112 protein-coding genes, 3 tRNA genes and 1 pseudogene (2 of these 116 cut by a window edge) are annotated in these 115,343 nt (G+C 45.8%); 102 read left to right on the top strand and 14 right to left on the bottom strand.

The features are described 5' to 3' along the window. The 14 genes from polA to hslO form a co-directional block, all read left to right on the top strand. On the top strand, positions 1-120 hold the 3' end of the coding sequence (polA, locus tag QZX60_RS02105) for a DNA polymerase I (RefSeq protein WP_295360798.1). Its footprint begins 2,556 nt before the window's first position; only the last 120 of its 2,676 coding nucleotides appear in the window; its start codon lies off the left edge, out of view; it ends in the stop codon at positions 118-120. Beyond that, positions 107-715 (top strand): dephospho-CoA kinase, encoded by a 609-nt coding sequence (coaE, locus tag QZX60_RS02100; RefSeq protein ID WP_295360796.1) that lies wholly within the window; start codon positions 107-109, stop codon positions 713-715. Before polA ends, coaE begins: the two co-directional genes overlap by 14 nt. 80 nt (positions 716-795) lie before the next feature. Beyond that, positions 796-886 (top strand) — tRNA-Leu (locus QZX60_RS02095). A 5-nt stretch (positions 887-891) separates the two neighbouring features. Further along, positions 892-966: transfer RNA gene (locus tag QZX60_RS02090), tRNA-Gly, on the top strand. A 134-nt stretch (positions 967-1,100) separates the two neighbouring features. After that, positions 1,101-1,721 (top strand): VanZ family protein, encoded by a 621-nt coding sequence (locus tag QZX60_RS02085; protein ID WP_295360794.1) that lies wholly within the window; start codon positions 1,101-1,103, stop codon positions 1,719-1,721. Positions 1,722-1,761: 40 nt separating this feature from the next. After that, complete coding sequence (locus QZX60_RS02080) at positions 1,762-2,256, top strand: hypothetical protein (protein WP_295360793.1); 495 nt, start codon at positions 1,762-1,764, stop codon at positions 2,254-2,256. 2 nt (positions 2,257-2,258) lie between these two features. Beyond that, positions 2,259-3,704 carry a hypothetical protein gene (locus QZX60_RS02075; RefSeq protein WP_295360791.1) on the top strand — a complete coding sequence of 482 codons (1,446 nt, stop codon included), beginning with the start codon at positions 2,259-2,261 and terminating at the stop codon, positions 3,702-3,704. Positions 3,705-3,712: 8 nt separating this feature from the next. Beyond that, complete coding sequence (locus tag QZX60_RS02070) at positions 3,713-4,372, top strand: UDP-N-acetylglucosamine pyrophosphorylase (RefSeq protein ID WP_295360789.1); 660 nt, start codon at positions 3,713-3,715, stop codon at positions 4,370-4,372. 222 nt (positions 4,373-4,594) lie between these two features. Continuing rightward, entirely contained in the window at positions 4,595-5,716 is a 1,122-nt protein-coding gene (glf, locus tag QZX60_RS02065) for a UDP-galactopyranose mutase (RefSeq protein ID WP_295360787.1), read from the top strand. Positions 5,717-5,743: 27 nt separating this feature from the next. Then, positions 5,744-6,037 carry a type II toxin-antitoxin system HicB family antitoxin gene (locus QZX60_RS02060; RefSeq protein ID WP_295360785.1) on the top strand — a complete coding sequence of 98 codons (294 nt, stop codon included), beginning with the start codon at positions 5,744-5,746 and terminating at the stop codon, positions 6,035-6,037. 51 nt (positions 6,038-6,088) lie between these two features. Next, a complete protein-coding gene (locus QZX60_RS02055) occupies positions 6,089-7,510 on the top strand; it encodes a hypothetical protein (RefSeq protein ID WP_295360783.1) in 1,422 nt (473 codons plus the stop codon). Positions 7,511-7,581: 71 nt separating this feature from the next. Further along, on the top strand, positions 7,582-8,349 hold the full coding sequence (locus QZX60_RS02050) for an acyl-[acyl-carrier-protein] thioesterase (protein WP_295360781.1): 768 nt from the start codon (positions 7,582-7,584) through the stop codon (positions 8,347-8,349). Positions 8,350-8,356: 7 nt separating this feature from the next. Further along, positions 8,357-8,509, top strand: a complete 153-nt coding sequence (locus tag QZX60_RS02045; RefSeq protein WP_295360779.1) for a hypothetical protein — start codon at positions 8,357-8,359, stop codon at positions 8,507-8,509. Positions 8,510-8,686: 177 nt separating this feature from the next. Continuing rightward, positions 8,687-9,610, top strand: coding sequence for an Hsp33 family molecular chaperone HslO (hslO, locus tag QZX60_RS02040; protein WP_295360778.1), 924 nt, complete (start codon positions 8,687-8,689; stop codon positions 9,608-9,610). Between the two features lie 36 nt (positions 9,611-9,646). On the opposite strand, the gene QZX60_RS02035 is transcribed toward hslO, so the two are convergent. Further along, positions 9,647-9,886, bottom strand: coding sequence for a DUF1858 domain-containing protein (locus QZX60_RS02035; RefSeq protein ID WP_295360776.1), 240 nt, complete (start codon positions 9,884-9,886; stop codon positions 9,647-9,649). A 72-nt stretch (positions 9,887-9,958) separates the two neighbouring features. Here QZX60_RS02035 and QZX60_RS02030 point away from each other — a divergent pair, with 72 nt between their 5' ends. The 7 genes from QZX60_RS02030 (at position 9,959) to pepF (ending at position 17,507) form a co-directional block, all read left to right on the top strand. Beyond that, complete coding sequence (locus tag QZX60_RS02030; RefSeq protein ID WP_295360774.1) at positions 9,959-10,738, top strand: HAD family phosphatase; 780 nt, start codon at positions 9,959-9,961, stop codon at positions 10,736-10,738. 100 nt (positions 10,739-10,838) lie between these two features. Further along, positions 10,839-11,111: an HPr family phosphocarrier protein gene (locus QZX60_RS02025; RefSeq protein ID WP_295360772.1), complete on the top strand. Its 273-nt coding sequence runs from the start codon at positions 10,839-10,841 to the stop codon at positions 11,109-11,111. 92 nt (positions 11,112-11,203) lie between these two features. Then, the gene (gene cobS, locus QZX60_RS02020; RefSeq protein WP_295360770.1) at positions 11,204-11,974 is read left to right on the top strand and encodes an adenosylcobinamide-GDP ribazoletransferase; all 771 of its coding nucleotides are present in this window, start codon (positions 11,204-11,206) and stop codon (positions 11,972-11,974) included. Positions 11,975-11,981: 7 nt separating this feature from the next. Then, positions 11,982-13,847, top strand: coding sequence for a YgiQ family radical SAM protein (locus QZX60_RS02015; protein ID WP_295360768.1), 1,866 nt, complete (start codon positions 11,982-11,984; stop codon positions 13,845-13,847). Position 13,848: 1 nt separating this feature from the next. Next, positions 13,849-14,298 (top strand): metal-dependent transcriptional regulator, encoded by a 450-nt coding sequence (locus QZX60_RS02010; protein WP_295360766.1) that lies wholly within the window; start codon positions 13,849-13,851, stop codon positions 14,296-14,298. After that, positions 14,291-15,661, top strand: a complete 1,371-nt coding sequence (gene rlmD / locus QZX60_RS02005; protein WP_295360764.1) for a 23S rRNA (uracil(1939)-C(5))-methyltransferase RlmD — start codon at positions 14,291-14,293, stop codon at positions 15,659-15,661. Before QZX60_RS02010 ends, rlmD begins: the two co-directional genes overlap by 8 nt. Before the next feature lie 28 nt (positions 15,662-15,689). Continuing rightward, on the top strand, positions 15,690-17,507 hold the full coding sequence (gene pepF, locus QZX60_RS02000; protein ID WP_295360763.1) for an oligoendopeptidase F: 1,818 nt from the start codon (positions 15,690-15,692) through the stop codon (positions 17,505-17,507). Between the two features lie 37 nt (positions 17,508-17,544). On the opposite strand, the gene QZX60_RS01995 is transcribed toward pepF, so the two are convergent. After that, the gene (locus QZX60_RS01995) at positions 17,545-18,447 is read right to left on the bottom strand and encodes a multidrug resistance efflux transporter family protein (protein WP_295360761.1); all 903 of its coding nucleotides are present in this window, start codon (positions 18,445-18,447) and stop codon (positions 17,545-17,547) included. 324 nt (positions 18,448-18,771) lie between these two features. On the opposite strand from QZX60_RS01995, the gene QZX60_RS01990 reads away from it, so the two are divergent. The 17 genes and pseudogenes from QZX60_RS01990 to QZX60_RS01905 all read left to right on the top strand — a co-directional run bounded on the left by QZX60_RS01990 (position 18,772) and on the right by QZX60_RS01905 (position 31,141). After that, positions 18,772-19,107, top strand: coding sequence for an LPS biosynthesis protein (locus tag QZX60_RS01990; RefSeq protein WP_295360759.1), 336 nt, complete (start codon positions 18,772-18,774; stop codon positions 19,105-19,107). A gap of 50 nt (positions 19,108-19,157) precedes the next feature. Next, complete coding sequence (locus QZX60_RS01985; protein ID WP_295360757.1) at positions 19,158-20,147, top strand: restriction endonuclease; 990 nt, start codon at positions 19,158-19,160, stop codon at positions 20,145-20,147. Between the two features lie 34 nt (positions 20,148-20,181). Further along, the gene (locus tag QZX60_RS01980) at positions 20,182-21,138 is read left to right on the top strand and encodes an alpha-hydroxy-acid oxidizing protein (RefSeq protein ID WP_295360755.1); all 957 of its coding nucleotides are present in this window, start codon (positions 20,182-20,184) and stop codon (positions 21,136-21,138) included. A gap of 27 nt (positions 21,139-21,165) precedes the next feature. After that, on the top strand, positions 21,166-21,702 hold the full coding sequence (locus QZX60_RS01975; protein WP_295360753.1) for a pyridoxamine 5'-phosphate oxidase family protein: 537 nt from the start codon (positions 21,166-21,168) through the stop codon (positions 21,700-21,702). Between the two features lie 100 nt (positions 21,703-21,802). Further along, positions 21,803-21,934 (top strand): hypothetical protein, encoded by a 132-nt coding sequence (locus QZX60_RS01970; protein WP_295360751.1) that lies wholly within the window; start codon positions 21,803-21,805, stop codon positions 21,932-21,934. 117 nt (positions 21,935-22,051) lie between these two features. Then, positions 22,052-22,996, top strand: coding sequence for an L-lactate dehydrogenase (locus QZX60_RS01965; RefSeq protein ID WP_295360749.1), 945 nt, complete (start codon positions 22,052-22,054; stop codon positions 22,994-22,996). Positions 22,997-23,220: 224 nt separating this feature from the next. Next, positions 23,221-23,616, top strand: a complete 396-nt coding sequence (locus QZX60_RS01960) for a hypothetical protein (RefSeq protein ID WP_295360747.1) — start codon at positions 23,221-23,223, stop codon at positions 23,614-23,616. A gap of 49 nt (positions 23,617-23,665) precedes the next feature. Next, entirely contained in the window at positions 23,666-24,265 is a 600-nt protein-coding gene (locus QZX60_RS01955; RefSeq protein WP_295360746.1) for a GNAT family N-acetyltransferase, read from the top strand. Continuing rightward, on the top strand, positions 24,240-24,674 hold the full coding sequence (locus QZX60_RS01950) for a GNAT family N-acetyltransferase (protein WP_295360744.1): 435 nt from the start codon (positions 24,240-24,242) through the stop codon (positions 24,672-24,674). The genes QZX60_RS01955 and QZX60_RS01950 overlap by 26 nt, the downstream gene beginning before the upstream one ends. 235 nt (positions 24,675-24,909) lie before the next feature. Continuing rightward, positions 24,910-26,298: a rubredoxin gene (locus QZX60_RS01945; protein WP_363174743.1), complete on the top strand. Its 1,389-nt coding sequence runs from the start codon at positions 24,910-24,912 to the stop codon at positions 26,296-26,298. A 154-nt stretch (positions 26,299-26,452) separates the two neighbouring features. Beyond that, a complete protein-coding gene (locus QZX60_RS01935; RefSeq protein ID WP_295360742.1) occupies positions 26,453-27,253 on the top strand; it encodes an SDR family oxidoreductase in 801 nt (266 codons plus the stop codon). Beyond that, the gene (locus tag QZX60_RS01930) at positions 27,207-27,473 is read left to right on the top strand and encodes a helix-turn-helix domain-containing protein (RefSeq protein WP_295360741.1); all 267 of its coding nucleotides are present in this window, start codon (positions 27,207-27,209) and stop codon (positions 27,471-27,473) included. The genes QZX60_RS01935 and QZX60_RS01930 overlap by 47 nt, the downstream gene beginning before the upstream one ends. Positions 27,474-27,504: 31 nt before the next feature. Beyond that, positions 27,505-27,819: a TIGR04076 family protein gene (locus QZX60_RS01925; protein WP_295360740.1), complete on the top strand. Its 315-nt coding sequence runs from the start codon at positions 27,505-27,507 to the stop codon at positions 27,817-27,819. Positions 27,820-27,865: 46 nt separating this feature from the next. After that, positions 27,866-28,216: pseudogene (locus QZX60_RS01920) on the top strand (DUF2812 domain-containing protein); the annotation flags it as partial. Between the two features lie 352 nt (positions 28,217-28,568). Further along, positions 28,569-29,105: a YgjV family protein gene (locus QZX60_RS01915; RefSeq protein ID WP_295360738.1), complete on the top strand. Its 537-nt coding sequence runs from the start codon at positions 28,569-28,571 to the stop codon at positions 29,103-29,105. 244 nt (positions 29,106-29,349) lie between these two features. Beyond that, entirely contained in the window at positions 29,350-29,793 is a 444-nt protein-coding gene (locus tag QZX60_RS01910) for a GNAT family N-acetyltransferase (protein ID WP_295360737.1), read from the top strand. Positions 29,794-29,956: 163 nt separating this feature from the next. Continuing rightward, positions 29,957-31,141 (top strand): hypothetical protein, encoded by a 1,185-nt coding sequence (locus tag QZX60_RS01905; RefSeq protein ID WP_295360735.1) that lies wholly within the window; start codon positions 29,957-29,959, stop codon positions 31,139-31,141. Between the two features lie 67 nt (positions 31,142-31,208). Here QZX60_RS01905 and QZX60_RS01900 read toward each other — a convergent pair whose 3' ends face one another. From QZX60_RS01900 to QZX60_RS01880, 5 genes are all read right to left on the bottom strand, one after another. Further along, positions 31,209-32,756 carry a ribulokinase gene (locus tag QZX60_RS01900; protein WP_295360733.1) on the bottom strand — a complete coding sequence of 516 codons (1,548 nt, stop codon included), beginning with the start codon at positions 32,754-32,756 and terminating at the stop codon, positions 31,209-31,211. A gap of 41 nt (positions 32,757-32,797) precedes the next feature. Continuing rightward, on the bottom strand, positions 32,798-33,241 hold the full coding sequence (locus tag QZX60_RS01895) for an RpiB/LacA/LacB family sugar-phosphate isomerase (protein WP_295360731.1): 444 nt from the start codon (positions 33,239-33,241) through the stop codon (positions 32,798-32,800). Between the two features lie 308 nt (positions 33,242-33,549). Next, positions 33,550-34,116, bottom strand: coding sequence for a transcription repressor NadR (locus QZX60_RS01890; RefSeq protein ID WP_295360729.1), 567 nt, complete (start codon positions 34,114-34,116; stop codon positions 33,550-33,552). Then, positions 34,106-34,981, bottom strand: a complete 876-nt coding sequence (gene nadC / locus QZX60_RS01885) for a carboxylating nicotinate-nucleotide diphosphorylase (protein WP_295360728.1) — start codon at positions 34,979-34,981, stop codon at positions 34,106-34,108. The genes QZX60_RS01890 and nadC overlap by 11 nt, the downstream gene beginning before the upstream one ends. Before the next feature lie 13 nt (positions 34,982-34,994). Then, a complete protein-coding gene (locus QZX60_RS01880) occupies positions 34,995-36,341 on the bottom strand; it encodes an L-aspartate oxidase (protein WP_295360726.1) in 1,347 nt (448 codons plus the stop codon). A gap of 183 nt (positions 36,342-36,524) precedes the next feature. Here QZX60_RS01880 and nadA point away from each other — a divergent pair, with 183 nt between their 5' ends. The 34 genes from nadA (at position 36,525) to QZX60_RS01710 (ending at position 78,163) form a co-directional block, all read left to right on the top strand. Beyond that, entirely contained in the window at positions 36,525-37,442 is a 918-nt protein-coding gene (gene nadA / locus QZX60_RS01875; RefSeq protein ID WP_295360724.1) for a quinolinate synthase NadA, read from the top strand. A 51-nt stretch (positions 37,443-37,493) separates the two neighbouring features. Continuing rightward, the gene (locus QZX60_RS01870; protein ID WP_295360722.1) at positions 37,494-38,378 is read left to right on the top strand and encodes a DUF445 domain-containing protein; all 885 of its coding nucleotides are present in this window, start codon (positions 37,494-37,496) and stop codon (positions 38,376-38,378) included. A gap of 159 nt (positions 38,379-38,537) precedes the next feature. Next, on the top strand, positions 38,538-42,095 hold the full coding sequence (locus QZX60_RS01865; RefSeq protein WP_295360720.1) for a DNA polymerase III subunit alpha: 3,558 nt from the start codon (positions 38,538-38,540) through the stop codon (positions 42,093-42,095). Next, positions 42,092-43,051 (top strand): 6-phosphofructokinase, encoded by a 960-nt coding sequence (gene pfkA / locus QZX60_RS01860; RefSeq protein ID WP_295360718.1) that lies wholly within the window; start codon positions 42,092-42,094, stop codon positions 43,049-43,051. The genes QZX60_RS01865 and pfkA overlap by 4 nt, the downstream gene beginning before the upstream one ends. A gap of 46 nt (positions 43,052-43,097) precedes the next feature. Next, positions 43,098-44,864, top strand: coding sequence for a pyruvate kinase (pyk, locus tag QZX60_RS01855; RefSeq protein WP_295360716.1), 1,767 nt, complete (start codon positions 43,098-43,100; stop codon positions 44,862-44,864). A 150-nt stretch (positions 44,865-45,014) separates the two neighbouring features. Further along, a complete protein-coding gene (locus QZX60_RS01850) occupies positions 45,015-47,249 on the top strand; it encodes a sulfatase-like hydrolase/transferase (protein WP_295360714.1) in 2,235 nt (744 codons plus the stop codon). Between the two features lie 144 nt (positions 47,250-47,393). Further along, a complete protein-coding gene (locus QZX60_RS01845; RefSeq protein ID WP_295360713.1) occupies positions 47,394-48,458 on the top strand; it encodes a type IV pilus twitching motility protein PilT in 1,065 nt (354 codons plus the stop codon). A 96-nt stretch (positions 48,459-48,554) separates the two neighbouring features. Beyond that, complete coding sequence (locus QZX60_RS01840) at positions 48,555-48,800, top strand: glutaredoxin domain-containing protein (RefSeq protein WP_295360712.1); 246 nt, start codon at positions 48,555-48,557, stop codon at positions 48,798-48,800. A 31-nt stretch (positions 48,801-48,831) separates the two neighbouring features. After that, positions 48,832-49,050, top strand: a complete 219-nt coding sequence (locus tag QZX60_RS01835) for a YdbC family protein (RefSeq protein ID WP_295360711.1) — start codon at positions 48,832-48,834, stop codon at positions 49,048-49,050. Positions 49,051-49,177: 127 nt separating this feature from the next. Next, complete coding sequence (locus tag QZX60_RS01830) at positions 49,178-49,903, top strand: YebC/PmpR family DNA-binding transcriptional regulator (RefSeq protein WP_295360709.1); 726 nt, start codon at positions 49,178-49,180, stop codon at positions 49,901-49,903. 44 nt (positions 49,904-49,947) lie between these two features. Then, entirely contained in the window at positions 49,948-50,148 is a 201-nt protein-coding gene (locus QZX60_RS01825; RefSeq protein WP_295360706.1) for a hypothetical protein, read from the top strand. Between the two features lie 78 nt (positions 50,149-50,226). Further along, positions 50,227-51,756, top strand: coding sequence for an NAD(P)H-hydrate dehydratase (locus tag QZX60_RS01820; protein ID WP_295360704.1), 1,530 nt, complete (start codon positions 50,227-50,229; stop codon positions 51,754-51,756). Continuing rightward, a complete protein-coding gene (gene miaB, locus QZX60_RS01815) occupies positions 51,749-53,080 on the top strand; it encodes a tRNA (N6-isopentenyl adenosine(37)-C2)-methylthiotransferase MiaB (protein ID WP_295360703.1) in 1,332 nt (443 codons plus the stop codon). The genes QZX60_RS01820 and miaB overlap by 8 nt, the downstream gene beginning before the upstream one ends. Before the next feature lie 15 nt (positions 53,081-53,095). Continuing rightward, entirely contained in the window at positions 53,096-55,777 is a 2,682-nt protein-coding gene (gene mutS / locus QZX60_RS01810) for a DNA mismatch repair protein MutS (RefSeq protein WP_295360950.1), read from the top strand. Positions 55,778-55,795: 18 nt separating this feature from the next. Beyond that, positions 55,796-57,691, top strand: a complete 1,896-nt coding sequence (gene mutL / locus QZX60_RS01805) for a DNA mismatch repair endonuclease MutL (RefSeq protein ID WP_295360701.1) — start codon at positions 55,796-55,798, stop codon at positions 57,689-57,691. After that, the gene (miaA, locus tag QZX60_RS01800) at positions 57,688-58,665 is read left to right on the top strand and encodes a tRNA (adenosine(37)-N6)-dimethylallyltransferase MiaA (protein ID WP_295360699.1); all 978 of its coding nucleotides are present in this window, start codon (positions 57,688-57,690) and stop codon (positions 58,663-58,665) included. Before mutL ends, miaA begins: the two co-directional genes overlap by 4 nt. Beyond that, positions 58,655-59,977, top strand: coding sequence for a methionine gamma-lyase family protein (locus tag QZX60_RS01795; RefSeq protein WP_295360698.1), 1,323 nt, complete (start codon positions 58,655-58,657; stop codon positions 59,975-59,977). The genes miaA and QZX60_RS01795 overlap by 11 nt, the downstream gene beginning before the upstream one ends. A gap of 49 nt (positions 59,978-60,026) precedes the next feature. Then, positions 60,027-60,845 carry a class I SAM-dependent methyltransferase gene (locus tag QZX60_RS01790; RefSeq protein WP_295360696.1) on the top strand — a complete coding sequence of 273 codons (819 nt, stop codon included), beginning with the start codon at positions 60,027-60,029 and terminating at the stop codon, positions 60,843-60,845. A 21-nt stretch (positions 60,846-60,866) separates the two neighbouring features. Continuing rightward, positions 60,867-62,288: an aminopeptidase gene (locus tag QZX60_RS01785; RefSeq protein ID WP_295360694.1), complete on the top strand. Its 1,422-nt coding sequence runs from the start codon at positions 60,867-60,869 to the stop codon at positions 62,286-62,288. A gap of 241 nt (positions 62,289-62,529) precedes the next feature. Further along, entirely contained in the window at positions 62,530-63,879 is a 1,350-nt protein-coding gene (gene rsxC / locus QZX60_RS01780; protein ID WP_295360692.1) for an electron transport complex subunit RsxC, read from the top strand. Continuing rightward, the gene (locus QZX60_RS01775) at positions 63,872-64,828 is read left to right on the top strand and encodes an RnfABCDGE type electron transport complex subunit D (protein ID WP_295360690.1); all 957 of its coding nucleotides are present in this window, start codon (positions 63,872-63,874) and stop codon (positions 64,826-64,828) included. Before rsxC ends, QZX60_RS01775 begins: the two co-directional genes overlap by 8 nt. 13 nt (positions 64,829-64,841) lie before the next feature. Then, positions 64,842-65,459, top strand: coding sequence for an RnfABCDGE type electron transport complex subunit G (locus QZX60_RS01770; protein WP_295360688.1), 618 nt, complete (start codon positions 64,842-64,844; stop codon positions 65,457-65,459). Further along, positions 65,459-66,112, top strand: coding sequence for an electron transport complex subunit RsxE (locus QZX60_RS01765; RefSeq protein ID WP_295360686.1), 654 nt, complete (start codon positions 65,459-65,461; stop codon positions 66,110-66,112). The genes QZX60_RS01770 and QZX60_RS01765 overlap by 1 nt, the downstream gene beginning before the upstream one ends. 27 nt (positions 66,113-66,139) lie before the next feature. Further along, positions 66,140-66,712, top strand: a complete 573-nt coding sequence (locus QZX60_RS01760; RefSeq protein WP_295360684.1) for an electron transport complex protein RnfA — start codon at positions 66,140-66,142, stop codon at positions 66,710-66,712. Between the two features lie 22 nt (positions 66,713-66,734). Next, entirely contained in the window at positions 66,735-67,604 is an 870-nt protein-coding gene (locus QZX60_RS01755) for an RnfABCDGE type electron transport complex subunit B (protein ID WP_295360683.1), read from the top strand. A 90-nt stretch (positions 67,605-67,694) separates the two neighbouring features. Beyond that, entirely contained in the window at positions 67,695-68,879 is a 1,185-nt protein-coding gene (locus QZX60_RS01750; protein WP_295360681.1) for a cysteine desulfurase family protein, read from the top strand. Positions 68,880-68,886: 7 nt separating this feature from the next. Next, positions 68,887-70,062: a tRNA uracil 4-sulfurtransferase ThiI gene (gene thiI / locus QZX60_RS01745; protein WP_295360679.1), complete on the top strand. Its 1,176-nt coding sequence runs from the start codon at positions 68,887-68,889 to the stop codon at positions 70,060-70,062. 79 nt (positions 70,063-70,141) lie between these two features. Continuing rightward, positions 70,142-70,717 (top strand): TetR/AcrR family transcriptional regulator, encoded by a 576-nt coding sequence (locus QZX60_RS01740; protein WP_295360677.1) that lies wholly within the window; start codon positions 70,142-70,144, stop codon positions 70,715-70,717. 15 nt (positions 70,718-70,732) lie between these two features. After that, a complete protein-coding gene (locus QZX60_RS01735) occupies positions 70,733-71,323 on the top strand; it encodes a helix-hairpin-helix domain-containing protein (protein WP_295360675.1) in 591 nt (196 codons plus the stop codon). Positions 71,324-71,462: 139 nt separating this feature from the next. Then, positions 71,463-72,095, top strand: a complete 633-nt coding sequence (locus tag QZX60_RS01730; RefSeq protein ID WP_295360673.1) for a CopG family transcriptional regulator — start codon at positions 71,463-71,465, stop codon at positions 72,093-72,095. A 67-nt stretch (positions 72,096-72,162) separates the two neighbouring features. After that, positions 72,163-74,766, top strand: coding sequence for an ATP-dependent chaperone ClpB (gene clpB, locus QZX60_RS01725; RefSeq protein ID WP_295360672.1), 2,604 nt, complete (start codon positions 72,163-72,165; stop codon positions 74,764-74,766). Between the two features lie 109 nt (positions 74,767-74,875). Next, positions 74,876-76,366 carry a sodium/proline symporter PutP gene (putP, locus tag QZX60_RS01720; protein ID WP_295360670.1) on the top strand — a complete coding sequence of 497 codons (1,491 nt, stop codon included), beginning with the start codon at positions 74,876-74,878 and terminating at the stop codon, positions 76,364-76,366. Positions 76,367-76,445: 79 nt separating this feature from the next. Continuing rightward, a complete protein-coding gene (locus QZX60_RS01715) occupies positions 76,446-76,652 on the top strand; it encodes a hypothetical protein (protein ID WP_295360669.1) in 207 nt (68 codons plus the stop codon). A gap of 95 nt (positions 76,653-76,747) precedes the next feature. After that, a complete protein-coding gene (locus tag QZX60_RS01710; RefSeq protein ID WP_295360667.1) occupies positions 76,748-78,163 on the top strand; it encodes an ATP-binding protein in 1,416 nt (471 codons plus the stop codon). A 35-nt stretch (positions 78,164-78,198) separates the two neighbouring features. On the opposite strand, the gene QZX60_RS01705 is transcribed toward QZX60_RS01710, so the two are convergent. Continuing rightward, positions 78,199-78,474, bottom strand: coding sequence for a metal-sensing transcriptional repressor (locus tag QZX60_RS01705; protein WP_295360947.1), 276 nt, complete (start codon positions 78,472-78,474; stop codon positions 78,199-78,201). A 158-nt stretch (positions 78,475-78,632) separates the two neighbouring features. Here QZX60_RS01705 and radC point away from each other — a divergent pair, with 158 nt between their 5' ends. The 8 genes from radC to holA all read left to right on the top strand — a co-directional run bounded on the left by radC (position 78,633) and on the right by holA (position 92,561). Continuing rightward, positions 78,633-79,334, top strand: a complete 702-nt coding sequence (radC, locus tag QZX60_RS01700) for a DNA repair protein RadC (protein ID WP_295360665.1) — start codon at positions 78,633-78,635, stop codon at positions 79,332-79,334. A gap of 52 nt (positions 79,335-79,386) precedes the next feature. Next, positions 79,387-80,301: an RluA family pseudouridine synthase gene (locus QZX60_RS01695; RefSeq protein ID WP_295360663.1), complete on the top strand. Its 915-nt coding sequence runs from the start codon at positions 79,387-79,389 to the stop codon at positions 80,299-80,301. 14 nt (positions 80,302-80,315) lie between these two features. After that, entirely contained in the window at positions 80,316-82,868 is a 2,553-nt protein-coding gene (locus QZX60_RS01690; protein ID WP_295360661.1) for a transglycosylase domain-containing protein, read from the top strand. 63 nt (positions 82,869-82,931) lie between these two features. Next, positions 82,932-83,582, top strand: coding sequence for an endonuclease III (gene nth, locus QZX60_RS01685; protein ID WP_295360659.1), 651 nt, complete (start codon positions 82,932-82,934; stop codon positions 83,580-83,582). Between the two features lie 71 nt (positions 83,583-83,653). Further along, positions 83,654-86,296, top strand: a complete 2,643-nt coding sequence (locus tag QZX60_RS01680) for a valine--tRNA ligase (protein ID WP_295360657.1) — start codon at positions 83,654-83,656, stop codon at positions 86,294-86,296. 198 nt (positions 86,297-86,494) lie between these two features. Further along, on the top strand, positions 86,495-89,140 hold the full coding sequence (locus QZX60_RS01675) for a calcium-translocating P-type ATPase, PMCA-type (RefSeq protein WP_295360655.1): 2,646 nt from the start codon (positions 86,495-86,497) through the stop codon (positions 89,138-89,140). Positions 89,141-89,290: 150 nt separating this feature from the next. After that, entirely contained in the window at positions 89,291-91,504 is a 2,214-nt protein-coding gene (locus QZX60_RS01670; RefSeq protein ID WP_295360654.1) for a DNA internalization-related competence protein ComEC/Rec2, read from the top strand. Between the two features lie 28 nt (positions 91,505-91,532). Beyond that, a complete protein-coding gene (gene holA / locus QZX60_RS01665; RefSeq protein WP_295360652.1) occupies positions 91,533-92,561 on the top strand; it encodes a DNA polymerase III subunit delta in 1,029 nt (342 codons plus the stop codon). A gap of 50 nt (positions 92,562-92,611) precedes the next feature. Here the strand turns inward: holA and rpsT are convergent, their stop codons facing one another. After that, positions 92,612-92,878 carry a 30S ribosomal protein S20 gene (gene rpsT, locus QZX60_RS01660; protein WP_295360650.1) on the bottom strand — a complete coding sequence of 89 codons (267 nt, stop codon included), beginning with the start codon at positions 92,876-92,878 and terminating at the stop codon, positions 92,612-92,614. Positions 92,879-93,045: 167 nt separating this feature from the next. Here rpsT and lepA point away from each other — a divergent pair, with 167 nt between their 5' ends. After that, positions 93,046-94,854 carry a translation elongation factor 4 gene (lepA, locus tag QZX60_RS01655; RefSeq protein ID WP_295360648.1) on the top strand — a complete coding sequence of 603 codons (1,809 nt, stop codon included), beginning with the start codon at positions 93,046-93,048 and terminating at the stop codon, positions 94,852-94,854. Between the two features lie 76 nt (positions 94,855-94,930). On the opposite strand, the gene malQ is transcribed toward lepA, so the two are convergent. From malQ to QZX60_RS01640, 3 genes are read right to left on the bottom strand one after another with little or no spacing between them, the layout of a single operon-like run. Next, positions 94,931-96,526, bottom strand: coding sequence for a 4-alpha-glucanotransferase (gene malQ / locus QZX60_RS01650; protein ID WP_295360646.1), 1,596 nt, complete (start codon positions 96,524-96,526; stop codon positions 94,931-94,933). Between the two features lie 27 nt (positions 96,527-96,553). Further along, positions 96,554-97,237 (bottom strand): HAD family hydrolase, encoded by a 684-nt coding sequence (locus QZX60_RS01645; protein ID WP_295360644.1) that lies wholly within the window; start codon positions 97,235-97,237, stop codon positions 96,554-96,556. After that, entirely contained in the window at positions 97,200-97,451 is a 252-nt protein-coding gene (locus tag QZX60_RS01640; protein WP_295360642.1) for a hypothetical protein, read from the bottom strand. The genes QZX60_RS01645 and QZX60_RS01640 overlap by 38 nt, the downstream gene beginning before the upstream one ends. An 80-nt stretch (positions 97,452-97,531) precedes the next feature. Between QZX60_RS01640 and uvrC the strand changes: the two genes are divergently transcribed. The 10 genes from uvrC (at position 97,532) to QZX60_RS01590 (ending at position 106,561) form a co-directional block, all read left to right on the top strand. Beyond that, positions 97,532-99,442 carry an excinuclease ABC subunit UvrC gene (gene uvrC, locus QZX60_RS01635; protein ID WP_295360640.1) on the top strand — a complete coding sequence of 637 codons (1,911 nt, stop codon included), beginning with the start codon at positions 97,532-97,534 and terminating at the stop codon, positions 99,440-99,442. Beyond that, entirely contained in the window at positions 99,435-100,514 is a 1,080-nt protein-coding gene (gene hprK / locus QZX60_RS01630) for an HPr(Ser) kinase/phosphatase (protein ID WP_295360639.1), read from the top strand. The genes uvrC and hprK overlap by 8 nt, the downstream gene beginning before the upstream one ends. 73 nt (positions 100,515-100,587) lie before the next feature. Next, the gene (locus QZX60_RS01625; RefSeq protein ID WP_295360638.1) at positions 100,588-101,451 is read left to right on the top strand and encodes a DegV family protein; all 864 of its coding nucleotides are present in this window, start codon (positions 100,588-100,590) and stop codon (positions 101,449-101,451) included. Positions 101,452-101,508: 57 nt separating this feature from the next. After that, on the top strand, positions 101,509-102,579 hold the full coding sequence (gene prfA / locus QZX60_RS01620; RefSeq protein WP_295360637.1) for a peptide chain release factor 1: 1,071 nt from the start codon (positions 101,509-101,511) through the stop codon (positions 102,577-102,579). 75 nt (positions 102,580-102,654) lie between these two features. Continuing rightward, positions 102,655-103,347: a regulatory protein RecX gene (locus QZX60_RS01615; protein ID WP_295360636.1), complete on the top strand. Its 693-nt coding sequence runs from the start codon at positions 102,655-102,657 to the stop codon at positions 103,345-103,347. Next, a complete protein-coding gene (locus QZX60_RS01610; RefSeq protein ID WP_363174725.1) occupies positions 103,340-104,317 on the top strand; it encodes an NAD(P)-dependent oxidoreductase in 978 nt (325 codons plus the stop codon). The genes QZX60_RS01615 and QZX60_RS01610 overlap by 8 nt, the downstream gene beginning before the upstream one ends. 140 nt (positions 104,318-104,457) lie before the next feature. Beyond that, the gene (locus QZX60_RS01605) at positions 104,458-104,766 is read left to right on the top strand and encodes a metal-sensing transcriptional repressor (protein WP_295360635.1); all 309 of its coding nucleotides are present in this window, start codon (positions 104,458-104,460) and stop codon (positions 104,764-104,766) included. A gap of 14 nt (positions 104,767-104,780) precedes the next feature. Next, positions 104,781-105,164, top strand: coding sequence for a heavy-metal-associated domain-containing protein (locus QZX60_RS01600; RefSeq protein WP_295360634.1), 384 nt, complete (start codon positions 104,781-104,783; stop codon positions 105,162-105,164). 23 nt (positions 105,165-105,187) lie between these two features. Continuing rightward, on the top strand, positions 105,188-105,403 hold the full coding sequence (locus QZX60_RS01595; RefSeq protein WP_295360633.1) for a heavy-metal-associated domain-containing protein: 216 nt from the start codon (positions 105,188-105,190) through the stop codon (positions 105,401-105,403). A gap of 213 nt (positions 105,404-105,616) precedes the next feature. After that, a complete protein-coding gene (locus QZX60_RS01590; RefSeq protein ID WP_295360632.1) occupies positions 105,617-106,561 on the top strand; it encodes a site-specific integrase in 945 nt (314 codons plus the stop codon). A 106-nt stretch (positions 106,562-106,667) separates the two neighbouring features. Here the strand turns inward: QZX60_RS01590 and QZX60_RS01585 are convergent, their stop codons facing one another. Both QZX60_RS01585 and QZX60_RS01580 read right to left on the bottom strand, forming a co-directional pair. Continuing rightward, positions 106,668-107,033 carry a Bro-N domain-containing protein gene (locus tag QZX60_RS01585; RefSeq protein ID WP_363174722.1) on the bottom strand — a complete coding sequence of 122 codons (366 nt, stop codon included), beginning with the start codon at positions 107,031-107,033 and terminating at the stop codon, positions 106,668-106,670. A 66-nt stretch (positions 107,034-107,099) separates the two neighbouring features. Next, positions 107,100-107,489, bottom strand: a complete 390-nt coding sequence (locus QZX60_RS01580; protein WP_295360631.1) for a hypothetical protein — start codon at positions 107,487-107,489, stop codon at positions 107,100-107,102. A 173-nt stretch (positions 107,490-107,662) separates the two neighbouring features. Here QZX60_RS01580 and QZX60_RS01575 point away from each other — a divergent pair, with 173 nt between their 5' ends. From QZX60_RS01575 to QZX60_RS01525, 11 genes are all read left to right on the top strand, one after another. After that, positions 107,663-109,276, top strand: coding sequence for a DEAD/DEAH box helicase family protein (locus tag QZX60_RS01575; RefSeq protein ID WP_295360630.1), 1,614 nt, complete (start codon positions 107,663-107,665; stop codon positions 109,274-109,276). Positions 109,277-109,384: 108 nt separating this feature from the next. After that, a complete protein-coding gene (locus tag QZX60_RS01570; RefSeq protein WP_295360628.1) occupies positions 109,385-109,594 on the top strand; it encodes a helix-turn-helix transcriptional regulator in 210 nt (69 codons plus the stop codon). Between the two features lie 8 nt (positions 109,595-109,602). Next, the gene (locus QZX60_RS01565; protein ID WP_295360626.1) at positions 109,603-109,818 is read left to right on the top strand and encodes a helix-turn-helix transcriptional regulator; all 216 of its coding nucleotides are present in this window, start codon (positions 109,603-109,605) and stop codon (positions 109,816-109,818) included. A 447-nt stretch (positions 109,819-110,265) separates the two neighbouring features. Beyond that, positions 110,266-110,826, top strand: a complete 561-nt coding sequence (locus QZX60_RS01560; RefSeq protein ID WP_295360624.1) for a recombinase family protein — start codon at positions 110,266-110,268, stop codon at positions 110,824-110,826. 247 nt (positions 110,827-111,073) lie between these two features. Next, positions 111,074-111,349: a hypothetical protein gene (locus tag QZX60_RS01555; RefSeq protein ID WP_295360622.1), complete on the top strand. Its 276-nt coding sequence runs from the start codon at positions 111,074-111,076 to the stop codon at positions 111,347-111,349. Positions 111,350-111,491: 142 nt separating this feature from the next. Further along, a tRNA-Leu gene (locus tag QZX60_RS01550) sits at positions 111,492-111,575 on the top strand. A gap of 105 nt (positions 111,576-111,680) precedes the next feature. Beyond that, positions 111,681-112,349, top strand: a complete 669-nt coding sequence (locus tag QZX60_RS01545; protein WP_295360620.1) for a redox-sensing transcriptional repressor Rex — start codon at positions 111,681-111,683, stop codon at positions 112,347-112,349. Positions 112,350-112,431: 82 nt separating this feature from the next. Continuing rightward, a complete protein-coding gene (locus QZX60_RS01540) occupies positions 112,432-112,842 on the top strand; it encodes a hypothetical protein (RefSeq protein ID WP_295360618.1) in 411 nt (136 codons plus the stop codon). Between the two features lie 101 nt (positions 112,843-112,943). After that, positions 112,944-113,912 (top strand): TIGR01212 family radical SAM protein, encoded by a 969-nt coding sequence (locus QZX60_RS01535; RefSeq protein ID WP_295360616.1) that lies wholly within the window; start codon positions 112,944-112,946, stop codon positions 113,910-113,912. Positions 113,913-113,939: 27 nt separating this feature from the next. Continuing rightward, positions 113,940-114,779, top strand: coding sequence for a GTP pyrophosphokinase family protein (locus QZX60_RS01530; RefSeq protein WP_295360614.1), 840 nt, complete (start codon positions 113,940-113,942; stop codon positions 114,777-114,779). Between the two features lie 17 nt (positions 114,780-114,796). Next, a protein-coding gene (locus QZX60_RS01525) for a Uma2 family endonuclease (RefSeq protein ID WP_295360612.1) crosses the window boundary here: on the top strand, positions 114,797-115,343 show its 5' portion. 2 nt of this gene lie beyond the right edge of the window; only the first 547 of its 549 coding nucleotides appear in the window; its start codon is at positions 114,797-114,799; only part of the stop codon is in view: it crosses the right edge, with 1 base visible at position 115,343.

Genomic DNA, 115,343 nt, shown 5'->3' with positions numbered 1-115,343 from the left:
AAGGACGAAGCGGACGATGTGCTGGCGCTGCTCATCGAAGAAATGGAAAACACCGTTCAGCTGGCGGTGCCTTTGGTTGTCGACGCCCATCAAGGAGATTCATGGTATGCCATCAAATAATTCAGAGACCATTGTCATCGGGCTGACCGGCGGCATCGGTTCTGGCAAGAGCACAGTATCCGAAATTTTTCATCAGCAGTTCAATCTGCCGGTCGTCGACGCGGATCAAATGGCGCATCAGATTACAGCGCCCGGCGGCAAAGCGCTGCCGCTGATCGTCGAGGCCTTTGGAAAAGAGGTCTTAACGGCATCGGGTGAATTGAATCGCGAGCTGCTTCGGAAGAGAATGGTCGGAGATCCGGGTGTCAAAAAACAGCTTGAGGCGATCCAGTACCCGATTTTGCAGCGGGAAATCCTCGACGCGATCGAAGCCTATTGTCGACAGGGGGTGCCCGCAGTCATTTACGACTGCCCGATGTTTTTTCAGACCCATCAGGAACAATACGTGGACCAGATTGCGGTCGTGGTCTGCCGAAAATCGACGCGGATTGACCGCATTGTGAGACGGGATCATATCGATAGGGATTTGGCGGAACGAATGCTCGATCTGCAGATGTCGGATCAGGAAATGATCAGCCGGGCGGATATTGTGATCGACAACAGCCGGGACACGTTGACCTTAGAGCAAAACATCCGCTTAATCAAAATAATATAAAAAAATCGATAATATTTAAAAAAAAGCTTGCAATTTTAAAAAGATCAGCTATAATAAATATTGTTCTGTTGTGAACAGATGCGAGGATGGTGGAACAGGCAGACACGCAGGTTTGAGGGACCTGTCGCTCCTTATACAGCGGTGAGGGTTCGAATCCCTTTCCTCGCACCATCGATGCGGAAGTGGCTCAGTGGTAGAGCATCGCCTTGCCATGGCGAGGGTCGCGAGTTCAAATCTCGTCTTCCGCTCCATTTTAAAATTACGCTCTTCTTCGGAAGAGCTTTTTTTTTGAAAAGAATCGGCTTTGATTCAGAAAGCATTAAATTTGATTTTCTATAATGCATAAACAAAATAAACAAAGTTGAGATAGGCAGGAAAATTGAGAATGACAAATTTTTTTGATCTGTTGACTCGCGGCCTCAACGCGCTGGCTGCAAAGCTGCAGCGGACAGATTTGAAGGCATGGGCTGGAAACATTTGGGAAGGCTACCATCCGGTATGGACACCGAATATGGTGCGGATGGGCGTGCTCATTCTCACAGCAGCGCTGATCTGGGGAATTGTGCGGTGCGCGCGGCACAGGATTCGGCTCAGTCAGTTGATTTTCGGTTGGTTCTTGGTATTGTATTTGTATTTGATGTTCGGTTCGACGGTTTTCTCCAGAGTGCCGACAGCGGCATCCCAGGCGAATCTCAATTTATTTTGGGAATACCGCAGCATGCTCGCGATGCACAGCTGGTATTTTGCGAAACAGATCTTTTTAAATATCGCGATGCTCATACCGGTTGGCTTTTTATTTCCGCTGGCAAGGGGGAAGCGCTGTTTCTGGCAGACATTGTTTTTCGGGATCATTTGTTCCCTTTCCATCGAAGTGATGCAGTATATTTTCCATTGCGGTTTGTTTGAACTGGATGATATTTTTAATAACACCCTTGGCACTTTATTGGGGTATGTCGTATACCGGCTCGTTATACCGAAAAGAGCACTCGGTCGAAAGCGAAAATGACGAAACATAAAGTGAATAAACAGAACGAGGAGAGATAAGAATGAAAAAAAGTATGAAAATTTGGCTATTGGGTCTGGCAGCGGCTCTGATCCTCGTTGCGGCGGGGTGCGGGCAGCAGTCCACCGCGTCGACGACGAAAAAATCGAAATCGTCGACGGACAGTGCCAGCCACCACTATGAACAGACCGCGCTGTTTCAGGATGTGTTCATGAAAAATCAAGGGGTTGTGGCGGAAAGCCGCTCTTACGATGAAACGCTGGAATCCTTGAATGCGTTGGATACCTCGACCTTTACGACAACTGGCGATCAGGCGAATCATAAAATCACAGTAACGGCGAAAGATGCGACGACTCCGACGGTGGTCTTTGGATTTGATCAGGACAATTACTGCACGTCGATTGCCTTCAATATCGATGGCAAGAGCGCGTTGGTTAAAAACAGCGACGGCACGCCGAAATATTACAAAGTAACTGGTTCAGGCCGCAGTGAAGTGAAATCCATCAAGAAACTTCAAACCTTTGTGAAAACGTGGTAGGAATGAAAGAGAAACTCATTCGCTTTGTTAATACGGATCTGAACAGCTGGCTGTTTTATATTTCTTACAGTGTTTACCTGTTTGTTTCCATTATCAACACGTCTTATTTTGTTGTGAATTATAAGTTTGCCATCGGCACGCAACTGCTGATACTCAGTATTTTACTTTTGATGTGCAAGGAAATCATCAATACGCCGCGTTCCACAAACGAAAAACTGGGCGTATTGCTGGGATTTGCGTTTTTGCTGGTGATTAACTTTACGATCGGGGATGTCGTGACCGACCAGGTAACCTGGATTGTCGCGTTTATTATCTGTGCCAGAGATATCGACTACGAAAAGGTCGTTCGGTTGACGATTGTGATCAGCTCGATTATGCTGGCGGTTGTGGTGTTCAGCTCGCTTTTTGGTATCATCGAAAATCATTATGATTCTTACGTGGCGCGTCCAAGACATTGGGTCGGCTTCCGCTACGCATCATTTGGTCCGACGTTGTTATTTAATATCAGTGCCTTGGTCGTCTACATCCGGAAGGAAAAGCTGGGAAAATTAGAATTGCTTATTTTGCTCCCGGCTAATATTGCGCTTTTCATCATGACGGATTCCAGATTGCCTTTTTATTTGACACTTCTGGTTATGGCTTTTGCGTACATTTCCGAATACCGGACGATCCCGGCGGAGAAAATGAAACCGCTGTGGCTCGCGATGGTTGTTTCACCGCTGATCTTCGGTGGCATCTGCTTGTGGATGGGGTACCATTACGACGCCAATGTTGCTAGATGGACGAGTTTAAATAACTCACTGTCAGGGCGACTTCGTTTGGAACACACGTCCCTTTTGACCAGAGGTATCAAGTGGTGGCCGCGGGCGTTTCCGATGTCAACGGCAGGAGGCGTTTTCAATCCTGGTTACAATTTTATTGACTCATTGTACATTTTAGTTCTGCAGGAATACGGGATTATTTTCAGTATTTTATTTATGGCCATTGTCATTTACGGCCTGTGGAAAATGTACAAACGAGGTGAATATTACCTGCTTTTTGTTTCGACGGGCTACACGCTTTACGCTATCATTGACCAGCTGATATTGGGCATCAATTACAATACCTTCTGGCTGGCTTTGGGCGTGGCGTTATTTGCGACGGAACACGACAAGGATTTCCTGACCGCCAATACGCGGCATATTCCGATCTCAGAGATCGAGTCCATTATCGGCAGGGCACCTTCGGTGCCGGGCAGACGGACGTCAGGGCAGACGGCCTGCCAGCGCGCAGCCGTGCAGCGGACGCCGCTGACGGCGAATCGAACAAGCCGGCCGGCCAGCACTTCGCGGTCATCTGACGCGCAGGCTGCGGAAATTGCCAGACTTTTACAGCAGAAGCGGCAGAACAGCGGCAGTCCCAGCGCGAAAACGACCAACCGCAATTCACGGCGCTACAGACGCCATTAGGAGAAACGATGATTAAAATTAAAGAACTTTACGATTTAACCCACACACAGGCTGCAGCATATCTCGAAGGCTTCACCTATCCGTGGGAGGCGCTGTCAGGGATCAAGGATTTGATTTACAAAATCGGAGAAACCCTTTCTGAAGATGAATACGATCATCCGAAGGATGGGGTTTGGATTCACAAGACCGCTGACGTATTTCCGTCGGCCTATATCGGCGCGCCATGCATTATCGGGCCACAGACACAGGTCCGCCACTGCGCGTTCATTCGGGAATCGGCATTGGTCGGCGCGAACTGCGTCGTCGGCAATTCTGTGGAGCTGAAAAATGTTATTTTATTCGACAACGTCGAAACACCCCATTACAATTATGTCGGCGACAGTATTCTCGGTTTTCACGCCCACATGGGTGCCGGTTCAATCACATCTAATGTCAAGGCGGACCGTCAGAACGTGCTGGTGCATGCAGATGGGAATGAAATTGAAACAGGCCGGAAAAAATTTGGCGCGATGCTTGGCGATTACGTCGAAGTGGGCTGCAATGCGGTACTCAACCCTGGCACGGTGATCGGCCCTCATACTAATGTTTACCCGACGACTTCCGTCCGAGGTGTCATTCCACCGAACAGCATTGTGAAAAATTCAAAAGAAATTGTCAATAAGCGTTAATGTCAATTTGTGAAATCAATAGAAAGTGTTATAATATGAGCAACGTTATTTCTTATATTGTGGCAGTCATTATTGCATTGATTGTGATCAGAATTGAATTGAAGCTGACAGGCTGCCTGATTAGATTATTCGTCGGACTTTTGGGAATTGCGCTCGTCGTGGGAGCAGTTTCAGGTTTGATGAGCTTGATATAGCGTAAAATCACAAGTTTTGGAGAACAGTATGAAATACGATTATTTGATTGTCGGAACGGGTTTGTACGGCGCTGTCTTTGCCCACGAAGCAAAAGCGGCGGGCAAATCAGTGATGATGATCGACAAAAGACCCAACATCGCGGGCAATGTCTACACCAAAAAGGTCGAAGGCATCAACGTGCACGAATACGGTGCGCACATTTTCCACACCAACAACGAAGAAGTTTGGGATTACGTCAACCGTTTTGCGACCTTCAACCGCTTTACCAACTCACCCGTCGCCAATTACAAGGGCGAGCTTTATTCGCTGCCCTTCAATATGTATACCTTCAATAAAATGTGGGGCGTGGTGACACCTCAGGAAGCGGCTGCGAAAATTGAAGCCCAGCGTAAGGAAGCGGGAATCACCGAGCCTAAAAACTTAGAGGAACAGGCGATCAGTTTGGTCGGTACGGATATTTACGAAAAGCTGATCAAGGGCTACACCGAAAAACAATGGGGCCGTCCGTGCACGGAACTGCCGGCGTTTATCATCAAGCGCCTTCCGGTCCGTCTGACTTTTGATAACAATTACTTCAACGCCTTGTATCAGGGCATCCCAATCGGCGGGTACACGAAAATGGTCGAAAACATGATCGCTGACGTGGACCGCGTTGAACTCAATACCGACTATCTCGAAAATCGGGAAAAGTTTAACGAAATGGCAGATCAAATCATCTATACGGGTCCGATTGATGCCTATTTCGATTACAAATTGGGGCATTTGGAATACCGTTCAGTCCGATTTGAAACGGAACTTATGGATATTGATAATTTCCAGGGGAACGCCGCGGTCAATTACACCGATTCGGAAACGCCGTGGACGCGGATCATAGAACACAAATGGTTCGAATTCGGTAAGGATGAAAATGGACAGGATCTGCCGAAAACCGTCATCTCCAGAGAATATTCCTCTGAATGGCAGCCGGGAGATGAACCCTATTACCCGGTGAACGACGACAAAAACAGTGCGCTTTATCAACAGTACAAGGCACTGGGTGACGCAGAAGACCAAGTGGTGTTCGGTGGCCGTCTCGGCGAGTACAAATATTACGATATGGACGCGGTTATTGCATCGGCTCTTGATAAGACCAAACAAATGTTTGAATAAAAAATAAAAAATTAGAGAGGAAGCACTATGTTAAAGATTTACCCAGCTATTTACAAACAAGAAGGTGATCAGATCACCTGTCGTTTTCCGGATCTGCCAGAAATTGAAACCTTTTCCGGAACAGACAAAGAAGAATTAGCGGAACGCGCCAAGGAAGTGCTCGGCCGATACTACGTCAAAAAGTCACAGATCAAAGAAACCATTCCCGATCCGTCCAATGCACGTCTGATGAAAGCGGGCGAAAACGAAACCATCGAATACGTCTACACGGATATCGATAAATACTGGACAGGCGTTAAAGCAAAGGACACGTGGATTTAAGCGATCTGCAGTTGATTGGTTTTTAGACACAATTCAAATTGGCAGAGGGCTATGAAAGACGATTTTTTTACGATTGACAGGTTGAAAGAGACCCTGACGCCGGAAGAGATTTTGTCCGGCTCCTTTGGCGTTGAACGGGAAGGCTTGAGAGCTTATGCGAATGGACAGCTTTCTCTGACGCCCCATCCGGCGGCCTTTGGCAATAAGCTCACCAATCCCTATATCACGACGGATTTTTCAGAAAGCCAGGTTGAAATTGTCACGCCGCCGTGCACGTCGACCCATGAAGCGTACCACGTGCTCGCCACATTGACCGACATGGTCAACACGGTCCTCCCGTCAGACGAATACCTTTGGCCCAATTCGGTGCCCTGTGTCCTGCCGGACGATCAGAAAGTGCCGATTGCCCATTACGCCGGTGCGCCCGGCGCGGAAAAGGCAATGCGCTACCGCCAAAATCTGGCGAAGAAATACGGTGCCAAGAAACAGATGTTTTCCGGGATTCATTTCAATTATTCGCTCGGCTTGACTGCGGTCGATAAATTGTATCGGCAGGCGAAGCGGGAAGACGGAGCGCAGACCCTTCAGAGCTTCAAAAATCAATTGTATTTGAAAATCGCAAAAAACTATCTGACTTACCGATGGTTTTTAATTTACATGACAGGCGCGTCCGTTGCGGCTCACAGCTCTTTCATTGACGAATGCCTGAAGCTGATGCCGTGGTCCGACGATCGGGGCAGTCAATATTCCAAAAAGGGCATTTCATTTAGAAGCGGCTCGCCGGGTTACAAAAACACAGAGACGCTGTATCCGCGATACGACACGATTCGTCATTTCATTGACGATTTGGAAGCCTTCGTGGAACAGGGAAAATTGTCTGAGCCGAAGGAGTTTTACGCGCAGGCGCGGCTTAAGCCGGTTCATCCGAAGGAAGACTGGATCCGCTCGCTCGACGAAGAAGGCGTCATGTACATTGAACTGCGCACAATGGACCTCAATCCCTTCGATCCTTACGGGATCAGCGAAACCGATATGAACATCATGCACCTGTTGCTGCTTTATTGCATGACCGCGGAGGCGTTCAGTGCAGACAGCGATCAGGCTGAAGCGGATGACAACGAGTGGCGCGTCGCGGAAAACGGACAAGATCGTTTCCTGATTCTACACCGAGGCGGGAAGGAAATTCTAGCCGTCGATTGGGCGAAGGCGCTCGTTAAGGATATGGCTGCGATGAATCAAACCCTGCGTCTTGGACAGGATGAGGTGATTGCCGAAATGAGCGCGCGGGTTGACGATCTGCAGGCGCTGCACGCGGCGCAGATGGTTCACGTGGTTGAGAACGAAGGCTACATCGCCGGGATGTCCCGCCGCGCACAGGCCTATAAAAAACAGAGCTGGCAGAATGTCAAAGATCATTCTGAAGCCTTTGAAAAAGACATGGTCCGCTTTAAAGACGCGGTACCGGGATTATAATATTGGATCAAAACCGTTGCAGCTGCAGCGGTTTTTTCATCGACAATTTTAGAAAAGTTATGGAGGAACGATTGGACGAATCACGCGTTTTCTATCAGGATCAGAAAATCTACACTTACGATTGCCTGCAGAATTACTGCGCGTCGCCGGTGAGTGTATTAAATTATTTTCAGGAAATTGCGCTGGAACACAGCGCAGCCTTGAATGCCGGTCCGTACGAGCTGGATCAAATGCATTTGGCGTGGATGGTCGTTAAATATCACATCGACATTCTCGAATATCCGCGATTTCTCCAGACTGTCCGGGTCGGCACTTGGGCAGGCGCGGCTCAGGGCTTTATCGCTAACCGTGGGTTTGTGCTGAAGGATTTAGACGGGAAGGTTTTAGCCAATGGGCAGTCCCATTGGATGATGATGGATTTTGATAAGCAGCATATCGTGCGTGTCAGCGATGAAGCCATCAACGAGGTGTACCAGTTCAAGGACGAGAACGAAAAGTACAAAATCCCGAGGCTCAAGCGGGTATCGGAATGGGACGGCAACCGTGAATTTACGGTGCGCTATTTGGACATTGACTACAACGGCCATGTAAACAACGTCCGCTATTTGGCCTGGGCGGTCGAAACGATTCCGCCTGAAATGATCGCTGAGGTGGAAGTCGCCTCCTTCGATATTCTGTACAAGGAACAGGCCAAATTCGGCGATGTGATCAGCGCAAAATTCAAGGCGGTGCAGCCAAATGTTTACCGCGTCGATATTGACAGCAGTGACGGGCAGCTGCTTTGCCAGATCGGCATGACGCTCAGACCGACGTCCAAACGCCCGAATCACGAGGGGTAATCGAAAGATGATTGAGTTACTCATTGCGTTAGCGCTGATTATTTTTTCGCTTTTCAGCGGGCTGCGGATTTTGATCATCGGCGCGTTTATCCTGCTGGCGGTTTGGTATTTTAGACGAGCCAGCCGAGATGATCGGCACAACAAAACTAAGAAAAACTAAAAAATAGAAATAAATTTCTTAAATTGTTCTATTGCTTTGAAAATAAAGCAATAAAACAAATGCGAAATGGTCAATTTCGAGTACAAACGCGAAAAATTGGCCATTTTTTCTTTATTTCTTTCTCCATTTTGATATAATAAACGCCAAAGTCTATTTACACAGAAGAAAGTGATACTTATGTCAGATTATATTGTGACGGCGACGGCTGCGAATGCGAGCATTCGCGCCTTCGCCATAGATGCTACAGAATTAGTTGAAAAGGCGAGGACCCTCCACAACACGTCGCCCGTGATGACGGCGGCGCTGGGGCGCCTGCTCTCGGCGGGGGCCATGATGGGGTCGATGATGAAGGGCGACGATGACGTCTTAACCCTTCAAATCAGCGGGGACGGCCCGGCCAAGGGATTAACGGTCACAGCCAATCGCCATGGCCAGGTTAAGGGCTACGCTGTCAATCCCTACGTGGATCTGCCGATTAACGACAAGGGCAAACTGGATGTCGGCGGCGCTGTGGGTAACGGAACGCTGACGGTGATCCGTGATATGGGGTTAAAGGAACCTTATAACGGAATCTGCAATTTGATTTCCGGCGAAATTGCAGAAGACCTCGCTTACTATTTTAACGTCTCAGAACAGACGCCTTCGGCCGTCGGGCTCGGCGTCCGCGTCGCAAAGGACGGTTCGGTTGAAGATGCCGGCGGCTTTATTGTACAGCTGATGCCCAATGCGGAAGAAAGTGTGGTAGCCGCTCTTGAAAATCAAATCGCCAAGATCGATTCGATCACTGAAATGATGGAAAAGGGGATGACACCTGAAGATATTCTCGAAACTATTTTAGGACCGATGGGCCTGGAATGGACGGGAAAAGAACCGGCCGCCTTCGTCTGTGACTGCTCGAAGGATCGGGTGAGTCGGGCGCTCGCTGCAATCAATGTCAAGGAGCTGGACGACATCATCCAGGACGGCGAACCCATTGAAGTGCGCTGCCATTTCTGCGGCAGTACCTATCAATTTTCAATCGATGAGCTGAAAGCCATCCGCGAACAGGCGTCGGGCGCACGTCTGAAGCAGATTCAGATTCAGGACGAATTCAGGCAATAAAAAAACCGCAGTGATGCGGTTTGGTGTCGTCAGCTCTCAGCTGCGGGGCAGGTTGGTTTCCGTCGGCTTTTCGCCCGAAAGGAAAAAATTGAGGTTGCGGACGAAGACGTCCGGGTCGATACCGTGGGCCAGACAGCCTTCCTCAATGTTTTCAAACTGCGCGGCCATGCAGCCGAAACAGGACATGCCAGCCATTAAAAAATAGCGCTGGGATTCTGGATATTTTTCGACGGCTTCAAGAATGCCCATCGATTTGGTTATTTTCGGTTCGTTCATGATTCTCCTCCAATGTGCTAACATTATAACAAAATAGCGGGAATGATGGCAAGAACAATGAAAGAGGTTTTTATGCAGGATATAGAGAAGAGACAGATGGTTCAGACGGACATCGGGCCGGTCTGCCTTTCAGACGCTGAATTCGCCGAGTACGCTCTGAAAAGCGCATTGTCCAAAACGCCCGCGCCGTTTTCCGGCGTCATCTTTGATATGGACGGTGTGATCTTTGATTCCGAGCGTGAGGTGCTGTCAGCCTGGCAGGCAGTGGCCGCCAAGCATCAGATCCCTAATATAGAGGAAGTGATTGTGGCCTGCTTGGGTACAAATTTTCAGGCAACGCGGAAGACCTTCGACGACTACTACGGCGCGGATTTTCCTTTCGATCAATACGAAGACGAAATGCGGGAAATATTCTATCGGCGGTACGACGAAAACCACGGCCTTCAGTTAAAAAAAGGCGTAAAGGGCCTTTTATTGGATTTAAAATCGCGGGACGTGCCCGTTGCGCTGGCGACGTCGACCCGTGAGGAAGTGGTGCGCCGAGAATTGAAGGATGCCGACATTATCGATTATTTTGACGCGTTGATCTGCGGCGATATGGTCAAGCGCAGCAAACCGGCGCCGGACATCTTCCTCAAAGCGGCGGAGGCGATTTCGATCGCGCCGACAGACGGTTTTGTGATTGAGGATTCCTACAACGGGATACGGGCAGCCCACGCGGCGGCCCTTCGTCCGATCATGGTGCCGGATCTGAAAGCGCCGGATGAAGAAATGAAGGCAAAGACCGAGGTGATTTTACCGGATTTGGACGTGGTCAGGACGTATTTTGACGCCATTGATGTGAAATTGTGAAAATATTATCGATTATTGCTAAAGAGTCCCGAAATTGGCTTGAAATAAATAATGAAATCGTGTATAATCGATTGTGACAGAATATATAAGGGGTGGAATTATGCTTACAAAAAATATAGTGGTAACGAACAAAGCAGGGCTGCACGCAAAACCAGCTTCGCTTTTTGTACAAACGGCGAATGAATTCTCGAGTGAAATTTATATCAGTAAGGGATCAACTCGTGTCAACGCCAAGAGTATCATGGGCGTGATGATTTTGGCAGTTTCAAAGGGCGATGAAATTTTACTTGAAGTCAATGGCGACGATGAAAAAGCGGCGATGGACCGTTTGACATCGTTGATTGAAAATAAGTTTGGCATGCCAGATGAATGAAAAATCAATAGGGTGAAATGTAACTGAAAGACTGAGGGGAACAGACCATCAGTCTTTTGTTTTTTTACGCTCAAAATGGAAAGGAGCCTTATTTGAATTTCTTTCGGGAATTTTTAATCGGTTTGTCGTTTTACACTCGGCTGCCCATTCAGCTTCAGAATGTAACAGAGGACGAGTTTTACAACTCGATGCTTTTGATGCCGGTCATCGGCGTCGTGATCGGCGCGGCCCTTTGGGGCTTTGGCTGGTGCGTCTCGTGGATTGGGATTCCAGAACTGGCGGCCATTCTGATGCTGATTTTTTACATCTGGCTGACCGGCGGCCTGCACTACGACGGTGTCGCGGATACCATCGACGCGGTATTTTCAGCGAGAGATCACGAGAAAATGATGACCATTATGAAGGACAGCCGTTTAGGCTCTTTCGGAGCAATCGGTTTGATCCTTTTGATGCTGACGATGTGGGTCGGCTACCGCTACACGATCGATAGTCAATTTTTAGCGGCGCTGTGGCTGATGCCGGTGGCCGGGCGTTATTGCGCGATTGAGACCTGCTGCTTTTCAAGCTATGCGGAAGGCGGCGGCGGCTTGGGCAGACGGATCACGGAAATCACAAAAGGCTGGCACGTCGTGGTCTATCTCGCCGCGATCGCCGCGGTCTCCTGGTTCGTCGCGCCGATTCTGACCTGCGCTTTTGGCATTACCGCTGTTTTGAACTTGATCATGATGGCGGACTTGAAGCGCAAAATCGGCGGCATTACGGGCGATACCATTGGGCTGACGATCGAAATCACGCAAGCTTTTTTTATTGTGGTGGTTTTGATTTTACAGCATCTTGGCATAGGTGTGCCGGGTATGGTATAATTTAAATATGAATGCACCGAAAAATAGTCATGATGTTAGTCTGCCCTTCCCACGTGACCGTCAAGAGATGGCGGCATTGGGATGGGAGGTCTGCGATTTCGTTTTCGTGTCAGGGGACGCTTTTGTGGACAACGCGTCATTTGGCCCGGCCATTATTGCCAGAGTGCTCAATGATTTGGGCTATCGCGTCGGCGTAATCGCCCAGCCGAAATGGGACAGTGCAGAAGCCTTTCGGGTGCTGGGCAGACCCCGGTTGGCCTTTTTAGTCTCATCCGGTAATATGGATTCGATGGTTTGCCATTACACGGTCAATAAAAAAAGAAGACACGACGATGCCTACACGCCGGGTGGCAAGACCGGCGCGCGCCCGGACCGCGCCGTGATCACGTACTGCGGACGGATTCGGGAGGCGTGGGGCAGCGTGCCGATCATCGTCGGCGGTGTGGAAGCCAGTCTGCGGCGGTTTGCCCATTACGATTACTGGCAGGATCGGGTCAGGCGGCCGATTCTTTTCGATTCGGGCGCGGATCTGCTCGTTTACGGCATGGGCGAGAAGGCCATTGCCGAAGTAGCAGAAGCGCTGGACGCCGGTCTGCCCATCGATCAAATCACCTACATCCGCGGCACTGGTGTGATGGCCAAGCAGGCGCCGGACGACACTAGCGAGCTTCCGTCCTACGAGACTGTCTCCGAGCGGACGCGTGAGGGTAAGCGGGCCTTTGCCGAGATGACGAATGCAATCGAGCTGAGTGCCAACCCCTTTAGGGAGGCGCCGTTGATTCAGGCCTGCGGCGATCGGTACTTTGTCCAGAATCCGCCGCAGATGCCGCTGACCACCCAGGAGATGGACGACGTCTACGATCTGCCCTACACGAACTGTCAGCTGGGCGGCGGACCGGAAATTACCGGCATGTCGGAAATGCGTTTCTCAATCACGTCGAACCGCGGCTGTTTTGGCAGCTGCGCCTTTTGCGCGATTGGCATGCAGCAGGGGCGGATCGTCTCCAGCCGAAGCACCGCGTCGATCCTGCGGGAGGCCAGACGGATGACTCAGGATCCGAAGTTCAAGGGAATCATCAACGACGTGGGCGGGCCGACGGCCAACTTCCTGCACCCGGCGTGCGCGAAGCAGCTGAAAACCGGCCCCTGTGACCATCGGGAATGCCTGTTCCCGGAGGTGTGTCCCAATATCGACGCTGATCAAGGCGAATTTACCGCAATGCTCAAAGCGCTGCGGCAGCTGCCGGGAGTTCGGAAGGTCTTCGTTCGTTCCGGCATCCGCTACGATTACCTGATGGCGGATCAGACCGACGCGGCCTTTAACGAATTGGTGCGTTATCACGTCAGCGGTCAGCTGCGCGTGGCCCCGGAGCATTTGTCAGACCGCGTGCTGCACTACATGGGTAAACCTACATTTAAGCAGTACGATCGATTTGTCCAGAAATTTAACCGTGCCTGTGACAAATACCATTTGAAACAATACGTCGTGCCTTATTTTATTTCGAGCCATCCAGGCTCGACACTGCAGGATGCGGTGATACTGGCAGAATATCTGCGCGATCATCATCTCGAGCCTGAGCAGGTGCAGGATTTTTATCCGACGCCGGGCTCGCGCGCGACAGCGATGTATTATACGGGGCTCGATCTCGAGTCTTTCAAGCCGATTCATATCCCGAAGGGGCATGAAAAGCGGCTGCAGCGCGCGCTGCTCCAATATCGAAATTCGAAAAACAGAAGCCTCGTCATTGAGGCGCTTAAAAAATGTGGACGGGAGGATTTAATCGGCCCGGGGCGCAAATGCCTCGTTCATCCTCAACATCAAAGGCCAATTAGAAATAAAAGAAGCCGTCGAAACCGTAAGGGAGGAAAATAATATGGTGTACAGACCTGAAATCAGCGGTAGAACCAATAAGGGTTTTACAGAATCGATCGAGGATTATCTCGAAGAGATCTATTTGGATTATATCGGCAGTAACACCGGGGTTCGAATCACTGATTTGGCCCAGGCCATGGGGGTGACCAAGGCCAGCGCGACCGATGCCGTTAAGAAAATGAAGGACCGCGGGCTGGTCCGCCACGAACGCTACGGCCGGATTTACCTCAGCGACGCGGGACTTCAGGCGGCGAAAGAGGTCTACGACCGCCACGTGACGATCACGCAGTTTATCCGCAATTTCCTAGACGTTTCACCTGAGGTGGCAGAAAATGACGCCTGCGGCATTGAACACATTATCAGCGACGAGACGTTCTCCGCAATTAAGGCGGCCCTCCGCCGGCAGGCCATCAGCGAAATGAACGGCAATAAAAAAGACGAAGATGAATAAAACGCAAAAGGATAAATATAAACCCCGCGTCGGCGATCACCTCACGGTGACGATCACCGATATGACGCGGCGCGGAGAAGGGGTCGGCCACTTTAAGGGGCAGGCCCTTTTTGTTGATGGCGCGGTTGTCGGCGAAACCGTTGAGGCCGAACTGACGGCAGTCAAATCCCAATATTTAAAGGGAAAACAGATCTGTATCGTTGAGGACTCGACGAACCGAAAGACGCCGGACTGTCCGGCTTTTCCAGCATGCGGCGGGTGTCAATGGCTGCATTTAACAGCGGCGTGCGAAAACGCACTCAAGCGGGCGACGGTGGTCAACGATTTAAAGCATATCGGCGGGCTTGACGACGCGAAAGAAAAGGTCCGTCCGATCATCGGCATGGATCCGCCGTACCATTATCGCAACAAAGCGCAGCTCAAGGTCTCAGAAGCGGGCATTGGCTTTTATCGAAAGGGCAGCCATCAGGTTGTGCCGATTTGTGACTGTATGAACCAAGAGGTGCCGCTGAAACCGGTTATTACCGTTTGTCAAAAGTGGATGACGGAGTTAAAACTCACACCCTACGACGAGACAAAACGCCGCGGCGATGTCCGCGGATTTTTGCTCCGGACGAACCGCAAAGGCGAAATTATGCTAGTGCCGATCGTGCGGCGCGACTTGTCAGCCAAACAGAAAAAACAGACCATCGAAATTTTTGAGAATCTGCCGCAATTAAAAAGCCTGATGCTCAATATCCACGCCAAGCCGGGCAACCGCATTTTAGGGCCGAAGACCGTCCCTTTGGCTGGCGAGGCCTTTATTGAAGAAACCTTGTGCGGTTACACCTTTGAGATTTCGCCTCAGTCCTTTTTTCAGGTTAACACGCGCCAGACGGAAAACCTCTACGAAAAGGCCAGAGAATATGCAAGCTTGACCGGAAAAGAGACCCTATGGGACCTGTACTGCGGGACTGGCACCATTGGCATCTGCATGGCAAAGAACGCCGGGCAGGTGCTGGGCGTTGAAATCGTGCCGGAAGCCGTCGCGGACGCGCGCAAAAACGCAGCGCGCAACCACATTCAAAATATCTCTTTTATCTGCGGCAAGGCGGAGGACGTGATGCCTGAACAAATCAAACAGGGCAGCCGCGCCGATGTCGCCGTCGTCGATCCGCCGCGAAAAGGCTGTGCACGAACCCTTCTCGACAGCTTGATCGCTTGCCGAATCCTTAAAATTGTGTACGTCTCCTGCGATCCGGCGACCTTGGCGCGGGATGTGGGCATTTTGACAAAGGCTGGGTATACGCTGAGGGAAGCGACGCCAGTCAATATGTTCCCGGGAACCGGTCACGTTGAGACGGTGGCATGGCTGTCAAGATAAAGGTTAAAAACACGATACTTCAGTTTTAATGAGAAAGAAGGTTATGATGAGCACAACTCTAAAAGAACGCAAAGACCTGGATCCGCAGTATATGTGGGATCTGTCGAGTTTATATCAAAGTGATGAAGAATGGGAAAAGGCACTGCCTGAGATTAAAGCTGACATTCAAAAATTAGCGGCGTATCAGGGAAAATTGAAAGACGCCAAGACGATCAGGGCGTTTTTCGATTTGGATACAGAATTGGGCCGAAAGCTGTCCAACTACTATTGCTATGCGAGTTTGAGAAATTGCGAAGATACCCGGTCCAATGACGGCAAAGCTATGGAAGCTAAAGCGTATATGATCTACGCCCAATACGCGCAGGCCGTGAGTTTTGCGGAACCTGAGATTCTCGCAATGGATGAGACGGCTTTAGAAGCGGTAGTGAAGGACGAGGCGTTAACGCCTTACGCGTTTGTCATGCAGAAGCTGTTAGACGAGAAGCCGCACGTTTTATCCGGGAAGGAAGAAGCGCTGCTGGCGGCCTTCACAGAAGTGCTGGGCGCTCCAGGAAAGATCAGCGAAAACCTGCAGGACGCCGACCTCCGGTTTGATCCCGCCACAGACAGCAAAGGCGAAAGCCACGAAGTCACGCAGTCCAATTACATCTTATTACAAATGAATGAAGACCGCGTCCTGAGAAAGCATGCCTTTGAAAGCTTCTACAAGGGCTTCAAGGAACATATCAATACCTTTGGCGCAACCTATAATGCTTGTGTCAAATCAGCGGTCGCCAGCGCGCAGGTACGCCATTACGCCTCCTCAAGAGCGATGAGCATGGCGGATGAACATGTGCCGGAACAAGTTTATGACGATTTGGTCAAAACGGTGAGAAAGTATATGCCCGCGATGTACCGTTACGTACGTTTGAGAAAGAAAATCCTAGGCTTGGATGAACTTCACTATTACGACGTCTACACGCCGCTGGTCGCCGGCTCTTCCAAGCAATATACCTACGCGGAAGCGCAGCAGATGGTGCTCGACGCGGTGCACCCGCTTGGTGAAGACTATGTGAATCGGGTGAAGCAGGCTTTTAAGGATCGATGGATCGACGTGTATCCCAATGCGGGAAAGCGCGGCGGCGCGTTCTCGAGCGGGACGTACGATTCAAATCCATACATTTTGACAAGCTTTACGGGCACCTTGGACAGTGTGAGCACCATTGCCCATGAAATGGGGCATTCTCAGCACACCTGGCTGTCCAATCATACACAGGCACCGCAAAATGCGGATTATACACTGTTTGTGGCCGAAGTCGCATCAACCGTGAATGAAAATTTACTGGTTGAACAGCTGCTTGCGAAAACAACCGAACCCAAAGAACGGTTAGCGCTTCTCAATCATTATCTTGAAGGGTTCAAAGGGACTGTTTTCCGCCAGACGATGTTTGCGGAATTTGAAAGAGACGCCCATGCGATGGCTGAAAGAGGGGAAGCCCTGACGCCAGAAAGTTTGAACAGCCTATATCAGCATTTGATTCAGGATTACTTCGGCGACGCCTTGACCATCGACGACGAAGTTCAGTACGAATGGGCTCGGATTCCGCATTTTTATCGACCCTTCTACGTTTACAAATACGCGACCAGTTATTGCGCGGCAGTGGCGTTGTCAGAAGCTATCTTGAACGACGGGCAGGAAGCCGTCACAAAGTATCTGGAATTTTTATCCATGGGCGGCAGTGCTTATCCACTAGACGAACTCAAGCATGCAGGCGTTGACTTCACCACGACGGCGCCGATGGAACGCGCGTTAACGAAGTTCAATAAAATCTTAGATGATGTTGAGGAAACGTTAAAGCAGATCTAATCGAAATCGCGATGAGCGAAATGGCTGATTTTTGGGTTCAATTGCTGTTTAAACTATTGGCTACCATCCCCGCGACAATCAAGATGATCCCGATATAACCCCAAATTGATGGTGCCGCGTCGTGCAGAATCAGCACGCCGCCGAGCAGTGTGAAAATCACCTCGCCGCATTGCGTGGCTTCAATCACCGCCAGATGTCTGGGGTTGTCTTTGACCAAATCGGTGGCGTGAAAGAAGAGGCTTGTGGCGATGACGCCGGAGAACAGCGCAACACCAAGAGACTGCAGCAGCTGACCGGAGGAAGGCGCGCCGCCGGTCAAGAAAGCGGCAAGCGCGGTGACGATCCAAAAGGGCAGGGAACAGAAAACCATATTGAAAATGCGCTCCATGGTGTCCAACTCTGGCGGGCAGATCGTCATGATCTTGCGGTTGCCCAGCGGGTACATAAAGGCGGCGATCAGAATCGGCACCAGCGCCATGAGATTTCCTGTGAGATGATGCGAATGGAGATGCGGCACCTGCATGATGAAGACGCCGATCACGATCAATGTGGACAGCAGCAGATTTTTGACGGGGATTTTCTTCCCGAACAACGGTGTCAACAGCACTCCGGCCACGATGGTCAGCTGCCAGGTTGACGCGGTCATCCAGGATTCGCCAAACACGGAGCCCAGCGTCAAAGGCAGGTAAAACAAACCGAATCCGACGGTGCTCCAGAGCAGCCATGGGCCGGGCTGTGCCTTTACGGCAGAAAGCGCCCGAGCCATCCCTTTTTTCGGCCGAAGGGCCAGCACCAGCGTGAGGATTGCGAAAGTGATTAAATAACGCAGCGGCGAAATCCAGAGCCAGTAGCCGCCACTCAGGTTCATGCTTCGATTCAAAATAAAGGTAAAGGCAAAAAATAATGAAGCTAAAATGCCACAAATCAACGCTTTTTTCAATGGTTTCTCTCTTTTCAAAATTTTTTGATTTTTATTATATCATGCATGAAAGAGAAAGCGGGATCAGCCGAGCAGATTTCTGACTTTTTATCCGCGGGAGCAGGCCATGTATCTAAGTAAATTCTATTTGTACAAAGTATGCCGAGGCAGAGATGCTCGACTTTGTGATCAGCGAGGCAAAACGGCTCGGCTTGCGCTATCTAGACGAGTGTAAAAGATGGATGTAGAGAAGATAAATTATCGTTATTCACAGCAGCATTTTTCTGGAATGAAAAGTTAGATAAAAGACAAAAAATTCAATTTCGAGTCAAGGAGGACATCAGAATGCAGATCGAGCACAATGAAAAAGAGATAGCAGCTATGCGGGAATTTCATGAAGGCAATCGACAGGAAGGGCTCAGATTGCAGGAGGAATTTGCCGCTGAATTTCGAAAGGAATATGCGGAAAAGGATCACTGCCCCTGCCAAAAGGCTTGCCGATATCATGGTAATTGCAAGGAGTGCGTGGCCATCCATCGCGCACATCAGGAACATGTTCCCAATTGTATGAGGGAGATGCTGAATGCGAAGTTCAAGATTCTGTCGGGTTTGACGGAGAATACGCTTGCTAATGAAATTGAGCCGCCAAAAGAGATTTTGCGCAAAGAGTTTCAGAAATGAAAATAGAACTTTTATGGAAAAAGTAAGCAATAAAAAAGATGGACATTAATATGTCAAATGAAGAAAAGAGAATCTGGGGAATACATACTCAAGATGATCGCCTGTTCCTTAGGGATAAAATCATTGCTATCGCATGGAATGCGATGGGGGATTTGAGCGACATCGATGCAAATAGAGAGGCCTTCAAGGAAAAATATGCACAGGTTTATCCAGATGCGAAAAAAGGCAATATCGCTACTGGCGCAGGTATGTTATATCGTTTCTGTCATGAGATTCAGATTGGCGATTATGTGATATTTCCTTCAAAGAGTAACCGTGAAGTAAACATTGGCATTGTTGAGGGTGATTATGTTTATGATCCTAATCAGATTGAGTATGTACAGACCAGAAAAGTAAAATGGTTGAAGCATTTGCCACGTACGGCATTTTCACAAGGAGCTCTTTATGAAATTGGGTCAGCATTGACATTGTTTTCTGTAAAAAATTACGCAGATGAGTTTTTAGGTGCACTTGATAAAAATTTTAATAGGAATTATTCATCAGATTCTGAGGATGAAAGCGTCGGCGCAACGGCAGATGACATCGTTGAGAGCACAAGGGATTTTATTTTGAAAGAACTGAGTCGTCAGCTTAAAGGCTATGATTTAGAAAGTTTCGTTGCAGACCTTCTTCGTGCCATGGGATACAGGACCACTGTATCAGCTAAAGGTGGCGATAGTGGCATAGATATTACTGCATATAAAGATGAGTTGCCACCTCGCATTCTTGTTCAGGTAAAAAGTACCGATAGCGATATTAGGGAATCAACGATACAGTCGTTAAAGGGTGCAATGCGGGAAGGCGATTACGGTTTGTTTGTTACGCTTTCAAATTACACAAAAAACGCACAAAAATATCTTGATAGCACGCCTATTATTCGTGGTATAAATGGAACAGAATTGGTAGATCTCATTCTTAAGTACTACGAAGATTTGAGTGATAAATATAGAAAAATGATTCCTCTTAAACAAGTTTATATTCCAGTTCCTAGAGAAGAATAATCAGCACGAATTAAGAAGCCAGGAGGTTCAATAAATGGAAAAAGAAGCACATTGGCCGGGGCCTGAGGGACTGATCCCGGCGCTGCCAAAGGACGCGTCGAACGCGAGCTGGCATACCAGAAAGTTTCTAGATGAAATCTTAATAGAGGAGCGGATCATCGACACGCGCGTGGCCGATATTACGATGCGGCTGTGGGGAAAAGATTTTACCTCGCCGATCATGATGCCGGCATTTTCGCATCTGAACAAGGCAGGGCTCGACCATAAACCGATGGAAGAATACGCGCAGGCGGCAAAGACTCTCGGTATTGTCAATTGGGTCGGGATGGAGTCCGATGCGGATTACGCGGAAATTGCAGCAGTCGGCGCGGAGACGATCCGGATCATCAAACCCTTTGCCGATCATGACAAGATTAGATCACAAATGGCCTTTGCGGTGAAACACCATGCCCTTGCGGTTGGCATTGACATCGACCACAGCATTGGGATCAATGGCGATGTGGATGTGGTCGACGGGGAACAGCTCGGAACGCTGACAGCTCAGGATCTCAAAGCCTTTGCAGGAACTGCCCACGAATTGGGCGTGCCCTTTGTCGCAAAGGGCGTGCTCAGCACGAGAGATGCAGCCATTTGCGAGAAAGCAGAGGTAGACGCCATCGTGGTCAGCCACCATCACGGGAGACTCCCTTTTGCCGTACCGCCGGCGATGATCCTTCCGGACATCAAGAAGGTCTCAGGAAAAATGAAGGTCTTTGCCGACTGTTCCGTAGACGACGGAAGAGACGCCTATAAGCTCATGGCGCTGGGCGCCGACGCTGTCTCGACTGGACGAGCCATCCTTCCAGGGCTTTTAAAAGAAGGTGCGCCCGCGGTTGAAAAGAAGATACGTCAGATGAACAGCCAGCTGAAAGAGATAATGGGTTATACAAACGTCGCCACAGTAGATGAATTCGATCCGACGGTGCTCTGGTATCACGGCAGACATTTTTGATCGAGTCAAAGATTTTGAGGTGAATAAATGACAGACGAACAATACGCGCAGGCAGTTTCCTTTTGGACGCGGAAGGATGCGGCTGCAAAGAAAATGGATCAGAGAACGCTCTACGATTGGATCGACACTTTCCTTGCCGCGCACAAGGTTTTGGCCCTTGCGGTTGGCGGCAGTGACTTTATCCGCTGCACGCCGCTCGAATATACCTGGCATGAGGGGGCGCTTTGGATTTTTACTGAAGGCGGATTAAAGTTCAAAGGACTGCGGGAAAATCATCACGTGGCAGCGGCCGTTTTTGAGACGAACGCCTCCTTCGGCGGATTGAAGTCGATACAGATTGAAGGCGATGCGGCAATTGTCGACCCATTCACTGATGCGTACAACGCGGCCGCGGCCTTCAGAAAAATTCCGCTGGAAGTGCTGAAAAAACTGGCGGAACCCATGTGGCTTTTGAAGATCGTGCCGACCGAGATCACTTGTCTGAATTCTGACTTTAAGAAAGAAGGTTTCGGTAGCAGACAAATCTGGCGTGCAGAAGCAGCCGACACACTCCAAAAGAATTAAACAAATCAACGAGTCGTTGAAAAATTAACGTGAATTTTTTGTAATCTCGTAAGCGGATTTATTCCCATTTGTATGACGAAAACGGAGCAGATAGCCTATGATGATGGCGCATCTGCTCTTATTTTTTATCCAAAATGCTGAAGATAAAATGACAATTGTCTTAGAAGATGATACGAAAGAAAAGCAGAAATATATAAATAAAAAATCCTTAAATGTTGTAAAAACAACATAACAAGAAAGCAAATCGAACTATAATAAGATTTGTCAAGAGATCAGAAACGCATCGATTCGAAAGAGAAATCAATTGTGATGAGCAAAATGTATAAAAGAAATAAGAAGGGAGATTATCATGGTTAATTTACGTAAAGTAGCAATTATTGGTTGTGGATTTGTCGGCGCTTCGTCAGCATTTGCGCTGATGCAAAGCGGTCTATTTTCGGAAATGGTTTTGATTGACGCGAATCGAGACAAAGCTGAAGGTGAAGCGTTGGACATTAGCCATGGTTTGCCGTTTACGAATCCAATGGAAATTTACGCGGGTGATTACGATGATATTGCCGACGCCGCCGTGGTGGTTGTGACAGCGGGAGCCGGGCAGAAACCGGGTGAATCCCGCTTGGATTTGGTTAAAAAGAACACTGGGATTTTTAAATCCATCATGCCGGAAATAAAAAAACGCCATTTTGAAGGTGTCATGCTGGTCGTTGCAAATCCAGTAGATATTTTGACCTATACCGCGGTGAAATACAGCGGGATGCCGGAATCCCGTGTGATCGGTTCCGGCACGACATTGGATACGGCGCGGCTGAAATATCTGATGGGACAGCATTTGGATGTTGACCCAAGAAGCGTACACACGTTTATTATTGGCGAACACGGTGACAGTGAAATTGCGGCGTGGAGCAGCACCAATGTGTCCGGTGTACCCTTGGATGATTTTTGTGAAATGCGCGGGCATCACGAACATCAGGCGTCGATGAAAGCCATTGCGGAAAAGGTAAAAAACAGCGCTTACGAAATTATTGAAAAGAAGAAAGCCACCTATTATGGAATCGCGATGTCGGTCGTCCGGATCTGCTCTGCGATTATTCGGGATGAAAAATCGATTTTGCCGATTTCCAGTATGATGCATGGCGATTACGGCGTCGACGGGGTAGCGCTAAGTATGCCGTCCATTGTCGGCAAAAATGGCACCGAAGGGCTCGTGCCGATTCATCTGAGTGATGAAGAACAGGCGGCATTGAAAAGTTCCGCTGATGTGCTCGCCGATGTGATTAAAAAAGCCGACATTTAAGCCGGCTAATTTGGCCATCTGCCTTTGAGGCAGGTGGCCTTTTTTATTTTGTCATTGTTTTTTATCCGCGGATCAGCTGTGCCAATATTATTGTTCTGTTTTTTGAAAACCTTTTTATGATTTTCGCTTGTATAAATCTATTGGTAAGTCTATTATAAATTGAAGCTTTGGAATTTTAATTATTTTTATAATAAATAAATTTTTCAATTGGAGAGAAATGCGTGATGGATCAATATCAAAAAATGACTGAACAGCACCTGCAGGAAATGCGCAGGCAGGAGGAGTGGACCAACAAGAAGCTGCTCGCATTGGAAAATGTAATCGGCTATACCTGTTCAGCTTCTTTTCTGCTGATGATTTTTGCCGCATCCTTTGCCGTTGCCAATATGGCATGGCGCATCGTGTTGATTGCGGCGGGCTGTTTAATTTTTGCGGTCGGGCTGGTATCCTGCCTAAGGCTGGAGCATGACGCTGGATATTACAAATGTCCAAAATGCGGAGCAGTTTATACCCCCACGATGAAAGCCATCATTTTCGCGCCTCATATCGGAAGAAGCAGAAGGATGAAATGTCCGTATTGTGGCAAAAGCGCTTATCATAAAAAGGTGCTTTCGAAATGACGAATTTCTAAAATAGGACAGAAAAAATGAGGATCAAGGACAATAAATCATGATTGAATTAAGAGACGCCTCGATGGCAGATGCAGAGAGATTGTTGGACATCTACGACTATTATGTAAAAAACACGGCGATTACCTTTGAATACGAGACACCGACGCTCGACGAGTTCAGGTCACGTATGGCACGGGTCACAAAGCACTATCCCTATCTGGTCATCCTGCAGGATGGTCAAATTCAAGGGTACGCGTACGCCGGACCGTTCGTCGGGAGAGCCGCATACGACTGGTCGTGCGAGATGACGATCTACCTCGATCATCGTGCAAGAAAACAGGGACTGGGAAGACAATTGTACACGGCAATGGAGCAGGCGCTCAAAAAAATGGGCATTTTGAATCTTTACGCCTGCATTGGATATCCGAAAACACCAGATGCCTATTTAACGACAAACAGTGCAAATTTTCATGCGCATCTCGGATATGTGGAAGTTGGGCGATTCCATCAGTGCGGATATAAGTTCGGTAGATGGTATGACATGATCTGGATGGAGAAAATCATAGGTGCGCATAAAGAGGCACAAGCGCCGATTCTCGAATACAAAAACTCAAAATCTAAGGTGAAAATTAATGCAGCTAGTTGCAAAAAAATTTGATGAATTAACCACAATCGAATTATATGAAATGTTGAAGGCAAGATCAGCCATCTTTGTTGTCGAGCAGAATTGCGTCTATCAGGATCTGGACGATTTGGATTACAGAAGCCTTCATGTTTTTTATGAAGAAGGCAAAACCGTCACCGCCTATTTAAGAGCGTTTTACAAAGAAAAAGATGTGGTGCAGATGGGGCGGGTATTGACTTTAAAGCACGGAACAGGACTCGGTGGCAGAATCCTTCGCGAAGGACTAAAGCAGATCAAAGCAAAGATGCCTTGCAAGGCGATTTATATCGAAGCGCAGCGCTACGCAGTCGGCTATTATGAGCGGGAGGGATTCAAAATTGTATCAGAAGAATTCCTTGAAGACGGCATCCCGCATGTTCAGATGGTTCTTCATCTTGAGTAGATTGGATACATAAGCGAAATTGGAGCAGATACCCCGTGTTACAACGTATCTGCTCTTTTTTTATTCCCGTATCGAAAGATGTTTCTGAAATTATACAAATCTAGAGTGAGAAAAAAGAAATCTGTTGCTTTAACAACATTAAAATCATACAAAAAGCGGTATCATCAAGATAACAATTTAAAAAATTAAGCAAGCGCGTTGTCCAGGATTTTATACGTAGCAGGGAGGATTATAAATGAGAAAACAGGTTAAAAATAATGTATCGTGGATCGGCTATATGGACTGGGATCTGCAGAAGTTTCACGGGGATGACTTCACGATTCACAGCGGCAGTTCGCAGAATGCCTATCTGATCGAAGAAGAAAAAACGGTGTTGATGGATACGGTTTGGGCACCCCATCAGGATGAATTTTTGAAAAATTTGGAATCTGAAATTGATTTGAAAAAGATCGACTACATCGTGGTCAATCACGGGGAAAACGATCATTCAGGCAGTCTGCCGGCATTGCTGGAAAAGATTCCGGGCACGCCGATTTACTGCACGGCCAACGCGGTGAAATCGCTGGAAGGTCAGTACGGCAAGCGAGGATGGGATTTCCATGTCGTGCATACCGGCGATACGCTGGATATCGGCAACGGCAAGCAGCTGATCTTTGTGGAAATGCGCTTTCTGCACTGGCCAGATTCTATGGCGACGTATCTGACAGGCGACAATATTCTCTTCTCGATGGACGCCTTCGGTCAGCATTACGCCGTTGAAGAAATGTTTGCGGATAAGGCTGATCAGGAAAAGCTTTGGCAGGAAGCACAGCGGTATTTTGCTAACATCGTCGCGCCGTTCTCGCCATTAGTCACGAAAAAGGTAAAGGAAATTGCAGCCTTGAACCTGCCGATCGAGATGATCGCGCCGAGCCACGGGGCCATTTGGCGCAAGGATCCGATGAAGATCGTGGAAGCCTACGCCAAATGGGCGGATGCTTATCAGGAAGATCAGATTACCGTCGTCTACGCCACAGAATGGCATGGCACGGAAAAGATCGCCCACGCGATTGCGGATGAGATTCATAAGCAGGCGCCGGACACAGTGGTGAAGGTTTTTAATGTCGATCACACGGAAAAGGACGACATCATCGGTGAAGTCTTCAAGTCAAAGGCGATTGCGGTCGGTTCGCCGACCATTTTGAACGGCATTCTCGCGAGCGTGGAAGGGTTCCTCTACTACCTGAAATCCCTCAAATACAAAGGCAAGAAGGCGGCAGTTTTCGGCTGCTATGGCTGGAGCGGCGAAGGCAACAAGATCCTCAGGGATAAACTGACAGACGCTGGCTTTGAAGTCGTACAGCCGGAGGTCAGATCTTCCTGGAATCCGGACGCAGACGATTTTGCGAATATTCCGGCTTTGGTACAGGAATTAATCGGAACAGACGGCGCAGCATCTGAAGAAACAGCAGAAGAAAAGCCTTCCCTTCCAAGATGGCAGTGCCCATGCGGCTACATCTACGATCCGGCCAAGGGCGATCCGGAACACGGCGTCAAGCCGGGCACAGCGTGGGAAGATGTGCCGGCGGATTGGACCTGCCCGGTGTGCGGTCTGCCAAAAGAGGCCTTTGAAAAGATCGACTAAAATCGTAGGATCATTTGGCACAAAATGATTGGCAGGTGGCACGCGAGGATGTTGTGAATAGCAGAGCCGCGTGATATTCTTTATTCATCAAAACAAAACAACACAGCCGACGCAGAAACGTCAGGCGGATAAAAGAAAGTTGAGGATAAAGAAGATGAAAAACACAGCACTGATTACAGGTTCATACGGCGGGCTTGGGACCTGCTTTGTCAATATTCACGCTGACAAAGGCGGGGATCTGATCCTCGTGGGCAGATCGCAGAAGAAGCTCGATGCGCAGGCGGCGGAAGTTATTGAAAAATACCACGTCACGGCGCACACCATTGCGGTGGATTTGTCACTGCCGGAGGCGGCGCAGCACATCTACGATATCTGCCGGGAAAAAGGGTGGCTGCCGGAGATCATCATCAACAATGCCGGCTTCGGCGGACAGGGCGACTTTGCAAGAGAACGCACAATGGCGCAGGACATGTCCATGATTGCAGTAAACATTGAAACGCCCACGAGATTATTGAAGCTCTTTCTGCCGGATATGATCGATAGAGGCAGCGGCAGAGTCCTAAACGTCAGTTCCACCGCGGCCATCATGCCCGGACCGTTGCAGGCCGTTTACTACGCGACAAAAGCTTATGTGACGAGCTGGTCTAACGCGCTTTGGAGAGAGCTTCAGGGCACCGGCGTAACCGTCACGGCGCTAATGCCGGGAGCGATGAATACAGGCTTTGCACGAGCCGGCGGTCTGACGGAGACCAAGATGTTTTCCAATACAGTTGAGCCGCTGAAGGTTGCCGAAGATGGGTATAACGGCATGATGAAGGGCGAGTTGAACGTGATCAGCGGGCTGCCCGGCTGGCAGAAACCGTTCATGTCGATGGCGCCGATGCTCCCGAAGAAAACCATGCTGAATTTTGTTTACAATCAGCAGAATCCCAACAGCGCAAATTGGATTTTCTAAAAGGACGCTTCAGCGAAAGCTGGCTGAGGAGCATACCACATTTCAGAAACAGCTGAACAGTACGCGGGAAACCCTTGCGCTGCATTACGTGAAAAATACAGACATGCCAGCTCATGACATCGCTTATCTTTTGGGGTACGCTGAAGTGAATTCCTTTCTTCGCGCTTTTAGCGTGTGGACAGGTCAAAATTTGACAGCGTATCGCAGACAGTGCGTTTAATCAAAATGATTTGAATCGGAGGCATAGACAAATGAAGAAAGTACGGATCACCGTCAAACGGATTGCGCATTATGACGATTTAATGGCAGCGTACGAAAATCCGATCGAGGACGCTTGCAGCATGCAGCTGGGGCAGACCTTTATCTGCAATGGCTGGCAGCAGCCGGAGGACTTTTGCGACAGCGCGTGGGATACGGTATCACCCTTTGTCATGGCGCTTGCTCACGGCGGAGAAAATTTTTACGACGGCTGGATGAAAAATCCGAAATCTGCGATGCTCTCCTGCAACGATGGATTCCGACCGGTGAGCTTCCTGCTGGAGGCTCTGGACGAAGAAGCTGAATGATTTTTTCATTGAGTAGGATTACCGCAATCGTAATGATGAAAAGCAGAGGGTAGATCGTGAGCGAGTGATACAGAGGTTCAGAGATTGTGGCTGGGAATACCTTCAGGATTTGAATGGCTTTTCCTATTTTCGAAAAGCAAAAGAGGCGATGAATGAAAAGGACGAAGCGCTCTTTTGCGATGAGCAATCCCGAAACGATATGATTATGCGGGTGTACCGAGGCAGAATTGTGCCGCTGCTTCTGATCTTTGGTCTATTCATATGGCTCTTTATATCTTCAGAAAGGCAAGTTGGTGTGATTCTTCTGGGGATTGTATTAGCCATTTATCTCTTTGTCATTGGAAAGTTTGTTGTTAAGTTTCGGAAGGTGTTGTTCTCGAGAAAATCAAAAATTTGACACATCGGCGGACCTCTTTCAGCATTTGCGACATGCAGATTGAAATGATAAAGATAAATAGATAAAACTAAAAAAGATAAAGTGAGTAGATCACCTTTTGATTGAATTTTAATCTGGGGTGATCTTTTTATTAATTAAGTTTTAGTCTATAATAGTACTTAATAGAATCAAATCGAGAGCCTATAAAAGAAATAGTTATACAAAATAAATTAAGAACTATGAGAAGCATCTGCGGAATTTGGCAGATGTTTTTATTTTGCACAAAACACACGAAATTCAGCAAAGTGACAGCAATATTTAAACGATATCATAAAGAAAGTGTTAAATAAGAATTTCGTGAGGACAGAAGAAGATGGACATTAATTTTTGGGGTGTACAGGCGATTTGCTTTGCGGCGATGGCCTTTTCAATCAGTTCGTTTATTTTTAAAAAGACCTGGGGGATTTTACTGTTTCAGGGTATCGGCAATTTTCTCTTTGTCGTTCAGTTATTTCTGCTGGGCTCCTACGCCGGTAGTCTCGGAACGATTGTGACCTTTTCAAATAATATGGTGCTCGTCGCGAGTCTCTACGGCGTGAAATGGGCGAAATGGAAAGGCTGGGAATGGGTGCTTGTCGCCGTGGCTTTGTTCGTGTACACAATCACGTGGGAAGGCCCCATCTGTCTGTTCCCAATCATCGCGACGCTGGTGTTTATTTTTACAACGTGGACGCGGGATGAAAAGATCATCCGTATCGGAAAGGTCTGCTGCGTTGGGCCGTTTTGGATGATTTTTAATTACCACGCTGGCACTTACGCCGGGGTTGCTTCTGAAGCTTTTGGAACTTGCGTTGCGGCGATCACCCTTTATTTGTATCACCGTGACCGAAAAAAATACGCGGAAAAATAACAGGCTGAAACATTAAATGGGGATCCTATTGAGGGAGCATAGCTTTACTCTCGATAGGATCCATTTTTATTGCGGCATTTATTGAAAAGCAAGAGAAATTGGATATAATAGAACAAAAATTAAAAATACAGAGAGGTTTAAGCATGCAGGGAACGATCGCGCTTACAAGTGCGCGGCTGAGGCTCAGACGGTATATGCCGGGGGATGCAGAGATACTTTACAAGGATTTTGGAACAGATGAAAAATGTTCGCCTATTCCGGATGGAATCCTTACGCGACGAGGGAACAGGCACAGGCCACAGTTGATCGGTTTATCGCAAATTACCAGGATTGTCATTTCTACGGCTGGGCCATTGAATGCGGTGAAGCATTGGTAGGGACCGTCGGTGCTTACGATTACGATCCGGAACAAAACAGCATTGAGGTCGGTCTCAGCATCAAACAAGCGTATTGGGGCAGAGGCTATGCGGGTGAGGCGCTTCATACGGTGCTCGCTTATTTAACCGAACAAGAGGGCATCCGAGCGGTGACGGCGTGGTGCGCATCTGAAAACATCGGATCAAAAAGAGTAATGGAAAAATGCGGGATGCGGCGAGATGGTGTTGAGCGAAATGCTTTATCCATTAATGGGCATTCATTTGACAAATTAAACTACACGTATCGCGCAGAGATGAAAATTTCAGAATAAACGAAATCAGAGCAGCGGCGTCATACAAAAAGGCGTTCTGCTTTTTAATTTGCTCGGTAATTTGAAGGGACTTTAGTTTCATTTAATAATTGCAATGTATGATAATATGAAATTGAAAACAACGCATATAAAATAATTTTAAATGATGAGGTGATGATGGATTATGGTTGACAGTACAGCCCTGACATTTGGACAATATATGGCTTACCTGCTTCAGCCGGGGAAGCTTTTCATGATGCTGTTGATGGCGGCAGTCTGCATTGCCGCGGCTATCGGCATTATCTTGGTCGCCGCGCGGGTCATGTCCAATAAATATTCACAAGCGACAAAGCAAACTTTTTTGATCGACGAAACCATCAGCTTGACGGAGCGTTTCTACGAGTTGATTTTCTCCAGCACGTTCATTCTGATGTTTGTCGCGATCTATTTTGCCATTGACTATTTTGGCTTTGGCACAACGGATAAAGCGGTTTGGAGCAAGTACAACGGCATTATCCTGCTGCTTTTTATCTTGGGGTCTGTGATATTGAACTCATTTGTCGACAACAAGATCATTCCGCTGAACCATATTCGTCCAGGTGAACGCGCATCCATGCGGCTTCTCGGGATGATCTACATGCTGGTGATTTTCGCGTACATCAAATTTTTTTACGTGGATAGTAATTACGACAACATCATTATGTATTTTATCACCCTCGTGATTGGCCGCTTCGTTTATTTTGACGCCTCGCTGGAAAGTTTTCAGGAAGCGATGAACGGCGTGAAGGATAATCTGCCGCTTTTGCTGCTCGCGTTGATGTGCACGTCGATTATGGCCGCCTTTGGGTTTAATACTCACTACTTGCAGGAACAATACGGTGTCGTGTTTAATCTCTTTTACGCCCATATTTTTTTGTTGGTGATTATTTTCATCGTGCACCAGACGGAAATCGCGAACCATTTTGTCGAAAAGACGGCGAAATCTAAAAATACGGTGGCATTGGGAAGAGAAAATGAAGGCATCGCCTATCCCGGCCAGGAAACCATGTGGCTCAACGCGAAAGAAATCAACGAACGGGATCGTGAAATCCGTTATCAAAAGGCTAAAGAAGAGGAACAGCTGCGCCGAGAAAAACGCCGCGCGCGATTAGATGAGGCCGTTAAACGGACAACACAAAATCGTCAAGGTCCAGTGAATCAACCGGTCAAGCGTACGCGGCTGCCCAAAAATCAAAGCATGACGTCAAAAGAAGACACTGTCCGTCTGCAGAACAAGGTGCCCCGTCAGGCGGCGTCGGCAAAAACAACGACACCGAAAACGCCGCAGCGATACGTCAGTCATCGCAACCATACACATACCAGGCATTAAAGTAAACCCCCTCTCGTAATCACACAAGAGGGGGTTGATTGTTTTCAAAATAGCTGAAGCCTAAAACTTAAGCGTTGTGATCCACTGTTTTGTGGACGATTTCGCGCATCGCCGGCCAAGTTTCCATGTAGCGTTCCATGTAGAATTTGTATTCTTCATGTTTTTCCATGTTCGGACGATAAGTTTTGTCGACCTGAACCATGGTGTCGGCAGCTTCGCCGAAATCTTTGAATAATCCGGCACCGACACCGGCGATAATGGCGTCGCCGAGGCAGCCGGCGCTCTGGTTTTCGATGGTGGTGTAGATCGGCACACCGATGATGTCAGAATGCATCTGCAGCCAGAAGTCGGAAGTGGCAATCCCGCCGCAGGCGTAGATTTCGTTAACCTGATAGCCAGCTTTCTTCATGCTGACGATGCAGTGGTTGGCGCCGTAGGCGACCCCTTCATACACAGCGCGGGCGAGGGCTGCCGTATCGGTTCCGATGGATAATCCCCAGAACATGCCCCGGGCTTTGGAGTCCGAATAGGGGGCACGGTTGCCCTGGAAGTAGTCCATCATGACAACGCCGCCGGAGCCGATTGGCACTTTCTTTGCTTTTTCCGTGATGAGATCGTAGATATTCATATCGCGGTTCATCGCTTCTTCGACCCAGGAACCTGGGACGAGGTTGTTCTTGAACCAAGTCAGGATGGCGCCGGATGCCGTCTGGCCGCCTTCGAGGAGGCTGGTGCCGTCGTACATGCAGTTCGGGTAGGTCCCGTTGACGCCGTCGACGTGGAATTCTTCTTCAGAGAGGCCGAGGAGGCAGGATGAAGTCCCGCCGATTAAGGTCATGCCGTTCGGGCGGACCCCGCCGACACCGAACATGCAGGCGTTGCAGTCTGCGGTTCCTTCGATGACGACCGTCTTGGTGGACAGACCGAAGGCAGCGGCTGCTTTTTCAGAAACCTGTCCGACCGGTTCGCCGACTTTGAGGATGGTCTTCGGCACTTTGTCGAGGACATCGTCCAGTCCGACCGCTTTGAGCAGATCGACCGGGAAACCGCCGTTTTTGTCGTCGTAATTCCAGCGGAAAGCAGCGACGGACATGGACAAAGTTTTCTTTCCGGTGAGGATCCAGTTGAGCCAGTCTTCAAATTCAAACATCGTTTTAGTCTTGGCCCAATTTTCTGGTTCGTGGCGTTTGACCCACATATTTTTTGGAATCATCGTATCGGCGCGGAAGCTAGGCTTGTAGAATTTCGTCGCATCATACTGATCGCGGATTTCGTCGATTTCTGCAGCTTCGCCGGCAGCGCGGACGTCCATCCACAAAATCGGTTTACGCACAGATCTGTCGTCTTCGCCGAGATAAACGAGGGTGTTGGTCGTCGCGTCGCAGGTGATGGCGACGATATCTTCAGGATCGACTTGTGCTTTGCTGATGGCGTTTGGAATCGCTTCCCCCAAAGCGACCAGCCATTTTTCATCGTCCTGTTCTGCCCAGCCATTTTGCGGATAGGTGGTTGGGTATTCCTGAATATCGTACGCGCGGTTACGCCCTTTTAAGTCGAAAATCGCGACGCGGACACTGCCGGTTCCAGCGTCAATTCCCATTAAATATTTAGCCATTACTCCTAACTCTCCTTTATTTAATTATTTTGATAGCTGCTTTATTTTGATTCGTTTTCGTAGTCGATAATACGCTGAACCTTTGCCATCGAACGGCCGTTTGTGTCGAATTCGCCGCAGGTTAAGTATTCTTTAACCATCATTTCAGCAAGTTTGATCCCGACCACTTGAGCCCCCATGGTGATGATGTTAGCGTTGTTCGACAGTTTGGCGCGCTGTGCTTGATAGACATCGTGGATGCAGGCAGCGTAGGCGCCTTTGACCTTGTTGCAGGCGATGGATACGCCGATCCCAGTGCCGCACACGACGATGCCGCGGTCGAATTCGCCAGAAGCGACAGCTTCAGCGCATTTGATAGCTACATTAGCATAGATCGGATCGTCAGAACCGAAATCGGCCACTTCGTGCCCCAGACTTTTCACATAATCCATTAATTGCAGTTTAAAATCCGTGGCGTTTGGATCACAGCCAAAAACAATTTTCATTATTTGTTCCTCCTAAAATTTGTAAAATCAATATACTTTCTAATTATTTTGTTTTTATTCCTTTACATAACCTATTTTAAACCATGATAGAAATATTGACAATTTAAATTCACGATTTTTTACAGAATTTCAACATATGCACATAAATTCAACCCTTTACATTAATTTACAATCCTAATACGGACATATGCTCAATAAATAGCGTGAATAATAAAGGAAATATAAAAGTGCAATATTCAGAAAAGCATTTCTGGGGCTGAAAATCAGTCAGCTTTGCAAAGTCACAACGATCGTCATAAACACCACACTTAATCGGATTTTGTCGAAGGATCCGGATTCGCCCAGAAATCGACAGGCTCATAATCCTGGAGCTTCGCCAAAAATCCTTTTTCGTCGAGTGCTTCTAAGATCATATCCAAAATTTCTTTTGAGTCCGCAGAAACGGTGTGATAATGATAGCCGGAAGTCGTGTTCTTCAAGAGCTTTGAAGAGCCGTTGGAGATGCGTTCGAGATAAAGATGCACGTCGTGACGGGAACGGATGTTGAGATCAGCGCGGAGGATGCCGTATACGCGGTGATAAACGAAAACATCCTCGACGCGTCCGCCGAGATCGACGATGGTGTTCAGCTCTTCTTCGGTCTGCTCATCGGAGTGGCGGACTTTGTAGACGCGGGAGTAGGCGCCGCTGCTCTGAATTGCATAGCCCTTTGTGGTCGAGAGAATGGGGGTGCCGCCTTTTCGCATCAATGCGATGTCCTGGACGATGACCTGCCGGCTGACGGACAGCCGTTTGGCCAGCGCCGAACCGGAAATAGGCCGGTCACTGCCCTGGAGCAGGCGGAAGATTTCCTTTCGGCGGGCATCACCTTTCATGGCCGCCTCCATCTGCTGGTTTCAAATGCTTGAGTGAAATGTCGAGGATCGGGGACGAGTGGGTGAGGGCGCCGCTGGAAATGTAGTCCACATCCAAATCCCTAATGGCTTCGATCTTTTCAGCCGTGACGTTTCCAGAAATCTCGAGCTCAGCACGGTGATCGATGATTTCAATGGCCTTAGCCATCGTGTCGTGATCCATATTGTCGAGCATGATGATATCGGCGCCGGCTTCGACCGCTTCTTTAACCATGTCGAGATTTTCAACTTCAACTTCAATTTTACGGACAAAAGAGGCGTAATCTCGAGCCATCGCGACAGCCTTGGCGACGGAGCCTGCCGCGTCAATGTGATTGTCCTTGAGCATTACGCAGTCGGATAAATTGGTCCGGTGATTGTTTCCGCCGCCGGTACGGACGGCGTATTTTTCAAAGATGCGGTTGTTGGGCGTCGTCTTGCGGGTATCCAGCAGCGTGATTGAGGTGCCCTCGAGAAGGGAAGCCATGCGGTGTGCATTCGTGGCGATGCCGCTCATGCGCTGCAGATAATTGAGGGCGACTCGTTCGCCGGAAAGCAGTACGCGGATGTCGCCGTATACGATGCCGAGAAGGTTGCCGCTTTTCACGAAGTCGCCGTCCTGTGCTTTGAAATCGACGGTCGTTTTCGGATCGAGCAGAGTAAAAACCCGTTCAAAAATCTGTAGGCCGCAGATAATGCCGTCTTCTTTGGCGATAAGCTGAACGCTTCCCTGAATGGCTTCAGGCATGACGGCGTTGGTGGAGATATCCTCTTCTGGAATGTCTTCCTCTAAGGCCGATAACAGCAAAGGGTCGATATTGAGTTTTAAAGTAGTGGGATCAAACATAGTGGGTTACTCCTTATTGATGATTAAATGCGAAGGTTTCGTGGGCATCACGGTCGCCACGTTCGTCGCGCTGTGCTTGAATTGCGTTTTTGACAAGTTGATGATAATTTTTTTCGATTTCCTTGACATTGGCGTAGCGGTCCAGAGGGATAGACTGAATCAGAACATCAAGTGTTTCGTTATTTGGAAGAACTGGGCCGTTTTTTAGGATATCTTGAGTGGCGCGTTTGGCAAAAACTAGGGATTCGAGTAGGGAATTGCTCGCCAGCCGGTTTTTGCCGTGGACACCATTACAGGCAGTTTCGCCGACGGCGTAGAGGTTGTCCATTGAAGTCTTACTCTCGTAATTGACGGCAATGCCACCCATGAAATAATGCTGCGCCGGTACGATTGGAATGCATTCTGTTTCAGGATCATAGCCTTTTTCTTCGCAGTGTTTGAGTATATTTGGAAAATGACTTTCTAATTCTTTTTTAGGGATCGTCTGGAGGTCTTCCCAAACGTGTTGGGTGTGGTCTTCCTCCATTTTTTTGTAAATCGCCTTAGAAAGAACGTCCCGTGGCAGCAGCTCGTAGACAAAGCGCTGCATATCCTTACCGTACAGCTTGGCGCCTTCACCACGGACTGATTCAGAAATGAGGAAAGATCGTTTGGTCGTATCCGGATCGTAGAATGTCGTCGGATGAATTTGAATGTAGTCAATATTTTTCAAATCAATATGGTGGCGCAGCGCGATAGCCAGGCTGTCACCAGTCAAATGGCGGTAGTTGGTAGAATGTTTAAACAGTCCGCCGACGCCACCGGTGGCTAAAATAGTCGTCTGGGCTTGAATGACTTCAATATGATCGTCCGATTTCTGCACGATGCCGCCGTAGCAGGTGTTGTCAGTTTCGACAATATCGAGCAGTGTCGTGTATTCGTAAAAGGTGATGTTAGGCTTGGCCCTTGCGGCAGCCAGCAGATGACGGGTGATTTCCTTGCCGGTGATGTCCTCGTGGAAGAGGATGCGGTGGTGAGAATGGGCGCCTTCCCGTGTAAAAAGGAAATGCCCGTTTTCGTCTCGAGCAAATTCGACGCCATAGTCGACCAGATCGTGGATGACGTCCTGAGAAGAACGGATCATGATGTCGACGGATTTTTTGTCGTTTTCGTAGTGACCGGCCTTCATGGTGTCTTCAAAATAGCTGTCGTAATCGTCGTCGTTCTTCAGCATGCAGATGCCGCCCTGGGCGAGAAAAGAATCGTTGCTCTCCAGATCCGATTTGGAAATAACGGTGATCTGTTTGTCATCGGGCAGGTTTAGCGCGGTGTAAAGCCCCGAGCATCCGCTGCCCACGATCAGAATATCTGTTGTTTTCATTTTGGTTAGTTGATTTCCTTGATTTTCTAGAAATTTTTTGAAATTGCTAATGATTATAGCACAGCGCCGCAAAGCTGACAAGACAGCTGACAAATAAAAATAAACAAGACAATTGACAATGCCGAGAGACTGTGGGTATAATAAGGCATCAAATTTCAAGCGACGTCAAAGGGGGAGCTTATTTTGAATATTCAGGAACTACAGGAAAAGATCATTCAGTTAAAGAAAGAAAAGGACGTGTGCATTTTGGCACACGCTTATCAGAGCCAGGATATCTGGGAAGTCGCCGATTACGTGGGCGATTCCTACGGACTGGCCGTTCAGGCGGCGAAGGATCCGCATCAGAACATCGTGATGTGCGGGGTCCGCTTTATGGCGGAAACCTGCAAGGTGCTCTCACCGGAAAAGAACGTAGTGCTCGCCAATTCGCTGGCAGCCTGCCCGATGGCGGCGCAGATGAACCGTCAGGATTTAATCGAATTAAAGAAAAAATACCCGGATTATACCGTCGTGGCCTACATCAATACGACGGCTGATTTTAAACGGGAAGTGGATATGATCGTCACCTCCTCTTCTGCGGTGAAGATCATTAAGAAAATGGATGCGGATAAGATCTTATTTGTACCGGACTGCCATCTGGGCACTTGGGTGGCCAAGCAGGTACCAGAAAAGACCTTCAAATTCTTTAACGGCGGCTGCCCGACCCACTGCAGAATGACAGCGGAAGACGTCAAGAGAGCCAGAGCGGAACACCCTGACGCAGAAATTCTCGTCCATCCCGAATGCTTGACCGAAGTGTCAGAACAGGCGGATTACATCGGCAGCACGACGGGCATCATGAAGTACGCGGCAGACAGCGACAGCAAAGAATTTGTCATCGGGACCGAAAACAGCATCGTCCAGCATCTTCAGTTTGCTCATCCTGAAAAACGATTCTACCCGCTTTCTAAAATGTGCGTGTGCATGAACATGAAAGCGACCACGCTGATGGATGTTTATCACAGCGTCAACGGCGACGGTGGCGAACAGATTGAACTGCCGGAACAGACGATTGAAGAATCCCGCGCAGCCATTGACCGCATGGTTGAATTTGGTCAATAAAACTTGACTTTTGTGTTATAATGATCTCTATTCTTTAATTTTGGAGGCATTATGCATATTCTGAGAACCATTTCGGGCCCGCTGATCGGGGCCCTGATTGGGTACTTTACCAATTTCATCGCGGTCAAAATGCTGTTCTTCCCCAAACACGAGGTGCGCGTTTTCGGCAAACGCCTGCCCTTTACCCCTGGGGCAATTCCCAAGGGCAGAAAGCGGCTGGCCAGAAAAGCGGGCGACGTCATTGCCAACCGTTTAATCACCAAAGAGGCTGTTGTCAGCCGGATGACAGAACCGGAGTTTGAAGAGGCGATGGTCGGCCGAATCGAATCGTTGTTTACGCAGTCGATTGGGGAAATGGTCACCAATGCGGGACATTCGGAAGAAAAATCGGCGCAGATGAAGGAAAAAATAACCGCGTCGATGACCGACTCGATTGTGAACTCGATTGAGCAGATTGATTTTGAGCAGCTGGTTCGGGACAAGGGCATTGCGATGATCAAGCAGAAGCTGGCTGGCAGTTTAATTGGCGCCTTTGTGACGGATAATATGCTGAACAATTTCGTCACACCCATTGCGTCGGCTTTAAGGGATTACGTTGAAACCGACGGGCGCGATTTGGTGCTGGAACAGGTGGCGATCAAGGTCGAACATTTGTTCGGGCATTCGCCGGAGTCCCTTTTACAGCGCGTTGACATCCAGCACGAACAGATTCAGCGTGTCATCAGAAACAAATACCGGGCGATCGCTGAAGAAGGGGTCGATCGGATTCTTAAGAAAATTAACGTCTCGGATATTGTGGCCGAAGCGATTGACGCCATGAGCGTTGATGAGCTCGAAGAGATGGTCTTGTCTGTGATGAAGAAGGAATTCGATATGATCGTCAATTTGGGTGCGATTATCGGCTTTGTACTGGGACTTTTAAACTTAGTGGTATGAGAAATCACAAAAAGCATTGCGCAGGCAGTGCTTTTTTTATTGGTCTGGCCGGGAACTATTTTGTCCAAGCGGCCCAAATGCTTGAAAGCTCAACAGAATATGCTATAATAAAAAAATATATTTGGTATAGAAGAGGCACTAAATTTAGGAGTTGAGTTAATGAATTCTCCATTCGTACATTTACATCTGCACACTGAATACAGTCTGCTTGACGGCTTCGGCCGGATCAATGACTACGTTCAAGCTGCAAAAAAAATGGGAATGGAGGCGATTGCACTCACCGATCACGGTGTATTATTTGGTGCTATTGATTTTTACAAGGCCTGTCAGTCTGCCGGAATTAAGCCGATTATCGGATGCGAGGTTTACATCGCACCACGGGGACTGCATCAAAAATCAGGACGGATCGACAGTCAAGCCAGTCATCTTATTTTACTAGCGGAATCCAACACGGGTTATCGCAATTTGTCAAAAATTGTTTCCAAGGGTTACATCGACGGGTTTTATTACAAACCCCGCGTGGATCACCAAGTCCTCAAGCAGTATCACGAAGGCATTATCTGCCTGTCCGCCTGTATTTCCGGCGAAATCCCAAAGGCGATTTTGGGAGGGCAGGAAGACAAGGCGCTGGCTTTGGTTCGGGAATATCAGTCGATATTCGGAGATGATCATTTTTATTTAGAGGTCCAGGACCACGGCCTCATCGAAGAGGCGAAGGTCAGGGATGTCCTTTACCGATTCGCTGAAGCATACGATGTGCCCCTCGCTGCGACCAACGACTGCCATTACGTCAATCAATCGGACTACAAGGCTCACGATGTGCTGCTCTGCATTGGAACGGGAGCGACAGTCGACGAGGAAAACCGGATGCGTTATCCGAACGACCAGTTTTATTTCAAATCGCCGGATGAGATGGCCGCGCTGTTTCCGGATCATCCTGAAGCGCTGGCCAACACGGTCAAAATTGCAGAACGCTGTGATGTGACCTTCGATATGGAAAGCGCCCACCTGCCGCAGTTTGAGCTGCCAGAAGGATTCGACAGCGCCGGCGCGTATTTGAAGTATTTATGCGAAACGGGATTGGCCAAGCGCTACGACCCGGTGACTCCTGAAATTAGGGAACGCATGGATTATGAGCTGGCGACGATCCACGAGATGGGATTTGACAATTATTTTTTAGTCGTTTGGGATTTTATCCACTACGCGAAAACCCACGGTATCCCGGTGGGGCCGGGGCGTGGCTCGGCGGCTGGTTCCCTCGTGGCTTATGCGCTCGACATAACGACTCTCGATCCGCTTAAGTACAATTTGATTTTTGAACGCTTCTTAAATCCGGAGCGGGTAACCATGCCAGATATTGACTGCGACTTCTGCTACGAAAGACGGCAGGAAGTGATCGACTACGTCATCCGCAAATACGGAAAGGACCGCGTCGCGCAGATCATCACCTTTGGGACGATGGCAGCCCGGGGCGCGGTCCGCGACGTTGGGCGGGTGCTCGGCATGTCTTATTCGGACGTCGACAAAGTCGCGAAGGAAATTCCAATGCGGCCAGGCCAGAATGTCACGATTGAAGAGGCTTTGAAGGAAAATCCAGACCTTCGAAAAATGGCGGATGAGGATATCAACGTCCGCGAACTTCTTCAGATGTCGGAGCAGATCGAAGGATTGGCGCGCCACGCGTCGACCCACGCGGCCGGTGTCGTCATCGCGGATGCGCCGTTAACCGAATACGTGCCGCTGTACCGCAATGGCGACGCGATCACCACGCAGTACACGATGAACCTGTTGGAAGACCTGGGACTCATCAAAATGGACTTTCTGGGACTGCGCACCCTGACAGTCATTCACGACGCGTTAAACAACATCAAGCAGACCCGTGGACAGGACATCGACATCAATCAAATCGACATGGAAGATCCGAAGGTTTACCAATTGATTGCCTCAGGCGACGATTTGGGGATCTTTCAGCTTGAAAGCCGCGGCATGATGGCCTTCATGCGGGAATTGAATCCACAGCATTTTGAAGACATCGTTGCGGGGATTTCGCTGTATCGGCCTGGGCCGATGGACCAGATCCCGAGGTATATTGCCAACAAAAAGGATCCATCGCACATTACGTATTTGACGCCGGAGCTGAAGCCAATTCTAGACGTGACTTACGGCTGTATGGTTTATCAGGAACAGGTGATGCAGATCTTCCGGGATTTGGCCGGTTTTTCGATGGGACGAAGCGATTTGGTCCGCCGTGCCATGTCTAAGAAGAAAAGCGATGTCATGGACGCCGAGGGTGAAGTGTTCATCCACGGGGAAAAAGACGCGGACGGCAATGTGACGGTGCCCGGCGCAGTGGCAAAGGGCATTCCGGAACACGTCGCCAGACAGATCTACGAGGAAATGAAGGATTTTGCGAAATACGCCTTCAACAAATCCCACGCGGCGGCTTATGCGGTCGTTGCCTATCAAACGGCCTGGCTGAAATGCTATTATCCAGCGGAATTTATGGCCGCGCTGATGTCGTCGGTGATGGACAACGAAAAGAAGATCGCGCAGTACATTGATAACTGTAAAAAACATCACATTCTCATCAAGGCGCCTGACGTCAACGAAAGCCGATACAAATTTTCCGTCGGTTTTGATGCGCAGAATAAGACGTACATTCGAATCGGATTCGGCGCGATCAAGGGCATGGGGCAGCACCCAGCCGACGATATCGTAAGAGCGAGAGAAAACGGCGGTCCGTTTAAGACGATGACGGACTTTTTTGAACGGGTGGATCTCCATCTGGTGACGAAAAAAGTGGTGCTCAATCTGATTTTAGCCGGTGGTTTTGATTTCTTGGGCTACGAGCGCTCGCAAATGGTCATGGGGTTTCCCAATGTGCTCAACCGGGTGGCCGACGAGAAAAAAACACGGCTTTCAGGACAGGTTTCCCTGTTGGATATGGGTGAGCTGGACGCTTACAAAGGGGACCGCTTCCCCAGTACAGAACCTTTTACGAAAGAGGAAAAACTCCTTCACGAAAAGGAGGTGCTCGGCCTTTACGTGTCCGGGCATCCGCTGGAGCATTACACCGGTGTGCTGGCAAGTGAAACCAATTTGAATGCGAGCATGTTGGACAGCTACGAAGATTTGGTGGAAAGCGGCATCAAAGACGGGGATAAGGTCTGCGTGGGAGGTATGGTCGATGGCCTTAAGATTCAGCTGACGAAAAACAACGAGCAGATGGCCTTCCTTTCGTTGGAAGATCTGTTCGGTCATATTGAGATTGTGGTTTTCCCGAGAATCTTCAATCAATTCAGGGCGCTGCTTCACGACAGCGAACCGGTTTTGGTCCGCGGGAGAATCAATTATAACGAAGAAATGAATGTGTCGATTATTGCCGACCAAATTGAAAAGCTGGATCAGGTACGCAGACAGAATCAACCTAAAAATCATCAAAATTTTACAATTCATGAGGAAAAGGCAAGTTATAATAAGGAAAGAGCAGCCAATGAAAAATTAGTGCTGGCTTTTCGTGATTACAGTGAAAAGGGAAAATTAAACCGGATTAAACCGCTGCTCAAAGCATCGCCAGGTGACACGCCGGTGATGGTTCAATTTGAAAAGGAACACAAGCGGTTCGGCGCAGCCCGCTCCTTGTGGGTCACTGCGGATTCGGGTTTAATCAAAAAATTGAAAGGGATCCTCGGCGAGGATAAGGTGAGTTTAAGATGAAACGAATTGGGCTCTTAACAAGCGGCGGTGATGCGCCGGGAATGAACGCGGCGATCCGTGCCGTTGTGCGGACAGCCGTTTATCATGGCTTTGAAGTGTACGGCGTGAACAGAGGCTACGCCGGTCTTTTGGAACAGGATTTTTATCCGATGAACAGCCGCTCTGTGGCGAATATTATTGATCGCGGCGGCACCATTTTGCAGACGTCGCGTTCCGACTTTTTCCCGACAAACGCAGGGCTTCACCGTGCGGCGGAAATTCTCAAGGAATACGAAATTGACGTGCTGGTTGTCATCGGCGGTGATGGCAGCTTGACCGGCGCGCTGAAGCTCCAGGAACTCGGCGTGAAAATTGTTGGGATTCCAGGCACCATTGACAATGACTTCGGCGCCAGCGATTACACCATCGGTTTTGATACGGCGGTTTCGACGGCGATTGAAGCGATCAGCAAAATTCGCGACACCACCTTCTCTCACAACCGGATCAATGTGGTTCAGGTTATGGGACGCCGGTGCGGCGACATCGCGATGTACGCAGGTCTGGCCTGCGGCGCAAAGGGCATGATCATTCCGGAAAAGGACGTGCCCCTCGAAACCATCTGCAGCCGCCTGGTGGAAGGGCGCGACCGCGGCAAGATGCACAGCATCATCATGCTGGCTGAAGGCTGCGGCGGCTACCGCGATTACTGCAAAAAGATTCAGGATTTAACAAAAGTCGAAACCAAGGGCACCAACCTGGGCTACATCCAGCGCGGCGGCTCTCCAAGCCACTTCGACCGCAACCTGGCGAGCAACATGGGCTACATGGCGGTTGAAGAAATCGCGAAGGGGCATACCGGGATCGTCATCGTCATTCGCAACGGCAAATACGAAGCGGTTGATCTCGAAGAAGCCCTCAATACGCCAAAGGTTTTTGACGAAGAAATGTACGAAATGATTCAGATTTTGTCGATATAAGTCGGCATGAATCGAATCAGAGATAAAGAGGAGGTTATTAGATAGCATGCCAAATCCAGAAGTATTGAAAAAAACGAAAATGATTTGTACCCTGGGACCTGCGACGGACCGTCCAGGTGTCTTGGAACAATTGATCACGCACGGGATGAATGTCGCCAGACTGAATTTCTCCCACGGATCTCATGAAGAACACGCGAAGCGCATTGCCCGTCTGAAAAAGGCGAGAAAAGATTCGGGTATTGCGATCGCCATCATGCTCGATACAAAGGGGCCGGAAATCAGAACAGGCGTTCTGAAAGACGACAAAGTGACTTTAAATCAGGGCGATCACATCACGCTGACGACTGAAGATATCGAAGGGGACGCCAGCCGGGTGTCGGTGAGCTACAAGGGCCTGCCTAAAGATTTAAAAGAAGGCGACAGAATTTTAATTGACGACGGTTTAATTGAGCTGACCGTTGAAAAAATCACAGGGGAAGACATTGACTGCGTGGTCGACAACGGCGGCACGCTGGGCAGCAGAAAGAGCATCAATATCCCAGACGCGTCGATCAATCTTCCAGGTTTGACCGAAAAAGACAAAGAAGATTTGATCTTCGGCGTCAAGCACGGCATTGATTTTGTCTCCGCATCTTTTATCCGTAAGGCGCAGGACGTCATCGCTATTCGCAAGGTTCTCAACAACGCTGGGGGCGAACACGTCAAGATCATTTCTAAGATTGAAAGCCGCGAAGGGGTTGAAAACATTCACCGTATTATCACTGTGTCAGATGGGATCATGGTCGCGCGTGGCGACTTAGGGGTTGAAATTCCGGCAGAAGATGTGCCAATCGTTCAGAAGAATATCATCCACCGCTGCAACATCGTCGGCAAACCGGTCATCACCGCGACGCAGATGCTCGACTCCATGATCCGCAACCCGCGGCCGACCCGTGCGGAAGTCGGAGACGTGGCTAACGCCGTTTTCGACGGGACCGATGCCGTCATGCTTTCAGGGGAAACGGCGGCCGGCGATTATCCAGTCGAAGCCTGCAAAACCATGGCGAGAATTGTCTTGAAAACCGAAAATTCGCCGCAGTACAAGCATCGCGATCACGTGCCGCACGGTGAAATGACCATTACAAACGGGGTCTGCTCGGCCGTCGTCAACATCGTCGAATCTCTGGGCGTCAAAGCGATTATCGCGCCGACAACCAGCGGCTACACCCCTCGGATGCTGTCGAAATACCGCCCGAATTGTCTGATTTTCGCGGTGTCTGACAACATGAGAACCGTCCGCAGATGCTGCATGCAGTGGGGCGCCTACTGCCTGTACGTGCCGAAGATGACCGAACTTGACGATTTGGTCAACGACGTCAACCGCATTCTTGAAACCATGAACGTGGTCAAAACCGGCGATTTGGTCGTTGCGGCGGCCGGTCTTCCATTTGGCATTCAGGGGAACACCAATACCATCCGCGTCAGAACGGTCGGCAACGCGGTACTTTCTGGTATTGGGATTGGCGACAAGCTGGTCACCGGCTTTGCGAAGTTTGTCACGCCGGATACCCTTGACGATTTCGACGAAGGCGATATTGTCGTGACGCGCGTCATCACACCGGGGATTTACGGTGCGATTGAAAAGGCTGCTGCGGTGGTCACATCAGAAGTCGGTGAAAATTCAGAAGCCGATCACGTCGCGAGAGATTACCAGATTCCAGTGATCAAGGGCGTACAGAAGGCGACAGAAGTCATCACGGAAGGTAAGCTGATCACCGTCGATCCGCTGAACGGGATGATTTATCAGGGCGCTGTCCGCAACCGTAAACTCTAAGGTTAACACTTTAAACTATCTTTAACGGTGTAAAAACTTTAGTCAAATACATTTTACATTCTCAAATAAAAAGGGTAGACTATACTATATTTTTGTTAGTTCTGCCCTTTTTTTAATGGGCGTTTTAATGTTAGAGTATGGAGGTTTGGCATGGAAGAGCAAGACCAGCTGCAGGATCAAGACGATCCGAAACAGCATAAAGAAAAGAAAAAGCGCAAAACACTGAAGGATTTAAAAGAAAACCGAAGGATGACGCTGGAGCTGCCGGTGGAAACCAGCATCCTTCGGCTGATTTATGCTGTCGTGTATTTGGCGGCGGGCTTTATTTTAATGGCGGTTTTCGGTCAGTTTGAACAAACGCAGATTCCCTCGCAGTATTGGGGGACGACGGCTGTGGCGATTTTGATCACGGCGCTTTTTATCGCCGTTACTTTTAAATTTGAGGGCGAGGCGAAGCGGAATTGGCGCATTATTTTAGGCGTGTTGATTTTCTTCTTGATCATCGCCATGCATCAGACCACATGCGGCATGCCGGTTTGGACGAGCAGCCGATTTGATCCGCTGGGGATTTTCCAGTTTGGGCTGGCAGTTTTAATCGTCGGCGCGCTTATTCTGTTATTTTTTGCGATCACCAATCGCCTGCGGTTAAGCATCCGCATCGTCATGATCGCGCTCTTCATTTTGTCCTGTGTAAATTATTTTCTGTTGAAATTTAGAGGTGACCCGTTTTATCTCGGCGACTTGATGACGGCCAACACCGGACTGGAAGTGGCAAAAAATTATGCGATTGGCATATCCGGCACCATTATTGCCGGCATTTACATGGCGATTGCGGCCTACGCGGTCAGCGCGAATGTCAAAACAAAATATTTTGCGGACGACAAAAAGAAAAGCAGGAGACTGCGGCTGGGCGCCCTAGGGGTCACCGCGGCGATCGCCGTACTGATCGCAGTCCTGCCCCTTGAAGATGTCTACGATTCGTGGTCGCCTTCCAGTAATCAATACATTACAGCTTTTACGACCAATGCCAAATTGCTGCACGTGAAAAAACCGTCGGGGTATTCGGCAACAGTAGCGAAAAATATTGTGAAAAGCGGCAGCAAAAAGGCAAGCTCGGAAGTGAAGAAGAATACCGATGCGGGAAAGAAGGCGACAGAAGCCGTAGCCAGCGGGAAAAAGCCGACGATTATCGCGGTGATGAATGAAAGCTTTTCCGATCTTTCAGTGCTGGGAAATTTTCAGACGAACGAAGACTACATGCCCTTTTTTAGGAGCTTGTCGAAAAACACTGTGCGGGGCAATCTGTACGTGGACGTCTACGGTGCGGGAACCTGCAACACGGAATACTCATTTTTGACAGGTAATTCCACGGCCTTTGTGCCGGAAAATACCCGGCCTTATCAGATGTACGTCAATTACCAAACCCCAAGCCTGGCAAAGAATCTGAAGGCGCAGGGCTATGAAACCTACGCCATGCATCCGGGGAAATCTTCGGCGTGGAAACGCAATAAAGTTTACCCGTATCTCGGCTTTGACCACACCTATTTTTACGAAGATTCTTTCAGCAATGCGGCATTGACGCGAAACAGCTACGTCAGTGACCGGGCAACCTACCAGAAAATTATCGATTTGTACAAGAATAGAGGCAGCAAGCCGCAGTTTATCTTTGACGTGACCATTGCCAATCACGGCGGATACAATGTGGGCACGAGCGGCATGGAACAGGTGAAAATCACCAGCATGCCTAATCAGAAAAGCAGTGTAGAACACACCGATGCCGATGAATACCTGACGTTGATTAAGGAAAGCGACACGGCACTGAAGGAAATGATCGACTATTTTAAATCGCAGGATGAACCGGTCGCGGTCGTCTTCTTTGGGGATCATCAACCGAGATTAGATAACTCTTTTTATGAAGACGTCAAGGGCAAAAGTCTCAGCAGCTGGACCAACGAAGAGCTCCAGCAGCGGTACATCACTCCCTATATCATCTGGACCAACTACGACATCAATTCACAGAGCGGCAAAAATTTGTCGGTCAATTACCTGCAGACGACGCTGCTCCAGACGTTGGGACTCAAAACAACGGCTTACGACAAATACGAACAATCGATGTACGACAAGATGCCAGTGCTCAATTATAAGGGCGCCATTACGTCAGATGGTGATTATCTGACACTGGACGATGCGGAAAAATACAACACGCAGGTTCAGAACTATCAAAAGGTGCTGTACAACAATATGTTTGATAAGCATAACCGCAATCGCTCGCTGTACTTGCTCAAGAACGCGCCGGACGGCAAAACCGACGATGAACTCAGACCGTATTTGGACAATTACCGTAAGAAGTACGGCAATAATACGCTCATGAATGTTGTGAATTAGGTTGTCACGCATTTAACCCCTGATTGTCATTGGAACAGATGGACAGTCAGGGGTCTTTTTATGGTTCACGGATTGATTTTTGACGGCACCTGTTATAAAATACAAACGATTACCTAACCTTGGCAACATGATGTGGAGAAAATCATGCAAGCATACAAATGGATAGAGAAAGCGTACCGTCACCGCGCCAGCGATGTGCACTTTTCGATCGATGAACACCCGAAATGCCGAATAGACGGCACTCTGCGCAATTTGGATCAGGCGGTGTTAAGCCGGCAGGACTGCAGGGAATTGGCGAGGGAATTGATCGGTGAAAACGGCGCGCTGATTAAGAAATTAAAACAGCATGGGTCGGTGGATTTTGCGCGGGATGTCGGAAAAATCCGCTGTCGGATTAATGTCTACTCGCAGCGCGGGTCCTTAGCCGCCGCCATTCGACTTTTGCCGGAGGCGATCCCTGAACTCGAAACCTTGGGACTGCCGTCGATTGTACAGCGATTCTGGCAGATTCCAAAGGGGCTTGTCCTCATCTGCGGACCGACCGGTTCCGGAAAATCGACGACACTCGCGTCGATTCTTAACCAAATCAACCAATCCAAGCCTGTTCACATCATGACGCTGGAGGACCCCATTGAATATCTTTACCCTAAGGGCAGAGCGATGATTCATCAGCGGGAAATCGGCAGCGACGTGATCGACTATCGGCAGGGGCTGCGCGCGGCCCTTCGGGAGGACCCGGATGTGCTTTTAATTGGTGAAATGCGCGACGCCGAGACTGTAAAAATTGCGCTGGAAGCGGCGGAGACGGGACATCTCATTTTTTCGACGCTGCACACGCCGACAGCCGACGGCGCGATCGACCGCATGCTTTCACTTTTTCCGGATCAAAATCAGGCAGCGCAGATCCGCCAGGTGCTTTCGATGAATTTAAAAGCTGTGCTGTGGCAGCAGCTTCTGCCGAATAAAAATCGGACGGGCCGGGTCTGTGCGTCTGAAGTGCTTGTGGCGACGACTGCGGTTCAGAATTTAATCCGACAGAATGAAAAAGAGCAGCTCTACAATTTTATGATGACCGAGAGCCGATTTGGCAGCCAGACGATGGAATCCGATCTGCTCCGATTGTGGAAAGACGGCGCAATTTCTGATCAAACCGCCGTGTACTTTGCCCGAGATGCCAAAAGAATGAAGGAGACGCTTAAAAAATCTTAGAAAAGAATTGAAAACAGCGAAAGCATTCGCTATAATTTGAGAAATAATGCATACTAATTTAATTGAACGCATCCAAAATGGAAAGGAAATAATAAGGTGAAAGTACAAAAAGCAGAACTTTACACTTGGCCGACCTGTCCGTACTGCAAACGGGCCAAAGGGTTACTGGATCAGCTGCAGATCCCTTACACGGACCACAATATATGGGGACAGGATGATCAGAAACAGGCTTTAATCGAAAAAACCGGTCAGACGACCGTCCCATACGTCTTTCTTAACGATAAATTTGTGGGCGGCTGCGATGATTTATTTACACTTTACGAATCAGAAGGTCTTGAATAAAAGGCCGTTTAACAATTAAGGAGGAATTGCAATGGCATTTGAATATGAAGTCGTCGAAGAGTGCGGCGTGCTGTCTGAAGGCAGCAACGGCTGGCAGAAAGAACTCAACAAGGTCAGCTGGAATGGGAGAGAACCGAAATACGACATCCGCGACTGGGCGCCGAACCACGAAAGAATGCGCAAGGGGATTACCTTGACGACAGATGAATTGGCGGAACTGAAAGAAATTCTCAACGATATGGATCTATAATGCGGAACCGGCACAGCGGACGCTGTGCTTTTTGTTTGCGCAAATTTGAATCATTGTTTCACCTATGCTATAATAAATGTTCATGAAATGATGGTAATTTTAATCAATATAATTCGGAGGTATAGCAATGTCTGGACATTCAAAATGGAACAACATTAAAAATAGAAAAGGAAAACAGGATGCGGCAAAAGGAAAAATTTTCACCAAGATGGCGAAACTGATTGCCGTTGCAGCGCGTGAAGGCGGCGGCGATCCGGAAATGAACTCTAAACTTCGTGAAGCCGTTGCAAAGGCAAAGGCTGCAAACATGCCGAACGACAATATCGACCGCGCCATTAAAAAAGGCTCCGGCGAATTGGGCGATGCTGTTTTTGAAGAAATCACCTACGAAGGATACGGTCCAGGCGGCGCAGCTGTCATCGTTCAGGCGTTGACCGACAACAAAAACCGAACAGCTGGCGATGTGCGGCATATCTTCGATAAAAACGGCGGCAATTTGGGAACTAACGGCTGCGTGAGCTATTTGTTTGAGCGGGCAGGCAGAATTCTAATCGAGAAATCAGACGATATCGACGAGGACGAGTTGATGATGGTGGCTTTGGACGCCGGCGCAGAGGATATGGAAACATCTGAGGATGGCTACGAAATCAAGACGGCTCCGGCAGATTTTGCCAACGTGCTCGATCAGATTCAGGCGGCTGGGTACACCGTTGCTTCTGGGGAAATCGCTCAGATCCCGTCGACCGAAACCGAACTTTCTGACGAAGATGGTCAGAAAATGGAAAAAATGCTCGACATGTTCGAAGATAACGACGACGTTCAGGAAGTCTTCCACAATTGGGCCGAGGCGTAATTTTTACGTAATCTAAATAAATAAGAAAGGGACAAGGTGTTCTTATGGGACAGGGTGAACATAAAGTACGCGATTTAGTCGTATATTTTATTGTGGCTTTTGCGTTAATTTTTTTGATGTCCTCTTTTGTCATCGGCGATGTCTACAACAATGCCAGTAAAATTCAATTAACCAAGGATGGCATTCAGCAGGTTTATCAAATTAATATTGGGGCTAAGCCGACATCTTCTCTGAATAATCAATAAGAATATTGCGAACAAAAAGTAAGGCATCTGCCTTGCTTTTTGTTGTTTTATGACCATTTATAAAGAAAAGGAGCACATATGAAAGTGGTGACGCCGGCGGAAATGAGTGAAATGGATCGCCAGACCATCGCTCACGGAATCGCCGATTATGAACTCATGGAAAGAGCAGGACACTGCTGCTTCGATGTGATCGACCGCGAAACGGCGAGTGATGCCAAAATATTGGTTTTGTGCGGAGCGGGCAATAATGGCGGTGACGGTCAGGTTGTCGCGCGGCTGTGCTTTAATCGGCGTAGGCCCGTTCAAGTTTTGTTTGTTGGCAATCCCGATCACTTTACGCCGAATTCAGAGCGCAATTTCAAACGCCTGCAGGACACTGGCGTTCCTTATGCTTTCTTTAAAGAACTCGATGACAATACAGAAAGAATGATTCGGGACGCCGACGTCATCGTCGACGCGGTTTTGGGCAATGGTCTAAAAAACCGGCCCCTTTATCCGAATGTCGCCGCGCTTTTTGAATGTGTCAATCAGTCTGAGGCTGTCATTTACGCGATCGACATTCCTTCTGGGCTCAGAGGGAGCAATGGATTAACCGTCGGTCAGGCGATTCGAGCAGATCGGACATTGATCATTCAAAACCCAAAGGTGGGAATGCTGCTGGAGGATGGCCCGGACTTTCTGGGAGAGCCGACTGTGCTGGATGTGGGCATTTCGGAGCAGTACACGGATTCACAAAAAAACATATTAGACGAAGAAAGTATCCCCAAACTGACGAAACGCCTTAAAAATTCCAATAAGTACGACTACGGCGCGGTTTCAATTGTCGCGGGCAGCCGCGGCATGATCGGCGCGGGTTTGATGAGCTCAGCCGCCTGTTTAAGATCAGGCGCCGGTCTGGTGACGACCTGGGTACCGGAAAGCATTTACGAGATTGTGGCGGCACAGATGCCGTGGGAAATCATGGTCAAGCCCTACACGCAGGACAACGTCATCAGCCAGCTCAAGCAGCAGAAGGCGACGGCTTACGTGATTGGACCAGGCATTGGTCGAAAAATGCTCTACGCGGATCTAATTAAATGGCTGATTGAAACGGGAAAACCGGTGGTCATTGACGCGGACGGTTTATACCATCTCACCAAAATCAAATCGGTTTTGTCTGAACACGCGGGTCCGATTATTTTGACGCCTCACGCTGGCGAATTCTGCAGACTCTGCGAAATTACCAAGGATGAATATAAGGAAAACAGCACCCAAATCGCTTCGGAATTTGCCGCAAAATACCAGGTCATTCTCGTGCTGAAGGGGTACCGCACACGGATTTTCGTTCCCCGTGGGGATGAACCAGCACAGTGCGAAATTTGGTTCAACACGACGGGCAACCCGGGCATGGCGACGGCCGGAAGCGGCGATATTTTGACCGGCATCATCGCGGGGCTGCTTTCACAGACATCAAGGCCGGAAGATGCGGCCAAGCTCGGTGTCTATCTGCACGGACTTTCTGGCGACAGGGCGGCTGAGCAATTTGGCGAATGTGCACTGAACGCGATGCATTTAATTGACAAGCTGCCGGAAAGCTTTAAAACGACTAAAAGGAATGCGAATGAATAAAACCTATAAAATTATCACTTACGGCTGTCAGATGAATGAGAACGATTCTGAAAAAATATCAGGCATGCTGAAGGAAATGGGCTACACGCCGACAGACGACGAAAAGACCGCTGGCGTTGTGGTGATGAACACCTGCAGTGTCCGGGAAAACGCGGACGAACGCTTTTTCGGCAATGTCGGCAATTTTAAACACATCAAAAAGAAAAACCCTGATCTCATTTTGGCGGTCTGCGGCTGTATGATGCAGCAGCCTGCCATTGTCAAACAAATTAAAGAAAAAAATCCGCAGGTCGATATTGTCTTTGGGACGCACAACATCGAACATTTTCCGCAGCTGCTGGAGGAATTTATTGAAACCCGCAGTCGGACAATCGAAATTTACGATGACGATCAGGGGCTGGTCGAAAATCTGCCGGTTGATCGAAAGTACCCGTTTAAAAGTTACGTGTCGATCATGAAGGGCTGCAACAATTTCTGCACTTACTGCATTGTGCCTTACACGCGGGGAAGGGAAGTCAGCCGCCCTCATGAAAAAATTATCGAAGAGATCACACGTCTGGTAGAAGACGGCTGTCTGGAAGTCATGCTGCTGGGTCAGAATGTCAACTCCTACGGCAACGACCGCCGGGACGGCTACGGGTTCGCGGATTTACTGCGCGATGTCAACGCCATCGAAGGGCTGCGGAGAATCCGTTTCATGACGAGCCATCCCAAGGATATGAGCGACGCAGTGATTGAAGCCATTGCGACCTGTGACAAGGTCTGCCCGTCCATTCATCTGGCGATTCAGAGCGGGTCAACGCGCATTTTAAAGGCGATGCACCGCGGCTACACAAAGGAACAGATCATTGCGCTGGTGGAAAAAATTCGCAACCGCATCCCACATGTGGCGATTACGACCGACATTATCGTGGGGTTCCCGGGCGAAACCGAGGCGGATTTTGAAGAAACCCTCGACGTGGTTCGGGCGTGCCGGTTTGATTCGGCGTTTTCGTTTATTTACTCGAAGCGCAGCGGTACGCCTGCGGCAGAGATGGACGATCAAATTCCCGATGACGTCAAGCATCAGCGGCTGAACCGGCTGCTGGACGTGCTGCACGAAATCGGCAATGATCAGAATGCGTGGTTTCAGGATCAGGATGTTGAAGTGCTTGTCGAAGGCAAAAGCGCGCACAATCCGAACAAATTGTCCGGTCGAACTCTAAACGGCAAGCTGGTCAATTTTACCGGAGACATGGCCACGATTGGGACGATTATCCCCGTTCACATCGATCGGGCCAAGACCTTCAGCCTTGACGGCACGGCGATTGGTTCATTAAATTAGAAAGAAGTGGTGAAGATGGGTTTAACGCCGATGATGCAGCAGTATCTGAAAATGCACGAGCAGGTACCAGACTGCATAATGCTTTTCAGAGTAGGGGACTTCTTTGAAACGTTTTTTGACGATGCACTGACGGCGTCAAAGGTGCTGGAAATTGCACTGACGGGCAAGCAGTGCGGACTGGATGAGCCGGCGCCAATGTGCGGCGTGCCCCATCATGCGGCAGAGCCGTATATCGCAAAATTGGTTGAGAAGGGCTACAAGGTTGCCGTATGCGAGCAGATGGAGGATCCTTCTCTGGCGAAGGGATTGGTCAAGCGTGAAATCATCAAGGTGATCACCCCCGGGACCATTACCTCAGACGGCGCGATCAAAGCGAAGGAAAACAATTATCTCGCTTCACTTTACGGCGGAAGAAGCAGCGTGGGACTGGCTTACGTGGATTTGACAACGGGCGATTTCAACACGACGGAAATCCCTAACACGCCAGGTCAGAATGAGCTCATGAGTGAAATCGGGAAGATCAATCCGTCGGAAATCATTATGAGCTCGAGCCTGTACAAGCAGTCAAAGTTTGTCCAACAGCTGAAAATGCGTTTTAACTGCATGGTTTCGCTGTATGCCGATCAGCATTATCAGCGCGAGTCTGGAGAAGAAGTGGTTAAAAACCAGTTTCACGTTTTCGCGCTGGATGCGCTGGGATTAAAGGATCACGACGCGGCGGTTCGGGCTTCAGGCGCGCTTTTGAATTACATCGAAGAGTCCCAGAAAAAAGTTTTGGCCCATATCAATCACGTATCTTTTTACAAAACCAGCGAGTACATGCTTCTGGATCTGCCGACGCGCCGCAACCTGGAATTAACTGAAACCTTGAGACACGGTGAAAAGCGCGGCAGTCTGCTTTGGGTTCTGGATCAGACGACGACGGCAATGGGCGGCAGAATGCTCAGGCAATGGATCGAGGCGCCATTGATTGATCGAGATAAAATCGAGACGCGTCAGCAGTATGTGGCCGAACTGGTGGATAATCCAGGAGCCCTTCAGGATTTTAAGACGATACTGGGAAAAATTTACGATTTGGAGCGGATTTGCGGCAAAATTTCTTTTGGCACCGTTAATCCAAAGGACATGCTGTCCCTTAAGCAGTCGGTCGGTATGCTTCCAGCACTAAAGGACTGCATCAACAGCATCGACGCCCCGAAGCTTCAGGCGGCTTTTGGTCAGGCGGACGATCTGGAAGACATTTACCAGCTTATCGCGTCGGCCATTTCAGATGACGCGCCCTTCGTGTTAAAAGACGGCGGTGTGATTAAGACTGGATTTAATCAGGAAATCGACGATTACAGAGAGGCGCAGAGCAAGGGCAAGGACTGGCTGAAAGATTTGGAGAGCGAAGAACGGGAAAAAACTGGCATCAAATCACTTAAGGTCAAATACAACCGGGTATTTGGTTATTTCATCGAAGTGACCAAAACGAATTTGGATTTAGTGCCGGAGCATTACATTCGCAAACAGACGCTGGCTAATTCTGAACGATTTTTTACGCCGGAATTGAAGGAAATGGAGACGAAAATTCTCGGCGCTGAACAGCGCCTGTCTCAGCTTGAATATCAGATTTTTTCCGATATCAGGGAAAAAATCATGGCTCAGATCAAGCGGATTCAGCAGCGGGCCCACGATGTCGCCTTTTTGGATGCTCTTTATTCCCTCGCCGCAGTAGCGGTTTCCAATCATTACGTGAGGCCGGAAATTGCAGACGATGGCGTCATTGAGATGTACAACAGCCGGCATCCCGTGGCCGAAATGCTGATGGATGAAGGTGCCTTTGTATCAAACGATTGTCTGCTCGATCTGGCTGAAAACCGAATGATGCTGATTACTGGCCCTAATATGGCCGGCAAATCCACGTATATCAGGCAGGTGGCGATCATTACGCTGATGGCGCAAATTGGGTCATTTGTGCCGGCGGACAGTGCGCATATTGGCATTTGCGACCGCATCTTTACGAGAATTGGGGCGTCGGACGACCTGACAACCGGGCAGAGCACCTTCATGGTCGAAATGTCCGAGGTCTCCAATATTTTAAAAAATGCGACCCAGCATTCACTTGTCATCTTGGATGAAATCGGCCGAGGTACCAGCACCTTTGACGGTGTCAGCATCGCGTGGGCTGTAGCGGAGTACTTGTCGAATCCGCTGACGATTGGCGCGCGGACGCTGTTTGCCACCCATTATCACGAGCTCACACAATTGGAGAGCCAGCAGCCGGGTGTGAAAAATTTAAGCATCGGTCTCAAGGAAACGCCGGAAGGTGTCGTGTTTTTAAGAAAGATTCGGCACCAGCCTGCGGATCAAAGCTATGGCATTGAGGTCGCTCAGCTGGCGGGCTTTCCCAAAATTGTGACCCAGCGGGCTCGGGTGATCTTAAAAGAATTAGAGGATGAAGCGCCGGTTGCCAGTTTGTATCCAAAAGATCCGCCGTCTTCGGATATGGCCGCTGAAAATGATGACCAGATCAGTTTTTACACGGAAATGGCGGCACAATCAGCAAAACCAGAACCTGACAATGCAATAAAACCGGAAGAAAAGGACGTGCTGTCGCAAATCTGCGATGCCGATTTAAACAGCATGACGCCGATTCAGGCGCTTAACCTGCTCAGCTCGCTAAAAACAGAGCTGATGACGGAGCAGCAGGCGTAATCAAAAAGGAGAGAGACATTGAAAATCAAAATGTTGGCGCCGGCGACCATTGAAAAAATCGCAGCGGGTGAGGTCATTGTTCGTCCGGCGTCGGTCGTCAAGGAGCTGGCTGAAAACGCCATCGACGCGGGAAGTGACCGCATCCGAGTCGATATTGAACAGGGCGGAAAGCGAAGCATCCGTATTCGAGACAATGGAGAGGGCATCCGGTACAACGAGGTGAAACTGGCTTTTGCGCGTCACGCCACGAGCAAGCTCTCTCAAATTGAGGATTTAGATCATTTGGAAACCCTAGGCTTTCGCGGCGAGGCGCTGGCCAGCGTTGCGGCGGTATCCCGAGTGACGATCCGCACGATTTCAAAGGCGGAGGAGCTCGGCAGCGAAACCATTTTTGAGGGTGGACATTGTGTGGCACAGCGGGTGCTGCCGTACGATAAGGGGACGGATATCTGTGTCAGGGATTTATTTTACAATGTGCCGGCCAGACAGAAGCATATGATGAAAGACAAGACGGAAGAGCGGGTCATCCACCAGCTGATGGGGCGGATCGCCTTATCCCATCCAGAAATTGCCTTTGATTTTAAAGCGGATGGGCGGAAAATCTTTTCGACGCCGGGAGACGGGCGGCTGCAGAGCGTCATCGAATGTCTGTACGGCCGTTCTTTTTTTAAATCCCTCAGGAAATTGGACGCGAAAAACGAACCGATGGTTCTTCGAGGTTATATCGGGGATTTGACCAGTATGCGCAGCTCGAAGGATCGGCAGATTCTGTTCATTAACGGGCGGACCGTTGAAAATCGAGCCCTTTCTCGGGCGTTTGAAGAAGCTTATCAAGGTTATTTGATGAACCACAAACACCCGGTGGGCATCATTTTCATGACGCTGCCGGGCAGAATGCTGGACGTCAACATGCACCCCTCAAAAACGGAAATCGGGATATTGAACCAGAGTCTGGTTGATATTTTATTTCGTCAGGAAATTCGGCGTGCCGTTCAGCAGATGGACCTGACGGTTGATTTGGGCGAAAAAATTGCAGCAGAACCGGAGCCTAAAAAAACAGAAGCGTACGTTGAATCAAAAGTGCCGTCGCCGAAAGTGAGCGAAATGCCGGCGCAGATTGACTTTTCGGCTTCTCAAGGTATGGCCGCTCCGGATCCACAAATGCAGCGTTCATTTAATGGTTTTATCAATGAAGATCGGAATCGACATCAGAAGCGACCAGCGGAGGATGTTGCTCCCAAGAAAGCAGATCAATGGATTAAGCCGCCATCGGCCGAACAAAGGCCGCTTTACAATGAACAGGCTGCTGAATCTGGGCGTCCGCATTTAGATTTAACGGGCACGCGCATTATCGGTCAATTATTTAAAACCTTTATCCTGCTGGAAAAAGAAGACACAGCGATCTTAATTGATCAGCATGCGGCACACGAGGCTTTCATGTTTGAAAATCTAAAGAAAAAAATGACAGGCAATGAACGCATTCCGTCGCAGGCGCTCTTGGTGCCTCAAGCTGTCGATGTCTCGAGAGAAATGGTGCTGCAGTTTGACACTGTTCAGGCTCAGCTCGAGGCCAAGGGATTCCGCTGCGAAGTTTCGGGAGAGACAACGCTGATAGTGCACAGTGTGCCCGTTTTATTGGGAGAGCCTCAATCAGCCGCGCTGCTTCCGATGTGGATTGAGAATCTAACGACGGGAGATCCAGCGCTTAAAGAAAAGCAATGGCTGAAGATTGCGACGATGGCCTGCAAGGCAGCGGTCAAGGGGAATCAGGATTTGAACAAACGCGAAATCAGAAAGCTGTTGGATGATTTAATGACGCTGGAAAATCCATACACCTGCCCCCATGGCCGGCCGATCATTTTGTATTTAAAAAAATACCAATTGGAAAAATTGTTTAAAAGGGTGGTTTCATGAAGACTCAGCAGAAAGCGCAAAAACCAGTCGTTCCGGTGATCGTCGGTCCGACGGCGTCGGGCAAAACCAATCTTGCCATTCAAATCGCCAAACACCTCGACGGAGAAATTGTTTCTGCGGATTCGATGCAGATTTACCGCAGGATGAACGTTGGCACGGCCAAACCGACCGAATCGGAAAAACAGGGGATCCCCCATCATTTGATGGATTTTGTCGAGCCGGATCAGGCTTTCAGCGTGGCTGACTATAAGGACCGCGCCGTTGCGGCTATCCGTGACATTACAGCGAGGGGAAAAACAGCGATTGTCGCCGGCGGGACAGGGCTGTACGTCAATGCATTGACACAGAAATGGGGATTTCCGGATATCAAGACAGATCCTAAAATTCGGGAAAAGCTGAACGACGCGTACAAGACAGAGACGCCAGAGGCTGTTTATCGACGGTTAGAGCAAATCGATCCGGAGGCTGCGGCAAAAATTCATCCCCACAACCGCAAGCGCGTGATCCGCGCCCTTGAAATTTACGAGACGACAGGAAAAACCAAGACTTATTGGGAAAGTCAAGTGCGAAAAATCGACCTGCCCTTTGATTATCTCCTTTTAGGCATTCAGATGCCGCGGGACGTGCTCTATCAAAGAATCGATCAACGGGTCGACGTGATGATCGAAGACGGCCTGGTCGAGGAAGTCCGTGCGCTTTTAAACGACGGCTACGATCCTTCACTTGTGTCGATGCAGGCATTGGGTTACAAAGAAATCGTGCCGTATTTGAAAGGGCAGTCGTCTTTAGAAGAACAGGTCAGAATCCTTAAGCGGGATACGCGGCATTTTGCGAAACGTCAGCTGACGTGGTTCAGAAAAAATCAAGATATTCACTGGTTCAGTGCAGAAAAGAATAAAGACAGTGAACAATTAGCGAATCAAATGATACAATGTATTGAGCAATACAAAGGGGAACACAACATTGAACGATAATACCATTGAAAAATACTTAGCTGAAAATTTTCACATCTCAAAGGATGTGATCGATTTTGTTGAAAAGTCGGAAGCTCAAATTGCCGATCGGATGGCCTATTGGGATCGGCTGGCGGAATATCACCAGTTTAAGGTGATCCAGGCGATGCAGAAGGTCGGTCTGAGTGACCGCCATTTCCACCCGACGACTGGCTACGGCTATGACGATGAAGGCCGCGAAGCCACCGAAAAAATATTTGCCGATGTCTTTGGCTGCGAAGCGGCCCTTGTCCGTCCACAGATCACCTGTGGCACGCACGCCATTTCGCTTTGTCTGTACGGGGTGCTTCGTCCAGGGGATGAGCTCCTGTCGATCAGCGGGGACCCTTACGATACAGTTCGGACCTTTATCGGCGCACACGGAGAAGAAAAAGGGAACGGCACGCTGACCGATTTAGGCGTGATTTTCAACCAGATCGAGCTGCTGCCTGATGGGATTTTTGACACAGAAAAAATCATGAACGCTATTTCCGAAAAAACGAAAATGGTTTATATTCAGCGCTCGACGGGCTACAGCTGGCGGAAGGCCATCACCTTGGCTGAAATTCAGAGGATCTGTTCAGTGATTAAGGCTAAATGGCCGAAGGTTGTGATTTTCGTCGACAATTGCTACGGTGAATTTTTAGACGAAAAGGAACCGGTTGCAGTTGGCGCTGATTTGATGGCCGGCTCCCTGATCAAAAATCCGGGCGGCGGTCTGGCGCCCACTGGCGGCTACACAGCAGGCCGGGCGGATTTGGTCCAGCTCTGTGCCAATCGTCTCGCGGCGCCAGGCATCGGCGGGGAAACGGGGGCGACCCTGGGCATTACCAGAACCTTCCTTCAGGGCTTTTTCCAGGCACCTTATATTGTCTCTCAAGCGATGAAAACGGCGATTTTAGTGGGCGCCGTTTATAAAAATCTCGGCTATCCGGTTTGTCCGGATGTGGACGATTATCGGTCGGATATCATCCAAAGTATTCGATTAGGAGATCCGAAGGCCGTTGAAGTGTTCTGTCAGGCGGTTCAAAAGGCGGCGCCGGTCGACTCCTTTGTCACGCCAGTTCCGTGGGATATGCCGGGATACGATGTGCCGGTCATTATGGCCGCAGGCGCATTCATCCAGGGATCATCCATTGAATTGTCGGCCGACGCGCCGATGCGCGAACCCTACATCGTTTATTTTCAAGGCGGTCTGACCCACGCCCACGGCAAGCTCGGCTTAATGCTCTCCCTTCAGCAATTGGTCGACGCCGGATTTGTGACGCCGGACAAGCTTCAAGCGTTGGATTGAGAAAGCAGGGTTTAAAAGATTGAATAAAAAAGCGTCGAAATTAAAAAAATTGAAACACAAGCAAAAGAGACAGGCTCTTACGGATCAAGAAAAGAAAGAGAAGCAGGCGTTACGGTCTCATCTTCAAAAACAAATTGACGCGTTGAATTTCGGCAACCTCAAACCAGAGGAAGATTACACAGAAGCAGAGAGGCAGCACGTGGCAGATTTAACAGAAAAATTAAGAAAAGAATATTCAGAGCAGCAGATTACAGAGGCTGGTCGTCCCAATCATCCGACTGGCGATGCGGGACGGGCAATGCTCGAGCGCATGAACGACAGCCATGGGCCAATGACGCAGTGGGCTTTATCGCACCTGCAGTTTAATAAAGGGGATCGTGTTCTCGACATCGGCTGCGGCGGTGGCGCCTGCCTGGCTCGTCTTTCTACAATGGTTGAAAATGGCAGTTTCGCCGGGATTGATTACGCGAAAACGTCGGTCGAAGCCACACAGCAGTTTAACAAGGCGCTTATTGACGCGGGCAAACTTGAGGTTTTTGAGGCTTCCGTGTCCGATATGCCTTTTAAGGATGATGAATTCGACAAAATTGTGACAGTTGAAAGCTATTATTTCTGGCCGGATTTCGAAACGGATATGCAGGAGGTTTATCGGGTTCTGAAATCAGGTGGACATTTTCTGCTGATCGCAGAAGTGTACGATCACGAAGGACTGCCGCAGTCGGTTTTGGACAATATAAAAGCCTACGATATGCGCAATTTAAATCTCGACGGATTTGTCGATGTTTTTGAAAAAACAGGTTTTGCCGATATTGCAATTCACGTCAAACCAGGAAAGCGCTGGATCGCAGTTGAAGGCGTTAAAGCATAAGAAAAAAGACAGGAGGTCATCATGGCAGCACAAACGATGAATAAAGCACTTGGCGCTGAATTCAAATTGGGCTGGAAAAAGCTGGAGCCAGGTGAAGATCAAAAGGTTTTGGATTACGCAGAAGATTACAAGGCCTTTTTGGATGCCGGCAAGACGGAAAGGCTCTGCGCAGAAAACGCGGTGAAGTTAGCGAAGGATGCCGGCTTTCGTCCGATTGAACAAGCAATTGAATCGGGCGAGTTGAAAAGCGGGGATAAAATTTACGCACTGCACCGGAATAAAACCGTCATGCTTTTTAAAATCGGCACTGAGCCATTGGAAAAGGGCATGACTGTTGTCGGCGCACACATGGACTGTCCGAGACTGGACCTCAAGCCCATGCCGCTGTACGAAGATTCGAACATCGCTTATTTCAAAACCCATTATTACGGCGGTATCAAGAAGTATCCGTGGCTGACCCTGCCGTTGGCCCTTTACGGTACAGTTGTCAAGAAAGATGGATCAGTGGTAAAAATTGCCATCGGTGATGGACCTGATGATCCGGTCTTCTGCATTTCAGATTTACTGCCCCATTTATCCCAAAAGCTTAACCAAAAGAAAGTAGCTGAGGCTTTTGAAGGCGAACAGCTCAATCCGATGATCGCCAGCAGACCGCTCAGTGGGGAAGAAGACGGCGAAGCGGTCAAGGCAACGGTATTAAAATATTTAAATGAACATTATCAAATGACCGAAGACGACTTTGCGTCTGCAGAATTTGAAATTGTACCGGCTGGAAAGGCCAGAGACATCGGTTTTGACCGCTCGATGATTCTCGCTTTTGGGCAGGATGACCGAATCTGTTCTTATGCGGCCGTTCGCGCGATGCTTGACGCGACGGATACGCCGCGGAAGACACAATGTGTCATCTTGGCTGATAAAGAAGAAATCGGCAGCTACGGCAACACGGGCATGCAGTCCCGTTTCTTTGAAAATACGCTGGCAGAATTGGTGGCGCTCCAGTCTGATGCGTCCAACTCCCTGACTGTCCGCCGCTGTCTGTCCCATTCATTCTGCTTGTCTGCAGATGTCACGGCAGCGTACGATCCGAATTTCCCGAATACCCATGACATGCACAACGCGACGTTTGCAGGCAAAGGGGTTGCGGTTAATAAATACGGCGGCGCTCGGGGGAAATCCGGCGGCAGCGACGCGAATCCGGAATTTTTAGGCAAGCTCAGAAAATGTTTCGACGAAGGCGGCGTGACCTGGCAATTAGGCGAAATGGGTAAAATTGATTTAGGAGGCGGCGGCACCATCGCCTATATGCTGGCAGCCTACGATATGGAAGTGGTCGACTGCGGTACACCGATTCTTTCAATGCATGCGCCGTGGGAACAGAGTACCAAGATTGACGCGTACATGACTTACAAAGCTTACCGTACGTTCTTTAATGACAAATGGTGAGGAAACGTATGATTTAACAGACAAGCGGCAAAAAAGCCGCTTGTTTTTTTATTAACACGCAGATTTCTTAATTATCTAAATGTTTACAGACATACAATATCTAGTTATTATTTTATTTATTTATAAATCATTGTCTATATATAGAATTTCAAACGTTTTCTAGACTGTATAAAATTTGCTGTTCATTTTCTTTTAAGAATGTTAAAATAATGAGGAAAATTTATAAGTAGAGGTGTTTGACTTGCAAAAAACGGAAATCAATTCCTTTCGAGGTGGTATCCATCCACCTTATAATAAGGAATTAACGAATGCCGTTCCGGTTCGGAAAGCGAAAGAACCTGCAGTTGTCACGATCCCTATGTCTTTACATATCGGTGCGCCTTGCAAACCGGTTGTTAAAAAGGGAGACACCGTTTATATGGGACAAATGGTTGGTGAAGCCACAGGCTTTGTGTCTTCGCCAGTGTTTGCCAGTGTCTCTGGGACGGTAAAAGCTGTAGAGGAACGTCCGCATCCAAACGGGAACAACGTGCTTTCAGTTGTCATCGAATCCGATGGAAAAGATACCGTTGACCCTGCCATCCAGCCGTACAAACCTTATACGGAGTACAGCTCAAAGGAAATCATCGATATCATCAGAGATGCCGGTATTGTCGGTATGGGTGGGGCAACTTTCCCAACTCACGTCAAATTGACCGTCTCGCCGGATAAACACGTTGATACCGTGATTTTAAACGGCGCTGAATGTGAACCTTATTTGACGGCTGACGATCATTTGATGCAGGATCATCCAGATCGCGTGGTGAAGGGTCTTCAGATTGCGATGCGCGCTTTAAATGTGTCAAAGGGCGTGATTGCCATTGAAACTAACAAACCACAGGCGATCGAAGCTGTTGCGAAAGCGGCAGAAGGATTAGACGGCATTGAAGTCCAAAGACTTGCGACGAAGTATCCGCAAGGGGCTGAAAAACAATTAATCACCGCAATTACGGGTCGAGAAGTCCCAGCGGGCGGCCTGCCGGCAGATGCTGGTGTGGTGGTCATGAATGTCGGAACAGCAGCTCAGGTTGCGCATACTTTTGAAACAGGCATGCCTTTAATTGATCGTTACGTCACCTGTACAGGGGATGCAGTGAAAGAACCCTGCACGATGTTAGTGAAGGTCGGCACACCTTATCAGGAAGTGATCGACCAATGCGGCGGCTTTTCTAAGAAGGTTGGAAAAGTGATTTCCGGCGGCCCGATGATGGGGGTCGCGATGCAGCGCACGGATGTTCCGGTTATGAAAGGGACTTCCGGTATTTTGTGCTTGTCGAAGGAAGCAGCTTATATCCCAGAACCAACAGCGTGTATCCGCTGCGGCAGATGCGCGTCGGTATGCCCGATTCATCTGCAGCCGTTTTTGATCAGTGCGTTTGCTCAGAAAAAACGCTGGGACCGCTGTGAAGAATTCCACGCGCTCGACTGTATTGAATGCGGGAGCTGCTCGTTTATTTGTCCGGCTAAACGAACCATCGTTTCGTCAATTCGCGTTGGCAAGCGTCAAGTTCAAGCTGAAAGAAAAAAGAAGGCGGTGAAGTCTAATGGATAATGAAAATATGATGTTGACAGTCTCATCTTCGCCGCATATCCGTGCGAAAGCGACCACCGCGGGCATTATGCGTGACGTCGTCATCGCGTTGATCCCGGCTTTGATTGTGGCGGTGATTGTGTACGGCGCAAAGGCGCTGTTGATTGTAGCGCTGTGTGTGGCGGCCTGCGTGGCATCTGAAGCCATTACAGAAAGAATCATGCACCGCGATGTAACGATTAACGACTGCAGTGCAGTGGTTACAGGGATTCTTCTGGCATACAACCTGCCAATTCAGGCACCGTGGTGGATGTGCATCGTTGGCAGTGTTTTTGCCATTGTCGTCGTCAAACAAATTTTCGGCGGCTTAGGCCATAACTTTGTCAACCCGGCTTTAGCTGGACGTGCATTTCTGCTGTCCTCCTGGCCGACACATATGACAGGGACTGCTTTTATTCCGCTCACAGATACCGTAACATCGGCAACACCGCTGGGTCTTTTGAAAGAAGGGGCCAATTTGTCGAAGCTGCCGAGCAACCTGGATATGTTCTTAGGCCTGCACGGCGTATACGGTGCCATCGGTGAAATTTCAGCGTTAGCACTGCTGATCGGCGGCGTTTATCTGATTATTAGAAAAGTCATTAATTGGCGCATTCCTGTAATCTATATCGGCACCGTCGCACTGCTTTCTTTCCCATTTGGACAAGATCCGATTTTCATGATCTGCTCAGGCGGGCTGATGCTCGGCGCGATCTTCATGGCGACAGATTACGTCACGTCTCCGACCACAGCGACAGGTCAGGTGATTTACGCAGTCGGGTGCGGGCTGATGACGATGCTCATCCGTATGTTCGGGGGCTATCCGGAAGGGGTTTCCTACTCCATTCTTTTGATGAACGTTGCGACGCCGCTGATTGAACGATTTACCAGACCGAGAGTTTACGGTTACGAAAAAGAAAAAAGCGAATGAGAAGGTGTGAGTCATGGAAAAAGATAAAATAGATGTAAAACACGTTGTTCACGTCGCTTTAGTCCTTTTGATTATTTCTGCAGTTGCGGCAGCATTGCTCGGCATGACCAACGCTGTGACAAAATCGAGAATTGCGAAACAGGTAGAACAGACTAATATTGAAGCGCGTCAGAAAGTCTTAAAGGGCGCGGACAAATTTACGGAAGTCAAAGACATTAAGTCGATTGCGAAGAAGGCAGCGAAATCCAACGCTGGCATTGTCAACGAAGCCTACAAAGGCTACAAAAACGGCAAGCTGATTGGATATACCGTCAAGGTCTCACCAAAGGGATATGGCGGCGAAGTGGAACTGCTCTTCGGCTTTAATACATCCGGAAAGACGACCGGGATTACAGTTATTTCAAACTCGGAAACCGCTGGCCTCGGGGCTAGATGTACAGAACCGAGTTTCCAGAAGCAGTTTAAAGGCTTGTCCGCAGATACCACTTATACGGTTGTAAAACACGGAAGCAAAAACTCGGATAATCAGATCGAAGCGCTTGCAGGTGCAACCATCACGTCCAGAGCGGTTACACTTGGGTTAAATACATCCGATCAAGTGTATAAAGTTCTTTCTCAGGAGGCCAAATAATGAAAAAAATTAAATATTTTACAAACGGTATCCTCGATGAAAACCCGATTTTTCGTTTAGTTCTGGGAACCTGTCCGACGCTGGCCATTACAACGGCCGCGATGAATGGGATTGCGATGGGGGCTGCGACAACTTTCGTTTTGATCTGCTCGAATCTTGTCATCTCGTTACTGCGCAATGTGATTCCAGATAATGTGCGAATCCCGGCTTTTGTCGTCATCATTGCATCTTTTGTTACGATCGTTGATATGGTGATGCACGCATTTATGCCTGCGATGTACGATACGCTCGGCATTTTCATTCCATTGATCGTTGTTAACTGTATCATCATGGGGCGTGCTGAAGGATTTGCTTATTCTCATGGCCCGATCGATTCTATTCTGGACGGCGCCGGGATGGGTGTCGGATTTACACTCGCTGATACCTTTATCGCAGCGGTCCGCGAATTAATCGGGGCTGGTTCAATCTTTGGCATTCACCTGATGCCAGCAGGCTATCAGCCAGCATTAATCTTTATCTTGGCTCCAGGGGCTTTCCTGACTTACGGGACTTTAATGGCGATTCTCAATCAGGTCGGCATTAGCCGTAAAAGAGCTAAAGCTAAAGCTGCTGCTGAAAAAGTAGCAGCCAGCGAAGAAGTTGTTGCAGAATAAGCGTAGCAAAGAGAAGGAGCATGCATTATGCAAATTTTTACAATTTTAATTGCCGGCGTATTCGTCAATAACTTTCTTTTGTCGAGATTTTTGGGGATTTGTTCATTCTTAGGGGTTTCAAAAAAGGTTGATACTTCCATCGGAATGGGCATTGCCGTTATCTTCGTTATGACACTGGCTTCGGCAATTACTTATGTCATTCAGTACGGTATTTTATCTAAATTAGGACTGGAATATCTGCAGACGATCGCGTTCATCTTAGTCATTGCGGCTTTGGTTCAGCTGGTCGAAATGTTCATCAAAAAGACGAGTATGTCTTTGTATCAGGCGCTGGGGATTTACCTGCCGCTGATTACCACAAACTGTGCGGTTTTGGGTGCTTGTACATTGAACATCCAGAACAACTACAATTTTATCGAATCAGTCGTCAGCGGCGCTGCTGGCGGTATTGGGTATACGCTGGCCATCGTTTTGATGGCGGCCATTCGTGAAAGAGCTGAAGTCTCAGACGTTCCGGAAGCACTTCAGGGATTTCCAATTACGATGATCACAGCGAGCTTGATGGCCATCTCGTTCCTCGGATTTTCTGGTATGCTATAAAGAGAAAGAAGGAGGAAGATAAATGGCAAGTCAAATTCTTGTTCCAGTTATTATATTAGGCGTAATCGGGCTGATTATCGGCGTTGCACTGGCCATTGCGTCCCAAAAATTAGCAGTTAAAGAAGACGAACGCATTCCTCAGGTTCGTGCCGTATTGCCTGGCGCAAACTGCGGCGGCTGCGGCTATCCAGGCTGTGACGGATGTGCGGCAGCTATTGTCAAAGGCGAAGCGCCGGTTAACGCGTGCCCTGTTGGTGGTGCTGCAGTTGCTGAAAAAGTCGGTGCCATCATGGGAGAAGCGGTTACTGACGCGATGCCTAATGTGGCACAGGTGCTCTGCGGCGGCGACTGCGATAAGGCGCCGAGACAGACAGAATACTACGGATTGAAAGACTGCAACGAAGCTGTCGTCGCAAATGGCGGGCCAAAAGGCTGCCGTTTTGGCTGTATCGGCTTAGGCTCCTGCGTATCTGTCTGCGAATTCGATGCCCTGTACATGACGGATAAAATGATCCCGAATGTCAATATTGAAAACTGCGTCGCTTGCGGAAAATGTGTCGACATCTGTCCAAAAAATGTCATGACGCTGATTCCAAAAGATCAAATTGTTCACGTCGACTGCCAGTCGAAAGAAAAGGGAAAACTGGTTCGCGCCAATTGTGAAGTCGGCTGTATTGGCTGTGGCATGTGTGAAAGAACCTGCATGTTCGACGCCATTCACGTTCAGAACAATTTAGCCGTGATCGATTATTCAAAATGCTCAAATTGCGGCGCCTGCGTCAAGAAATGTCCGACCCACGCTTTGATTAAAGAAGGCCGGAAGGTCGCACCGCGCAAAGGATTAAAACCTGTTAAAAAACCTCAGCCGAAACAAAAACCGGCTGAAGCCTAAAGCAGACAAAAGAGCTGTCAATTGTACAATTGACGGCTCTTTTTTTTTGTAATAAGATAGAGAGAACGCAAGAAAGCTTAGGAGAATTGAATGAATCAGATATGTTATTTAGATAATGCGGCGACGACGAAGTCCGCGCCGCAGGTCGTCGAACGGATGATGAAAAGCTTTCAGGAAGATTATTTTAATCCGTCGGCGATGTATAAACCAGGACTGACCGAAGAAAAAGTGATACAGGGGTGCAAGGCCCATTTAATGGCTGCGATTCACGGGAAGGGAGACGCAGAACGCCAGATTATATACACATCAGGCGGCAGCGAAGGCGATAACCTGTTGATTCGCGGCATTTTAGACAGAAAACGGCCAGCTCTTTTAGAAAATGGAACGATCGTGACCACTGCGATCGAACATCCAGCTGTGAGAGAAGTCTTTTTAGACTACGAAAAACGCGGGGTGAAAGTGATTTGGCTTCCTGTGGATGCAGAAGGCTTTGTCAATCCTAAGGATTTGACCCAAGCGGTTGACGCGCATACGCTGCTCGTTTCGATCATGGGCGTCAACAATGAATTGGGGACTTTCCAACCCTTAGAGACATTTGGAAAAATCATCAAGGATCAGAATCCTGACTGTTTTTTCCATTCTGATTTTGTACAGGGCTTTATGAAATGCCCGATTGACATTGAAAAGGCAAAGCTTGACGGCGTGACGCTGTGCGGTCATAAAATCAACGGGCCCAAGGGAATCGGCGCGGTCTATCTGAGAGAAGGATGGCCGATTAAACCGTTGATTTTCGGCGGCGGGCAAGAACACGGCCTGCGCAGCGGGACGGAAAATGTTCAGGGCATTGTCGGATTTGACGAAGCAGTTAAGTTCTGGGAATCGCCCGAGGTTATCGAAAGGCTTTGTCAGTATCGGAGCTACGTTGCCGACACGCTGACAGAGGCCTTAGAACACGTTAAAATTCTCGGCCCTGAGGATGAAGAAAGACGCAGTCCAGCGGTGATGAGTGCCGCCATTGACGGGGTAAGAGGCGAGGTCCTCCTCCACGCTTGTGAAGCACAGGGGGTTTATATTTCAACAGGCTCAGCCTGTTCGACGCACAAAAAAGAAAAACACCAGGTTCAAAAAGCCATCGGGTTGTCCCCGAGTTATACAGAAGGCACGATTCGGATTTCTTTCTCGGCACTGACGACTTTTGATGAAGTAAAACGGGGCGTTGACGTCATCGTCGAAGAAGCGCAGAAGCTCAGAAAATTCGCAAAATTTATTAAGTAAAGGAACAATGATGGAAAACAGAGAACACGTTATTCTTGTACGGTACGGCGAGATCGCTTTAAAAGGGCTAAACCGCCACACTTTTATTGATTTGTTGGTCAAAAATATCCGAGGCGCGCTCAGCCATTTAGACAGCGCGGAAGTGAAGAAAATTCAGGGCCGCATTATCGTACATATCAGCGACGACGAATTAGATCAGGGTGTAGAAGCGGTCAGCCGTGTATTCGGCGTCGTCTCACTGAGCCCGGCGACCGTTGTCGCAAGCCAGATGGACCAAATCGAACCGGTTGTTTTAGAAGAAGCGGACCGCGCGCCCTTTGACAGTTTTAAAATATGTGTCAAACGTTCGGACAAGCGTTTTCCGATGACATCCCCTGAAATTGGACGGCATTTGGGCGGCGTGGTCCTCAAACATTATGACGGTCAAGGGAAAAAAGTCAAAATGAAAGGCGCAGATCGCGAAATTTGGGTCGAAGTGCGCGAGTCGGCATACATCTATTCGGAATTTGTCAAAGGACGCGGCGGCCTTCCGGTAGGCTGTTCTGGGCAGGCGACACTGCTCTTATCCGGTGGGATTGACAGTCCTGTAGCGGGTTATATGATGGCGAAGCGCGGTGTCAAGCTGACGGCTGTGTATTTTCACAGTTTTCCGTTCACATCGGATCGTGCGAAAGAAAAGGTTGTTGAGCTTGGTCGGATTATGACACGTTACACAGGACACTTCGATTTGTACGTGGTGCCTTTTACGGATATCCAGACCAAAATCGTTCAAATTTGTCCGGAACGGCAGACAACCTTGATTATCCGTCGGTTCATGATGCGCATTGCTGAAAAGATCGCAAAACAAACGGGATCGTTGTCGCTGATCACCGGCGAAAGTCTTGGGCAGGTGGCGAGCCAGACTCAGGAAAGTTTGTCCGCGACAGGCAGTGTGGTTGACATGGAAGTTCTCAGACCTTTAATCGGCATGGACAAACAGGAAATTGTTGAAATCGCACAGGATATCGGCACTTTTGAAACGTCCATTCTGCCCTATGAAGACTGCTGTACGATTTTCGTGCCAAAGCATCCGGAAACCCATCCAAATTTAAAGAAGATTGCTGCAGGTGAGGCCGGTATGATGGATGATGCGGAACGTATGATTCAAGAGGCTGTGGATCAAGCTGAAAAGATCCGACTGTAAATCAATATATAATTATTTGAACGTTTTCAAAAATTCCTGTATAATTGATTATAATCATCACATTGAAGAGGTTTAAGCGTTGGGCCGAAAAGCTGAAAAGAAGAGAGATTTAATTTTAGAACAGGCAAGAAAAATATTTTTAAGCCGCGATTTTGATCAGGTGACGATGACGGCGATTATCGACGCGTGTGGCATCAGTCACGGCGGGATTTACCGCTATTTTGCGTCACCATCAGAAATCTTCCTAACGCTTTTTGAACGCGATTCCCATGCGCTTTTAGACGCCGTATCGATTTCGATGTGGGAGCAGCGTTCGGCTGTCGAGATCATAAAAGAAATTTTCAGCGTTTATCAAAAAGCAATTTGGGATTCGGAGCCTAACATGATGGATCGCTACAATTTGTTTTTCAAAACCCATCCTGAAAAGAGAGAGGTTAAACGAAAGCAGATTGACCGTTTAATCCAAACAATTGAACAGGTTTTGGTGTATGGCGGTGAAAAGAAAGAGATCAAACAGGTTGATTCGGCTTTTTGGGCCAATCAATTCGTATATTTTCTGGAGAGTCTTCATCACAACGTTTCGGTCATCGGTTTGACACAGAATGAAGTGCAGGAACAATTTACACGCTGGCTTGAGCAATTAAAAAACAATTAATTTAGGAGATCAGCCATGGATGCGCATTCGAAACGTCAAAAGCGGCACAGGATTAAAATCCTGATTGGTGTTGTCGTCATCGGGTTGTTGGTTGCGGTTTACGGTGTCAGGTCTTATCAGAAGAATGAACTGCTGTTGTCTAAATCTACCGCGCAGTCAGAGCAGGAGACATCTTCTGAGACGTCCAGTTCAAAAATTTACGTTCACGTGACGGGCGCGGTCAATCAGCCGGGTGTTTATCAATTAAAAGCGGATGCCAGAGGTATTGATGCGGTCAATGCGGCGAAAGGACTGACCGGCGATGCAGACGGAGACGCAGTTAATTTGGCGTCAAAACTAAAAGATGGACAGAAATTAAACATCCCGACGAAGTCGCAGACGCAGCAGGTTCAGACGGCTGGAACGGCTTCAGAGGCAAAGGTCAATCTCAATACGGCGACGAAGGAACAGCTTATGGCACTGCCGGGAATCGGAGAAGTTTTGGCGCAGAATATCATTGACTATAGAGAAAAAAACGGTGCATTCAGCGATCCGGCTGAAATTAAAAATGTCAATCGAATAGGTGATAAATTGTACGAGCAATTGAAGGATTTGATTGTCGTATAGGATCAAGCAAGATCAAGTCGTTCACCCTAAAATGGGTGAGCGACTTTTTTCTTAAGAATAAATAAATTGCATATAAATTTATATAAAATGATTGACAAAATAAATAAATGAGAGCATAATTATACCTGAGGTGGGAGATATGAAGAAAAGCCTATACAGCTTGACATTATTTGATGATATTGTCGAGCAGATTGACGATCTGGCTTTTGCTCAAGGCACAAATCGTTCCCAAATGGTCAATGATATATTGGCAAGTTATCTTGGAATCAAAACACCAGAGCAAAAAATTCATTCCGTTTTGGAATCAATCAGTGAAAATATGGCCGGAGAACTCAATGTCAATCACACCAATCAAAATAATAGCATCTATTTTGGAAAGAGCTTAAAGTACAAATACAGGCCTAAAATCATCTATATGTACGAATTTAAAAATGAGAATGATGGTCAGTACGCTGTACTGAAAATCAGCTCAAGAACGCAAAATCAAAGTCTCAACGCGTTGTTCAATGATTTTTTCAACCGCATCAGTGTGATTGAACAAAATCATCAGCAGCCGGATTGCGACAGCGGCAATGAACAAACCAATCACAAGTTTGTTCGCGCCTTTAAGCATGCAGGATCGATTCAACGCGATGAAAAAAATTTAACGGATTATCTGACAAGATATCTAAAAATGATTGATTCTGCGATGGATCATTATTTTGACAGTACAGAGCAAGACGACCTCAACGATCGATTGGACTCAATCTACCGTTATTTCTTTAATAATTAGGTGTTTTATTGTTTGGTCGATTGTGACATAAGGAAAAATGAAAGAGTAAAGTAAGAAGGTGAAAAATATGGACATGAATGCTTTCACAAAAAAATCGCTGGAAGCCATTAAAAATGCGGAAATGATCGCATCGGAACATCAGCATCAACAGATTGAAACCGATCACTTGATGTCTGCGCTGCTCTCGCAGGAGGGCGGGCTGGTTCCGAGAATTATGAGCCGGTTGGGCAAACCGATCGATGAGATGAAACAGTATATCGATCGGGAAATCGATAAACGCCCAAGTGTTTCGGGACCGGGTTCTCAGCCTGGACAGATTTATGTCAGTCCAGAAATGAATCAGGTACTCAATGAATCCTTTCAAATCGCTCAGAATCTGAAAGACCAGTACGTGTCTGTGGAGCATCTGCTTCTCAGTATGTTCAGCCTGCCGGAACACAATGATGTGAAAGAAATGCTGAATCAATTCGGCATTAACCGCTCAGCAGTTGAAAAGGTGGTGAGTGAAATGAGAAATGGACAAAATGTGACAAGTGATAATCCTGAAGAAACCTACGAAGCCTTAAAACAATATGGTCACGATTTGGTTCAGGATTGTATTGACAATAAACTGGATCCTGTAATCGGCAGAGACAATGAAATACGCCATACCATTCGAATTCTGTCGAGAAAAACAAAGAACAACCCAGTTCTAATTGGTGAACCTGGGGTTGGGAAAACTGCGATTGTCGAAGGGCTGGCTCAGCGGATTGTCGCAGGCGACGTGCCGGAAGGCCTGAAAAACAAGCGCATTATTTCTTTGGATATGGGCGCTTTGGTCGCAGGGGCTAAATACTGCGGTGAATTTGAAGAAAGATTTAAAGCTGTTTTGAAGGAAGTGAAGGATTCAAACGGCGAAATTATCTTATTCATCGATGAACTGCACACCATTGTCGGCGCTGGGAAGAGCGATGGCAGCATGGATGCGGGCAATATGCTCAAGCCGATGCTGGCCAGAGGCGAACTGCATTGTATTGGCGCGACAACCCTGGACGAATACAGAAAATACATCGAAAAGGATCCCGCTCTAGAAAGACGGTTTCAACCGGTTATGGTCGATGAACCGACTGTGGAAGACACCATCGCGATTCTGCGTGGCTTGAAAGAACGGTATGAAATTTTTCACGGAGTTAAAATTTCAGATAACGCGATCGTCGCGGCGGCAACATTATCTGACCGCTACATTACCGACCGTTTCCTTCCAGATAAGGCCATTGACTTGATCGATGAAGCCTGCGCGATGATTCGGACAGAAATTGACTCGATGCCGGAAGAAATGGATGAGATCAACAGAAAGATCATCCAGCTTGAAATCGAAGAATCAGCACTGAAAAAAGAAGACGATCAATTAAGTCAAGAACGGCTGGCAAAACTGCAGAAAGAACTGGCTGACGATCGAGAAAAATTCGATGCCATGAAGGCGCAGTGGGAAGATGAAAAACGATCGGTGGATGAAGTTCAAAATATCAAAGAACAGATCGATCAGTTGAATCATCAAATTGAAATGGCGCAGAGAGATAACGATCTCGAAAAAGCTGGAGAACTTAAATACGGCGAACTGCCAAAGCTCAAGGCTAAAATGAAAAGCATTGAAGACTCCGCCAGCTCTCAAAGCGATCACGAAGAACATTTGATTCGTGAAGAAGTGGGTGAAGAAGAAATTGGCGAAATTATCTCGAATTGGACAGGGATTCCTCTGAGCAAAGTGATGTCCGGCGAAAGAGAAAAGCTTCTCAAATTGGAAGATACCTTAAAAGAACGCGTCATCGGCCAGGAAGAACCGATTAAAAAGGTGACAGACGCCATTTTGAGGTCGCGGGCCGGCATTAAAAATCCAAATACACCAATTGGCTCCTTCCTCTTCCTAGGGCCGACAGGTGTTGGGAAAACTGAATTGGCGAAAGCTGTTGCGGCTAATTTGTTTGACTCCGAAGACAACATGATCCGGATTGATATGTCCGAATATATGGAAAAATTCTCAGTCAGCCGTTTGATCGGGGCACCTCCAGGATACGTCGGCTATGAAGAAGGCGGTCAGCTGACAGAAGCCGTGCGCAGAAAACCGTATTCTGTCATTCTGTTGGATGAAATTGAAAAGGCACATAAGGATGTCTTTAATATTCTGCTCCAGATTTTGGATGATGGGCGTGTGACTGATTCTCAGGGGCGCGTTGTGGATTTCAAAAACACGATTATCATCATGACCAGCAACCTCGGGAGTGAATACATTTTGGACGGGATTGACGCCAATGGAGACATCAAGCCGGAAACACAGGAAACAGTCAAAAAGCTGTTAAAAGAATATTTCAGACCGGAATTTTTGAACCGTATTGATGAAATCATTCTGTACAAACCGTTGTCGAAAGATACAGTGGGCAAGATTGTCGATTTGATGCTGAAAGATGTGCGCAAGCGTTTAAGTGAACAGCAACTGGATTTCAAACTGACACCGGACGCAAAACAAGCGATCATCGATCAAGGATACAATCCATCCTTTGGTGCAAGGCCGATGCGTCGATTCATTCAGCAAAATATCGAAACACTCTTGGCTAAGAAAATATTAAAAGGCGATTTAAGCCAGGGCGATGTCATGGTCGTCGATTATGACGGACAGCATTTCTACATTCAATAAATGATTTAATTTGATGAAGCGTTCACTTTATGTGGACGCTTTTTTCTTTACATTAAGTCTATTTTAAGGTAAACTTAAATGAATTACGGAAAGAGAATGGAGGAATACAATGGGTTCTGTAAATCCTATTGAGTTGGGCATATTTATTGCCTACTTAGTCGTTTTGATTTTTATCGGCCTGAAATTTTATAATGCTTCTTCCGATTCATCGGAAGGCTTCTTACTTGGTGGCCGAGGACTTGGAAGCTGGGTGACCGCTTTTTCGGCACAGGCTTCTGATATGAGCGGTTGGCTCTTGATGGGGCTGCCGGGCGCCATTTATTTAGGCGGTGTGCCTCAATTATGGATTGGAATCGGTCTTTTCATAGGGACGTGGATCAACTGGAAGATGGTCTCCGAAAGACTTCGCGTTTATACCGAAGAGGTCGATGCCATCACATTGCCGACGTTTTTTGAAAAAAGATACAAAGATCCGACAGGTGCTTTAAAGACGATTTCAGCCATTATCATTTTATTTTTCTTCACGATTTACTGCGCTTCGGGAATGGTCTCTTCGGGTAAACTTTTTTCGACGATGTTTGGCATTAACTACAATGTGGCCGTGTTAATCGGCGCGGTAGTTATTATCTCCTATACGTTTTTAGGTGGCTATCTGGCGGTATGCTGGACGGACTTAATTCAAGGGATCTTGATGGTCATCGCGATCGCGGTGGTTCCGATTTTGGCCATGATTGAAATGCACGGATTTGGTACGACCAGAACGGCTATGGCGAGCCAGCATCTTTCAATGTCGCTTTTCGGCAAAGGCGTTACGGCAGCGACCATTATTTCCGCAGTTGTCTGGGGATTAGGGTATTTTGGCCAGCCACATATTTTGGTTCGTTTCATGGGAATCGACTCTGTTAAAGATATTCCAAAGGCGAGAAAAATTGCCATTGTATGGTGCTTGATTTCTTTAACTGGTGCGCTTTTAGTTGGTCTTCTTTCAATCCCACTGTTTAAAGGACTTTCCGGTGGCAAGGAAGAAACGGTATTTATCTTGATGATTCACAGATTCTTCCCGGTTTGGATTGCAGGGGTCTTCCTGGCGGCGATCATGGCAGCGATCATGTCAACCATCGATTCTCAGCTTCTGGTTTGTTCATCCGTCTTATCTGAAGATCTTTCAAAACTGATTTTCAAAAAAGAATTATCCGATCAGCAGGCGGTCAAAGTGGGACGCTGGTCAGTCATTGGCGTTTCAATCATTGCACTCTTAATTGCGTTTAATGGGAATTCGACAGTTATGAGCCTGGTTTCTTATTCATGGGGTGGTTTTGGCGCAGCATTTGGCCCATTGGTTCTGTTTGGCCTCTACTCTAGAAAAACAAGCTGGCAGTCCGCTTTATCAGGTATGATTGTAGGCACACTGGTTGTTATTTCGTGGAAAGCAACAGGACTTTCCGCTACATTATTTGGAACAGGCATTTATGAAATCCTGCCAGGTTTTGTTGCCAATGTCTTAACTATCTTGATTGTTAATCATTTTAAGGCCCCTGAAGCAGAAGTAGTCGATGAATTTGACGAAATGATCGATCGTTACGAAAAGGCTAGAGCATAATATTGTTTTGAAATCGTTTCTATTCAGCAGAAAATGTGGTAAAATATAATCAAGCATATGAATAGAGGAGGCAAATTCAATGAGCAGCGATGCACCTAAGCCAATTTTAAAATTCAAAATCATTCAGGATGGTCCGGATGAATTTGTAGATATGGAAGTAAAAGATTTTCAGTTTAAAAAGGGAGGCACAGGGATTTGCCCAAAATGCGGGGGTGAAACAAAAGCAGTTGGACACGACTGGACTTGCGAAGCCTGCGGTTTAAAACTGAATGGACCTATTTTTTAATATGAATCGCTCTAAAGACTTTCTTGTGTTTTCATAAGGAAGTCTTTTGTTTTGTGTTATATTATTTAGAAAATCAATAAAAGGGAGTTAGTGCAGTGCGATTTATCGGCCGTAAGCAGGAATTAAAGCAGTTAACGGAAGCTTGGAAAAAAGAAGATGCGTTGATTCTCATCACAGGACGCCCCCGTTTCGGAAAAACGAGCTTGATTAAGGAATTTGTCAAAGATAAGAATCACCTATATTTTGAAGTGGGGCCACAATCTGACCGTCTCAATCGCGTGGCTTTTGAGCGGGTTTTTAAGTCTCATTTTGGTATTCAAGCCCCGTCTTCTGAGATGAGCGCAATGGAATGGCTGGAACTATTTAGACTTTACTCGGAGAAAACAGAAGACGGCGGGAAAATACTCGTTATTGACAATTTTGATCAGCTTTATTTTGAAAACAAATCGTTTTTGAAGATCTTTAAAAAAGCGTGGCAAAAATACTTTAAGACCAATGGGGTAACAGTGATTGCTGCGGCGCGGGAGGCGAGCTGGAATAGGATTTTACAGTCAGAACACAGCGCAAAAAAAATCTGGACCGATCAAATCCATTTGTCGGCGATGTCTTTTACCGAAATGATGTCGGAATATCCCCATCACGATTTCAATCAGCTGATGATTGTTTACGCCATTACAGGCGGTGTTCCAGGGTATTGGCATTTCTTTAATCACTGTGTCAATATCAAACAAATCAAAAAATCGATTTTGCAGAATATCCTCAATCCTTATGGAAAGCTGTTTGCTGAAGTAGCGAATCTGCTGGAGACAGAGGTCTGGCGTCCTAACGCTTATCATGCTATCCTGTCGTCAATCACAATGGGACAGAAAACATTAGAACAAATTAAAGACACAACCGGATATAAAAAACCGGATGTGAAAAAAATGCTGATCCATTTAGAAGAATTAGGCTATATTGAGGCGGCTTCTTTTTTGCAAGCTAAAAAGCGTTTGCAAAAAGCGAATAAGCAATACCAGATCGCGCAGCCTTTTATCGATTTTTGGTATACGTTCGTGTTCCCCGAATACAGTCTGCTCAAAGATGATCCTCAGTATTATAAGCGGCACACACTGTCTGGCATGATTCCGTACATTCAGAAATGGTTCAATAAAATTTTGATTGAAATGCTTCAAAAGGCTTCGATGAAAAAGAAAATTGGATTAGAAATTGATGAAGTTGGTGCATACACAGAAAACGATCAGTGGATTCCGATTTTAGCACTTGACCACACCAATCACAAAATGTTCATCGCGGATTGCGTTTACGATACAAATGCCTACGCCAAGTCGGATTTTGAAAAATTCAAAGAAAAAAGCAGTACGCTGGAATTTCTCAATAAAAAATACAGCACCTATGAATGTGTATACGGCGTGTTCTCTGTCTATCCATTTGAAAAAGATTTGCTCGATTACGCATTGGAAACACCGAATTTATTCTTGTTCAATGGCTTAACACTCTATTCACTTAAATAATCATAAAAAAAGTTCTGAAAAAAATTTCAGAACTTTTATTTTAAATTGGCAAAACGTTCAACAGCTTTTGTAAAACTCGCGATGGTTTTATCCGCGTCTCCGTGTTGAATGCCATCTTTGACACAGTGCTGAAGATGCCCTTCTAGAATGATTTGACCAACCTTATGCATTGCGGATTTTACCGCGTTGACTTGTGAGAGAATATCTTCGCACGGAATATCTTCGTCAATCATGCGGTCGATGGCTCGGACCTGACCTTCTATCTTGCTGAGTCTTCGATGCAGATTTGCAGAATCCATACATTGTTTCATATTATTATCACCATAATTCATTTAGATTTCTTTCATTATAACAAGAATCAAAAAGATTGTAAATTGAGAAAGAAAACCAAACATGGTATAATAATTATTATTTTCAGTATACTTAATTTAATCGGTATTGAAATTTACATATTATAATCGGTGAGACGATGAAAAATCATTTAACGCTTCGGGAATTGTCGGAAGACGATAAGCCTAGAGAAAAAATCACCCGTCATGGGGCAAGCTTATTAAGCAATGCGGAGTTGATCGCCGTGATCATCGGCTCTGGCCAGAGAAATATGACGGCTGTTGAATTAGGACAGAGGCTCTTGAATTTTTACGACAGCGATTTAGAGCGGCTGCACAAGGTTTCCGTTGATGAGCTTTGTCAAAACGAGGAGCTCAAGGGAATTGGAGAAGCTAAGGCTTGTAAAATCATCGCAGCTTTAGAGCTAGGTAGCCGCGTTAAGCATCAGAAAAAAACGATGGTTCAAATTAAATGCCCAATGGATGCTGCCGCCTATTTAAGTCAAGAGATGTTTGGCTACGAGCGGGAACACTTTGTAATTCTGCTGCTGAACACAAAAAATATGGTTTTTAAGACAGAATTGATTTCTGTGGGGACAGTCAACGCCTCTCTGGTTCATCCGCGGGAGGTTTTTAATCCTGCGGTCCGACAAAGGGCTACGTCCATTATTCTGGCCCACAATCATCCTTCTGGAGACACCACGCCCAGCAGCAATGATATCGAATTGACAGAGCGGCTGGTTCAGGCAGGAAAGCTATTAGGGATTGAAGTCCTCGATCATGTCGTAGTTTCAGATTGTGCCGAAGATTATTTTAGCTTTAAAGAACACGATTATTTTTAGGAAAATTTAAAAATCAATTGATTTAATATACAAGATGCCATAAAATATTCCAGTGAATACATACAAAAATTTTAATCAATACAAATACATCTGTAAGACGGATACGCCGGTTCCATTGAAGCGATATTTAAAAGAGAAGTACGCTTATTCCAGCCGGCTCATGACGAGAATTATCCGAGAAGGAGAGATGTCAGTTAACGGAAAACCGTGCTGGTCGACGGATCTTGTCAAAAATGGCGATGAGATTTTCATCCAAATGCCGACAGAACACGTCGATCTTACACCGACTTCAGGTCCACTGGATATTCTATATGAGGATGACGAAATTCTGGCTGTCAATAAAGACGCCGGCGTTGTAACGCATCCTACAAAAAGTCACGGCACCGATACGTTGGGAAACAGAGTGGCGGCGTACTTTATCGAAACCCATCAGCCGGCCAAGGTTAGGTTTATCAGCCGCTTGGATATGGATACTTCGGGTATGATTTTAATTGCAAAAAATAAATACGTTCAACATTTTTTGCAGTCTCATCAGACCATTGAAAAATCGAAAAAATATTACACGGCTTTTGTGAATGGCTGTCCGGTTCCGTTTTCAGGTAAAATTGACCTGCCCATTGGACTGGAATCAGAGGATGGTATTCGCCGGGTAGTTCGGGCTGACGGCAAACCTTCAGTGACGCGGTATCAAGTTTTGGAGACGTACGGGCAAAAGCAGTATTCAAAAGTTAGACTGCTTTTAGAGACTGGACGGACTCATCAAATCCGCGTACATTTGTCACACATTGGCTGCCCGATTATTGGCGATCATCTTTACAATCCGATTGAACAGGATCTTGGAATTGCCAGAACGGCGCTGCATTCCAGTGAAATGCGGACAACACTTCCCAAAAAGGGGAATATCACAATCATTGCACCATTAAAAGCTGATTTATTGGCTTTGGAAAATAGATTAAAAAGTCTTTAGGACTGGGGATAGGTATGGAAGAAGATAAGAAAAACAATCCACAAGATCAATCAAAAGAAAATCAAAAGCACTTTTCGTTCAAAGGCTTTAAGGGATTAAAACCTTCCGATCAGGCTTCAGATGTGGATTCATCGCAGACACCAGAAGAAAAAGAGATTGAAGAGGTATTGGATTCAAACAATATCGAACAGGCAGATGTTGGCGCAACCATTGAAACATTAGCACCAACGACGACTGATGGAGAAAAGCAGAATCAATCGGATGACGAAGCTGCGTTATCTGACTTTGATCAAGCGGCTGACGCACATCAGACTGATCCGTTAGATGCTAGTCAAGTCGATCAGGATGTCGAAGAAATCATGACGCAAATGGAGGAAGAGGCTGAACAAGAACTCTCTGCGCCAGAAAACAAACAGGCAGAAGCGAAAAGTCAAGCCGTTTCTCAAGATATGCCTTCACAAAAAGATTCTGAAGCGCCTGTGAAACGTAAGCGTCAGGGACTTCCAAGAAGGAACAAAAAATCTAACGAAACTTCAGGAAGAGTCGATCAAATCGAAGCAGGCGCTTACGATTCAAAGCTTCACGAGATTGACAGCATGAGCATGAAGAGTAAGAAGAAAACAACCAATCGTCGTCAAAATCGAAGCGACGCTAAAACGCTTAAAACGGCAAAGAAAACCAATGGTGGCCTGCCGAGCCGGAAACGCAAGCGGAAAAAATTCAAAGTCTGGCAAAAGGTGCTGATTATCCTCGCTGTTCTTTTTGTAGCTGGGTCAGCCGGTATTTTTGCTATGTATCAGCGGAACCGCGTCGATATTTCAGACTATAAATACAGAGAAAAACAAAAAACACAAATTATTTCTGCAGACAATCAAGTGATTGCAGAATTGTACACGGAAAATCGAACTTACGTTTCGCTCAATCAAATTCCGGACAATATGAAAAATGCCTTAATCGCCACGGAAGACAGTCGTTTTTACGATCACGGGGGCGTTGATTATTATGGGATTGCCCGGTCTATTGTCTTCAATTTGCTCCATCGGAATACGAGAAGCCAAGGGGCCAGTACGTTGACACAACAGCTGGCTAGAACATTGTTCCTGCCGGATATCTCGACTGAACAGACAATGAGCGATTCGATTAATCGTAAATTCAAGGAAATTTCCATTGCCAGACAGTTAGACAAGAAATATTCTAAGAATCAGATCTTGGAAATGTATTTGAATGAAACCTATTTTGGCTCATCCGCGTATGGGATCGAAGAAGCGGCTAAAACCTATTTTGGCAAAGACATTTGGGATTGCGATTTGGCTGAATGTGCGATGCTTGCTGGTCTGCCGCAGGCGCCATCCGGTTACGCACCGAATGTCCATTACGATGCGGCTAAAAAACGGCAGGGCGAGGTTCTTGATCGAATGGTGAGTGTGGGGTACATTACGAAAGCCCAAGCTAAGCAAGCCAAGGCAGAACAAGTCAATGTCGTTAAGTGGGATGCATCGAGATTAAATAACCAAGTCACCGAAGGTTACGAAAAATTTGTCAACAAAGCGCTTCAGCAATATGCCGAAGCGGTTGCACCGAACGTGATGAAGCGTCAGGGCATTTCGAAGAAAGAAGCCATTAAATACACGCGGACGCAGGTGTCCAGCGGTGGTTACAAAATCTATACGACCATCAACACGGGTATGCAGAGCGACGCGATGAAAGTCGCACTTAGCAAATATCCGGAAGGCAGCGGCACGACAACAGCAATTGTCACGCTTGATCAGGATGGCTCCGTCAGAGCGTATTACGGCGGCAACACGCAAATCGATATGTGTAATACCGCTAGACAGCCAGGGTCCAACATTAAACCGCTGTATTACAGTGCCGCGATTGATAAAGGCATCTTCACAGCAACTTCTCAGCTTCACAATTACGGGACATACGGCAACTGGACGCCGAGAGCCGAAGGCGGCGGAAGCACAGTTGACTTGACCACAGCATTGGTTAAGTCGCTCAACCCACCGGCAGCTTACGTTTTCTATACGGTTGGTGTCAATGAATCGGTCGATTGGATGAAGACGATGGGCATCACGACTTTCCAATCTAGCGATTACAATATCAATACTTGTGTCGGCGGGATGTTGTATGGGATTAAGCCGATTGAAATGGCGGCAGCCTTTAATATTTTCAATAATAACGGCATTTACAATCAGCCGAAGTTTGTGACGAAAGTGGTGAATAGTAATGGCAGCACCGTCTTTACGAGTTCAGATTTAAATCTGGATACCCATCAAGTAATGAAATCCTCGACAGCGTCGACGATGAAGACGATTCTGCGCAAGGTCGTTACAAGCGGGACTGGGACTAATGCGAATGTATACGGCACTGCCGGTAAAACAGGGACCACGGATTCCGGAAAGGATTTGTGGTTCACAGGAATGACCGGTAATTTAACTACAGCCGTTTGGACAGGTAACCTGGACAACAAAGCGATCGGCGGATACGGTGCCACTTCCGCGGCGACCTATGGAAGCTATATGAAAGCTTTGGGTTCAGATAAATTAATTACTGGTCTCCAGTAAGCGGACATAAAAATTTAAGTATGACCCTGCCGACGTTACGGCAGGGTTTTTTTGAGGGAAAAAATGAATCAAAGTGAAATTAACGAAACGTTGAAAATTCTCCAGGATGTTTATGGGACGCAAAAATGTGGATTAGATTTTAATTCGCCCTATGAATTATTAATTGCGACGATGCTTTCTGCACAGTGCACAGATGTTCGCGTGAACAAGGTGACAGCTGAATTATTTAAGGACTACAATACACCTGAAAAAATGCTGTCGCTGACTGAAGGAGAACTGCGGGAAAAAATCAAATCCTGCGGTTTATCCAACACCAAGGCAAAGAATATATTGAAGACGAGTCATCTTTTGCTCTCTGAATTCGGCGGAGAAGTGCCCAAAACGATGAAGGAGCTGACTTCTCTGCCAGGAGTTGGGCGAAAAACGGCCAATGTCGTGATGAGTAACGCCTTTGGAATTCCAGCTATTGCAGTTGATACCCATGTTTTTCGCGTGTCAAATCGGCTGGGACTGGCGAAAGGGAAAAATGTCTTAGAGATTGAAAAGGGATTAAGGCAGAATCTTCCCGAATCCCGGTGGTCATCTGCCCACCATCAATTAATTTGGCACGGCCGAAAAATTTGTTCTGCGCGAAATCCAAAATGCGAAGTATGTCCGCTGGCACATCTTTGTGAAACGCAGAAGCTTGAGCATTCACAGTCAAACTTGAAATAACGTATCATTTACGATAAAATGGACGCATTACGTTAAACAATCTTATTACTGAAAGGTCTGAAATATAGCTGATGAAAAAGGAAATGTCCAAGGTTTACGAACCAGACGAAGTCGAAAATCGTATCTATTCCTGGTGGAGAGAAAAGGGATATTTTAAGCCGGAGGTTCATCCGAACGGTAAACCCTATACGATTATTATGCCGCCTCCAAATATTACAGGGCAGCTGCATATGGGCCACGCATTTGACGATACGCTTCAGGATGCGCTGATCCGCTACAAAAGAATGCAGGGCTACGCCGCACTTTGGGTGCCAGGTATGGACCACGCAAGTATTGCAACGGAAGTTAAGGTCTTAAATAGCATTAAGGAAAAGGAAAACCGATCAAAAAGTGATTTAACTCGGGAAGAATTTTTGAAATACGCTTGGGATTGGGCGAATTTTTACCGAAACCGCATCCGCAAGCAGGTCACAAAGCTCGGTGCATCCTGCGATTGGGATCGGGAACGTTTTACGATGGATGAAGGGTGTTCAAAAGCTGTTAAAGCGACTTTTGTCCGCCTATACAATAAAGGTCTCATTTACAAGGGAACGCGCATTATCAATTGGTGCCCAGACTGTCAGACGGCTTTGTCCGACGCGGAAGTTGAATACGAAGAAGAACACGGGCATTTATGGCATATCCGCTATCCCTTTGCCGATGGAAACGGCGAAGTGGTCATTGCGACAACTCGGCCGGAAACACTTCTCGGCGACTCCGGTGTAGCTGTGAATCCGAACGATGAACGCTATAAGGATTTAGTTGGCCGGAAGGTGATTCTGCCAATTGTCAATAAAGAAATTCCTGTCGTTGCTGACGACTATGTCGATATGGAATTTGGTACAGGCGTTGTTAAGATGACCCCTGCACACGACCCGAATGACTACGAAGTGGGCAAGCGTCACAATCTTGAAGAAATCAAGATTATGAATGACGACGGGACGATGAACGAACACTGTGGAAAATACGCAGGCATGGACCGTTACGAATGCCGCAAAGCCATATTAAAGGACCTGGAAGAACAAGGCTATCTTGTCAAGACAGAAGAACACGTTCACAATGTCGGACATTGCTACAGATGCCACACGACGGTTGAAACGATGACCAGTGAACAGTGGTTTGTCCGCATGAAAGATTTAGCAAAACCGGCGATTGATGCTGTGCGCGAAGGAAAAACCCAATTTATTCCAAAGCGTTTCTCTAAAATTTATTTCAATTGGATGGAAAATATCAGAGATTGGTGTATTTCCAGACAATTATGGTGGGGCCACCAAATTCCAGCATGGACCTGCAGCGATTGCGGTGAAATGATTGTCAGTGAAGAAACGCCGGAAGTCTGCCCGAAATGCGGCGGTCATCACTTAAAACAGGAAGAAGATGTCCTGGATACTTGGTTCTCATCTGCCCTTTGGCCCTTTTCAACGCTGGGCTGGCCAGAAGACACCGCCGATCTTGAAAAATTCTATCCTAACAATGTCTTGGTGACAGGGTACGATATTATCTTCTTCTGGGTTGCCAGAATGATTTTCATGGGAATCGATACGATGGGTGAACCACCGTTTTCCGATGTCTATATCCACGGTTTAATCCGCGATGCACAGGGACGCAAAATGAGCAAATCGCTGGGCAACGGGATTGATCCTCTGGAAGTTATTCGCGATTATTCTGCCGATGCGATGCGTTTTGCCATTCTCACAGGCAATTCTGCGGGGAATGATATCAGATGGACGCAGGATAAAATCGAATCCAGCCGAAATTTCCTAAATAAGATTTGGAACGCGGCCCGCTTTGTGATGATGTACATGGACGACGATATTGGACTCGATTTGTCCAAGGTTTCCCTTGAATCGGCGGACAAGTGGATTTTGAGCCGGATGAACCAGATTATTCGCGAAGTCACAGCGAATATTGACAAATACGAATTGGGCATCGCCGCGCAGAAGGTTTACGATTTTGCGTGGAATGAATTCTGCGACTGGTATATTGAATTTGTAAAACCGCGTTTGAATGGCGACGATCAGGACAGCCGGCGCGCGGCATTAACGGTTTTGAACGTGGTGCTTCAGAATATATTAAAAATGCTCCACCCGTTTATTCCGTTTATTACAGAAGAAATTTATCATTACTTACCGGGAGCGGGTGAAGCGCTGATTATCGCAAGTTGGCCGGAAGCAGACCCAGCTTACGATTTCCCTGAAGAGGAAGCACAGATTCGCTACTTAATGGGAATTATCCGTGCGCTTCGGAAAATTCGAAAAGAATCGAATATTCCAAACAAGAAAAAGGCCGCTTTGTTTATTACGACAGAAAACCAGAAGGATGTCGATGTCTTATCGAATGCCCTTGATACGCTTGATAAAATGGCCGGTGTTGAATCGATTCAAAAAATCGGACAAGATGAAATACGAGAAGATTTTGTCTCAGCGGTTGTGGAAGATTCGACCATTTACCTCGCACTCAACGATTTGGTTGACAAGGCAAAGGAACTCGAACGTCTGAATCGAGAAAAAGAAAAGATTGAAAAAGATCTGAAAAAGACGAGCGGGAAGTTAAGCAACGAAAAATTCCTTGCCAATGCGCCTACGGCGGTTGTTGAAAAGGAACGTCAAAAAGATCAGGAAAACCAAGACAAACTGGCACAGGTTGTCGCACGAATTAATGCTTTAAAAGCTTGACAGTTTTAAATTGTTTTGGTAAACTTGCACCGTTAAAAGTTTAAAGGGGAGTAACTCACCTTCGTTCAGTCGTCATTTCGAGCGTTAGCTCCGGTTGAACGCAAAAAGTTTTTTTGCGAGTAAGACCTTTATTCGGAAGCAATCCGGATAAGGGTCTTTTATTTTTATCCGGAACTTATTTCACTTAAAGGAGAAAACATGGGAAAACAAAAATCAATACGGTACGATTTGATGGATGACCGCAGCTTTGATCAGGCTCTCAAAATCGATCGCGAGAAAGGGCTCAATGAGCGGGAAGTTCAGGCACGACGTCTGGAATACGGGAAGAATGAACTCGCTGAGGGCAAAAAAGTCAGCCTATTTAGAAAATTTATCGATCAATTTAGAGATTTCCTGATTCTTGTTTTGATGGCAGCTGCCATTATATCAGGCGCACTAGGTGAAGTATCGGATGCTATTCTGATCTTATTGATTGTGGTTCTCAACGCCATCATCGGCGTAGTTCAGGAAAACAAAGCGGAATCCGCGATGGCCTCACTTAAAAAAATGACGGTACATGAAGCCAAAGTCATCCGCAGCGGGGTGCATCAAGTTGTCCGATCAGAAGAACTGGTGCCTGGCGACATTGTTCTGCTGGAGGCGGGAGATGCCGTACCAGCCGATGGCCGTTTAATTGAAGTAGCGGGCCTGAAAGTGCAGGAATCTGCACTGACAGGGGAATCGGTTCCCGTTGAGAAAACATTAAGCGGTGAGTTTAACGAATCAACACCCTTAGCGGATCGGACGAACATGGTTTACATGCATTCTTCAGTCACTTATGGCCGAGGTACATTTGTTGTCACGGCGACTGGGATGGATACGGAAATCGGAAAGATTGCCGGCATGATTCAGAACACAGAATCTCAGGCAACGCCGCTGACGCAGAATATCAATCAATTGGGAAAAACGTTGGGACTTGCCGCTTTGATTTGCTGTGGTGTCGTCTTTGTAGTAGGGCTGCTCCGCGGCGGCAATCCGCTGGAAATGTTTTTGACCGCGGTATCTTTGGCAGTCGCGGCAATTCCAGAAGGGCTTCCGGCCATTGTGACTGTCGTGCTGGCCCTGGGAACAACCCGTCTCGCTAAGAAAAATGCGATTGTCAGAAAGTTGCCCGCCGTCGAAACTCTTGGGTGTGCCTCAGTCATCTGCACGGATAAAACGGGGACGTTAACCCAGAATCGGATGACGATCAAAAAAGTCTACGCGAATGAAGGGATTATTGACGCGGAGGCCATTAAGGAAGACGGTTTTACGCCGTCGGAAAAATTTGTCGTCCGGATTGGCGAATTGTGCAACGACGCGCAAATCATTAAGGATCCTGAAAAGCCAGTTGAAGTGGGGGATCCGACTGAAGTCGCGATGGTCGATTATGCAGACCGTTTAGGATTTGAAAAAAATATTAACATCAAGGAAGCACCCCGAGTGGGCGAGCTGCCATTCGATTCAGACCGCAAATTGATGACGACGGTGCACCATTATCACGACACTTATTTGAGCTTCACTAAAGGTGCGCCGGACTGCCTGTTGGCAAAATGCACACATTATTTAAAAGGATATGAAATTCTCGAGCTTACGCCGGAACGTCGGAAAGAAATTCTTTCGGCAAACGATACGTTAGCCAATGATTCATACCGCGTTTTGGGATATGCGTTCCAGCAATATCAGGAAAAACCGCCAATTTCAGAAGACAAGTTGGAAAATGGATTGATTTTTGCGGGACTTACCGGCATGATCGATCCGCCAAGGGAAGAAGTTCGGGATTCCGTCAGAGATTGTCATCAGGCTGGCATCAAAACCGTGATGATTACGGGCGATCACAAGCAGACGGCCGTTGCCATTGCTCGAGATCTTGAAATATTTAAGGACGGAGATCTGGCACTTTCGGGAACAGAATTGGACCAGCTGACAGATCAGGAACTGGACGATGTAATCGCGCGCGTCAGCGTCTACGCCAGAGTATCGCCGGAGGATAAGGTGCGGATCGTTCAGGCTTGGCAGCGACACGGTGATGTTGTCGCGATGACTGGAGACGGCGTCAACGACGCGCCAGCACTTAAACGGGCTGATATCGGCTGCGCGATGGGGATTACCGGGACAGACGTGTCAAAAGAAGCCGCGGATATGATCCTGACCGACGATAATTTTTCGACAATTGTCTCAGCCGTTAAAGAGGGCCGTGGCATTTACGACAATATCAAAAAGGCCGTTCATTTTCTGCTCTCCTGCAATATCGCAGAAATTTTGGTTATTTTTGTCGCGACGCTGATTGGACTGCCTCAGCCGCTGGTACCGGTCCATATTTTGTGGATCAATTTGGTGACAGACAGTCTGCCGGCTTTAGCACTTGGTATGGAAAAACAGAGCGACGACGTCATGAAAGAAAAACCGAGACGGAAAGGCGACAGCATCTTCGCTCATGGACTTGGCGGCCGGATCATTTTTCAAGGGATCGTGTTGTTCCTCATCTCTTTGATCGTGTTTGTCACTGCAGAAAAAACGTACGGTCTTGATGTAGGGCGCACCATGGTCTTTTGTGTGCTGGGCTTATCACAGCTGGCCCATCTATTGAATGTACGCAGCGAAAAACAATCAGCATTTAAGCATCTTTTCACAAACCGCTACCTTTGGGGCGCGATGGCCATTTCTGTTTGCGTGCAGCTGATCGTCATTCTGATTCCTGCGCTGCATCCATTCTTTACGGTGACGGCGCTCAATGCAGTGCAGTGGGTGACAGTTGTTCTCGCTTCTGTCGCACCGCTTGCGGTGGTCGAAATTACTAAGGCGATTCAGAAAGCCAGAGCATAAAAAGGAAATAAGCCAAGCATCATCTATTTATACGCAGTGTTTCAAAAGCACTGCGTTTTTTTGCTTGTATTCGCGAAAAAGTAATCGTTTAAAAACCTTAAAAAACGTGATATACTATTTGAAAATCTCATAATCAACAGGAGAAAAACGATGAAAAGGCCGATGCTGGGAATAACTCTCATGATCATGCTTGTTGTTCTTAGTTACGGCTGTATTTTTTGCGATCATCTCAATCCGCCACCGTTTAAAGAACGAAAGGTTGAATTTGTCGGTATTGTCGATTCGAGGATAAAGTCTGCCGATCACAAAACCACTTTTGTATTAAAGAACGTCCGGCATGAGAAACCGAGAAAGTGGCAGGTTACTGTTTCTGGTTACAATCAAGACCCAGATATCAAAGCATTAAAACCCGGAACAGTGATTAAGGGAACAGGCCAAATGAGTTTGGCTCGAGGCAAGCACAACCCCGGTGGTTTCAATTACTACGTGTATCTCAAGTCCAAGCATATCGACGCCTGTCTCTATCTGCCATCTGGTTCTTCTGTCACCGAGATTGGTGAGTGGCGGTCTCCATATTACAGCATATTGGCAGTTCGGGAAAAATTGATCGATGTCTGCAATGACGCTTTTGCGCCGAAAGCCGCTCACTTGATCACAGGTATCTGCTTTGGCGAATTACAAGGAGATACTGAGCTTAGGCAGCAGTTCTCAGACGCCGGTATTGCGCATGTCTTAGCTGTATCTGGACTGCACACCGGGTATTTGTGTATGCTGGTCTTGGGCTTGTGCTGTTTATTTGAGCTAAACGATCGGAAAACCTTTGGCGCCTTAGCCGCTGTATTACTCGTATATATTGCACTGACAGGATTTTCGGTATCTGTGATACGTGCTTCGATTATGCTGCTGGCGGCGTCTTCAGGCCGAGTATTTAAAAGACACGTTGATACGCTGTCAGCGCTGGGACTGGCTGCGTCGGTCATCTTGCTGATTTGGCCGTACTGCTTATTTACAGCGAGTTTTCAAATGAGTTTTGGTGCGGTTCTCGCTTTTGTATTATTCAATCAGCCTTTGTATTATCGTGTGGCAAAAGCATTTCACATCGAAGATCAAGAGACGCTGGCCGGCCAAAGCTTGTCGACGATACTTACTTCAATGACTGCGCTTATTGGAACTTGGCCGGCAACGATGGTACATTTTCACCGAGTCAGTGTGATCGGTTTAGTTGGCAATATTCTGCTGGTTCCCATTGTCGGGGTGCTTTTAATCGTTTCATGGGTTGTGCTGCCGCTTTTACTTTTGTTTCCCGATTTGAAAGCCATTTTTGGATTTATTCCTGCGGTTTTGTCTGGGGTCATTATTGATTTTACACAGCAGATCAATCGACTTAGTTTTCTCAATTTTTCGAGTGGAAGATGGATTGATTTTGTTTTGCCTTTAAGTATAATGCTCGCGGTTTTCGCATTTTACGCAGCCGGTTACATCGTTCTCGATCGAAAAAGAGATCAAGCCGCCCTGTTGGCCTGCGCTTCACTTCTCTCTATTTGGATGATCCTACCGGCTGTGCTGCCTGGAAAATTAAAAATCATTTATTTGGATGTAGGGCAAGGCGACGCGGCGGTAATCGAGACGCCGAATGGGTATCATTATATGATCGACGGTGGGGGATACGAGCCGGCCGTTCCCGGGCAGAGTACGACAGCTCAAAAAGACCCTATTTCAGAATCGGTTCTGCTGCCGGCCCTTTATTCCGAAGGGATTGATCATTTGGACGGCGTGTTTATCAGTCACAATCATGCAGACCACGCACAAGGACTGGAAGAACTAATTGATGGAAAAATACCGGTTGGCCGAATTTACGTCAGCACCAAGTACAATGGACCTTTGCTTAACCAAAAGCATACCCCGATTACACAGCTGGGAGAAAACGCACATATTGAATCACCCGATCATGTGGATTTTCAGATTTTATGGCCGGACACGTGGGTTGATCCATTGCCGGACGACGAACAGAATGAACATTCTATGGTCATTCGATGTGTGTACCAAAAAAAGAAATTTTTATTCACAGGAGATGCCGGCCTTGCGACTGAAGCGATGCTGCCGAAGGATGGTGTAAAGGCCGATGTACTGAAAGTCGGACATCATGGATCTGCGTCGGCTACTTCCACAGCATTTTTGAAAAAAGTTCGACCGACTCTTGCAGTCATTTCTGTAGGCGCGTACAATCGATACGGTCATCCCAATCCTCAAGTTCTAAAGAGACTTAAAAAACAGCGTATCCCGTATTTGAGAACAGATCAGAATGGCGCAGTCAGTCTGACAACGGATGGGAAAATCATAAAGGTTAGGACCTATTCGCGATAGACGTGTATTTTTATGATAAAATAGCATCATGAATTACCAACAGCTATTAAAAAATATCAAACAAAATAAATTGTCACCCCTATATCTGTTTGCGGGACCGGAACAATACATCGCAGATATGATGGTGGGCAACTTAATTAAGGCAGCCGTGTCGGAAGGTATGCATCAGCTCAATGTGATGTCGTTTTCCGAAAAGGATACGGAGATTTCGGAAATTATCGAAATTTGCAGACAACTGCCGATGATGAGTGCCTATCGAGTCGTCGTTGTGAGAGAAGAAGTGGGATTAATGCGGACGTCGGCGAAGGAAACGGTAGAGGCGTTTTCGGACTATCTTGCATCGCCTGAGCCGACCACGATATTAATCGTGCTCGACAGCAAACCGGACAAGCGAAAAAAAATATACAAGCAATTCATAAAAAATGGGGAATTAGTCAATTTTGAAAAGCTGTCGCTTGTTGAATTGGAAAATTGGATGGCGATGCGGCTGAAACGGGAAAATAAAACGATCAGCAGCAGGGCGTTGCGGCATGCAATCGAGAGAAGCCGGTACCTTCAAAGCGAAAATGTAAACGTAGAAATGATGGATCATTGGACGGCGCAGATGATCGATTTCGCTGGGTCTGAAAGTTCAGTAAGCATCGACACGGTCGAAGCGGTGATTCCAGAAGCCATTGACGATAATATTTTTAAAATGATCGACGCGGCTATTGGCGGTGAAACCGGGCAGGCTCTTCAGATGCTTGATCTTTTCTATCATCAAGGGGAGTCGCCCTTTGGCGTTTTGGGTCTGATGACTGGGCAGATCAGGACGATGACAGAAGTGGGAATGCTCTCTGAACGGCGCATTTCTGTGTCTCAAATTGCCAAACAGGTGAAGCGCCCTTTGTTTGTGGTTAAAAAGATGGCACAGCGCTGCCGCCAAATTGGCCTATTGTCGTTAAAAAAAATGATGATCACCTTAGCTGATTTGGACCTTTCAATGAAAACGGGAAAAATCGATCCCGAATTGGCTATATCTTTGCTCATGATGCGTTTATCAAGACAAAAAAAATAAGGTGATCGATCGGGATCACCTTGAGACACGTGTTAGGGAATAAACGAGAATTAGTCAGTAACAGAATTAAGAGCTTTGGCCAACTGGCTTTTTTTGTTAGATGCTTTGTTTTTGTGGATCACGTGTTTGGCAACAGCCTTGTCCAATTGTTTGGCAGCGACATTGTATGCCTTCTGTGCGTTTCCCTTGCTACCTTCCGCAACAGCAGCCTGGAACTGCTTTTCAACAGTCTTCAAGTTTGTGCGGACAGCCTTGTTGCGCATCCGTGCGATTTCGTTGGTTTTTGCTCTTTTAATAGCAGATTTGATATTTGCCATGTTCTAGCAGACCTCCTCATTTATTGTTTAACGAACGAATTATAGCACAACATCTACGGAGAAACAAGCAAAAACGCGAATCTTTTGATAAAATGGTGATATGGCCGGGGAATTATGATAAAATACCCTGGATCAATTAAATTAAGAATACAATAAAAGAGGCATAAATGGCAAAAACACAACAGGAAAGAACGCGCAATTTTTCAATTATCGCGCACATTGACCATGGAAAATCAACGTTAGCAGACCGCCTGATCGAAAAGACTGGTCTGATCTCTGCTCACGATATGGAAGATCAGCTGCTTGACAATATGGATATCGAGCGGGAACGCGGCATCACAATTAAGCTTCAGGCGATCCGTCTGCTTTATAAAGCAAAAGATGGGGAATCCTACATTTTAAATCTGATTGATACGCCGGGCCATGTGGACTTTACATACGAGGTATCTAGATCGCTGGCGGCCTGTGAAGGTGCCATTCTTGTCGTTGACGCCTCACAGGGCATTGAAGCACAGACCATCGCTAATACCTATCTGGCTTTAGATAACGATTTGGAAATTCTGCCAGTCATTAATAAAATTGATCTGCCTTCTGCGGAGCCAGACCGCGTCAAAGGAGAAATCGAAGATATTTTAGGACTGCCGGCTGATGAGGCACCGCTCATTTCAGCAAAGAACGACATCAATATCGAAGATGTCCTTGAAGATATTGTACAAAATGTGCCGGCGCCGACAGGCGACCCGGACGCACCGTTAAAAGCGCTGATATTTGATTCCTATTACGACACTTATCGAGGCGTTATCGCTTCTGTCCGCGTTGTCGAAGGGACGATCAAAGCGGGAATGAAGGTGCACCTAATGGCAGGCGGTTTGGACTTTGATGTAGAAGAAGTCGGCTTTTTTGAAAATAAACTCTACCCGGGAGAAAAACTGCAGGCGGGAGATGTCGGCTATGTCGTTGCGGGTGTCAAAACAGTTGGCGATACAGAGGTCGGTGATACCATTACGGAAAAGGCACGGCCTGCGGCAGAGCCGCTTCCAGGGTACAAAAAAGTGGTGCCGATGGTTTATTGTGGAATCTATCCCGCAGACGGCGCAAAGTACGAGGATTTAAAGGAAGCTTTGGCGAAGCTTAAGTTAAACGATGCGTCACTATTGTACGAACCAGAAACCTCTGTAGCCTTGGGATTCGGATTTCGCTGCGGTTTCCTCGGGCTGCTTCATATGGAAATTATCCAAGAACGGTTAGAACGGGAATTCAATTTAGATTTGGTCACAACTGCACCGTCGGTTATTTACAAAGTGATCAAAACGGACGGTCAGACGCTGATGGTGGATAATCCGGCCAATTTGCCCGATCCTTCCGAAATCTCAGAAATGGAAGAACCGATTGTCGATGCCTCAATCATGGTGCCGAGCGATTATCTCGGTCAGGTGATGGAACTTTGTCAGGAACGGCGGGGTACTTACATCAATATGGAATATCTTGAGGAAACGCGGGTAAATATTCATTATGAGATGCCCCTGAACGAAATTGTATACGACTTTTTTGACGCGTTAAAATCTAGAACGCGGGGTTATGCGTCACTGGATTACGAAATTAAATCTTATCAGCCAGCTGATTTGGTTAAACTCGATATTCTGCTCAATGGAGAGATGGTCGATGCCCTGTCATTTATTTTCCCGAGAGAAAAGGCCATTGCGCGGGGCCGCGCGATTTGCAAAAAGCTCAAGGAAACGATCCCTAGACAGATGTTTGAGATTCCAATTCAGGCCGCAATCGGCAACCGCATCGTTGCGAGAGAGACCATTTCTGCGCTGCGTAAAGACGTTTTAGCCAAATGCTACGGTGGCGATATCACCAGAAAACGAAAACTGCTTGAAAAGCAGAAAGCTGGGAAAAAACGGATGCGTCAGGTCGGAAGCGTTGAAGTGCCCCAGGAAGCATTTATGTCTGTATTGAAGCTGGACAGCTAAACACAAATAAAAGCATAATAATCCAAAAATCCCTTACAATCGAGAATTCTCGTTTGTAAGGGATTTATTAGTTTAATTAAAAGGCACTTTGAGAATGCGGATTCATCCGCTTGTAGATCCGGTTCATTTCGTAAATCCATCTGGTGTCGGTGGAATCAATGGCTTCCTGAGGCAATCTGAATTTCCAATTTCCTTCAGCTTGGCCGGGCGTGTTAATTCTGGAATCTGCGCCGTATCCCAGTAAATCCTGCATCGGAATGATGGCGAGACGCGCGCTGCTCATCCAGAGTAAGCGGATCAGCGCATGGCAGGAAGCACTGTGCGGGCCGCCCTGCTGCCATTCATCTCCTTGACAGTTGTAGTTGCTGTATTCAAAGGCAAATTTTCTGGCGCCTTCATTTAATTCCCAGAGATAGCCTAACAAGGTATTGTTGTCGTGCGTTCCAGTGTAAGCAACAGTATTGGGAATATAATTGTGTGGCCAATGAATGCCGTCGCCGGCGTCAATAAAAGCAAATTGCAGAACGCGCATGCCAGGAAATCCTGAATCAGCCAGCAATTTCCTGACGCCATCATCCTGGACACCCAAGTCTTCAGCGATAATACGGGGACTTGAGAAATTAAAAGTTTCAAAAACACGGTTGAACAAATCCATGCCAGGGCCAGGGAGCCATTTCCCGTTTTTGGCAGTTTTTTCTTCCGCAGGAACAGACCAATAAGCAGAAAAGGCTCGGAAATGGTCAATTCTGACGGTATCAAATAAAGTCAGCGCCATATCCAGGCGGTCAATCCACCATTTGTAATCCTGTTTTTTGAGCTCATCCCAATTGTACAGTGGATTGCCCCACAATTGGCCGTCTTCCGAAAAATAATCGGGCGGGACACCGGCTACCATTTTGGGCGTTCCATCGGCGTTGAGTTCAAAGCATTCGGGATGGGTCCAGACATCCGGACTCTGCAATGCGACGTACATCGGCATATCGCCGATAATATTGATGTGATTTTCATTGGCGTACGCTTTGATTTCAGACCACTGTGTAAAAAATAAATACTGCAGAAAGATTTGAAATTTAATCTCATCAGCCAATTGATCGGTGGCCTCTTGAATGGCTGCAGCCTTGCGGTCTCTCAAATCGGGATCCCAATTGGTCCAGCATTCTTCACCGGTGTCGGCCGCAATTGCAGTGTAGAGAGCGTAGTCTTCGAGCCAAGGCTGTGTCTTTTCGAATTGTACAATTTTTTCCCTCAGTTGATCATCGACGCGTTCAAAGGCTTTTCGGAATAAATCGATTCGGGTTTCACGGACAAAATCGTAGGCAACAGACCAAGGCGTTTCATCGTATCGCGCCGTCTGTACCTCTTCTTCTGTCAGGAGACCAGCGTCCTTCAAACGTTCAGGGTCGATGAAAAAAGGGTTGCCTGCAAAAGCAGAAACGGCTTGATAGGGTGAGTTAAAGGCGTCAATTGGTCCAAAAGGAAGCACCTGCCAATAGGAACAACCGATTTTTACGAGAAAATCGATAAATTTTTTAGCAGAAGCGCCAAAGGTGCCGATGCCGAAATCACCGGGCAGTGCAGAGACCGGCATCAGGATGCCGGAAGCGCGGTCAAATAAAGGAGATCGCTGAGAATTTTTAGAATTGTTAAGTTGAGATGTGTTGTTTTTTTTCATAATCTTGTTCTTTAATGTATTCGTTCATTATATATTAGATAAAAATGTGTACAGGTTGTCGACGGAATCAGAAATATGCAAAGGATGCCATGGCTCAGCGTCGTCAGCTGAATGAAAGCCATATCCGTATGTGACGGCGACAAAGGGCATCATCTTTTCCCACGCACCGAAAGCGTCGTACCGGCTGTCGCCAACGAGCAGTGCATCGTGCGTCGTTAAAGACAATTCCTCAAGGGCGCGCTGCATAATATCCGATTTTTTGGCAGTGACATGATCCGGTGTAACCCCACAGATCGTATCAAAAAATTGATCTAAATGGCCGGCCTCTAAAGTTTTCCGCGCGATAAGTTCACCTTTTAACGTCGACACAGCCAGAAAATAGCCCATATCTTTTAAATGCTTTAATAATTGATCCATGCCTGGATAAGAGATCGAAAGCTGATAACTGTACTGTTTTTGATAAAGGCGGTGTAAGTGCGCCGCTTCGATGCCTTCTTCTTCAGAAAGATCAAAGGTTTTCATATAGGATTGGACAAGCGGGGGCCCTACAAGGGTGTGCAGTGTGTCATCGTCGATTTCATGCCAGCCTTTCAGCTTTTGGACGTGGCGAAATGCGGCAAAAATGCCCGGACCGGTGTCCATCAGCGTGCCGTCGAGATCCCAGAGAATGGCTTTATAATGACGCATGGGCAGACAAGCTGTACTGGGCATTCAGCATTTCTTTGGCAGATTTTAACAATTGGGAGATTGAAAGTGGTAGACGAATATCCCGAATTTCAATGATGTTCAGAGGATTATCTAATGCGCGTTTGGTGATGGTATAGCCGTGGTCATAAACTCTTGGTCGGACTTCAACCTCGAATTGATTGTTGGATATAACGGCGCTTTCGCCGCTTTTAATTTGTGCTTCAAAATTTTCTAGCATACGAGCCTCCTATCAAGTCGATGTGGCATTATTATAACAAAAAGATTGAAAAAATACAGTATTTTGACTATGATAATAACATGTATGATCGCAAAAATTTAAAAAACATCCCTAAAAAACCAGGCATCTATATTATGCATAATCATGCCGGAGACATTATTTATGTCGGAAAGGCAAAAAATTTATTTAACCGCGTCCATTCGTATTTTCAAAATCCCAAAAATCTTCCGATTAAGACACAGATTCAAGTATCTCATGTTGAATCTATTGAGACGATTGTGGTGGATACCGAAATGGAAGCGTTGATTCTTGAATGTAATTTGATCAAGGAGCATCGTCCCCGGTACAATATTATGCTGAAGGACGATAAAAGCTACCCTTATATAAAAATTACGACTCAGGAAAAATATCCTAAAATTTTAATGACGCGCAATCATCAACGGGATGGGGGGCGTTATTTCGGCCCGTTTACCAGTAGCACTGCGGTGAAACAAACGATAGAAGCTTTGCAGAAAGTGTATCCGCTGCGTCGATGCAACCGAAAGGTGGCGAAGGGCGTCAAACGGGGAAGGCCGTGCATTTATTATCATATGGGGCAATGTCTCGCGCCATGTACCGGGAAGATTGAACCAGAACATTATGGGGAAAATGTTCAAAAGGATATCGCGATTTTAAGCGGGAAAAATAAGCCGATTGTCGATCAACTGACAGCAGAAATGATGCAGGCTTCAGAAAATATGGAATACGAAAAGGCTGCAGACTGCCGCGATAAAATTCAGGCGATCGATTTTGTGGTGTCTAAACAAAAAATAGTAAGTGAAAATCAGCAGAATCAGGATTACATCGCGTTTTATCGAATCAAATCTCAGAAGGAGACAAACCTATCGGGCGAGGTGGATCAAAATATTGCCTGTGTTCAGGTTTTTAATGTGCGCGATGGCAAGCTGTTGGGACGCAATCGCATGATGGTTGACGGCGTTAAAGACGAAACAGACGAAGCAATTATGACCAATGTGGTTAAGCAGTATTATAATGGCTCACACTTTTTACCAAAGGAAATTATTTTATCCTGTCCTCTAGACGATGAAATGGCCAGTATAGAGGATTGGCTGACCGCGCAGCGGGGCTCCCGCGTGCGGATTATTGTGCCGCAAAAGGGAAAGAAAGACCGTTTTATTCAAATGGTCGAGAAAAATGCAAGACTGACTCTAGAACAATATTTCATCGAAAAACGCCAGAAAGAAAAACGGCAGGAAAATAGAGTTGAATCGCTCCAGAATCTTTTAAATATAGAGAATATACCGAAACGCATTGAAGCCTATGACATTTCAAACATATCCGGTACGAACAACGTCGGCGGTATGGTGGTTTTCGAACAAGGCAAACCCCAACCAAAGGCATACCGGCGTTTTAAAATTCAAACCGTTGAGGGCCAAAATGACTATGCGAGTATGCAGGAAATGCTGTTCCGCCGGATTGAGCACGGAATGAAGGAATTAAAAGAGGGCAAAACGCCGGGTGAAAGTTCATTTTTGCCATTTCCGGAAGTCTTTATGATCGATGGCGGCAAAACACACGTAGACGCGGCACAATCTATCTTATCTATGTATCCGGAATTGAACAGTGTGGTCTGTGGATTGGTTAAAGACGATCATCACCAATTAAGAGGGGTGATTTATCAAGATCAGGAATACCAGCTGACGTACGGCACACCAGTTTGTACGTTCTTAAATGAAATTTCAGAGGAAGTCCACCGGTTTGCAATCACTTACCATAGACAATTACGAAAAAAAAGCATGTTGTCCTCCCGCCTTGAAACCATTCCTGGAATTGGCAAGAAACGGCGAGAAGCGCTGATGCGTTATTTTAATACACTTGAGAATATAAAAAATGCCAGTCGGGATGAATTGCTGAAAGTCAACGGCATGAATCAAAAATCTGCCGATGCTGTGTATCAGTATTTTAGAACATCAGGAGAAAAAAATGACTGAGAAGGAACCTTTATGCACGATTGAAGTTGAAGAATTTTGTAAGTCGTTAAATCTGGAAAAAATCATTGTGCCGGTTGATTATTTTGAATTGTGGGATTCCGGCACCAATCGTCCAGGTCTGCAGTTGCATGGATATTACGAATATTTTGATAACCGGCGTATCCAGCTGGTTGGTAAAGTCGAAATTTCTTATTTAATGTCACTGGATCCGAGACTCAGGGAAAAACGCATCGATGATTTTTTCAGCCACGACATTCCTTGCCTGATTGTCTGCTGGGATTTGCCGGAAACGGCGCTTTTTGAAAAGGCAGCCGCGAAATATAAGGTTATCTTGCTGAAGAGTAAGGAAAAAACCACCTCTCTTAACTATCGTTTGATCGATTATATTGACAACAAGACAGCGCCCAGAACAGGGATACACGGCGTTTTGGTAGAAGTCAGAGGGGTTGGCGTTGTGATTACCGGTGCGAGCGGCATTGGGAAAAGTGAAACGGCGTTGGAGTTAATCAAACGTGGCAATAGTTTCATCGCGGATGACGTTGTCGATATCACCTGTCATCATGGCAATCATTTAATTGGCGAAGCGCCGGAAATGTTAAGATATTATATGGAAGTCCGTGGGATAGGTATCATTGACGTCAGAATGCTTTTCGGCGCCAAATCAGTCAAAAGATCAGTTGATATCGACATGGTTATCCGGCTCGAAAACTGGGACGAACATTCTCCATACGACCGCTTAGGTTTAGATGATCAAACGACCAATATTTTAGGCGTTGATATCCCGCTTGTGACGATTCCGGTATCCAGCGGGCGCAACTTAGCGGCGATTATTGAAACCGCTGCGATCAATAACCGAATGAAAGAAACGGGCTATCGTTCTGCTCAGGTTTTTGTCAATAATATTGAAGAACACAATAAAGAGGAAGACCGCAGAAAGGCTAAAGAGGCCAAAAGAAAAAAAGAACGAGAAAAAATTAATCACCTAGAAGAAAAGGCCAAAGAAAAGGAAGAAGATCTCCAAGAGGAAGTTCAAAATATACAAAACCAGGAAAAAGGGGAAGACTGGTATTAAGATCACACAGTTGCGGTAAGTGGATTCATATGATAAACTTTAAACGAAAAAATTTATTAAGGTGAGAGTTTAAATGCGCATTCATATTATTACAGATTCAGCCTGCGATTTGCCAAAAGAACGTTTGGAGGAACTGCAGGTTCAAGTGCTCCCGTTGTACGTGACGCAGGGAGAAAATATATATCGGGATGGAATCGATATCCAGCCTGAAGAAATTTACGAAAATATGAAAAAAGGGGTTGTTTATAAAACATCTCAAATCCCTTACCAAGACTATTACGATTGTTTTAAAACTTATGCAGAAGCTGGTCAAGATGCGCTCCTGCTTAGTTTTTCAAGCGGCTTATCGGGAACGTATCAGACGGCCTGCTTAGCTAGAAAAGAAATCATCGAAGAATATCCTGACGTCGATATTCGGGTTGTCGACACAAAGGCTGTAACTGGCGGTTTAGGCATGGTTGTTGACGTAGTGGCAGAACAGGCACAAAAGGGCATGTCAATGGATGATTTAATTCAATTAACAAACCGCTGTCATGAACATATTCACCATATTTTCACGGTTACGAATTTGGAATATGTTTGTAGAGGCGGGCGTTTGAGTCGGCCATCCGCTTTTATTGGCAATGCGTTGAAAATTCATCCCTTCATGATCGTGAATTCTGAAGGAAAATTGGAAATTACGGATAAATGCAGGGGAGAAAAACGACTGGTCAAAAAATTTGTTCAATATATTGCTGACCATAGTTACGACATTGCTCATCAACCCATCTATTTTGTCGATGCGTATCAGGATCGATTGGTTCAGGCGATTCAAAATCAGCTGACGGAACAATACGGAAATACTAATTTTTCGAGAAAGATTTTGGCACCCGTGATTGGAACGCATATTGGTCCGGGGTCAATGACAGTTTTCTTCTACGATCAAAAACCATTGTAGCAAAGCCACTAAGATTTTAATGTAAATGGATTTTTGCAGAGTAGAAAGGAAAATAAAATGTTTGAAAAATTAGAAGCCCTTGAAGAAAAATACATTCAGTTGACACGCGACATTTCAAATCCGGATATTATTTCCGATCAGCAGAATTGGCAGCGCTTGATGAAAGAACACGCCCATCTCGAACCAATTGTTCAAAAATACAAGGCGTACTGTTCAACAGAAAAAGCTATCCAGGAAAGTCAGGAAATGCTGTCTGACAAATCGATCGACGCAGATTTCAAGGAAATGTGCGAGGCTGAAGTGAAGGAACAGACAGAAAAGCAGAAAAAATTAGAGGATGAAATCAAAATACTGCTCCTTCCAAAGGATCCGAACGATGAAAAGAGTGTTATCGTCGAAATTAGAGCGGGTGCTGGTGGAGATGAAGCGGCACTTTTTGCTCACGATCTGTTCCGGATGTACGTGCGTTATGCTGAACGACACAGATGGCAGACGGAAATTATGAACTCAAACATTTTGGACCTCGGCGGGATCAAAGAAATTACCTTTTCTATTAATGGACAAGGTGCTTACAGCCGCTTGAAATACGAAAGTGGCGTTCATCGCGTCCAACGTGTTCCAGAAACGGAATCCGGTGGACGGATTCATACTTCGACTGCAACGGTCGCTGTTTTGCCAGAAGTTGAAGATGTTGAAGTCAATATTGATCCCAATGATTTACGAATTGACGTGTACCGCGCCTCAGGCAATGGCGGACAATGCGTCAATACGACGGATTCTGCTGTTCGTATCACTCATATTCCTACAGGGCTGGTTGTTACATGCCAGGACGAAAAATCCCAGATTAAAAATAAAGCCAAGGCAATGAAGGTATTAAAGGCTCGGCTTTACGATATGGAAACGCAAAAGCAGCAAAGTGAAATTTCAGCTGAAAGAAAGAGTCAAATCGGGACAGGGGACAGAAGCGAACGTATTCGAACTTACAATTTCCCTCAAGGGCGCGTAACGGATCATCGGATTGGATTAACAATTCATCAGTTGGATTCGTTTTTAGACGGTGAAATTGATGAAATGATAGAAGCTTTGATCACGACAGACCAAGCGAAAAAAATGGAATTAGCTGAATAGCGAAATCAAGGCCTCTTCGAGAGGCCTTTTTTGATAAATAATAGAAAAATTTAAGGGTATTGAGGCAAAGTCATATTGGAAGAGCATAAAAAAAAGACATCTAAATTATCAGCATTTGATCGAGCGATGAATTATTTGACGTATCGTGATCGCACTGAAGCAGAAATTGTTAAATATCTTCAAGATAAAAATTATTCGGAAAAAGAAATTGCGGCAAGTATGGAAACTTTAATACGATACGGATACATTAATGACGAACAGTACATACAAAATGCATGCGAATTGAATAAAAGCGCAAAGCGGTACAGCAGACGAAGACTAGCGCAGGATTTGATTCACAGGGGGATTCCAAGGGAAAAAATTGACGACATCGATTTATTTTATACTAAGGAAGAAGAACAACACTGCTGCGAGGAGTTGATCGATGCGGCGTTTGAACGATACCGAAATGAACCTCATGAAAAAAGAAAACGTAAAGTTGCGAATTGGATGATGAGGAGGGGGTATCCCTACGCGATGATTAGCACGCAGATATCCCGAAAACAAGAGACGTTTGAAGAAAACGTTGAAAATGATGACGATGAGATCAGGAGAAATAATATCGAAATAGATTATCAAAAATATTTAAGAATGCAGAAATCTAAAGGGTATACAGGCTGGGAGCTTCAAATGCGTGTACAGAGGAATTTACTGTCACGCGGGTTTTCTAATTCTGAGATCTACGCGTTTATTGATGAAAAAAAAGAAGAGGGAGAATTTGATGAATAAGACTCCAAATCAAAAAACAAAGCTGCAAATTGTAATCATGGAGCCTTTGGGAATCAGCGATGACGCTTTAAAGACCCTTACCATGTTATTAAAAGCAGATGGCCATCAAATTATCGCATACGACCGCAAAGCAGAGACAGAAGAAATACTGATAAAACGTGTCAGAGATGCCAATATTATTGTACTGGCCAATCAGCCTTTAAGAAAAGAGGTATTGAAACATTGTCATCAATTAAAGATGGTAGATGTGGCATTCACTGGGATAGACCATATCGATGTTGACTATCTCAAATCGAATCGTGTGACGATTTGCAATGCGGCTAACTATTCGACACATGCAGTGGCGGAATTGGCAATTGGACTGATGATTGATATCAAAAGAAAGATCTCTGAGAGCCGAAACATTTTGATGCAGGGAAAAAGCAAATTTCCAATTGGCAGCGAGCTTTACGGCCAGACGCTGGGAATTATCGGGACAGGAACCATCGGCCTTCAGGTCGCAAAAATCGCAAAGGCCTTTGGATGCCGCCTAATTGCATACAGCAGGACGCAAAAGAAAGAAGCTCAAGCATTGGGAATTGAATACGTCTCGTTAGATCAGTTAATGCGTCAGGCGGATATTATTTCTTTACATGTGCCTTGGACGAAAGAGACGACACGAATGATCGACGCACATCAAATTAATAAAATGAAAGAGAATGCTATTTTAATTAATACGGCGCGTGGCGCATTGATTGATTATCAAGCTTTAGCTAAAGCGCTTAACATGGGCAAGATTGCTGGAGCGGGAATAGATGTCTTTGAGGAGGAACCGCCGCTTCCGCCTGATCATCCGCTGCTTACAACGAAGAATTGTATCATGACGCCACATATTGCATACGCAACTCAGGAAGCGCTGTATCGGCGTGCAGAAATCGTTTTTGACAATATTAGATGTTGGCTGGAAGGCGATCCTCAAAATATCATATAAATGATTTAATCTTATCTTTACAGATATAATAATATGTAAGGGTAAGATTTTTTTATTTGGAAGGGTTGACAATACCCCCACCTGGGTATATACTTTACACATAAAAAATACCTCGGTGGGGGTATTAAGAGGAGATAATAATGGCTGAAGAAAAAAATAATGCTTGTTGTGTTCGGCATAAAAAAAGAGAGCCGGACAAATATAAGGATATGATCAATCGACTCAGTAGAATTGAAGGACAAGTTCGCGGCATAAAAAGAATGGTTGAGAATGATGCCTATTGTCCGGACATTTTAGTTCAAAGCGCAGCAGTGACGGCAGCGATGAAGTCATTCAATAAAGTGCTGCTGGAAGATCACATTCGGACTTGTGTCGTTGAAGATATTAAAGCTGACAAGGAAGGAACGGTTGATGAACTCGTTCGTGTCATTTTGAAATTAATGAAATAGAAAGAGAAAACACCATGATTGCAACAGTTATTATTATTTTAGTTTTAGCCGTTGTCGTTTTGATTGCGGTGAAAAGTGCTAGGAAACGCTTTTCGGGAGATGGCAGCTGCTGTGGTGGCGGCGGAGATGAATGGGTCGAAGAAGATAAGAAGTTAACGAATCCAAAGATTGCGGAAAAAGAAGTTAAAATCGAGGGAATGAGCTGTGAAAATTGCCAAAAACGCATTCAACGACAGCTGGATCGAATTGATGGCGTTTCTGTGAAAGTCGACTGGAAGAAGGGCGTTGCAAAAATATCCGAAGATCGTGAAGTACCGGATGAAACTATTAGAAGAACGATAGAACGATTAGATTATAAAGTTGTGGATATTCAATCTGTTCCGTTAAGTCAAGAATAAGAAATAAAAGAGGAGATCAAAACATGATAACAGAAACTATTAAAATTGAAGGTATGATGTGTGAACATTGTGAAGCGACAGTGAAAAAAGCACTTGAAAGTTTTCCAGAAGTCGAACAGGCCAAGGTTGATCACCAGAAAGGAAACGCTGTCGTTTCTCTTAACAAAGAAATTGATGATGCGCAATTAAAGAAAGCCATTGAAGATAAAGATTATACGGTTTTGGGCTTTGAACATTAAAGGAAATTCACAGGTTTAAGCAGCAATTTTTTCTTGAAGTTGCTGCTTTTTTATGGTATTTTTTAATAGCACGTTACATACGAGCGCTTGCCGTCTCGAGTAACGCTGCCTGCGGATGTGGCGGAATTGGCAGACGCGCCAGATTTAGGACCGCCTTACATATAAATGACCATTCTATAACAAGTAATTTATTTGTTGTGGAGTGGTTTTTTTATGTTTAAATGTCCAAATAATAATATTAATTCATTAAATTTAACGAGTTGTTTTAAGAGCTTTATTATTGAAAAGAAGGCTAATGGCTTGTCAGAGTCTACCATAGAAACATATACACAACATATTAAAGAAACAATTAGCATAACAGGAGATATTGATATTCAAGATTTTACCAAACAAGAATATAATAAAGTTGTTTTGGTGTTACAAAGTAGGGATATTAAAGGCGCTACTGTTGCAACTTATTGCAGAAGTATTCGAGCGTTTCTTTATTGGTGTATGTATGAAGGGTATCTGGACCGATTTAAAATTAAGATTCCTAAATACCAAAAGACAATTAAACAGGTCTACACAGATGAAGAACTAAGACGTTTATTAAAGAAGCCAAATTTAAAAACCTGCACATTTACAGAATATAAAGTCTGGTTTGCTGAAAATATATTAATAGCGACAGGGTTAAGAGTTAGAAGCCTATTAAATATTAAAATTAAAGATGTTGATTTATTTGATAATAGTGTAATTGTTAATACAACAAAAAATAAAACACCTCTAAAGACATATTTTAATAAAATCCTTGCTAGTATTATTAAAGAGTATTTAGGTTATAGAGGTGGTCAAGATGAAGATTATTTGATCTGTACCAATGAAGGCGAGCAGATGAAAATAAGAAGTCTTCAATCAGCAGTACAAAAATATAATAATAGTAGAGGTGTGAATAAAACTTCTATTCATTTATTTAGGCATACCTTTGCTAAAAATGCTATTTTGGCAGGTGTTGATGTATTTACATTAATGAGAATGTTGCAACATTCCAATATAGAGACAACACAAAACTATGTAAAGATGTTAAACGTGGATATAAAAAAATCATGTGAAATTTATAACCCGCAAAAATTATATTGTACCAACAAGAAGCATAATAAAATAACAATGAGAAAGCATTAATTACTATCAGTTGATATTAATCTGACCTCTATATAAATGAATATAGAGCTTTTAATAATATTTAGGTGTAATTATTAGTGTGAATTACTAAAATGCGTTAAATTCATTATATAAATAAAGCTAGTCGACCTGACCCGTCAAAACGCCGGGTTAGCTTATCATCATCTTCGCCGTGTTGTCTGATTGATGGTAAGATTTCTGATGTAACCCAATGTTTGAATTTTTTCGCGGTTGGCAATTTGCTAGATAAGATCAAACTGTATAAGCCGGATTCGTTGATGATTTGAAGTCCTCTGTTTGGGATATTTCCTAACTCCCTGTTTTGGGGACTTAGAAATTTTTTATCTTCTTCATCAACATGAGATTTAATTGCGTCTTTTGTATTGCTATATCCAAGCGCTTTTGCCACGTCTTTCCCGACGAACCACGGGGCGCCGTCGATTTCGACAGCTCTAACTTGACCAAATAACAATAAATAACCTGCATACTTGAATATAGTGTGCAGGTTATTAGGATAAATATATAATCAAAGAGACATTTAATAAGGTATCTCTAATGTATTTAAAGGAATTTCTGTATTATTAATTTTTTTCCTTTTATAATCTGTAATAATTATTCCAGACTTGCGTTTAAATTGGTCTTGTAATAAATAAGTAGCTAGTATATTTAATCTGTATTCTATATGTTTTGGGGTTAAATCATTATTAGCCTTTGGCAAGTTATAAGAAAATAAATCATAAAAATAATATACAAAATCATTGATTAATTCTTTTTTCTGGTTTAATGTATACCAAGACGGAAAAAAAATTTTATTATTGTTTCCGAAGAAAATATAATATCTAGTCAGTGATACACTGTGATCTGATAAATAAGTAAGTTCTTTATTTAATTTGCTATTTAATCTTGATTTGCTGGTATCTAATCCCACAAGGATATATTTTGTTTTATGTTCGATTATTGCCAAATAGATATTATATTGATGCGAATATTTAATAAATGAATTTATATAACCACCTCTAATTCTTACAAAAGATATATTATTTATAATTATATTATACATGTGTAAACGATATAATTCAATGTATGAGGATAAATATATATATGAAAAATACCAAGAGAATAAATTATAAATGCAAGTATGATTATTTGAATCAAGATATTAAACTTATATCATTAATTAAAAAGAAGGTAAAACAAAAAGAAGTTATATTATTAATTGCCCCGCAAGGCGCAGGAAAAACAACATTAATAAAAGACTGTTTTAAAAATGCTGTTTGTTTATATCCAACAAGGATGTTAACAGATCAGTCGGAAAATTCTTTAAAGAATACGTATTACTCAGCAAAAGGTTTATTAAATTGGGTTAAAAGGGTAGACTTTGAAAACTATCTATTATTTATTGATGAAATACATAAATTAGTACAATATTCTTCTTATGCCTATGATGAACAGACCAAAAAGATAATTGATATTATTGATAAATACAAAAGAAAAGAAGTACCAATTATTTTAGCAACGGCAACGCCTGAATTATTATATAATTGTTTACCAGATGATTTATACAATCAAATAGATACTGTTATTGATGTAGATATAAAGAAGCAGAGTTATATTAATGGCTTGGTATTGCTTACTAACTATTATAATGAAAATAGTAATTTAGATATTGATAAAGTTGTTCAATTAATTCAATCTAATTACAGAGAAAACGAAAAACAAATTGTATTAATTAATAATACAAGAGCTTGTCGGGCAGTAGCCAATAAATTAAATACCAACAAAATAAAAGCCGTTAGTTTAACTAGCAAAGATATTAAAGTAAAAGAGAATACAGATATTATAAATGATATTATTGTAAATGGTAGATTTGATGCTGATTTTTTAATAGCTACTTCATGGATAGACGTAGGAGTTAGCTTTAAAGACACAAATATCAAACATGTATATTGTTTTATTGGTAAAGCATGGGAACGAGGAGACACAACATTAATTAAACAATTTATGGCACGAACCAGAAAAAGCACACCAAATCTATATATTACCAAACCAGAATTTATTAATACCAGATATGAAAGGTTGTTGTTTAACACTCTAATTAAGAACACAGATAATTTAAATGATATAGATATAGATCAAGAAATATCAAACAGGATAGAGGACAAACAATATAATATTAACCTCTATAACACCATTTATCAAACAGCGGAAAATCAAGCAAAAATATTAAATAATGGTGTAATAGATGAACCTGATAATATTAATCGGTACGGTGTAATTAAATATTATGAACATAGCGATGCTTTCTATAAACCAAGTGAAATAATTTGTAAGTATCTGTTTTATTCAATGATTGAAAGAACTAGACTTTATTATACTCCTAAATATTATGGCTTAGAAAAAGACCATATAGAGGCTTATAAAGAATTGTTAGCAGATACATTTAATGCTCCAAAAGTTTTAATAGACAATAATTTAATTGAACAATATATTAATTCTGTACATGATGATATAAAAGCTGATGTTATTAATTTATTAGATAATTATGCCAACAATAGTTTTAAATTTAGGTCTAAAGAAATAATGGTTGAAATCAATAAAATAGATACCAGTAACAAATATAAAACTTTTAAAAAATACTTTGATGGTAATAAGCTAAATTCCAGATATGCAATTAATAATCATCATGAAAAATATATGTCTTTATCTTATAAATAATTTTTTGTGTCAGGGGGGAACGTTTTTTAAATTTCTATAAGAATATTAAAAACGTTCCGCTCCACTATTAACTATTAATTATAATGCTAATATAACGAAGGTGTGAATATGAATAAATTAAAGCGTATTCGACTAGAAAAAAACTTAACACAAGAAAAAATGGCAGAAATGATGTCAAGTGACGAATTTAAAGTAAAACGAGCTGATATTAGCTCCATTGAAACAAAAAATAGTAATCCAACATATCAGTTTATGAAAGCATTTAAGAGAACATTTCCAGAATATAAAATTGAAGATGTATTTTTCTATAATATATAGGTAATAAAATGAAGATAAAAGAAATTAGAAAAAAATTGCATTTAAGTCAAAGAAAACTAGCAGAAATTATTACTGAAAATGGTCACGATTGTAGTTATAGAACTATTCAAAATATTGAGGGTGGCAAAAACAATCCTTCTTTTGGTTTTATGGCGGCATTTCTGCGAGCATTTCCAGAGTACAGTATAGATGAAATATTCTTTACAGATGAAGATTTAGAATAGGGAACAACAATGTTCCTTTGGTATTAAATAATGAATAAAAATTCAAATTATAGTATATTAATTCATTCGATATACCAGCAGATAATATTAATATAAGTGCTAACAATAGCCCCTCTATAAGTTCTTTGTTTGTAGACATAACCACCCGGCATTAAATAACAAAGTTTACATTTAGCTTCTATTAGTAAACACCCCACCTAATTATTTAGACAATTAATTAAAGATATTACTTGTTTAAATTATTCCAGTGGAATATATTACCGGTCCCTCTATATTTATGTTTCAATAGACTATACTCTAATGACACTATAATTTCCTGTGGTATTTAGTTTCATATAAATTATAAATATATTTATGAAACGTCTCAAAAATAATTATAATTCTATTGACACACTTCATTTATTTTGTTATGATCTAATCATAATTTTATATATGAGGTGTGTTTTTATGTTAGTAGGATATATACGAGTCAGCACACAAGAACAAAACACAGACAGACAAGTTAAATTATTAAAAGATAAACAAGTAGAGAAGTTATTTATTGAAAAAGTATCTGGAAAGAACACAAACAGAAAAGAGCTTCATTCTATGTTAGAATATGTCAGAGAAGGAGACACTGTTATTGTAGAGTCTTATTCAAGACTTGCCAGATCAACAAAAGACTTATTAAATATTGTAGACACATTAGAGAATAAGGGTGTGAATTTCATAAGTTTAAAAGAGAATATCGACACAACAACGCCACAAGGTAAACTAATGTTTACTATATTTGCAGGTCTTGCACAGTTTGAAAGAGAGCAGACTCTCCAAAGACAAAAAGAAGGTATTGCAATAGCCAAAGAACAAGGAAAATATAAAGGACGTAAACCAATAGACATTAATAAAGAACTGTTCCAGACTGTATATAAACAATGGAAGGCAGGAGAAATAACAGGCGTAGAAGCTACAAAAAAGCTTAATATATCAAAGTCAACATTTTACAGACGGGTAAAAGAATACAAACAATAATATTTCCCTTTGGTATTTAATAATAGAGGTATTAATAAGCCTTCATAACAGAATACCAAACAGAATTTATTAACAAAACAATGCTTGTATTATCCTATTTAGATAGATTTATTAATTAACAGGAGGTGATATATGAATGATTTAATACAATAAAGTACCATTTTAGTGTTATTTTGTCTATAAAACTAAGTATTTAGATACTATTTAGTTATGGTTACTAGTGATTTATTTATGATAGGAGTAAAAAATGTTAAAAGTAAATAATAATCATGTTCTGGAAACTGAAAAAAGCAATATAAAAAATATCTTTTACACGCTAGATGTTTTGTACAATGACGGTGATCTGACGTGTTCCCAAAGAGAAATAATAGGAGAAACAATTTTAAAACGTTACTATAATACAGAGCTATTTAATTATGCTTTTGATATGTTCTTGAACTACTGTGTACCATTTCAAGACGTGGATTTATACCAAAAGAGCATTAATATAGATATTAAAAATAATGTTTTCTTAAATTTCTAATTGACGTCTTGACCATAATATAATAAGATAATTAAAGCTTGTTATTTTATGGTGATCTGACGTGTAGAATTAAAATATCTTATGCGTATATAGTAAATATTTGTTCATATCACAGATAATCATATAATATCTTGTGTTGCCTGCGGATGTGGCGGAATTGGCAGACGCGCCAGATTTAGGATCTGGTACCTCGTGTATGAAGGTTCGAATCCTTTCATCCGCACCATTTTGAATTGAACTGCTTAAGTCTCTCTAAGATGTCTTAAGTAGTTTTTTTATGCCTAATTGATTTATAAAGGTTCTTTTGTTATAATTATAACAATCAAATTAAATGATTGCATATTTAGAGATAAATGGAGCGCGTATGCGAAAAAATTCAAAAAAAGTATCGATGAGTGTCATCAGGAGATTGCCCAAATATTATCGATTTTTGACCGACTTGAATGAAAGGGGATTTCAGAAGATTTCATCGATGGAATTGTCGAAAATGATGGGCCTGACAGCCTCTCAGATTAGGCAAGATCTGAATTCTTTTGGTGCCTACGGGCAGCAAGGATACGGCTATCGAGTTCAGGAACTGAAGGATGTAATCCACGATTTATTGGGGCTAAATCGACCTTATCGCTGTGTTATTATTGGTGCGGGTAATCTTGGCCACGCAATTTCTCATTATGAAGGCTTTAGGAATGAAGGGATATGGATACGTGCCATGTTTGACATTGATTCTGAGAAGGTAGGTCAGACCCATGACGGCGTTCCGATTTTCCATATGGATTATCTTGATGAATACGTTAAGGAAAATATGATTAATATTGCGATATTATGTGTACCGAGAGCCATTGGACAAAGTGTGGCCAATCAAGTTGTGAGGACAGGCATAAAAGGCATTATGAATTTTGTTCCGATCGATTTGACACTGCCCGACGATGTCATGATTGAGGATGTCAATATTTCGGACAGTTTATATACATTAACATATATGCTGAGCCGTAAGCAATAAGGAAAAAGGCAAAAAAAAGCATTGAATAATATCGTTTTCACCGTTATAATAAAAATAACAACGTAGAAAGTAGGTGTCTTAAATGATTGAATTTGTATATGGAGCAAAGGGAAGCGGCAAGACGAAAAAAATGATCGACATGGCGAATGCAGAACTTGAAACTTCCAAAGGTCAAATTCTTTTTATAAATGACAGAGATAAATATCGCGTAACAGTTGATACGAAAATTCGTTTCATCAATAGTGACGACTTTGGCATTAAAGGAGAAGATGAATTGTTCGGTTTTATCTGTGGCGTTTTAGGCAGCAATTACGATGTTGATACAGTCTATATCGATAATTTATTAAGAATTCTGGATGCAGATGGACCGGAAGATGTTGAAGGTCTATTGAAACGTTTAGATGTTATTCAGAAAAAGCAGGATGTGAAATTCGTGCTGAGCCTGAGCTGTGACGAAAACGAAATTCCGGAATGCATAAAAAATTATAAATAAATTCGCTTTTTTGTCTATTAACGGGATTATTCAAGACGCCGATTGTGTGAATCTCATACATTCGGCGTTATCTGTTTGTGGAGATATTTAGAAAGATTTACATGAAGGATCCATATCAAACGAATTTGCCGTATTTAACCTATGCGTCATGGTTAAAAAAACGCTATGGGCAGAAGGTTTATAAAATACCTGTCAATACAGGGGGGACCTGCCCAAACCGAGACGGTACGTTATCTTATGGCGGATGTATCTTCTGCGGAGAAAAAGGGGCCGGGAATGAAACGCTTTCAGCATCGATCTCCATTCAAAATCAAATCAAAAGGAATGAAGCTTATATTAGCAAGCGATATCACGCCAATTTATTCATCCCGTTTCTGCAGGATTTTTCAAATACTTATGTCGATTTTGAAACATTCAAGTCTCATATTGAAGCTTGTTTGGGGGAACAAATTGCAGGCATCGCCATTTCAACCAGACCGGATTGTATCAGTGATCAGCAATTGGATTATTTAAACCGAATTAGCGAAGATAATCATATTGATATCTGTATCGAACTTGGGCTTCAAACAATCAATGCGAAAACACTGCGTATTCTCAATCGGCAGCATTCACTTTCCGATTATGTCGATGCGGCTTTAAGGATCAAGGCGCATCATTTACAACTTTGCACCCATATGATTTTGGATTTACCTTGGGACGACGAAGTGGATGCTGTCGAGGGAGCTGAATTGATTTCGGTATTAAGAACAGATTTCGTTAAGTGCCACGCGCTTTACGTGGAACGAGGAACGAAATTGGCTCAGATGTACCAAAAAAATCAAGTACAGCTATTAAGTGTTGACGATTATATCGATCGCGTCGTCCTATTTTTAACGCATTTAGCGCCGGATATTGCCCTGCAACGCGTTATTGGGCGCATCCCTGAGCAGGATTCAATCCAGACAAACTGGCATATCAGCTGGTGGAAAATCAGAGAAATGTTAATCGATCGAATGCGTGACCAGCATTTGACGCAAGGCTGCGTTTATCGAAAAAATCGACAGAAACTTATTGGAAAAATTGTTTTGTAAGTTATAATAGGAGAGAAGAGGAGAGAGATGAAAGCGAAGGATTGGCAACGCATATTAATTCCTTATCAGCAGGCAGTTGATGAATTGCTGCTTAAGTTCAATCATTTAAAGGATCAACGCGCACAACTGGGAGAAACTTCACCGATTGAATCTGTTACAGGGCGCGTTAAATCGCTGTCAAGTATTTTGGAAAAAATTAATAAATACCATTACCGAGTCGACGATGTAGAGGAAAAAATCCGCGATATTGCAGGCATTCGTATTATCTGTCAATTTGTTGAAGATATTTACGAAGTGGCAGATATGATTTATTCGCGCAATAATAAGGATTTAACGATCTATCAAGTGAAGAATTATCTTCAAGGAGAGGACCGTTCGGCCTTTCACAGCGGAGCAGGAAAGCCAAAGGAAAGCGGGTATCAAAGTTATCATATTATTGTAAAATATCCGGTTTTTAGCAGTGTAGGGTATCGAGAAATTTTTGTAGAAATTCAAATTCGAACTCTCGCCATGAATTTTTGGGCGGTTGTCGAGCATTCGCTCAATTACAAGTATAAAGCTAAACTACCGGAAGTGATTAAAAAACGCTTGACGAAAACAGCGAATACAGTCCAGTCGTTGGATACGGAAATGTCGACGATTCGAGATGAAATTTTGTCAGCCCAGAAATTGTTTAGAATGAAGTCGAGCACCGTGAACGATATTGTTGAAAATATTGAAACACTGCGCCGTCTTCAGAGGCCAGAGCTGGCTGATGAATACAATTCGGAATTCAACCGCATATCAGTTCAGGAAGATTTGATTCAGCTTATTTTATTAAAACGTGAAATTGAATCAGAAGTTGGGCACATTAAAGAGATGAAATAAAGGAGTAAAAGATAAAAATGGATAACAATCACGATTCTATTGCTGCAGACGCGGTTATGACAGAACAAAATGCGCAGGAGGAACCGATCTTTACCCCTCAGGGAGAAATTATTAATGGTGAAGAATACGCTAAAAATACGACAGACCCTTCCGCAAAGGCGATCATCAAATATTTGTCTTCAATTTTGAAGCAGTATCATCTCAGTCATCGCCCACTCGACCAGCTGTCGGATTCTTATGAGGTTTTGATGGTGGGGCAGATGCACAATACGCAGCTGCGCCCTTCACTTTCGGTCACTGTCAATGGCAGCTCATTCCCAGATTGGGTGATTGAAATTGTGACTCCAGAAGAAGAAGAAATGATCTATTTGATGAAAACGGGGATCTATGCTGAAGCAGGCGTAAAGGAATACTGGATCATTGATCCTCAAAAACAGGTAATCTTGGAATATAATTTTAAGAAAAACGCTTTTATTCCTAAGATTTACAATTCTCCTCAAAGAATTAAAGTTTCGATTTATCGGGACCTGTTTATTTCGTTTTCGAGTATTTTTAAGGCACAAT

The sequence above is a fragment of the uncultured Pseudoramibacter sp. genome (assembly GCF_903789625.1).
GTDB classification, from domain to species: Bacteria; Bacillota; Clostridia; order Eubacteriales; family Eubacteriaceae; genus Pseudoramibacter; species Pseudoramibacter fermentans.
The sequence above is the reverse complement of the archived record's forward strand: the minus strand, read 5'-3'. Positions and strand labels throughout refer to the sequence as shown.

Excerpts from the sequence above, each read along its gene's own strand:
- coaE (WP_295360796.1), top strand. The coding sequence starts at position 107 with ATGCCATCAAATAATTCAGAGACCATTGTCATCGGGCTGACCGGCGGC.
- QZX60_RS02085 (WP_295360794.1), top strand. The coding sequence starts at position 1,101 with ATGACAAATTTTTTTGATCTGTTGACTCGCGGCCTCAACGCGCTGGCT.
- QZX60_RS02080 (WP_295360793.1), top strand. The coding sequence starts at position 1,762 with ATGAAAAAAAGTATGAAAATTTGGCTATTGGGTCTGGCAGCGGCTCTG.
- QZX60_RS02075 (WP_295360791.1), top strand. The coding sequence starts at position 2,259 with ATGAAAGAGAAACTCATTCGCTTTGTTAATACGGATCTGAACAGCTGG.
- QZX60_RS02070 (WP_295360789.1), top strand. The coding sequence starts at position 3,713 with ATGATTAAAATTAAAGAACTTTACGATTTAACCCACACACAGGCTGCA.
- glf (WP_295360787.1), top strand. The coding sequence starts at position 4,595 with ATGAAATACGATTATTTGATTGTCGGAACGGGTTTGTACGGCGCTGTC.
- QZX60_RS02060 (WP_295360785.1), top strand. The coding sequence starts at position 5,744 with ATGTTAAAGATTTACCCAGCTATTTACAAACAAGAAGGTGATCAGATC.
- QZX60_RS02055 (WP_295360783.1), top strand. The coding sequence starts at position 6,089 with ATGAAAGACGATTTTTTTACGATTGACAGGTTGAAAGAGACCCTGACG.
- QZX60_RS02045 (WP_295360779.1), top strand. The coding sequence starts at position 8,357 with ATGATTGAGTTACTCATTGCGTTAGCGCTGATTATTTTTTCGCTTTTC.
- hslO (WP_295360778.1), top strand. The coding sequence starts at position 8,687 with ATGTCAGATTATATTGTGACGGCGACGGCTGCGAATGCGAGCATTCGC.
- QZX60_RS02035 (WP_295360776.1), bottom strand. The coding sequence starts at position 9,886 with ATGAACGAACCGAAAATAACCAAATCGATGGGCATTCTTGAAGCCGTC.
- QZX60_RS02030 (WP_295360774.1), top strand. The coding sequence starts at position 9,959 with ATGCAGGATATAGAGAAGAGACAGATGGTTCAGACGGACATCGGGCCG.
- QZX60_RS02025 (WP_295360772.1), top strand. The coding sequence starts at position 10,839 with ATGCTTACAAAAAATATAGTGGTAACGAACAAAGCAGGGCTGCACGCA.
- QZX60_RS02015 (WP_295360768.1), top strand. The coding sequence starts at position 11,982 with ATGAATGCACCGAAAAATAGTCATGATGTTAGTCTGCCCTTCCCACGT.
- QZX60_RS02010 (WP_295360766.1), top strand. The coding sequence starts at position 13,849 with ATGGTGTACAGACCTGAAATCAGCGGTAGAACCAATAAGGGTTTTACA.
- rlmD (WP_295360764.1), top strand. The coding sequence starts at position 14,291 with ATGAATAAAACGCAAAAGGATAAATATAAACCCCGCGTCGGCGATCAC.
- pepF (WP_295360763.1), top strand. The coding sequence starts at position 15,690 with ATGAGAAAGAAGGTTATGATGAGCACAACTCTAAAAGAACGCAAAGAC.
- QZX60_RS01990 (WP_295360759.1), top strand. The coding sequence starts at position 18,772 with ATGCAGATCGAGCACAATGAAAAAGAGATAGCAGCTATGCGGGAATTT.
- QZX60_RS01985 (WP_295360757.1), top strand. The coding sequence starts at position 19,158 with ATGTCAAATGAAGAAAAGAGAATCTGGGGAATACATACTCAAGATGAT.
- QZX60_RS01980 (WP_295360755.1), top strand. The coding sequence starts at position 20,182 with ATGGAAAAAGAAGCACATTGGCCGGGGCCTGAGGGACTGATCCCGGCG.
- QZX60_RS01975 (WP_295360753.1), top strand. The coding sequence starts at position 21,166 with ATGACAGACGAACAATACGCGCAGGCAGTTTCCTTTTGGACGCGGAAG.
- QZX60_RS01970 (WP_295360751.1), top strand. The coding sequence starts at position 21,803 with ATGATGGCGCATCTGCTCTTATTTTTTATCCAAAATGCTGAAGATAAA.
- QZX60_RS01965 (WP_295360749.1), top strand. The coding sequence starts at position 22,052 with ATGGTTAATTTACGTAAAGTAGCAATTATTGGTTGTGGATTTGTCGGC.
- QZX60_RS01960 (WP_295360747.1), top strand. The coding sequence starts at position 23,221 with ATGGATCAATATCAAAAAATGACTGAACAGCACCTGCAGGAAATGCGC.
- QZX60_RS01955 (WP_295360746.1), top strand. The coding sequence starts at position 23,666 with ATGATTGAATTAAGAGACGCCTCGATGGCAGATGCAGAGAGATTGTTG.
- QZX60_RS01950 (WP_295360744.1), top strand. The coding sequence starts at position 24,240 with ATGCAGCTAGTTGCAAAAAAATTTGATGAATTAACCACAATCGAATTA.
- QZX60_RS01945 (WP_363174743.1), top strand. The coding sequence starts at position 24,910 with ATGAGAAAACAGGTTAAAAATAATGTATCGTGGATCGGCTATATGGAC.
- QZX60_RS01935 (WP_295360742.1), top strand. The coding sequence starts at position 26,453 with ATGAAAAACACAGCACTGATTACAGGTTCATACGGCGGGCTTGGGACC.
- QZX60_RS01925 (WP_295360740.1), top strand. The coding sequence starts at position 27,505 with ATGAAGAAAGTACGGATCACCGTCAAACGGATTGCGCATTATGACGAT.
- QZX60_RS01915 (WP_295360738.1), top strand. The coding sequence starts at position 28,569 with ATGGACATTAATTTTTGGGGTGTACAGGCGATTTGCTTTGCGGCGATG.
- QZX60_RS01910 (WP_295360737.1), top strand. The coding sequence starts at position 29,350 with ATGTTCGCCTATTCCGGATGGAATCCTTACGCGACGAGGGAACAGGCA.
- QZX60_RS01905 (WP_295360735.1), top strand. The coding sequence starts at position 29,957 with ATGGTTGACAGTACAGCCCTGACATTTGGACAATATATGGCTTACCTG.
- QZX60_RS01900 (WP_295360733.1), bottom strand. The coding sequence starts at position 32,756 with ATGGCTAAATATTTAATGGGAATTGACGCTGGAACCGGCAGTGTCCGC.
- QZX60_RS01895 (WP_295360731.1), bottom strand. The coding sequence starts at position 33,241 with ATGAAAATTGTTTTTGGCTGTGATCCAAACGCCACGGATTTTAAACTG.
- QZX60_RS01890 (WP_295360729.1), bottom strand. The coding sequence starts at position 34,116 with ATGAAAGGTGATGCCCGCCGAAAGGAAATCTTCCGCCTGCTCCAGGGC.
- nadC (WP_295360728.1), bottom strand. The coding sequence starts at position 34,981 with ATGTTTGATCCCACTACTTTAAAACTCAATATCGACCCTTTGCTGTTA.
- QZX60_RS01880 (WP_295360726.1), bottom strand. The coding sequence starts at position 36,341 with ATGAAAACAACAGATATTCTGATCGTGGGCAGCGGATGCTCGGGGCTT.
- QZX60_RS01870 (WP_295360722.1), top strand. The coding sequence starts at position 37,494 with ATGCATATTCTGAGAACCATTTCGGGCCCGCTGATCGGGGCCCTGATT.
- QZX60_RS01865 (WP_295360720.1), top strand. The coding sequence starts at position 38,538 with ATGAATTCTCCATTCGTACATTTACATCTGCACACTGAATACAGTCTG.
- pfkA (WP_295360718.1), top strand. The coding sequence starts at position 42,092 with ATGAAACGAATTGGGCTCTTAACAAGCGGCGGTGATGCGCCGGGAATG.
- pyk (WP_295360716.1), top strand. The coding sequence starts at position 43,098 with ATGCCAAATCCAGAAGTATTGAAAAAAACGAAAATGATTTGTACCCTG.
- QZX60_RS01850 (WP_295360714.1), top strand. The coding sequence starts at position 45,015 with ATGGAAGAGCAAGACCAGCTGCAGGATCAAGACGATCCGAAACAGCAT.
- QZX60_RS01845 (WP_295360713.1), top strand. The coding sequence starts at position 47,394 with ATGCAAGCATACAAATGGATAGAGAAAGCGTACCGTCACCGCGCCAGC.
- QZX60_RS01835 (WP_295360711.1), top strand. The coding sequence starts at position 48,832 with ATGGCATTTGAATATGAAGTCGTCGAAGAGTGCGGCGTGCTGTCTGAA.
- QZX60_RS01830 (WP_295360709.1), top strand. The coding sequence starts at position 49,178 with ATGTCTGGACATTCAAAATGGAACAACATTAAAAATAGAAAAGGAAAA.
- QZX60_RS01825 (WP_295360706.1), top strand. The coding sequence starts at position 49,948 with ATGGGACAGGGTGAACATAAAGTACGCGATTTAGTCGTATATTTTATT.
- QZX60_RS01820 (WP_295360704.1), top strand. The coding sequence starts at position 50,227 with ATGAAAGTGGTGACGCCGGCGGAAATGAGTGAAATGGATCGCCAGACC.
- miaB (WP_295360703.1), top strand. The coding sequence starts at position 51,749 with ATGAATAAAACCTATAAAATTATCACTTACGGCTGTCAGATGAATGAG.
- mutS (WP_295360950.1), top strand. The coding sequence starts at position 53,096 with ATGGGTTTAACGCCGATGATGCAGCAGTATCTGAAAATGCACGAGCAG.
- miaA (WP_295360699.1), top strand. The coding sequence starts at position 57,688 with ATGAAGACTCAGCAGAAAGCGCAAAAACCAGTCGTTCCGGTGATCGTC.
- QZX60_RS01785 (WP_295360694.1), top strand. The coding sequence starts at position 60,867 with ATGGCAGCACAAACGATGAATAAAGCACTTGGCGCTGAATTCAAATTG.
- QZX60_RS01775 (WP_295360690.1), top strand. The coding sequence starts at position 63,872 with ATGGATAATGAAAATATGATGTTGACAGTCTCATCTTCGCCGCATATC.
- QZX60_RS01770 (WP_295360688.1), top strand. The coding sequence starts at position 64,842 with ATGGAAAAAGATAAAATAGATGTAAAACACGTTGTTCACGTCGCTTTA.
- QZX60_RS01765 (WP_295360686.1), top strand. The coding sequence starts at position 65,459 with ATGAAAAAAATTAAATATTTTACAAACGGTATCCTCGATGAAAACCCG.
- QZX60_RS01760 (WP_295360684.1), top strand. The coding sequence starts at position 66,140 with ATGCAAATTTTTACAATTTTAATTGCCGGCGTATTCGTCAATAACTTT.
- QZX60_RS01755 (WP_295360683.1), top strand. The coding sequence starts at position 66,735 with ATGGCAAGTCAAATTCTTGTTCCAGTTATTATATTAGGCGTAATCGGG.
- QZX60_RS01750 (WP_295360681.1), top strand. The coding sequence starts at position 67,695 with ATGAATCAGATATGTTATTTAGATAATGCGGCGACGACGAAGTCCGCG.
- thiI (WP_295360679.1), top strand. The coding sequence starts at position 68,887 with ATGATGGAAAACAGAGAACACGTTATTCTTGTACGGTACGGCGAGATC.
- QZX60_RS01735 (WP_295360675.1), top strand. The coding sequence starts at position 70,733 with ATGGATGCGCATTCGAAACGTCAAAAGCGGCACAGGATTAAAATCCTG.
- QZX60_RS01730 (WP_295360673.1), top strand. The coding sequence starts at position 71,463 with ATGAAGAAAAGCCTATACAGCTTGACATTATTTGATGATATTGTCGAG.
- clpB (WP_295360672.1), top strand. The coding sequence starts at position 72,163 with ATGGACATGAATGCTTTCACAAAAAAATCGCTGGAAGCCATTAAAAAT.
- putP (WP_295360670.1), top strand. The coding sequence starts at position 74,876 with ATGGGTTCTGTAAATCCTATTGAGTTGGGCATATTTATTGCCTACTTA.
- QZX60_RS01715 (WP_295360669.1), top strand. The coding sequence starts at position 76,446 with ATGAGCAGCGATGCACCTAAGCCAATTTTAAAATTCAAAATCATTCAG.
- QZX60_RS01705 (WP_295360947.1), bottom strand. The coding sequence starts at position 78,474 with ATGAAACAATGTATGGATTCTGCAAATCTGCATCGAAGACTCAGCAAG.
- radC (WP_295360665.1), top strand. The coding sequence starts at position 78,633 with ATGAAAAATCATTTAACGCTTCGGGAATTGTCGGAAGACGATAAGCCT.
- QZX60_RS01690 (WP_295360661.1), top strand. The coding sequence starts at position 80,316 with ATGGAAGAAGATAAGAAAAACAATCCACAAGATCAATCAAAAGAAAAT.
- nth (WP_295360659.1), top strand. The coding sequence starts at position 82,932 with ATGAATCAAAGTGAAATTAACGAAACGTTGAAAATTCTCCAGGATGTT.
- QZX60_RS01680 (WP_295360657.1), top strand. The coding sequence starts at position 83,654 with ATGAAAAAGGAAATGTCCAAGGTTTACGAACCAGACGAAGTCGAAAAT.
- QZX60_RS01675 (WP_295360655.1), top strand. The coding sequence starts at position 86,495 with ATGGGAAAACAAAAATCAATACGGTACGATTTGATGGATGACCGCAGC.
- QZX60_RS01670 (WP_295360654.1), top strand. The coding sequence starts at position 89,291 with ATGAAAAGGCCGATGCTGGGAATAACTCTCATGATCATGCTTGTTGTT.
- holA (WP_295360652.1), top strand. The coding sequence starts at position 91,533 with ATGAATTACCAACAGCTATTAAAAAATATCAAACAAAATAAATTGTCA.
- rpsT (WP_295360650.1), bottom strand. The coding sequence starts at position 92,878 with ATGGCAAATATCAAATCTGCTATTAAAAGAGCAAAAACCAACGAAATC.
- lepA (WP_295360648.1), top strand. The coding sequence starts at position 93,046 with ATGGCAAAAACACAACAGGAAAGAACGCGCAATTTTTCAATTATCGCG.
- malQ (WP_295360646.1), bottom strand. The coding sequence starts at position 96,526 with ATGAAAAAAAACAACACATCTCAACTTAACAATTCTAAAAATTCTCAG.
- QZX60_RS01645 (WP_295360644.1), bottom strand. The coding sequence starts at position 97,237 with ATGCCCAGTACAGCTTGTCTGCCCATGCGTCATTATAAAGCCATTCTC.
- QZX60_RS01640 (WP_295360642.1), bottom strand. The coding sequence starts at position 97,451 with ATGCTAGAAAATTTTGAAGCACAAATTAAAAGCGGCGAAAGCGCCGTT.
- uvrC (WP_295360640.1), top strand. The coding sequence starts at position 97,532 with ATGTATGATCGCAAAAATTTAAAAAACATCCCTAAAAAACCAGGCATC.
- hprK (WP_295360639.1), top strand. The coding sequence starts at position 99,435 with ATGACTGAGAAGGAACCTTTATGCACGATTGAAGTTGAAGAATTTTGT.
- QZX60_RS01625 (WP_295360638.1), top strand. The coding sequence starts at position 100,588 with ATGCGCATTCATATTATTACAGATTCAGCCTGCGATTTGCCAAAAGAA.
- prfA (WP_295360637.1), top strand. The coding sequence starts at position 101,509 with ATGTTTGAAAAATTAGAAGCCCTTGAAGAAAAATACATTCAGTTGACA.
- QZX60_RS01610 (WP_363174725.1), top strand. The coding sequence starts at position 103,340 with ATGAATAAGACTCCAAATCAAAAAACAAAGCTGCAAATTGTAATCATG.
- QZX60_RS01605 (WP_295360635.1), top strand. The coding sequence starts at position 104,458 with ATGGCTGAAGAAAAAAATAATGCTTGTTGTGTTCGGCATAAAAAAAGA.
- QZX60_RS01600 (WP_295360634.1), top strand. The coding sequence starts at position 104,781 with ATGATTGCAACAGTTATTATTATTTTAGTTTTAGCCGTTGTCGTTTTG.
- QZX60_RS01595 (WP_295360633.1), top strand. The coding sequence starts at position 105,188 with ATGATAACAGAAACTATTAAAATTGAAGGTATGATGTGTGAACATTGT.
- QZX60_RS01590 (WP_295360632.1), top strand. The coding sequence starts at position 105,617 with ATGTTTAAATGTCCAAATAATAATATTAATTCATTAAATTTAACGAGT.
- QZX60_RS01575 (WP_295360630.1), top strand. The coding sequence starts at position 107,663 with ATGAAAAATACCAAGAGAATAAATTATAAATGCAAGTATGATTATTTG.
- QZX60_RS01570 (WP_295360628.1), top strand. The coding sequence starts at position 109,385 with ATGAATAAATTAAAGCGTATTCGACTAGAAAAAAACTTAACACAAGAA.
- QZX60_RS01565 (WP_295360626.1), top strand. The coding sequence starts at position 109,603 with ATGAAGATAAAAGAAATTAGAAAAAAATTGCATTTAAGTCAAAGAAAA.
- QZX60_RS01560 (WP_295360624.1), top strand. The coding sequence starts at position 110,266 with ATGTTAGTAGGATATATACGAGTCAGCACACAAGAACAAAACACAGAC.
- QZX60_RS01555 (WP_295360622.1), top strand. The coding sequence starts at position 111,074 with ATGTTAAAAGTAAATAATAATCATGTTCTGGAAACTGAAAAAAGCAAT.
- QZX60_RS01545 (WP_295360620.1), top strand. The coding sequence starts at position 111,681 with ATGATTGCATATTTAGAGATAAATGGAGCGCGTATGCGAAAAAATTCA.
- QZX60_RS01540 (WP_295360618.1), top strand. The coding sequence starts at position 112,432 with ATGATTGAATTTGTATATGGAGCAAAGGGAAGCGGCAAGACGAAAAAA.
- QZX60_RS01535 (WP_295360616.1), top strand. The coding sequence starts at position 112,944 with ATGAAGGATCCATATCAAACGAATTTGCCGTATTTAACCTATGCGTCA.
- QZX60_RS01530 (WP_295360614.1), top strand. The coding sequence starts at position 113,940 with ATGAAAGCGAAGGATTGGCAACGCATATTAATTCCTTATCAGCAGGCA.